This window comes from Thermoleptolyngbya sp. C42_A2020_037, from assembly GCF_015272455.1.
In the GTDB taxonomy this organism is placed as follows: domain Bacteria; phylum Cyanobacteriota; class Cyanobacteriia; order Elainellales; family Elainellaceae; genus Thermoleptolyngbya.
Map to the genome: position 1 here is coordinate 1 of NZ_JACYLP010000011.1, position 115,343 is coordinate 115,343.

At 56.5% G+C, this 115,343-nt stretch carries 93 protein-coding genes, 1 tRNA gene and 1 pseudogene (1 of these 95 running past the window's edge); 35 read left to right on the forward strand and 60 right to left on the reverse strand.

What is annotated here, in order from left to right; all coding sequences use genetic code 11:
• Positions 1-91: 91 nt before the first annotated feature.
• Positions 92-2,116 carry a CHASE2 domain-containing protein gene (locus tag IGS16_RS02675; RefSeq protein ID WP_297083126.1) on the reverse strand — a complete coding sequence of 675 codons (2,025 nt, stop codon included), beginning with the start codon at positions 2,114-2,116 and terminating at the stop codon, positions 92-94.
• 78 nt (positions 2,117-2,194) lie between these two features.
• Here IGS16_RS02675 and IGS16_RS02680 point away from each other — a divergent pair, with 78 nt between their 5' ends.
• Positions 2,195-2,860 (forward strand): HAD family hydrolase, encoded by a 666-nt coding sequence (locus tag IGS16_RS02680; protein WP_297083129.1) that lies wholly within the window; start codon positions 2,195-2,197, stop codon positions 2,858-2,860.
• On the opposite strand, the gene IGS16_RS02685 is transcribed toward IGS16_RS02680, so the two are convergent.
• The 9 genes from IGS16_RS02685 to IGS16_RS02725 all read right to left on the reverse strand — a co-directional run bounded on the left by IGS16_RS02685 (position 2,857) and on the right by IGS16_RS02725 (position 11,765).
• Positions 2,857-3,786 carry a FecR domain-containing protein gene (locus tag IGS16_RS02685; RefSeq protein ID WP_297083132.1) on the reverse strand — a complete coding sequence of 310 codons (930 nt, stop codon included), beginning with the start codon at positions 3,784-3,786 and terminating at the stop codon, positions 2,857-2,859. The two genes, IGS16_RS02680 and IGS16_RS02685, sit on opposite strands and share 4 nt — an antisense overlap.
• Positions 3,787-3,936: 150 nt before the next feature.
• The gene (locus IGS16_RS02690) at positions 3,937-5,469 is read right to left on the reverse strand and encodes a DUF6745 domain-containing protein (protein WP_297083134.1); all 1,533 of its coding nucleotides are present in this window, start codon (positions 5,467-5,469) and stop codon (positions 3,937-3,939) included.
• Positions 5,470-5,490: 21 nt separating this feature from the next.
• Positions 5,491-5,832, reverse strand: a complete 342-nt coding sequence (locus tag IGS16_RS02695; RefSeq protein WP_297083137.1) for a hypothetical protein — start codon at positions 5,830-5,832, stop codon at positions 5,491-5,493.
• A 111-nt stretch (positions 5,833-5,943) separates the two neighbouring features.
• Positions 5,944-6,663 (reverse strand): ribonuclease III, encoded by a 720-nt coding sequence (rnc, locus tag IGS16_RS02700; protein ID WP_297083139.1) that lies wholly within the window; start codon positions 6,661-6,663, stop codon positions 5,944-5,946.
• 52 nt (positions 6,664-6,715) lie between these two features.
• A complete protein-coding gene (locus IGS16_RS02705; RefSeq protein WP_297083141.1) occupies positions 6,716-7,363 on the reverse strand; it encodes a pentapeptide repeat-containing protein in 648 nt (215 codons plus the stop codon).
• Positions 7,364-7,524: 161 nt separating this feature from the next.
• Entirely contained in the window at positions 7,525-8,967 is a 1,443-nt protein-coding gene (locus IGS16_RS02710; RefSeq protein ID WP_297083142.1) for a DICT sensory domain-containing protein, read from the reverse strand.
• A 71-nt stretch (positions 8,968-9,038) separates the two neighbouring features.
• Positions 9,039-9,611: a gluconokinase, GntK/IdnK-type gene (locus IGS16_RS02715; protein ID WP_297083144.1), complete on the reverse strand. Its 573-nt coding sequence runs from the start codon at positions 9,609-9,611 to the stop codon at positions 9,039-9,041.
• Between the two features lie 230 nt (positions 9,612-9,841).
• A complete protein-coding gene (locus IGS16_RS02720; protein WP_297083146.1) occupies positions 9,842-11,263 on the reverse strand; it encodes a BCD family MFS transporter in 1,422 nt (473 codons plus the stop codon).
• Between the two features lie 34 nt (positions 11,264-11,297).
• Positions 11,298-11,765, reverse strand: coding sequence for an Lrp/AsnC family transcriptional regulator (locus tag IGS16_RS02725; protein WP_297083148.1), 468 nt, complete (start codon positions 11,763-11,765; stop codon positions 11,298-11,300).
• 149 nt (positions 11,766-11,914) lie between these two features.
• Between IGS16_RS02725 and IGS16_RS02730 the strand changes: the two genes are divergently transcribed.
• Positions 11,915-12,304 (forward strand): hypothetical protein, encoded by a 390-nt coding sequence (locus IGS16_RS02730; RefSeq protein WP_297083150.1) that lies wholly within the window; start codon positions 11,915-11,917, stop codon positions 12,302-12,304.
• Positions 12,305-12,323: 19 nt separating this feature from the next.
• On the opposite strand, the gene thiL is transcribed toward IGS16_RS02730, so the two are convergent.
• Positions 12,324-13,394 (reverse strand): thiamine-phosphate kinase, encoded by a 1,071-nt coding sequence (gene thiL / locus IGS16_RS02735; RefSeq protein ID WP_297083152.1) that lies wholly within the window; start codon positions 13,392-13,394, stop codon positions 12,324-12,326.
• A gap of 27 nt (positions 13,395-13,421) precedes the next feature.
• On the opposite strand from thiL, the gene obgE reads away from it, so the two are divergent.
• Entirely contained in the window at positions 13,422-14,432 is a 1,011-nt protein-coding gene (obgE, locus tag IGS16_RS02740; RefSeq protein ID WP_297083154.1) for a GTPase ObgE, read from the forward strand.
• Between the two features lie 20 nt (positions 14,433-14,452).
• Here obgE and IGS16_RS02745 read toward each other — a convergent pair whose 3' ends face one another.
• Positions 14,453-15,331, reverse strand: coding sequence for a class I SAM-dependent methyltransferase (locus IGS16_RS02745; protein ID WP_297083155.1), 879 nt, complete (start codon positions 15,329-15,331; stop codon positions 14,453-14,455).
• A gap of 241 nt (positions 15,332-15,572) precedes the next feature.
• Between IGS16_RS02745 and IGS16_RS02750 the strand changes: the two genes are divergently transcribed.
• From IGS16_RS02750 to IGS16_RS02765, 4 genes are all read left to right on the forward strand, one after another.
• Entirely contained in the window at positions 15,573-17,546 is a 1,974-nt protein-coding gene (locus IGS16_RS02750) for a helicase-associated domain-containing protein (protein ID WP_297083157.1), read from the forward strand.
• 55 nt (positions 17,547-17,601) lie between these two features.
• Positions 17,602-19,275, forward strand: coding sequence for a DNA repair helicase XPB (locus tag IGS16_RS02755; protein ID WP_297083159.1), 1,674 nt, complete (start codon positions 17,602-17,604; stop codon positions 19,273-19,275).
• A 200-nt stretch (positions 19,276-19,475) separates the two neighbouring features.
• Positions 19,476-20,780, forward strand: a complete 1,305-nt coding sequence (locus IGS16_RS02760) for an FAD-dependent hydroxylase (protein WP_367185716.1) — start codon at positions 19,476-19,478, stop codon at positions 20,778-20,780.
• A gap of 93 nt (positions 20,781-20,873) precedes the next feature.
• Positions 20,874-22,496, forward strand: a complete 1,623-nt coding sequence (locus IGS16_RS02765) for a sodium:proton antiporter (RefSeq protein WP_297083163.1) — start codon at positions 20,874-20,876, stop codon at positions 22,494-22,496.
• 183 nt (positions 22,497-22,679) lie between these two features.
• Here the strand turns inward: IGS16_RS02765 and IGS16_RS02770 are convergent, their stop codons facing one another.
• The gene (locus IGS16_RS02770; RefSeq protein ID WP_297083165.1) at positions 22,680-23,213 is read right to left on the reverse strand and encodes a GNAT family N-acetyltransferase; all 534 of its coding nucleotides are present in this window, start codon (positions 23,211-23,213) and stop codon (positions 22,680-22,682) included.
• 93 nt (positions 23,214-23,306) lie between these two features.
• The gene (gene xylB / locus IGS16_RS02775; RefSeq protein WP_297083167.1) at positions 23,307-24,809 is read right to left on the reverse strand and encodes a xylulokinase; all 1,503 of its coding nucleotides are present in this window, start codon (positions 24,807-24,809) and stop codon (positions 23,307-23,309) included.
• Positions 24,810-25,173: 364 nt separating this feature from the next.
• Between xylB and IGS16_RS02780 the strand changes: the two genes are divergently transcribed.
• Positions 25,174-25,971: a Tic22 family protein gene (locus tag IGS16_RS02780; RefSeq protein ID WP_297083169.1), complete on the forward strand. Its 798-nt coding sequence runs from the start codon at positions 25,174-25,176 to the stop codon at positions 25,969-25,971.
• Complete coding sequence (gene prmC, locus IGS16_RS02785) at positions 25,971-26,888, forward strand: peptide chain release factor N(5)-glutamine methyltransferase (RefSeq protein ID WP_297083170.1); 918 nt, start codon at positions 25,971-25,973, stop codon at positions 26,886-26,888. Before IGS16_RS02780 ends, prmC begins: the two co-directional genes overlap by 1 nt.
• 157 nt (positions 26,889-27,045) lie before the next feature.
• On the opposite strand, the gene IGS16_RS02790 is transcribed toward prmC, so the two are convergent.
• Positions 27,046-27,537, reverse strand: a complete 492-nt coding sequence (locus IGS16_RS02790) for a hypothetical protein (protein ID WP_068509913.1) — start codon at positions 27,535-27,537, stop codon at positions 27,046-27,048.
• A 180-nt stretch (positions 27,538-27,717) separates the two neighbouring features.
• On the opposite strand from IGS16_RS02790, the gene IGS16_RS02795 reads away from it, so the two are divergent.
• The 3 genes from IGS16_RS02795 to IGS16_RS02805 all read left to right on the forward strand — a co-directional run bounded on the left by IGS16_RS02795 (position 27,718) and on the right by IGS16_RS02805 (position 33,202).
• Entirely contained in the window at positions 27,718-28,338 is a 621-nt protein-coding gene (locus tag IGS16_RS02795) for an L-threonylcarbamoyladenylate synthase (protein WP_297083174.1), read from the forward strand.
• 49 nt (positions 28,339-28,387) lie between these two features.
• On the forward strand, positions 28,388-29,362 hold the full coding sequence (locus IGS16_RS02800; RefSeq protein WP_297083176.1) for a CHAD domain-containing protein: 975 nt from the start codon (positions 28,388-28,390) through the stop codon (positions 29,360-29,362).
• A 429-nt stretch (positions 29,363-29,791) separates the two neighbouring features.
• Positions 29,792-33,202: a phycobilisome rod-core linker polypeptide gene (locus IGS16_RS02805; RefSeq protein WP_297083178.1), complete on the forward strand. Its 3,411-nt coding sequence runs from the start codon at positions 29,792-29,794 to the stop codon at positions 33,200-33,202.
• A gap of 195 nt (positions 33,203-33,397) precedes the next feature.
• Here IGS16_RS02805 and IGS16_RS02810 read toward each other — a convergent pair whose 3' ends face one another.
• From IGS16_RS02810 to IGS16_RS02820, 3 genes are all read right to left on the reverse strand, one after another.
• A complete protein-coding gene (locus IGS16_RS02810; protein ID WP_297083180.1) occupies positions 33,398-33,814 on the reverse strand; it encodes a DUF1824 family protein in 417 nt (138 codons plus the stop codon).
• Positions 33,815-33,832: 18 nt separating this feature from the next.
• Positions 33,833-34,510 carry a hypothetical protein gene (locus IGS16_RS02815; RefSeq protein ID WP_297083182.1) on the reverse strand — a complete coding sequence of 226 codons (678 nt, stop codon included), beginning with the start codon at positions 34,508-34,510 and terminating at the stop codon, positions 33,833-33,835.
• 359 nt (positions 34,511-34,869) lie between these two features.
• A complete protein-coding gene (locus IGS16_RS02820; RefSeq protein ID WP_297083184.1) occupies positions 34,870-36,276 on the reverse strand; it encodes a 16S rRNA (cytosine(967)-C(5))-methyltransferase in 1,407 nt (468 codons plus the stop codon).
• Positions 36,277-36,363: 87 nt separating this feature from the next.
• Here IGS16_RS02820 and IGS16_RS02825 point away from each other — a divergent pair, with 87 nt between their 5' ends.
• Positions 36,364-38,022, forward strand: a complete 1,659-nt coding sequence (locus IGS16_RS02825; protein ID WP_297083186.1) for a hypothetical protein — start codon at positions 36,364-36,366, stop codon at positions 38,020-38,022.
• A gap of 44 nt (positions 38,023-38,066) precedes the next feature.
• On the opposite strand, the gene IGS16_RS02830 is transcribed toward IGS16_RS02825, so the two are convergent.
• The 4 genes from IGS16_RS02830 to IGS16_RS22265 form a co-directional block, all read right to left on the reverse strand.
• A complete protein-coding gene (locus IGS16_RS02830) occupies positions 38,067-38,759 on the reverse strand; it encodes a class I SAM-dependent methyltransferase (RefSeq protein ID WP_297083187.1) in 693 nt (230 codons plus the stop codon).
• 75 nt (positions 38,760-38,834) lie between these two features.
• The gene (locus tag IGS16_RS02835; protein ID WP_297083189.1) at positions 38,835-39,923 is read right to left on the reverse strand and encodes a glycosyltransferase family 2 protein; all 1,089 of its coding nucleotides are present in this window, start codon (positions 39,921-39,923) and stop codon (positions 38,835-38,837) included.
• A 97-nt stretch (positions 39,924-40,020) separates the two neighbouring features.
• On the reverse strand, positions 40,021-41,601 hold the full coding sequence (locus IGS16_RS02840) for a hypothetical protein (RefSeq protein ID WP_297083191.1): 1,581 nt from the start codon (positions 41,599-41,601) through the stop codon (positions 40,021-40,023).
• 258 nt (positions 41,602-41,859) lie between these two features.
• On the reverse strand, positions 41,860-42,051 hold the full coding sequence (locus IGS16_RS22265) for a hypothetical protein (RefSeq protein ID WP_068509894.1): 192 nt from the start codon (positions 42,049-42,051) through the stop codon (positions 41,860-41,862).
• 1,499 nt (positions 42,052-43,550) lie between these two features.
• Here IGS16_RS22265 and IGS16_RS02845 point away from each other — a divergent pair.
• Complete coding sequence (locus tag IGS16_RS02845; protein WP_297083193.1) at positions 43,551-44,723, forward strand: FAD-binding oxidoreductase; 1,173 nt, start codon at positions 43,551-43,553, stop codon at positions 44,721-44,723.
• Between the two features lie 492 nt (positions 44,724-45,215).
• Here the strand turns inward: IGS16_RS02845 and IGS16_RS02850 are convergent, their stop codons facing one another.
• The 6 genes from IGS16_RS02850 to IGS16_RS02875 all read right to left on the reverse strand — a co-directional run bounded on the left by IGS16_RS02850 (position 45,216) and on the right by IGS16_RS02875 (position 49,198).
• Positions 45,216-45,707, reverse strand: a complete 492-nt coding sequence (locus tag IGS16_RS02850) for an ureidoglycolate lyase (RefSeq protein ID WP_297083195.1) — start codon at positions 45,705-45,707, stop codon at positions 45,216-45,218.
• A gap of 23 nt (positions 45,708-45,730) precedes the next feature.
• Positions 45,731-46,723, reverse strand: coding sequence for an NAD(P)H-dependent glycerol-3-phosphate dehydrogenase (locus IGS16_RS02855; RefSeq protein WP_297083197.1), 993 nt, complete (start codon positions 46,721-46,723; stop codon positions 45,731-45,733).
• Entirely contained in the window at positions 46,720-46,926 is a 207-nt protein-coding gene (locus IGS16_RS02860) for a hypothetical protein (RefSeq protein ID WP_068509887.1), read from the reverse strand. Before IGS16_RS02860 ends, IGS16_RS02855 begins: the two co-directional genes overlap by 4 nt.
• A gap of 167 nt (positions 46,927-47,093) precedes the next feature.
• Positions 47,094-47,609, reverse strand: a complete 516-nt coding sequence (locus IGS16_RS02865; protein WP_068509885.1) for an NYN domain-containing protein — start codon at positions 47,607-47,609, stop codon at positions 47,094-47,096.
• A gap of 470 nt (positions 47,610-48,079) precedes the next feature.
• Positions 48,080-48,967 carry a sulfurtransferase gene (locus tag IGS16_RS02870; RefSeq protein WP_367185717.1) on the reverse strand — a complete coding sequence of 296 codons (888 nt, stop codon included), beginning with the start codon at positions 48,965-48,967 and terminating at the stop codon, positions 48,080-48,082.
• 66 nt (positions 48,968-49,033) lie between these two features.
• Positions 49,034-49,198, reverse strand: a complete 165-nt coding sequence (locus IGS16_RS02875; RefSeq protein ID WP_297083201.1) for a hypothetical protein — start codon at positions 49,196-49,198, stop codon at positions 49,034-49,036.
• A gap of 555 nt (positions 49,199-49,753) precedes the next feature.
• Here IGS16_RS02875 and IGS16_RS02880 point away from each other — a divergent pair.
• Complete coding sequence (locus IGS16_RS02880; RefSeq protein ID WP_297083203.1) at positions 49,754-50,731, forward strand: two-component system response regulator; 978 nt, start codon at positions 49,754-49,756, stop codon at positions 50,729-50,731.
• A gap of 263 nt (positions 50,732-50,994) precedes the next feature.
• Complete coding sequence (locus tag IGS16_RS02885) at positions 50,995-52,008, forward strand: lysylphosphatidylglycerol synthase transmembrane domain-containing protein (protein WP_297083205.1); 1,014 nt, start codon at positions 50,995-50,997, stop codon at positions 52,006-52,008.
• On the opposite strand, the gene IGS16_RS02890 is transcribed toward IGS16_RS02885, so the two are convergent.
• Together IGS16_RS02890 and IGS16_RS02895 are read right to left on the reverse strand one after the other, a co-directional pair.
• Positions 51,955-53,637: a glycosyltransferase family 39 protein gene (locus tag IGS16_RS02890; RefSeq protein ID WP_297083207.1), complete on the reverse strand. Its 1,683-nt coding sequence runs from the start codon at positions 53,635-53,637 to the stop codon at positions 51,955-51,957. The two genes, IGS16_RS02885 and IGS16_RS02890, sit on opposite strands and share 54 nt — an antisense overlap.
• A 52-nt stretch (positions 53,638-53,689) precedes the next feature.
• Positions 53,690-55,411 carry a DUF6798 domain-containing protein gene (locus IGS16_RS02895; protein WP_297083209.1) on the reverse strand — a complete coding sequence of 574 codons (1,722 nt, stop codon included), beginning with the start codon at positions 55,409-55,411 and terminating at the stop codon, positions 53,690-53,692.
• 132 nt (positions 55,412-55,543) lie between these two features.
• Here IGS16_RS02895 and IGS16_RS02900 point away from each other — a divergent pair, with 132 nt between their 5' ends.
• The 4 genes from IGS16_RS02900 to rpsU all read left to right on the forward strand — a co-directional run bounded on the left by IGS16_RS02900 (position 55,544) and on the right by rpsU (position 61,341).
• Positions 55,544-57,376, forward strand: coding sequence for a hypothetical protein (locus IGS16_RS02900; protein ID WP_297083211.1), 1,833 nt, complete (start codon positions 55,544-55,546; stop codon positions 57,374-57,376).
• A complete protein-coding gene (locus tag IGS16_RS02905; protein ID WP_297083213.1) occupies positions 57,373-59,067 on the forward strand; it encodes a hypothetical protein in 1,695 nt (564 codons plus the stop codon). Before IGS16_RS02900 ends, IGS16_RS02905 begins: the two co-directional genes overlap by 4 nt.
• A gap of 608 nt (positions 59,068-59,675) precedes the next feature.
• Complete coding sequence (locus tag IGS16_RS02910; protein ID WP_297083215.1) at positions 59,676-60,983, forward strand: hypothetical protein; 1,308 nt, start codon at positions 59,676-59,678, stop codon at positions 60,981-60,983.
• A gap of 178 nt (positions 60,984-61,161) precedes the next feature.
• Positions 61,162-61,341 (forward strand): 30S ribosomal protein S21, encoded by a 180-nt coding sequence (gene rpsU / locus IGS16_RS02915; RefSeq protein ID WP_058881784.1) that lies wholly within the window; start codon positions 61,162-61,164, stop codon positions 61,339-61,341.
• A 232-nt stretch (positions 61,342-61,573) separates the two neighbouring features.
• Here the strand turns inward: rpsU and IGS16_RS02920 are convergent, their stop codons facing one another.
• The 3 genes from IGS16_RS02920 to IGS16_RS02930 all read right to left on the reverse strand — a co-directional run bounded on the left by IGS16_RS02920 (position 61,574) and on the right by IGS16_RS02930 (position 63,156).
• Positions 61,574-61,915, reverse strand: a complete 342-nt coding sequence (locus IGS16_RS02920; protein WP_297083217.1) for a hypothetical protein — start codon at positions 61,913-61,915, stop codon at positions 61,574-61,576.
• A gap of 129 nt (positions 61,916-62,044) precedes the next feature.
• Positions 62,045-62,494 carry a hypothetical protein gene (locus IGS16_RS02925; RefSeq protein ID WP_297083219.1) on the reverse strand — a complete coding sequence of 150 codons (450 nt, stop codon included), beginning with the start codon at positions 62,492-62,494 and terminating at the stop codon, positions 62,045-62,047.
• Between the two features lie 5 nt (positions 62,495-62,499).
• Entirely contained in the window at positions 62,500-63,156 is a 657-nt protein-coding gene (locus IGS16_RS02930; protein WP_297083220.1) for a DUF948 domain-containing protein, read from the reverse strand.
• A 339-nt stretch (positions 63,157-63,495) separates the two neighbouring features.
• On the opposite strand from IGS16_RS02930, the gene IGS16_RS02935 reads away from it, so the two are divergent.
• On the forward strand, positions 63,496-65,190 hold the full coding sequence (locus tag IGS16_RS02935; RefSeq protein ID WP_297083222.1) for an NAD(P)H-quinone oxidoreductase subunit 4: 1,695 nt from the start codon (positions 63,496-63,498) through the stop codon (positions 65,188-65,190).
• A 197-nt stretch (positions 65,191-65,387) separates the two neighbouring features.
• Here IGS16_RS02935 and gndA read toward each other — a convergent pair whose 3' ends face one another.
• Positions 65,388-66,824, reverse strand: coding sequence for an NADP-dependent phosphogluconate dehydrogenase (gene gndA, locus IGS16_RS02940; protein WP_297083224.1), 1,437 nt, complete (start codon positions 66,822-66,824; stop codon positions 65,388-65,390).
• Between the two features lie 178 nt (positions 66,825-67,002).
• A complete protein-coding gene (locus tag IGS16_RS02945; protein ID WP_297083226.1) occupies positions 67,003-68,922 on the reverse strand; it encodes a CHASE4 domain-containing protein in 1,920 nt (639 codons plus the stop codon).
• 246 nt (positions 68,923-69,168) lie between these two features.
• Here IGS16_RS02945 and IGS16_RS02950 point away from each other — a divergent pair, with 246 nt between their 5' ends.
• Both IGS16_RS02950 and IGS16_RS02955 read left to right on the forward strand, forming a co-directional pair.
• Positions 69,169-69,483 (forward strand): DUF4090 family protein, encoded by a 315-nt coding sequence (locus IGS16_RS02950; protein WP_297083228.1) that lies wholly within the window; start codon positions 69,169-69,171, stop codon positions 69,481-69,483.
• 174 nt (positions 69,484-69,657) lie between these two features.
• Positions 69,658-69,975, forward strand: coding sequence for a TMEM14 family protein (locus IGS16_RS02955; protein WP_297083230.1), 318 nt, complete (start codon positions 69,658-69,660; stop codon positions 69,973-69,975).
• A 26-nt stretch (positions 69,976-70,001) separates the two neighbouring features.
• Here IGS16_RS02955 and IGS16_RS02960 read toward each other — a convergent pair whose 3' ends face one another.
• From IGS16_RS02960 to IGS16_RS02970, 3 genes are all read right to left on the reverse strand, one after another.
• The gene (locus IGS16_RS02960) at positions 70,002-70,373 is read right to left on the reverse strand and encodes a phage holin family protein (protein WP_297083232.1); all 372 of its coding nucleotides are present in this window, start codon (positions 70,371-70,373) and stop codon (positions 70,002-70,004) included.
• Positions 70,374-70,599: 226 nt separating this feature from the next.
• Complete coding sequence (locus IGS16_RS02965) at positions 70,600-71,130, reverse strand: hypothetical protein (RefSeq protein WP_297083234.1); 531 nt, start codon at positions 71,128-71,130, stop codon at positions 70,600-70,602.
• Positions 71,131-71,362: 232 nt separating this feature from the next.
• Positions 71,363-74,062 (reverse strand): C45 family autoproteolytic acyltransferase/hydolase, encoded by a 2,700-nt coding sequence (locus IGS16_RS02970; protein ID WP_297083236.1) that lies wholly within the window; start codon positions 74,060-74,062, stop codon positions 71,363-71,365.
• 520 nt (positions 74,063-74,582) lie between these two features.
• Here IGS16_RS02970 and IGS16_RS02975 point away from each other — a divergent pair.
• The gene (locus IGS16_RS02975; RefSeq protein ID WP_297083238.1) at positions 74,583-76,070 is read left to right on the forward strand and encodes a hypothetical protein; all 1,488 of its coding nucleotides are present in this window, start codon (positions 74,583-74,585) and stop codon (positions 76,068-76,070) included.
• A 162-nt stretch (positions 76,071-76,232) separates the two neighbouring features.
• On the opposite strand, the gene IGS16_RS02980 is transcribed toward IGS16_RS02975, so the two are convergent.
• Together IGS16_RS02980 and IGS16_RS02985 are read right to left on the reverse strand one after the other, a co-directional pair.
• Entirely contained in the window at positions 76,233-78,362 is a 2,130-nt protein-coding gene (locus tag IGS16_RS02980; protein WP_297083239.1) for a bluetail domain-containing putative surface protein, read from the reverse strand.
• Positions 78,363-78,643: 281 nt separating this feature from the next.
• Positions 78,644-80,722, reverse strand: coding sequence for a choice-of-anchor Q domain-containing protein (locus tag IGS16_RS02985; RefSeq protein WP_297083241.1), 2,079 nt, complete (start codon positions 80,720-80,722; stop codon positions 78,644-78,646).
• 1,194 nt (positions 80,723-81,916) lie between these two features.
• Here IGS16_RS02985 and IGS16_RS02990 point away from each other — a divergent pair.
• Complete coding sequence (locus tag IGS16_RS02990; RefSeq protein ID WP_068509842.1) at positions 81,917-82,126, forward strand: hypothetical protein; 210 nt, start codon at positions 81,917-81,919, stop codon at positions 82,124-82,126.
• Positions 82,127-82,169: 43 nt separating this feature from the next.
• On the opposite strand, the gene IGS16_RS02995 is transcribed toward IGS16_RS02990, so the two are convergent.
• On the reverse strand, positions 82,170-83,036 hold the full coding sequence (locus tag IGS16_RS02995; protein ID WP_297083244.1) for an RNA methyltransferase: 867 nt from the start codon (positions 83,034-83,036) through the stop codon (positions 82,170-82,172).
• 49 nt (positions 83,037-83,085) lie between these two features.
• A complete protein-coding gene (locus IGS16_RS03000; protein WP_297083246.1) occupies positions 83,086-84,132 on the reverse strand; it encodes a hemolysin family protein in 1,047 nt (348 codons plus the stop codon).
• Positions 84,133-84,588: 456 nt separating this feature from the next.
• Here IGS16_RS03000 and IGS16_RS03005 point away from each other — a divergent pair, with 456 nt between their 5' ends.
• The 3 genes from IGS16_RS03005 (at position 84,589) to IGS16_RS03015 (ending at position 88,858) form a co-directional block, all read left to right on the forward strand.
• Positions 84,589-85,575 carry a GntR family transcriptional regulator gene (locus tag IGS16_RS03005; RefSeq protein WP_297083248.1) on the forward strand — a complete coding sequence of 329 codons (987 nt, stop codon included), beginning with the start codon at positions 84,589-84,591 and terminating at the stop codon, positions 85,573-85,575.
• A 216-nt stretch (positions 85,576-85,791) separates the two neighbouring features.
• Positions 85,792-87,783, forward strand: coding sequence for a calcium-binding protein (locus IGS16_RS03010; RefSeq protein ID WP_297083250.1), 1,992 nt, complete (start codon positions 85,792-85,794; stop codon positions 87,781-87,783).
• A 313-nt stretch (positions 87,784-88,096) separates the two neighbouring features.
• Positions 88,097-88,858 (forward strand): class II aldolase/adducin family protein, encoded by a 762-nt coding sequence (locus tag IGS16_RS03015; protein ID WP_297083251.1) that lies wholly within the window; start codon positions 88,097-88,099, stop codon positions 88,856-88,858.
• A gap of 45 nt (positions 88,859-88,903) precedes the next feature.
• Here IGS16_RS03015 and IGS16_RS03020 read toward each other — a convergent pair whose 3' ends face one another.
• From IGS16_RS03020 to IGS16_RS22270, 3 genes and pseudogenes are all read right to left on the reverse strand, one after another.
• The gene (locus IGS16_RS03020; RefSeq protein WP_297083253.1) at positions 88,904-91,069 is read right to left on the reverse strand and encodes a glycosyltransferase; all 2,166 of its coding nucleotides are present in this window, start codon (positions 91,067-91,069) and stop codon (positions 88,904-88,906) included.
• A gap of 53 nt (positions 91,070-91,122) precedes the next feature.
• Positions 91,123-91,932 carry an HlyD family efflux transporter periplasmic adaptor subunit gene (locus IGS16_RS03025; protein WP_297083255.1) on the reverse strand — a complete coding sequence of 270 codons (810 nt, stop codon included), beginning with the start codon at positions 91,930-91,932 and terminating at the stop codon, positions 91,123-91,125.
• A gap of 1,105 nt (positions 91,933-93,037) precedes the next feature.
• Positions 93,038-93,136 (reverse strand): annotated as a pseudogene (locus IGS16_RS22270) (S8 family serine peptidase); the annotation flags it as partial.
• A gap of 616 nt (positions 93,137-93,752) precedes the next feature.
• Here IGS16_RS22270 and ileS point away from each other — a divergent pair.
• From ileS to infB, 4 genes are all read left to right on the forward strand, one after another.
• The gene (gene ileS / locus IGS16_RS03030; protein ID WP_297083322.1) at positions 93,753-96,590 is read left to right on the forward strand and encodes an isoleucine--tRNA ligase; all 2,838 of its coding nucleotides are present in this window, start codon (positions 93,753-93,755) and stop codon (positions 96,588-96,590) included.
• A 195-nt stretch (positions 96,591-96,785) separates the two neighbouring features.
• A tRNA-Met gene (locus tag IGS16_RS03035) sits at positions 96,786-96,858 on the forward strand.
• A 16-nt stretch (positions 96,859-96,874) separates the two neighbouring features.
• Positions 96,875-97,165 carry a YlxR family protein gene (locus tag IGS16_RS03040; protein WP_084783000.1) on the forward strand — a complete coding sequence of 97 codons (291 nt, stop codon included), beginning with the start codon at positions 96,875-96,877 and terminating at the stop codon, positions 97,163-97,165.
• A gap of 559 nt (positions 97,166-97,724) precedes the next feature.
• Positions 97,725-100,838 carry a translation initiation factor IF-2 gene (gene infB / locus IGS16_RS03045; RefSeq protein WP_297083257.1) on the forward strand — a complete coding sequence of 1,038 codons (3,114 nt, stop codon included), beginning with the start codon at positions 97,725-97,727 and terminating at the stop codon, positions 100,836-100,838.
• A gap of 124 nt (positions 100,839-100,962) precedes the next feature.
• Here infB and IGS16_RS03050 read toward each other — a convergent pair whose 3' ends face one another.
• Entirely contained in the window at positions 100,963-101,463 is a 501-nt protein-coding gene (locus tag IGS16_RS03050; RefSeq protein WP_297083259.1) for a GNAT family N-acetyltransferase, read from the reverse strand.
• Between the two features lie 75 nt (positions 101,464-101,538).
• A complete protein-coding gene (gene recN, locus IGS16_RS03055; protein ID WP_297083261.1) occupies positions 101,539-103,380 on the reverse strand; it encodes a DNA repair protein RecN in 1,842 nt (613 codons plus the stop codon).
• A 376-nt stretch (positions 103,381-103,756) separates the two neighbouring features.
• Between recN and IGS16_RS03060 the strand changes: the two genes are divergently transcribed.
• Positions 103,757-104,347, forward strand: coding sequence for a Uma2 family endonuclease (locus IGS16_RS03060; protein WP_297083263.1), 591 nt, complete (start codon positions 103,757-103,759; stop codon positions 104,345-104,347).
• A 5-nt stretch (positions 104,348-104,352) separates the two neighbouring features.
• On the opposite strand, the gene aroH is transcribed toward IGS16_RS03060, so the two are convergent.
• Positions 104,353-104,745: a chorismate mutase gene (gene aroH, locus IGS16_RS03065; protein WP_068510017.1), complete on the reverse strand. Its 393-nt coding sequence runs from the start codon at positions 104,743-104,745 to the stop codon at positions 104,353-104,355.
• A gap of 110 nt (positions 104,746-104,855) precedes the next feature.
• Positions 104,856-105,701, reverse strand: a complete 846-nt coding sequence (gene sppA / locus IGS16_RS03070; RefSeq protein WP_297083266.1) for a signal peptide peptidase SppA — start codon at positions 105,699-105,701, stop codon at positions 104,856-104,858.
• 173 nt (positions 105,702-105,874) lie between these two features.
• Between sppA and recR the strand changes: the two genes are divergently transcribed.
• On the forward strand, positions 105,875-106,471 hold the full coding sequence (gene recR, locus IGS16_RS03075) for a recombination mediator RecR (protein WP_297083323.1): 597 nt from the start codon (positions 105,875-105,877) through the stop codon (positions 106,469-106,471).
• Between the two features lie 52 nt (positions 106,472-106,523).
• On the opposite strand, the gene IGS16_RS03080 is transcribed toward recR, so the two are convergent.
• The 3 genes from IGS16_RS03080 to IGS16_RS03090 form a co-directional block, all read right to left on the reverse strand.
• Positions 106,524-106,931 (reverse strand): hypothetical protein, encoded by a 408-nt coding sequence (locus IGS16_RS03080; RefSeq protein WP_297083268.1) that lies wholly within the window; start codon positions 106,929-106,931, stop codon positions 106,524-106,526.
• 159 nt (positions 106,932-107,090) lie between these two features.
• Entirely contained in the window at positions 107,091-107,501 is a 411-nt protein-coding gene (locus IGS16_RS03085) for a hypothetical protein (RefSeq protein WP_297083270.1), read from the reverse strand.
• Positions 107,502-107,774: 273 nt separating this feature from the next.
• Complete coding sequence (locus IGS16_RS03090) at positions 107,775-108,950, reverse strand: M20 family metallopeptidase (RefSeq protein WP_297083271.1); 1,176 nt, start codon at positions 108,948-108,950, stop codon at positions 107,775-107,777.
• A gap of 178 nt (positions 108,951-109,128) precedes the next feature.
• Between IGS16_RS03090 and IGS16_RS03095 the strand changes: the two genes are divergently transcribed.
• A complete protein-coding gene (locus tag IGS16_RS03095; protein ID WP_297083273.1) occupies positions 109,129-109,974 on the forward strand; it encodes an SPFH domain-containing protein in 846 nt (281 codons plus the stop codon).
• A 91-nt stretch (positions 109,975-110,065) separates the two neighbouring features.
• Here the strand turns inward: IGS16_RS03095 and prfA are convergent, their stop codons facing one another.
• From prfA to rpsK, 8 genes are all read right to left on the reverse strand, one after another.
• The gene (gene prfA / locus IGS16_RS03100) at positions 110,066-111,157 is read right to left on the reverse strand and encodes a peptide chain release factor 1 (protein WP_297083275.1); all 1,092 of its coding nucleotides are present in this window, start codon (positions 111,155-111,157) and stop codon (positions 110,066-110,068) included.
• Between the two features lie 99 nt (positions 111,158-111,256).
• Complete coding sequence (gene rpmE / locus IGS16_RS03105) at positions 111,257-111,505, reverse strand: 50S ribosomal protein L31 (RefSeq protein WP_172358424.1); 249 nt, start codon at positions 111,503-111,505, stop codon at positions 111,257-111,259.
• A gap of 102 nt (positions 111,506-111,607) precedes the next feature.
• The gene (gene rpsI / locus IGS16_RS03110; protein ID WP_068510037.1) at positions 111,608-112,021 is read right to left on the reverse strand and encodes a 30S ribosomal protein S9; all 414 of its coding nucleotides are present in this window, start codon (positions 112,019-112,021) and stop codon (positions 111,608-111,610) included.
• A 2-nt stretch (positions 112,022-112,023) separates the two neighbouring features.
• Entirely contained in the window at positions 112,024-112,476 is a 453-nt protein-coding gene (gene rplM / locus IGS16_RS03115) for a 50S ribosomal protein L13 (protein WP_297080134.1), read from the reverse strand.
• Between the two features lie 102 nt (positions 112,477-112,578).
• Entirely contained in the window at positions 112,579-113,475 is an 897-nt protein-coding gene (gene truA / locus IGS16_RS03120; RefSeq protein ID WP_297083277.1) for a tRNA pseudouridine(38-40) synthase TruA, read from the reverse strand.
• An 18-nt stretch (positions 113,476-113,493) separates the two neighbouring features.
• Positions 113,494-113,844 carry a 50S ribosomal protein L17 gene (rplQ, locus tag IGS16_RS03125; protein ID WP_277772171.1) on the reverse strand — a complete coding sequence of 117 codons (351 nt, stop codon included), beginning with the start codon at positions 113,842-113,844 and terminating at the stop codon, positions 113,494-113,496.
• A 118-nt stretch (positions 113,845-113,962) separates the two neighbouring features.
• The gene (locus tag IGS16_RS03130; RefSeq protein WP_297083279.1) at positions 113,963-114,910 is read right to left on the reverse strand and encodes a DNA-directed RNA polymerase subunit alpha; all 948 of its coding nucleotides are present in this window, start codon (positions 114,908-114,910) and stop codon (positions 113,963-113,965) included.
• A gap of 234 nt (positions 114,911-115,144) precedes the next feature.
• On the reverse strand, positions 115,145-115,343 hold the 3' portion of the coding sequence (rpsK, locus tag IGS16_RS03135; RefSeq protein ID WP_068510048.1) for a 30S ribosomal protein S11. The gene runs 197 nt beyond the window's last position; 199 of the gene's 396 nt are visible here — the last part of the coding sequence; the start codon falls outside the window, past its right edge; the stop codon is at positions 115,145-115,147.

Here is a 115,343-nt window from a genome sequence, read left to right on the forward strand (position 1 = left end):
GTTCTTCGTTTTTCGTTCTTCGTTTTTCGTTCTTCGTTTTTCGTTCTTCGTTTTTTGGTTTCGTTCCATCATCTCATCATCCCTTCCCCCCCTAACTCCGCATCTCCTCGAATCCTTTGAACGCCCGCAGCCGTTCATGAACCGTGTGATACAGCGTTGGGTCGTCGCCCTTGAAGCCCACCAGACTGTAGAGCATCACCTTCTCGTCCTTGCGCCCTTTGAGTTCCTGTGCGCCAATGGGGACGACTTCCACTCGATCTTGCACCAGGGCGTAGAGCGAATCGGTGATCAGGATGTCAGTCCAAAAGTTGCGGGTGAGGGCTTCGACGCGGCTGGCAATGTTCACCGCATCGCCAATCAGGGCAAATTCGCGGCGGCGGATGGAGCCGATGTCTCCGGCGATCGCCTCACCAAAGTTAATCCCGATGCCGTTGAACAGGATCGGTTTTCCTGCCCGCTGCCACTCGGCTTGCAGAGCGGAGAGCGATCGCCGCATCGCCAGCGCCGCCCGAATCGCGTTCAGCGCATCGGTTTCTGCACCGTGGGAAATGGGCGAACCAAACTCCGCCATGATTGCGTCGCCGATGAACTTGTCAATCGTGCCGCCTGCTGCCAGGATTGCCTCCACCATTGCATTCAGGTATTCGTTAAGCTGCTCAAGCAGTGCTTCTGGCTCTAGCTCCAGCGAGAGCGTGGTGAAGCTGCGAATGTCGCAAAACATCACCGCCGCCTGCACCCGCCGCCCTTTCAGGAGGGATTGAAAATCGCTGGAATGGTGTGTCAAAATTTCCTGCACGATGGGCGCGGCGACGTAGCGCTCCAGGGTGGTTCGCAGGCGACGACGCTCAAGCTGGGTATGGATCGTGCCTGTGGTGAGGCAGGTGGCACCGCTGAGGAAGAGGCCCAGGCAGGGCACGGCTACGGGCCAAATCTGCTGACCTGCGGTGAAGCTGAGGTAGCCGATCGTGCCCCAGAGGGCGATCGCCCCCACTGCCAGACTCATTTGCATCACGGGCTGCCGAATCAGCGCCATGAGCGCCAGCCCGCCGCCCCCCACCAACGCCAGCACAAACCAACCCCGCCCCTGCGCCGTCGGCAAGGCGTTCTGGATCACGCGGTCTTGCATCAGCGTGGCGATCGCATTGGCGTGAATTTCCACCCCTGGCATCGTTTCCGAAAAGGGCGTGGGGATGAAATCGTTGCCGACATCGTTGGAGAGCGGCCCAATCAGCACGATTGCATCTCGAAACGTGCCCTGGCGCTGGTGAACAGCCCAGTTTGTGGGGTCGAGGACATGCCAGAAGGGAACCCGCCGAAACGTCGTGGGTGGGCCGTAGTAGAAAATGTCGCCCGTGGTCACTGCCGGAATTTCAAGCTGCGCTGCCCGCAGCGTCGCCACCGCGAAGGAATCCAGCCCCTCGCCCATGCCCTGGGGTTGCAGCACTTCGGCAATCAGATTGTCAGACAACTGGTACACTCGCTTGTCGGCATCGCGCAAAAAGTTAATCAGCCCAATTTGCGACATCGCCGCGCCAAAGTCGGGATTGGGCATGACGATCTGGCTCTGCTCGCCGCCGTCGGGCGTGCCAAACACCTCATAGTTTGCCGCCAGTACGGCTCTGCCCGGATGCCGCCGCAGCGCCGCCGCAAGCTGGCGATCATCCTCAACCCCATAGAGGCTGGGGTCGGTCAGCACCAGATCGACCGCCACCGCCCGCGCTCCATTGTCTAGCAGCCGATTGATGACCTGGGCGTAGGCTGCCCGCTGCCAGGGCCAAATTTCAATCGGAGCCAGTTCGGGATAGCGGTCGGGGTCTGCCTGCACGTCTGCTCCCCGCGCCAGCGATTCCTGGTCAATCGCCAAGATTACGATATTGGCGGGTGGCTCTACCTGGCCCCGCAGCCGAAAGAACAACACCTGCGCCTGTCGCTCCATCCACTGCACCGTGCCCAGGTCAATGCCCGTGGCGATCGCCCCCGTCATAGCCCACAGGCTGATTAGCCCGTACCCCAAAATCTGCCAGGGCGATCGCTCTAGGGGCGTTCGGTCTGCCGGAGTCGTTTCGGAACGCAACGCGGGCAAGGGGCGAACGCGGCGCAGTGGTTTGAAAAACATGGTGAATCACCCTTAACCGTAGAATGAGAGCGACCTTATGACGTGCGATCGCCATTTGCCAAACGAAGGACACCCAGCATGATCAAAGCCATCATTTTTGACCTGGATAACTGCCTCAGTGCGGCTGATGAACCCGGAACCGCACTCCTTGAGCCTGTATTTGACGCCATTCGGCAAGCCAATCGGGAAACCTTGCCCGACGACGTTCTGGAAGCCGCGTTGACCGACTGCTGGTATCATGCGCTCGACTTTGTGGCCAAGAAACACGGCTTCTCAGACGAGATGCTGGCGGCGGGGCAGGCCGTGATTTCGCAAACTCGCGTCAGTACGCCGATGCGGGGCTACGGCGATCTGCACGTCTTAGCAGAACTGCGGGGCGACCCGCTGCCGATGCTGTTTCTGGTAACGTCGGGCTTTCACCAGCTTCAGGACAGTAAGATTAAGGCGCTGAGCATGGAGCAGCCTTTCGAGCAGTGGTTTACCGGAATCTACGTCGATGCGGTTGATGACCCCAACCGCACTAGCAAGCAGGACATCTTTCAAGCCATCCTAAACGCCCATCAGTTCAGCCCTGCTGAGGCGCTGGTGGTAGGAGACAATCCCGACTCGGAACTGGCAGCGGGCGATTGCCTGGGCATCTCCACGGTGCAAATCCTTCGTCCCGGTGTAGCCCCCACCAATCTGGCTACCCATCACATCCATACCCTGCACGAACTCAAGGCACTCGTTTCAACCCAAACCTAGAAGAACGGTATCCGCACTCCTGGCACAGGCAGCCGCGGCACTCCCGGCAGCGACAGCCCCGGATAGATCCGCTGGAGCGTGCTTTGAATTGCAGCGTACCCCGGCAGCGATTGCAAATAGCCGTTGAACAGGCTGCCCGACAGAATGGCGTTAATTTCCTCCAGCGTGAGGTCTTCGACAGGGCCGAGCGGAGAGCCGCGCCGTGTGGCGACCTTTTGCCCTGCCGACAGCACGACCCTATTCTCTGGATCGGCTGACTCTATGGCCGGAGCGGGCGACGGACTGGGCGAGGGGCTGGGGCTGGGCCGGGTGGAAGGAATCCCAACGCCAGGAACGCGGGGAATCGAGAACTGCTTGGCTCGTAGACGAGGAGGCAATCGCCGTTCTATCCAAAGGCTGGGTTCAATAGCGCCAATGTCATTCTTCGTCACCACGACCTCACCTTCCAGCACCTTGATTTCTTCGCGCCCGTCGTCGTCTACCTCCAGAATGTAGGTCGTACCGCGCACCCCAGCCGTTACAGACGACGTGCAGCCGTTCACAGCGCCATTCACCAGCAGCACACCGCGCTGAAGCTGAGCGCATTGCCCGACCGTCAGCACCGAGTTACTCGACAACCGCGCCACGGCTCCCGTGTTGAAATTCACCTGGGCGCGGGCGCGACCTGTCCGCACCTGCTGCCCCCGGTTGGCCACATCGTTGACTCGCGCCTGCCGGTTTTGAATGAATACCTGATTGCCGTCTAGCACCTCTGTAATTGTGCCGCGCGTGACGCTGGTCTGTGCCTCCGACACCTGCGCCACTGCCCCCATCACCAACACCACCCAAAACCCAATTACCAATCCCGACACAAAGCGCTGCCGCAGTCCCAAAATTCGCCTCAAAGCTTGCCCTAGTAAACCGATCGACGATTTTCGATAAGGCATGATTGCACCTGCACATCTACAGAACTCCACTGAATCCATTCAGGCATTTGCGCGGAGATTCCGTGAAAAACTTCCGTGAAATTTGGGAGATGTTTCGGTAAAAATTTTGGATGTTTTTTACACCGCTGTAGCCATTTTGCGATCGGTGGCTCAGGTTTCAATGGCAAAGTCGGTTGGGTCGATATCCCAGTTGACCCAGCGGGCGGCTTCGCGGGCGGTTTGCAGGGTTGGCGGCACTCGAATGACATGAATCTGGCCGGTGCTGGGGCAGGTCATCTGGAGCAACAAAAATGGCTCTAGGTCTGGGTGGGTCGGGATGGCGCAAAGCACGTACTCGCGCCAGCGATCGACGCTGTTGGTCTGAAGGGTGCGGGCAATGCGCTCATAGCCAATGCCTCGAATCAAGATCTGGCGTAGGGTTGCGTTGGTTTCCCGGAGGAGCCAGCGGGGCTGCCAGTTGGCAATGGGGGTCTTTCCATAATTGGGCGGCAGGAAGACCCCGTGGTGTGCGTAGAGGCGGGCACCATCGGCAAAGGCGAGGGCAGGCTGTCCGTCTGCGTGGAAGCGTCCCTGGCGATCGCACTTGAGGCAGATGGGGCGATCGCCCACCCAGCAGGTTCGTCCCCCTGCGATGACATAGCCTGTGGATTCCATCAGTTGGCGCAGTGCCCTCCAGCGCACTGGGTCAGGCTGATAGCCCAGTTCCGCCTCGCAAAAATCCAGCATCGTGAAATAGGGAGCCAGCAGGCTAATTTCTAGAGAGAATCGTGCTAGCAACTGAGCGTTACGCCATGAGCCGCTGGATAGCACAAATTGCCATTGAGCCTCCGCCCACAGGCGTTGATCAGCTCGTCGAGCCTGCGCCTGCCAGTCCTCAAACTCACGACGATTCAAAAAGTCTCTGGCAAAGTGCGAGCTATAAAGTTCATCCTGGGGGCGATCGCTATTGATACAGACCTGCCAGACGGCTCGCAGCACCGACTCCGGAAGCTGCCAGTGGAGCCTCTGAAATTCCCACAGTATCCAGACTTGCCAGAAGTTAATTCCGTGCGGGGGCGATCGCCAGTCCGTGCCAACCCAATCCGCCACTTGCCGCCATTTGGGGTCGGCTTGTGCCCTGGGGCTGCGGAACCCCGACCGATGGACAGGGCGCTCGGTACATTTCAGAAAATGGCGATCGCAGACTGTGGTCACCAGAGCGCTCACAGACGAACACAAAACGCCCAACAAAAACATTGCGGCAATTCCAGCAGGCAGCGTTCCCCATAGGGTAATGCGGGTCAGCAGCCTGAGAGAATCATCCACCGCTTTTCCTTCAAGTTCAGACACCACAGCAGTCAGCAGACACCGGATAAACACCACCGCCCCGCCGCCCCAGATCGTGCTGACGACGATTGCCACCCCTATTGTTGATATCCACTCTTCCCAGTTAGAGCGCATTTTTTGCAATCGCTGGCCCAGCAGGCGATAGGTCAGCGCATCGGTCATTGCGCTGATCACCCCCGGACACACCACCACATTAGGGACTGGCTGCCCAAACGCCGCATAAAACTCCAGCACGCGCTCTGTCACCTGCTGGGCATCGACGGGTTGCGTTGTCTGGGCCAGGTCAATCCACGTTTGGCGGCAAGCTTGCAAGCGCGATCGCTGTTGAGGCGTAAGTGGAGCAAGCAGATTGGTCATACCTAAAGTGATTTCGCTCGGCTAATCTTCCACAGGGCGAAAAACAACCTGCGGCTGCTCGGTTCCCACATACTCGCGCTGAATGCGAACCTGCCAAATCCCCATTGGAACGTCAATCGGCTTGTGTTCTTCGTGAACCAATCGAGCAGATTCCGACCGGACGTAGAGATACAACGTGCTGTTGCGTTCGTATAGCTCGGCATCGCCGTCTGCAATCCGGTGTCGATGTCCAGTTACCTCTCCTTCTGCCAGCGTCAAATGGTTCAGTCTTTGCGCCCGGTCTAACGGGGCGGGTTGCCGCTGTGCCAAATTGCCGGACTCCACAGTGGTCAAAATCACATCACCTTGGCGAATCGGATTCATACGACTTCCTCCAAATCAAAATTCTCGAAACCTGCGGTGCAAGTTTCAAGTACCTATTGAGTGCAGGCGGAAGGGTTATGCCTCTGGCTGAATGCGATGGGTCTGATCCAGCTAAAGCGGAGGCTGTTGGCTTAGCTTCAGGTAGGCCTGTTGCGCCGCAGCCTGCTCCGCTGCTTTTTTGGACTGTCCCTTGCCAATTCCGACGCACTGATCCTGAATCCAGACTTCTGCGATAAAGCGTTCTGGATCGCCATAGTCTTGCCCTACTTCGGTCACGCGATATTCTGGCAGGGCGCGATAGCGACTTTGGGTGATTTCTTGCAGTGCGCCTTTGTGGTTTTGGCGGGTGGGGTCTTGGGCAATGTCAGCGGCGATCGCCCGAAAATGGCTATCTAGCCACGGGCGAATCAGGCTGAGATCCTGGGTGCTGAGGTAAAACGCCGCCACCATTGCCTCTAGCGCGTCTGCCAGACGGGTTTCTCTGCCCACCGGATTGGCATGGGCAGCGGCTCCCATCAATAGATAGCGCTCCAGGTTGTACTGATCAGCGATGGTGGCCAACGTGCGATCGCTCACCATGATGCCCCGAAACGCCGACAGTTCCCCCTCTGGCAATTTGGGATATAGCTCATACAGCAGTTCCGCCGCCGCCAGCTTCACCACCGCATCGCCCACAAACTCTAGGCGCTCATAGTTCTTGCTAGCCGAAGCCGTCGTATGGGTCAGCGCCTGATCCAGCAGCCCCAAGTTCACTGGAGCCATTGCAGACAGCCCCAGCTTTTGCAGCAACCCACGCAGCTTCGTTTCACGAGAAGGATGGACAACAGTCATTTGTTACTCTTCCTTCTTCGTTCTTCCTTCTTCGTTCTTCCTTCTTCCTTCTTCATTCTTCCTTCTTCGTCCCATCCAGCCTCGTCCCCCGCACACAGGCTCCCGACAAATTCGCCCCCTCCAGATTCGCGCCCTCTAGCTCGGCGCAGAGCAGGTTTGCGCCGACCGCGTTGGCTCCGGCCAGGTTCGCGTCTTGCAGGTCGGCAGATTCTAGGTTCGCCTCGGTGAGGACTGCACCTTGCAGGTTCGCCTGCCGCAAGTTGGCGTGTTGCAAATTGGCATTGCTGAGGTTTGCGCCGCGCAGATCGACCCCGCGCAGATCGACCCCGCTCAGGTTCACCCCCATCAGGTTTGCGCCGCTGAGGAATGCGCCCGTGAACACAGCGCGGGTGAGGTTTGCCTGCATCAGGTTTGCGCCGCGCAGGTTGCTGCCGCGCAGGTCAGCTTCGCTGAGGTTGGTCTGCATCAGGTTTGCGCCGAGAAAATTGGCCCGCAGGTCGGCGCGGCTGAGGTCGCAGCCCATCAGGTTTGCGCCATCGAGCCGCGCCCCGCTCAGCTTGGCGACGGTGAGGCTGGCTCCGGTCAGGTTAGCTCCAGCCAAATTCGCCCGCGACAGGTCTGCGCCTGCCAAGTCTTCGTCTTGCAGGTCGGCTCCTGCAAGCTGCTTTAGGGTTCCGGCGTGGATTTCTTTGATGTTCATGGGCGGTTCAGCGCGTTCAAACCGGGACGTTATGCAAAGGGGGACATGATGCAAACCGGGGCACTATGCAAATTGGACACTATGCAAATTGGACACTATGCAAATTGGACACTATGCAAATTGGGCACTATGAAAACCGGGATCCTGTGCAAACCAGGAGGTTAAGGCGCTTCGACAGGGCTGGCAGGCCGCGACAGCCCCAGCACATCCTCCTCCGAGTGGGAATCGAGCAGCCACAGTCCAGAGGCGATTTTGGGTAAGGTTGCAGGCAGGCTGAGTCCTTGCTGGATTCCGGCAATTAGCAGCGACAGCGTTTCCACCAGCTTGGGGTCCCATTGCTGGCCCTGTTCGGCTTTGCACTGGTCGAGGGCGGTGGTCAGGTTTTGCAGGGGGTCGGCGTTGGACTGGGCATTGAGCCGGGTGACGTGGGCTTGAAAGGCGATCGCCAGCCCCAGGATTCTCGACTCCAGGGGAATTTCGTCGCCGCGCAGCCCAGCCGGATAGCCCTGCCCGTCCCAGCGCTCGGTGTGGTGGGTAAGGATGGTGGCGATCGCCTTTAGACGGTTCATCCGCCGCAGCAATTGGGTTCCTGGAATCAGCGGACAGGACAGAGGCACCGTTGCGTCTTCGTCATAGCGGGACGACACGCCCGGACTCAGAACAGTGCTGCCCGAGTCGATCTGCGCGATGCGGTGCAGCAGGCTGGCCAACTGGAGCCGATGCAGTTGCCAAGCGGGAAGATCGAGCAAATTGCCCATTGCCTCGGTGAGCGTGGCCACTTCGGCGGCCGCCATCGGATTGCTGAGGTCAGTCAGGTCAATCAGTTGAGCAATTCGCAGGTAGGCTTGCAGTTCGTTGGAAATCAGGTTGTCGTTGACCGAAAAGCGATCGCGAAAGTCTGCCTGGAGGTCGTTGGCGTGGTGCGTTTGCAGATAGTCCACCACCCGCGTCACGATGTCGCCCAGATTATCTGCCGTGGGAGAGCCGCAGAGCGCGTCGGCTTGCTGCACCTGAGGGGCGATCGCGCTGAGTTGCTGGGTCAACTGCTGCTGAAGTTGGGGATTATAGCGGCCAAGGTGGGCGATCGCCAGTTCTGCCGTTTCTAGCACCAGCGACGGCTCAAAGGTCCAAAGCCCGTAGAATTTGCGCTCTAGGTCGTGGGTCGGCACGCCCGCTTTGAGATAGTCTGCTTCGGCAAGTTCCTGACACAGCACCATCGCTGTATAGTTTGGCGAAATGATAATCAAATGCCACTCCTGCGCCACCGGGTCGGCATCCTCCAGCCTCACCAGCGCCACGTTGTCTCGCCGGCTGGTGGGGTGTTCGGCAAAGCCCGCGTCGTCTGCCGCCAGGATGACGATCTGCGGAGACTTTTCGGCAATCTGCCCATAGCGGTCGGCTTCCTGCAAATACCACTTGCCCCGCTGAAACGCCGTAATCATCAGCGGCGAGTAGTCATGCTCCAAAATCGAGTCTTCTAGCGCGTGGCACAGGGCGACGAGCGTGTTTTTGTAATAAACCCCAAAGTTGAGCGGGCGCTTGCCCTGAGACTGGCTCCCTTGGTGAGCATCCCTCAACTGTTGCAAGATTGATCCGGTTAGCATCCTGGCGATTGGCAGTGGTGCAAGACTTCTTGCTTCGATTCTCGCAGACTTTTCCGGTTCATAGGAAATCTCTATGGGTCGCGTTTAGAACTCTCTGGGTGAAGGCGCTGCCACCAGGGGAGATTGAGAGCCGGAAACTGCTGGGTTGCCTGACGGAGCCAGTCTGCCACGATGGCATCGGGAGGCAAACTGCCGTCGATTCGGATGACGGCCTCTTCAGCGTCCACCGATTCAAAGGCGGCAAGCTGGCTTTTCAGCATTTCCAGCTTCATGTAGTGGTTCAGGCGATTGGATAGCCGCCGCTCTAGCTCCGCTGGGGGCACATCCAGCCAGACCAACTGCACCCCACCCGGCGCGGCGAGTTGGGTACGGTAGGCCCGCTTGAGGGCAGAGCAGGTAATTACGGTTTCGCGGCGGAGGGCGATCGCCCGCTGAATGTCGTCCTGCATATCCAGCAACCACTGGCGGCGATCGCCCTCGTCGAGCGGAATCTGGGCCTGCATTTTGGCGATATTGGCAGGAGAATGGCGGCGATCGCCCTCCAGAAAATCGCACTCTAGCCACTGCGCCAGCCGCCGCCCTACGACGGTCTTGCCGGAACCTGCTACACCCATAATGAGCCAAACAATTGGGGAGGGGGTCATAGGAAAAGGGAAATGGGGAGGGGGGATGGGGTGACAGGGGGGGAAGGGATGATGAGATGATGGAACGAAACCAAAAAACGAAAAACGAAAGACGAAAAACGAAAAACGGAACCTCTTCGTTCTTCGTTCTTCCCTCTTCGTTCTTCCCTCTTCGTTCTTCCCTCTTCGTTCTTCGTTCTTCCCTCTTCCCTCTTCCCTCACTCCCGCGCTCCAAACACACCATCCAAGCCCTAATCCAGCTCTTGCTGAAGCACAGCGGCGATCGCCTCTTTCGCTTTTAGCTGAAACTCTTGCACATTCACCCGATCCAGCAGGCGCACAGCAAACAGCATTCCCAAGATGGGCAGGGCAAACACAAAGCTGTAGGCCAGCACAGGCGACCCAAACAGCACCCGCCCTGCATCCAGCGCCGCACCGCCCAGCACCGCCGCCACTGCCCGCGACATGGCCTGCGCCAGCCCCCACGCGCCGACGAACGTACCCGCCGTTTCTGCCGCAGTTAAGTCCAGCATCAGGCTGATTGCGCCGTTGGTCGTCACGCCGGAGGCCAGTCCAAAAATCAGCATCGCCAGGTTTAGCATTTTAGGATTAGCTGAAAAGCCCGCCAGGATGATCAGCACAAAGCTGGCGGCGACAGCATAGCAGCCCAACTTGGCGGTGCGGTGTTTGCCAAGGCGCGGCACGATCAAGAAACCCGTCGTGGCAATGCCGATCAGCGTGCCCAGTCCCCAAAAGGCGTTGAGCCGCGTCGATTCGGCGATCGACATGCCAAACACCTCGCCGCCGTAGGGTTCCAGCACCGACTCTTGCAAAAACAGGCTAAGGGTCATCATCATCAAAAAGCTGAAGAATAGCCCCGTCTGGCGGCTGGCCGTCAGCACCTTGAGCGATCGCCCCAGGGTAATGCTGTCTTCCCGATCGGCAATCATCGAGCGCGATCGATAGCGCGAAAAGGTCTTTTCAACGCCCCAGGTGGCAATCAACGTCAGCCCAAACACGATCGCTGGGATGATTAGAAAAATCCGGTTGATGGAAGCTCGTACCAGTTCCAAGGGCGCGTCTGAGTCGATCTGGCGCAGCAGCCCGCTAGAGGCGATCGCCCCCACGATAATCCCTACCATCAGCATCGACCAGACAATGCCCACCAGCTTCGGGCGGTTGTCTTCATCCGACACATCCACCAACAGCGCCGTAAAGGGCGTAGAACTGGCGCTAATGGCCAGCCCATACAGCGCAAACACCAGCGCCAGCAGCGCAATCCACGCATAGGTCGCAAAGCCCCAGCCCGCCGCCTGGATGCTGTAGTTTAGCCACCACACTACTTGCACCGCCAAAAACGAAGCCGTTGTAAACAACCCCGCCCCCAGCCAGATATAGCCCGTGCGGTGGCTCTGGCCCAGCGGCTTGGAATCGGACAGTTGCCCAAACCACACCCGCGATGGCGCGACAAACTGGTTCATGGCGATGGTCGCCGCCACGATGGTTGCGGGCAAGGCCAGTTCTTTGATCATGACGCGGTTCAGCACGCCCAGCGTCAGCAGCGACATAATGCCTAAGCCCATCTGAAACAGACCCAGCCGAAACATGGTGGGTAGCCCCAGCTTGACCGTCGGTTGAGCCACTGCTGAGCTTATAAACTCTCCTTTAGCCATGAATGTGTCCTAGCAAGTTCATCAAGTAAAAGAGTCAGGGATGGCGGGGACTGTGATCGATGGTGCGGCGAGTGACGGGGGACGAGAGGACAATGAGCGTTGTCACCTGGCTATTGGTGAATCGGTCGATCAAGGACTCTAGATGAGCCACAGAGGCTACGGCGACCTTAGCAATATAATCGTCGCTGCCCGTGACGCGGTGGCACTCCAGCACTTCGGGCATGGCCTGGAGGCGATCGCTCAGGCGGGCAAACTCGCCCGGAAACGACTCGATTCGCATAAACGCGATGATGCTATAGCCCAGTTTAGACAAATCCAGTTCGACGCGATAGCCCGTAATGATGCCCAATTCTTCCATGCGGCGGATGCGATCGACGACTGCTGGAGCCGACAGCCCCACGCGCCGCCCCAGTTCGCTATAGGACAGTCGTGCGTCTTCCTGGAGCGATCGCAGCAGCGCCCAGCTTGTGTCATCCAGGAGCCTTTCTGTTTCTAAGCTCATAGGGCAAAAACTGCTTTGTTTTTAAATTTATTAAGCGGTTCCACCTTTGGTTCAGGCTGTGCATTCCCAAATCTACCTTCTATTCTAGATATAGAAGGTATTCCACGGATGGATATGCCTGATTTGAGTTCAGTTTGGAGGTTGAACTTATGAAATCGATCAATCTCTTCACGCCGATTGCTCATGGTTTTGAGGTTCTGTTCCGTGGGAAAACTCAGTCCGTGTCATCGCTACGCCCTATGCAGCCGTCCGATGACCTCGCTACTCAACTTACGTTGAGTCTGAAGCAGCTTGAACAGTTCAAAGCAGCCGCGACGACTCAGTTTACTCCCACGGCGGATTCCGCTCAGCGCCAGCGCAATGGATGGCAGGGATTTGTTCGTTGGTTGACCCAAGCGCCAGAACTGCGCGTCTGGCAGACCCGACATGCCAGCGGGCAGGTAGACTGGCACGCCTATGACCCAGAGCGCGATCGCCGCTTTTCAACCGATTCTGAAGACGAAATGCGGCGCTGGATCGAGGCCCGCTACGCAGGATAGAGAGCGCGGGGGCTAACCCCTAATCTCCAAAATGCTGAAACCCCCGATCGAGACTCAGCGTTTCATCGGGGGTTTCGCCCGTTTCGTCTCGCAAAATCACATCGCGGCCGGGAACAATGTCGCCGACGATGGCGGAACCCGGCAACTGAGCCTGGAGCGCCTGGGCGATCGCCCTTGGTAGGCACATCACCAGCTCAAAGTCTTCGCCGCCATACAGCGCCCAGGCGATCGCCTGCGGTTCCCCTACCCAGTCCAGTAGCCCAGCGGGCAGCGGAATCTGGCGACGATGCAAAACTGCTCCTACGCTGCTGGCCCGGCAGATTTGCAGCACCGCGTCGGCGAGTCCGTCGCTGCTGTCCATTGCGGTGAGCGGGGAAGGGGGGAGGTTAGATCGCTCTTTTCCGTGCGTCTCTCGTTTACCTACTTCCACACACGCCCATAACAGCGGAATCACATCCAGCCGGGGCAGAGGACGCTGATGGGCGCGGATCAGGGCAGCGCGATCGCCCTCGGTGAGGCCCTCGCTTTGCTCAGGATGGATCAACAACTTCAGCCCAGCGCGAGAGGCTCCGTGGGGGCCCGTGACCCAAATTACGTCGCCGGGTTGAGCCGTAGAGCGGCGCAGGACGCGGCTGGGGTCTACTTCACCAAAGGCGGCGATCGCCACGGTAAACACGGGCGATCGGCAGAGATCCCCACCCACAATCGGCGTGTTGAATCGGCTCAGGCAGTCGGTCATGCCCTGATAAAGCTGCTCGATCCAGTCCACAGGCAGATCACCGGGCAGCCCCAGCCCTACGGTAATGCCCAGCGGCGCAGCGCCCATCGCCGCCAGATCCGACAGGTTTGCCGCCACAGCCCGCCAGCCCGCATCCGCAGGCGACGTGGTGATTACCCCCGGCGCAGCCAGCCCAACGCTGAAGTGAACGCCATCCACCAGCAGATCTTCGGTGACGACGAGCGATCGCCCCGGCGAAACCGTCAGCAGGGCCGCATCGTCGCCAATCATCCCCGCCGGGCAAAAGGTCTGAATTCGGCTGAGCAGGCCCTGTTCGCCGAGGTGTTTGACTTGCAAGGATTCGGATACCATCAGAAAAGCGGATTGGCAAGAGTGGGAATGCAATTTATCGATCAGGCGGAAGTCGAAGTTGAGGCCGGCAAAGGCGGCGATGGGCTGGTGGCCTTTCACCGGGAGAAATACGTGCCTGCGGGCGGGCCGTCGGGCGGCAACGGCGGGCACGGCGGCTCAGTGATTTTGGAGGCAGCGACGGATTTGCAGACGCTGCTCGACTTTCGCTATGCCCGCAAGTTTAAGGCAGAAGACGGTCAGCGCGGCGGCCCGAAGAATATGACCGGGGCTTCGGGGAGCGATCGCCTGATTCGCGTCCCCTGCGGCACGATGGTTTACGATGCCGAAACCGGCGAACAACTGGGCGATTTGGTGCAGCCTGGTCAGCGGCTTGTCGTCGCCAAGGGTGGCAAGGGCGGGCTGGGCAACAAGCATTTTCTCAATAACTTTAATCGCGCCCCGGAAAAAGCCCTGCCTGGTCTTCCTGGCGAACACCGCATGATTCGCCTGGAGCTAAAGCTGCTGGCGGAGGTCGGCATTATTGGTCTGCCCAATGCGGGCAAGTCTACGCTGATTTCGGCGCTGTCGGCGGCGCGACCCAAAATTGCCGACTATCCCTTTACGACGCTGGTGCCCAACCTAGGGGTTGTCCGCAAGCCCACGGGCGACGGCACGGTGTTTGCCGACATTCCAGGGCTGATCGAGGGGGCACACCTGGGCACTGGCCTGGGGCACGACTTTTTGCGACACATCGAGCGGACGCGCGTGCTGCTGCACCTGATTGACGCGACGCAGGATGACCCGATCGCCGCCTACCAAGTGATTCAGGACGAACTGGAAGCCTACGGCCGCGGACTGCCCGATCGCCCTCAAATTTTGGCGCTGAACAAGGTGGATGCGCTGGGAGGTGAGCGGGAACGGGTGGGGGCGATCGCCAGTGAATTGCAACGCCTTAGCGGACTGCCCGTGTTCCAGATTTCTGCGGTGGCTCAAGTGGGTCTGGAGGCGCTGCTTCAGGAAGTCTGGCGCGTGCTAGATGGCGTAGAGGTAGAGGTCTGACCTGGCTCTCAGCCAACCCATCACGCCTTCTTCCGCACGGCGACTTGGTGGGACTGGTGCAATAGCTCAAGCTGGCTTTTGAAGGTGGCGAGAAAGGCATCGATTGCCTCTTTGGTGCCGTAGCCCTTTAGCCCAAAGTCGTAGTCGTCGAAGATGAGGATGCCGCCGGGTTTGAGAACGAGCCAGCTTAGCAGTCCGTCGGTCATCACGTCGGGCGCGTGGTGAGAGCCATCGACATAGATAAAGTCGAAAGAGTCCAGGGGGAGCGATCGCACGACATCCTTGGATACCCCGACTCGCTTGGTCACTTTTTCGGCAGCCCCAGTGCGGGCAATGTTCGCATCAAACCGGGCTTCGATGCCCTCGGTGTCGTGATCCAGCGACAGATTCTCGGAACTGCCCGCAAAGGTATCGACGCAGGTCAGCCGCGCCGTGGGATGGGTCAGCACATTTTCCAGGAGCCAGCAGGCCGATCGCCCCTCCCAACTGCCAATCTCCAGCGCATTTAGGTTTTCCCGCCCCGCCAATGCCTGAAGTTGTTCTTGCCAGAGCCAGACGTTGCGGCTAAACCAGTCCTGAGTAAACTCGTAGCCCTTGGCTTGAACGTCATCCTGGTATGCAATCCGCTGCAATTCGGCGCGGGCCGGGGCCAGGTCAGGGCAGAGTTCGAGCGCCTGCTGGAAGTAGCCAATGGCGCGATCGCGCTCCCCCATATTCAAGTACGACACGCCGATGTTGTAGAGCAGCCGCGCCTTCTGAAACGCGCCCAGGTCTGGCGCAGCGTCGAGCGCCTGCTGAAAATAGGACAGCGATTGGGCAAAGTCGCCCTGGCGATAGAGCGTGTTGCCTAGGTCTACGTAGGCTTTGATCAGGCGTTCGGTGGGGCTGAGTGGCTGCATAGTGAGCTAGAGCGTTGAATTGAGAGCGTCTTTAAGCGTCTTACTTTAAGCGTCCTACTTTAAGCATCTTAGTTTGAGCGTATAAGGTTGAGGTCGGCATGGCGCGTGAGGCTTTGTAACGGTTTTGTAATTTCGGCATCCGCAAAGCTCTTATTTTACTGGGAAGACTCCTTGCATTTCTCATCATTTCCTTTAGGATGCAGAGATTACCCCTGATTCTGACCTTTCGGCTGCGTGTCCTATGGCTTACTACAGTCAGCCCGACTCGATTCCCCGCCTGTCTGAAGCGCTAAACCATCTCACGGTCGATCAGCTCAAGAGCTTGGCAGGTTTAGTGTCGGAGGACAAGCCACCCCTTCGTAAAACAGAGCTGGTCAATTTCATTCTCCAAGGAATGGAGGGGGGCGCGCTGCGCCGACTCTGGGAGCGCTGTGATTTGCTGCAACGAGCGGCGATCGCCGAAGTGGTTCACGCAGAAGACGATCGGTTTAACAAAACCCGCTTTGCCTGCAAATACGGCAAGTCGCCCAAGTGGGGCACGGGTTCCACCTATTCCTATCACTTCAAGCCGTCGGTGCTGTCTCTGTTTTTCTACGCGGGGACAATGCCGAAGGATTTGAAGGCACGGCTCAAGGCCTTTGTGCCGCCGCCAGAGCCAACGCCCATCCCCTCCGTCGAGACTGTGGGAGACAGCCAGCCCGCCCAGCAGCGGCGCTACGAATCTGGACAACGGCAGCCCAAGATTCACACCCTCCATCTGCCGCAGAAGCTTCAAGATACCGAGCAGATCGCTCGTCGGGACTTGCAGGCGGTACTCAGGCTGGTAGATCTGGGCAAAGTGTCGGTGAGCGACAAGACGTTTTTCCCAACCACTGCAACCCTGAGTGCGATCGCCGAGGTGCTAGAAGCGGGCGATTACTATAGTGACTGGCCCGCCAAAGAATCACCGGGCGGCTGGCGCTATAGCTACGACATCGGCTTCATCAAGCCTTTTGCCTGGGTGATGCTGCTGCAAGCGGCCAAGTTTGTAGAACTCAATGGCAAGCGGCTCAGCCTGACCAAAACGGGGCAAAAGGCCCTCGGCGACCCACCCGAAAAAACCCTGCAAACCCTCTGGAAAGCCTGGTTAAAGAACACCCTGCTGGACGAGTTGCGCCGAGTCGAGAGCATCAAAGGGCAAACGGGCAAAGCCAAGCGCAGTCTGACCGCCGTTGCGGGCCGACGCAGCAAAATTGTCGAAGCCTTGAAAGATTGCCCGGTGGGGCGATGGGTGTCGCTTATGCACTTTTTGCGCTACATCATCGCGGCAGGCTATGAATTTGAGGTGAGCCGCAATCCAGAAAGCCTAACGCTAGAAGACCACGGCCCCATCTATTCCGCCAGTTTTGTGATTTTGGAAGCCCGCTATGTGGCGGCTTTCCTGTTTGAATATGCCGCAACGCTAGGACTAATCGATGTTGCTTACGTTCATCCCGATGATGCCCTGTTTCAGTGGTCTCTTGAGGGAGGGTTGCTCAATCTTGATAAAGTCGCTGAAAATACCGACGACGATGACGGGGAAACGGCGTTGTCCAAAGTCATTCAGATTTTAAGCAACGATAGTCCGTTTGAAGATTTCCACACTAGAAACTGTTTAAGCCGCTACGACGGACTGAGCTATTTTCGGCTGACCCCGTTGGGTGCTTATGTGTTGGGGCTGAGCGATCGCTACGTGCCCGCGGCTCTGCCGCAAAAACAAGTGCTGCGCGTGTTGCCCAATCGAGAAGTGGTGGCCCTGCAACCGCTCAGCCGGGCCGATCGCCTGATGCTGGACAGCCTGTTGCAGCCCGTGTCTGACTCGGTGTGGCAGTTGGAGCAGGCGAAACTGCTGGATGCGATCGCCCAGGGACGCACCGTTGAAGAACTGCAAGCGTTCCTCGAAGCCAATAGCGTGGAGGCGTTGCCCCAGACCGTGCTGCAATTTCTCAGCGATTTGCAAGGCCGCACCACCCGCTTGCAGCCCCTCAGCACTGCCCGCGTGATTCGCTGTGCCGATGCAGCCTTGGCCATGCAAATTGCCAATGATTCTCGCACCAAGGCTTACTGCTTTTTGGCAGACCAGCCCCAGGCGATCGCCGCTGGTCAGGCAACCTACCTGATCGTGCCGCTAGAATCTGAAACCAAATTCAACAACGCCCTCAAAAAGCTTGGCTACAGCCTCCCTGGACTGGGCTAATCCGCTGCCCGCATTCAAAATCTAAAATCCCCAAGCCAAAATCCAAAATCTTGCAATGGTCTACGTTGCCGACAACGCCCTCATTATTCAGAGCGATCGCTCGGTCTTGCTGGAGGTTCACTCGCCTAGGGCAGAGGCGGCGCGAGAGGCGATCGCCCCCTTTGCTGAACTGGTCAAAAGCCCGGAGCATATCCACACTTACCAGATTTCGCCCCTCAGCATTTGGAATGCGCGGGCAGCGGGAATGCACGTGGCAGACATGATCGCCGCCCTACGGGAACACGCCAAATATCCTATGCCCGATGCAGTGGCGCAGGAAATCGAAGCCTTAGGCAGCCGCTATGGGCTGACAGTGATCGAGCGGGAGGGCGATTGCCTGCTGCTGAAGATGGCAGACCAACCCCTGGCAGAACTGCTCAGCCGCAACGAGTCTGTGGCTAAGTTTCTGGGCGATCGCCGCTCGGCGCTGGTGTTTGAGGTGAACGCAGGCGATCGCGGCGTGTTGAAACAGGCCCTACTAGGGGCGGGCTATCCAGCGGAAGATTTGGCGGGCTATGTAGAAGGTGATGCGCTGTCTATTGAGCTGCGCTCGGTCAGCCAGTCTGGGCAGCCGTTTTCCCTGCGAGACTATCAAAAAGAGGCCGCCGAGGTGTTCTACCAGGCGGGCAGTGTGCGCGGTGGCAGTGGGGTCATTGTGCTGCCCTGCGGCGCGGGCAAGACGATGGTGGGCATGGCGGCGATCGCCGCTGTCCAGGAAAATACGCTAGTGCTGACTAGCAGCCTCACCTCGGTGCGCCAATGGCGGCGGGAATTGCTCGACAAAACCACGCTGCCTCCAGAGGCGATCGCCGAATACAGCGGCGAAACCAAGCAAACGGGCCCGATTACCTTGGCTACTTACCAGATCCTCAGCTACCACGACCATAAAACGGGCGACTTCCCCCATTTTCAACTGTTTAGCGCCCGCTCCTGGGGGCTGATCATCTACGACGAAGTGCATCTGCTGCCTGCGCCGATTTTTCGCATCACGGCCGAGCTACAGGCCCGCCGCCGCTTGGGGCTGACTGCGACGCTGATCCGTGAAGATGGCAAGGAGGGCGATGTGTTTGCGCTCATTGGGCCGAAGCGCTATGACGTGCCCTGGCGGGAACTGGAAGGACGGGGCTTCATCGCGGCGGCAGAATGTACCGAAATCCGCGTGCCCCAAGACTTAGACCGCCAGATGGAATACGCCCTGGCAGAAAAACGCCAACAGTTTCGCATCGCCGCCGAAAATCCGCGCAAGGCCGAGGTGGTGATGTCGCTGTTGCAGCAGCAAGCCGAACACCGGATTTTGATCATCGGCGAATATCTGGATCAGCTTAAGCACCTGGCAGAGCTAACGAATCTACCGATTGTGACCGGGAAAACCTCGCAGCGTGATCGCGACCAACTCTACGAACAGTTCCGCGCTGGCAAAGTTGCCGGGCTGATCTTGTCGCGGGTGGGCAACTTTGCGCTGGATCTGCCCGATGCGGACGTGCTGATCCAGGTGTCGGGCAAGTATGGTTCCCGCCAGGAAGAGGCACAGCGGCTAGGGCGAGTGCTGCGGCCCAAGGCAGACGGTCGCAGCGCCCAGTTCTTTACGCTCGTTTCGCTCCGCACCTGCGAAGAAGACTTTGCCCGCCATCGCCAGCTTTTTTTGGCAGAGCAGGGCTATAGCTATCACATTCAGGTGTTGGACTCGTAGCGGGGTGGAAGTTTGGTGAACGCTGGGTCTGCCCGCTGCGATTTCGGTTTGCTGGCTTGAAAGGAAGCGGGCGATCGCGTCACAATAGAATTAGTTAAATTACTTAACACTTTTAATTTCCCTTATTCATCTGCCTTTTGCGCTCCGACATGGTTTTAGATTCGCGTTCTTTGGTTGACCACGCTGGCTCGGTTTTAGAAATTTCGGGTCAGCAGAGCGTTTCCCAACACTCTCTAGTAGACAGTTTTACCCATCGGCTGGATTATGACGTGGCGATCGCCGGCGGGGGCATCGTCGGGCTAACCCTGGCCTGCGCGTTGAAACATTCCGGGCTGCGAGTGGCGGTGATCGAGGCGAAGCCCATCGAGGCGGGCTTTTCTTGGCGGCGGGCCTACGCGCTAACCCTGATGACCGGGCGCATTCTTGCGGGGCTGGGGCTGTGGGACAAAATCCTGCCGCAAATTACCACCTTTCGCCAGATCCGGCTGGCAGACGAAGACTCGCCCGCTGTGGTGACGCTCAAGCCCCAAGACCTCGGCACAGCAGAACTGGGCTATGTGGGCGAACATCACGTCTTGCTGCGATCGCTCTACGAAGCCCTGGACAACGCGCCCAACCTCACCTGGCACTGCCCCACAACGCTGGCGGCGGTGGACTATGAATCCGATCACGTCAATCTGCATCTGGAGCAGGAGGGCGAACGGCGGACATTCACCACGCAACTGCTGGTGGCGGCGGACGGAGCGCGATCGCCCCTGCGGGAATCGGCGGGCATCGGCACCCACGGCTGGCAATACTGGCAGTCCTGCGTGACGGCGGTAATTCGCCCCGAAAAAGACCACGGCAACATCGCCCGCGAACACTTCTGGACGAGCGGCCCCTTTGCCACGCTGCCGCTGCCCGACAACCGCTGCCAGATCGTGCTGACGGCTCCCCACGCCGAAGCCAGGGCGCTGCTGGAAACAGAAGAATCGGCATTTCTGGCAGAGCTAGAACGACGCTATAGCGGGCAGTTGGGGCGGCTGGAACTAGTGGGCGATCGCGCGTTGTTCCCGGTGCGGCTGATGCAGAGCGATCGCTACGTGCAGCCCCGGCTGGCGCTGGTGGGCGATGCAGCCCACTGCTGCCATCCCGTCGGCGGGCAAGGGCTAAACCTGGGCATTCGGGATGCAGCGGCGCTGGCGGAGGTGCTAACCCAGGCACACGCCACAGGCAAAGACTTGGGCACCTTGCCCGTGCTGAAGCGCTACGAGCGCTGGCGCAGGCTAGAGAACCTAACGATTCTGGGCTTTACCGACCTGCTCGATCGCACCTTTTCCAACCGCTGGCGGCTGCTGGTGATGGCGCGACGGCTGGCGCTGCGGCTGATGGGCGGGCTGCGGCCACTGCGGTTTCTGGCGCTGCGGCTGATGACGGGGCTAGGCGGGCGATCGCCCCAACTCGCCCAACAACCTGTAAAACCCCAATCAAAGCCAGAAAACGGATCGCAACTGCATAAGTCTTAAAAGCGTTAGTGAGTCCTGTAGTACCGGGCTTTCAGAGAAAAGACGCTACACTAAACCACACTTGTCGCATTTGTCGGTTCATGTGTTTGCGCTATGGAATCTCTGGTTGAACCCGTCTCGATTGAAGAAAACCTAAAGCAGTTTTTGCTGGTGATCTCAGCAGCGCTGATTATCGCCGTGCTGCCGCAGAGCATTCCCTGGATGCGGAAGCTGCCTTACACCGTGCTGCTGGTGATTGCGGGCATGGGGCTGGCGCTGCTGGATATTCATTTCTTCTCGCCCTCGCCAGAGCTAATTCTGTGGATCTTCCTGCCGCCGCTGCTGTTTGAGGCCGCCTGGAATATCCGCTGGGGCGAACTCCGCCGCAACCTGGTTCCCATCGCGCTCTATGCCACGCTGGGCGTAGTGGTGACGATCCTGGGCATTGCCTTTGCGCTGGCGCAGTGGGCCGATTTTCTCTGGCCAGTGGCGCTGCTGACGGGCGCGTGTCTATCGGCAACCGACCCGGTGGCGGTTAGCACGCTGCTGCGCGAACTGGGCGCACCCTCCCGGCTGAAGGTGCTGGTGGAAGGGGAAAGCATGTTTAACGACGGCACGGCCGTAGTCGCCTTTAGCCTGCTGCTGGGGCTGGCGACGGGCACTGAAACCTTCGATCTACAAAACCTGATTGTGGAATTTGCTTCCGTCGTGGGTATCGGTGTGGGCGTGGGGCTGCTGGTGGGCTTTGGCATTTCGCTAGTCACTAAACAATTCGACCTGCCCCTAGTGGAGCAGTCCTTGACGCTGGTGGGAGCCTATGCCGCCTATCTGATTGGCGAAAATCTGGGCGGATCGGGCGTGATCGGCACCGTCACCGTCGGGCTGATCATGGGGAATTTTGGGTCGCGGGTGGGCATGAACCCCCGCACGCGGGTCGTGGTTAGCGAGTTTTGGGAATTTATCGCCTTTTTCTTTAATTCAATTCTGTTTTTCCTGATTGGTGATCAATTGCTGATCGATTCAGTGTGGTCGGGCTTAACAGGCATTGCCGTGGCGATCGCCGCTGTTTTGGTGACTCGCGTCGTGGCGATCGCCCTGCTCACAGCCCTCAGCAACCGCATCACCACCGTCGATATCGGCTGGAACCTCCAGACCATGCTGTGCTGGAGTGGGCTGCGGGGCGGTGTGGCGCTGGCACTGGCCCTGAGCGTGCCCGAAACCGTACCCCAACGGGATGCCCTAATCGCGGTGGTGTTTGGCACAGTGTTTTTCACCATCCTGGTGCAGGGCATTACGGTCAAGCCGCTGTTGCAGGCGCTCGACCTGATCCAGGCAAACCCAATCCAGCAGCAGTATCTAGAACTCATCTCGCGGGAAACCGCGCTGCAAAAAGTGCTGGACTATATGCAGCAACCGGGTACTAGCGCAGGCATCGATCCAACAGCGTTCCGCGCAGAGCGGGCCACTATCGAGTCAGAGCTATTGAAATTACAGCAGCAGAGTCAGGCATTGTGCCAGCAAGATCCGTCCCTAGCAGAGTTGGGGGTCGAGACGCTGCGAAAGGAACTGCTGGCCGTAGAGTCCAACGCCTACTATGAGCTGGTGCAGCTAGGGCGGCTCAACCAGGAACCCCCGGCCCTACTGGAAGCAATCATCAATGCGGAGGAAAATCCCCACTCCCCAGCGCCAGTCGCTAAACCGGGAAACACTGCCGTTGCTGCCGCCAAAGAGAACTAACCTGAATGCTCAGACTTTGCTGAAGACCGACTAGAAAGACTGACGTTTCGGGCATGACGAACCTGATAGTGATTTTGGATTTTGGGTTTGCGATTTTGGATTGCCAGTCCCGCATCTGCGGGCTTCTCGTGATTTTATCCGTGGCCTACTGTGGAGCATTGACTCTGAGCAACTAACACTTGTTCAAGCCCAGGGCCCGGGCGGCTGCTCCGGTAGATCTTCGGAATGCACCTGCTGGTCATACAGCTTGAACCCGCGTGACTGGTAGTTTTTTAGCGCGTAGGGGCCATCCAGGCTGCATGTATGCACCCACACCCGTTTTGCCCCCATGTTCCACGCTTGCTGCGTGCCCACCGTCAGCAAGTGTCCGCCCAGCCCTTGCCCCATGAACTGCCCTAACAGCCCGAAGTAGGTAATTTCCACGTTCTCGTCGGGCTGCGCCTCCAGTTCTATATAGCCTGCTGGCGTACCCGACACATAGGCCACCCAGGTTTGCACCTGCGGGCGATCGAGATAGCGTAACCACTGCTCATAACTCCAGGACAACCGCTGGAGCCAGTACCAGTCGCCACCCACTGCTGTGTAGAGAAAGCGGCTAAACTCTGGCGACGGAACCTCGGCCTGCCTTACCACGAGATCGGCACGGCTGGATGTGGTGGGGCGCAACCACTCCGGGCTGAGCATTTCCAGATACCAGGTGGTGACGGGGGTGAGCATGGGAGAGGATTGGGTTGTGGATGGGCAGGGGGAAAAGTAAAGCGGGCAGAGCGTACGTCCCGAATCCCTGCCTTCTGTCCCCTGCCCCTTCTTTCAAAGCTGCGATCGCACTGCCGGATAAAGTTGAGCAAAGCGCTGATGGGCGGCTTCCAGGGCAGAGGGGAGGGAGTTGGGAACGGTAATCTGCGGGGAGGGGGCGATTTGCGTTGCGCTCCCGCCAAGAATTGCCTGCTTCTCAGTCCAGGTTTCCCCTACTGGTCTATCTTGCCCGATTCCCAGGCCCGCCAACAGAGCCGCTCCTCGGGCCGAAGCCGATCGGGTTTCGACGCTGCATAGCGGACGCTGAAGCACATCGGCCAAAAGCTGTCGCCACTGGGGATGCAGGCTGCCGCCGCCCGCCAGATACAGGGTATCGGGATTTGCCCCGGTTGCCTGGACTGCCGCAAAGCCCTGAGCAATGGCAAAGGCAACGCCCTCCAGCGCAGCACGGGCCAGGTGGGCGCGGGTGTGGTGCAGCCCCAGCCCAATCCAGGCGCCGGCAGGGGTGGGGTCGAGGTGGGGGGTGCGTTCTCCGGTGAGGTAGGGCAAGCACACCAGCCCGTCGCAGCCCGGTTCCACAGTAAACGCCTGGTCGTAGAGGTCGGTCCAGCTTAGGCCCAGCAGTTGCCGCACCCACTCTAGCGCCAGCCCCGCATTTTGCATGGCGGCGAGGGTATACCACTGATGCGGGAGGGCCGCGTGAAACAGGTGGGTGCAGCCCTGCGGGGCAAGGATGGGGCGATTCCCGCAGGGATCGCTTCGCGAATCGCGCAGGAGGGTGATTTGCGCCCCGGTGCCGAGGGTAAGCTGGCAGGCTCCAGCCGTGGTTAGTCCGCTCCCCAGCAGCGCGGCGGCCGTGTCGGCGGCTCCGGCCACTACGGGCAGATCGGCAGGCAACCCCAGATGCTCAGCGGCGCTGCGGGTCAGGGTTCCGGCGATCGCCCTCGAAGCCACAATTGGCGGCAGCCAGTCGGTTCGCAGGTGCAGTGCCTCCAGCAGGGCGATCGCCCAGGTTCCCGCTACCACATCCGCCATCAGGGTTCCCGAAGCGTCCGAGGGTTCCGTCGCCGCGCGTCCGGTCAGCCGCAGCCGCAGCCAGTCTTTGGGTTGCAGCGCCCAGCGGGCTCTGCGATACACCTCCGGTTCCCGCTGCCGCAGCCAGAGCAGGCTCGGCCCCGCCATGCCCACCGTCAGCGGGTTAGCCAGCGGCCGCAGCGCCTCAGCCCCCAGCGCTTGATAGAGTGCTAGCGCCTGGTGCGATCGCCCATCGGCCCAGAGAATTGCCGGCCGCAGTGGGTTTCCTACCTCATCACAGACCACCACGCCATGCATTTGCCCCGACAGCCCGATGGCCTTTACCTGCGCGGCATAGGACTGAACCGCCTTGCGAACGGCGATCGCCCCTGCGTTCCACCAGTTCTGCGGGTCGCTTTCGGCCCAGCCCGGATAGGGCGCATTGACCGGATACGGATGAGAGGCTTCAGCAATGACGGTTCCATCAGCGCTCATCAGCAGCGCTTTGAGGGAACTGGTGCCCAGGTCGATTCCAAGGAACATTGAGAAACGGAAAAAGGGAAGAGGGAAGAGGGAAAAGGGAACAAATAAACAAGAGTCTAGATAATCAGGAGATGCGAGGGTGAGTGACTGGCTTCAACTGTTTAACTCAGACTTTACCCCGCCAATCACTCTGCCTCTTAGAATAGACGTGCCTCTAGACGGCGGAACTTGCCTTTGGCACAAGCAGTCTGCTAACTCGACCCACTTGCCTGTAGAATGAATCCAACTTTCGGTGCTGGTGGTGCCAGGGAAAACATCTCCGACGAGCGGCGTGGCTGCAACCGTCTAAACTTTCCCCCGATGACCCAAACAAGCCCCAAATCAACATTCGTTTGGGCCTGTAATTAAGGAGTATTAAGTCGTTATGAGGTCACTATTTCAACGGAGTGCGGCGATCGCAGTAGCAGGCGGCATCGCGTTGACTGGTCTTTTGGCAGGTGGGCTGCGCGTCTTGGCGTTGACCACCGAGCAAGTCATGGAGCGTCTCCGCCCCATCCCTGTGTTTGCAGTTACCGATGCCGATGGCACCCCGCTCGTTGCGACGACCGGAGAAGGAGATAACGCCACCCCCGTCGCAGGGGTCTTCATCAGCCGTCAAGACGCGCAGCAGTTTGTCGAGGGGCTGAAATCTCGCAATCCCCAGCTTGGGAACTCGGTGCAAGTGACAACCGTTTCGCTGGCGGAAATTTTTGAACTGGCGGTGCGCCAGCAAAACGACGATGATGCCCTGCGGTTCTACTTTGTGCCCATGCGTCAGCAGGTCGAGTCGGCCCGCACGGTACTCCAGCAAAATCGGCAAAATCCTGAGAATTTCGAGGGTGTTCCGCTGTTTTTCCTAGAATCGACCCAGGAGGGCGGCGGCTATCTCACCATTCAGCAGGGGAACCAGCGGGTGATTCCGATTTTCTTTACGCAGCAAGACTTGCAGGCAATGGTGACCCGGATTACCCAACAAGAGCCGAGTCTGGCAGGTCGGACGCGGGTGCAAGTGACCAGTTTGGAAACGCTGATCCAGATTTTCCAAAGCAGCGATGATCCCGACTTGAATCAAGTGGTGCTGGTGCCACCTCGCGAGACGCTGGAGTACATTCGGACGTTGCAACCAAATGGCAGTGCAGCACCGGCCGGAGGCGGCCGCAATAGCGGCGGCAGAACCCGCTAGTGCCTGGGGTTGAAACGGTAGTTGAAACAGTGGCGGGCGATCGCCTCTGGCAGTGGCGGCAGGCTGCCTGTCAGTCGGCGATCGCCCAACAAGTCAATCCAGCGGAGGTTGATTGGCTGCTGCAACACGGGGCCGGCGTAGCGCCGCTGCTGCTGAAGCTGGGGCCGCCGTTTCCACCAGAAATTTCGCTCAGCCGTTCCCTGGCTGACCTGACCCGGCTTTGGCAGGCGCGGCTGCGCGACCGAGTGCCCGTGCAATATCTGGTCGGTCGAGTTCCCTGGCGAGAGTTTGACCTGGCCGTGTCGCCAGCGGTTCTGATTCCGCGTCCAGAGACAGAACTGTTGATTGACCTGGCAAAATCCGCAGCTTTGCACCATGGCTTGCCCCTGAATGAACCTCGCCACTGGGCTGATCTGGGCACGGGCAGCGGGGCGATCGCCCTTGGGCTGGCCTCGGTCTTTCCGCTAGCGACAATTCACGCGGTGGACAGGAGCGAACCCGCGCTGGCGATCGCCCGACAAAATGCCGATACTGCTGGAATGGGCGATCGCATCCAGTTTCACCAAGGCGACTGGTTCGAGCCGCTAGCCCCCCTTGCCGGACAGCTACAGGGCATCGTCTCAAACCCGCCCTACATTCCCACCAGTGATTTAACCCACCTAGACCCAGAGGTCGTTCGCCACGAACCCCACGCCGCCCTCGACGGCGGCCCCGACGGGCTAGACTGCATTCGCCATATTGTCCACACCGCCCCCCGCTACCTGAAACCAGGCGGACTATTGCTGTTGGAAATGATGGCCGGCCAGGCCCCAGCCGTCGCCCAACTCCTCAGCAAAACGGGACAATACGCCACGGTTCAGATTCATCCCGACCTGGCCGGAATCGAGCGATTTGCCGTCAGCGTGAGGAGGAGATAGGCAATAGGGATTTGAAGGAAGAACGAAATTGGAAGAACGAAGAACGAAAATGGAAAAGCGAAAACCTGCTCTTCCCTCTTTTCCGTCTTCGTTCTTCGTTCTTCGTTCTTCCCTCTTCCCTCTTCCCTCTTCGTTCTTCCCTCCTCCCTCTTCCTTCTCACTTCCCCCACAGCGTCGTGTCCATTCGCGCCTGCAACTCTTCAGGAAACTCGCCCGTATGCACCTGCTCCCGCAGCACTTCTGGATCGCCCCAGGACACCAGTTCCAAATACGTGCGGGCTGCGCCCAGCGGATTGCCGTCCAGGTCAAAGAGTTCCAGCCAGCCGTCATCGCCGTCGGTCGTCGTCACCACTGCGTAAACTGCGCCGTGGGGTGCGCCCTCCATTGGCATTTGAGAAACTGACACCGAACCCCAGTCGCGCTGCATCACGTTTTCATCATAGAAATCGTAGGCTGCCTGAACGGTGGCGGGCAGGGGGGGCGTGCCTGCGATGCCGATGCCGCCGATCGCATTCTGACGCAGCGGCATTTCTTCAGGGGTGTCTTCCCCGCTCTGATAGGCGGCGTATTTGGCTTGCCAAAAGGTCTTGAGCAGGCTGGCACACTGTTGCTGTACAGGTGTTGGCTCTGAAGCGGGCGGGTTGTCCATGTTGCACAATCAATTACGTTGGTGAAGGTATAAACAGCCAGGAATGATAATGCGGCAGCGGTAGAAAATTAGCAAAAAATTAGCGCAGAGAAGTTGCCTTAAACCCTTGTAATCCGTAGAATAGCGCGAGTTTGAGATAAGCTAAAGTCCTCTATTTTGGACTGTGAAGGGGTTCCTGCGATGCCGCAAGTGTCTCTGGCTGAATTGGTTGATATTGCTCGGCAAGGCGCTGGGCTGATTAGCTTCCCGACGGATACCGTGCCTGCGCTGGCAACGCGACCAGATGCAGCGGGGCTAATCTATGCCGCCAAGCAGCGAGACGAGCGCAAGCCGCTGATTTTGATGGGCGGCAGTGTGGAAGATCTGTGGGCGTTTGTTGCAGGCGACGAGGCGGCAAAGGCGCAGTGGCAGGCGGCGGCGGAGCGCTACTTTCCGGGAGCGGTGACGCTGGTGCTGCCTGCGAGCGATCGCCTCCCCCGCGCCATGAACCCAACTGATCCAACGACCATCGGCATTCGTGTACCCGACCATGCCCTGGCGCAACATCTGCTGGCACAGACAGGCCCCCTGGCCACCACCAGCGTTAACCGCTCCGGAGAACCCGCGTTACAAGATCTGGCAGGCATTAATACACAGTTTCCCGATGTCTATACGCTGACCGAAGCAGCACTAGACGAACTGGGGCGATCGCTCTCGGTGTCCACTACCTATGCGGGTTCTGGAACTCCCTCAACGGTGGTGAAATGGACGGACTCGGGCTGGCTCGTTTTGCGGCAGGGCCAGGTCATTTTCCAGCCATAGGCTGCCAGAGCCGTAAGTTAAGATAAGACTAAAAACTGGTAAATTTCCTATGAAAACCGAGCAGCGGAGCAAGGGCAAGCAACCCAAGCAAAGCAAGCAAATCAGGCAACCCAAGGAACAGCCAACGCCTCAACCCTTGACCCTGGGAGAGTATGCCCATCGCATCGTGGGGGAGCAGTATCGCCAGATGGTGAAGCACGAAAAGCACGTCCTGGCAGATACCGACCCAGAGCATCTCCACCAAATGCGCGTTCACAGCCGACGGCTCTATACGGCGCTGCAAGTGTTTGCAGCAGCCATTGTGCTGCCTAGAGCGGCCCATGCCAAGCGCGTGCGATCGCTCACCAAGTCCCTGGGCAAACTGCGCGACCTGGACGTGCAAATCGCCATGCTCCAGACAGACTATCATCCCCATCTGAGCCAGCCAGAGCAGGCGTACCTGGAAAGGGCGATCGCCGCACTCCAGCAAAAGCGCCGCAAAGCCCTTGCAGGCACCCGCGACATCCTCAGCCAGAGCCGCTATCAAGACCTGAAAACCGCCTACGAAACCTGGCTCAGCGCTCCCCAGTTCACGCCACTGGCTCAAATCCCCATTGTGACCGTTCTGCCCGACCTGCTCAGCCCGTTGCTATCGACCTCGCTGCTACACCCCGGCTGGCTCATTGCCACCGAAGCAGTGACCGAAGACACCGCCCCAACGCTGCACGACCTCCGCAAAGCCTGCAAGCACGTTCGTTACCAGGCAGAGTTTTTCGTCAGCTTCTATGGCGCTCAGTTCAAAGCCTGGATCGCCGGGCTAAAGTCGCTACAAGACAGCCTTGGCAGCTTGCAAGATATTCAGGTGCTGCTGGAGCTGCTATCCGACGTGCTGCCCAAAGGCACAGAGCTATTAGAACTACGGCAAATGGTGCAATCCAACCAGCAGCAAATTTTGGCGAACTGGAACCAAACGCGCCTCCAGCATCTCGACCCAGACTCGCGCTACCAGCTTTATGAAATGCTGCTCCAGCCAGTGTTGGAGTAATGCAGCATTGGCGCACTGAGATTGGCACGCCGAGAAATGACCGGAGGAGGAGTGAACCGGGTGAGAGGATCGCGCATCCCCTTATCCCCGCTCCACCCCGTCTCCCCGCCCTCTTTGTTTTGCAACAAAACTTATCACTTCTCTCAGCCTGATTCCATCCACAGAATCAGGTTTTTTGGGACACTCTAAAGAGAGTTCTCGACATGCTTTTTAACATTCCGCATGGCGGGGCCTAAACGTTCTAATCTAAAAATTAATCTGTAAGACCCCAGAACGCTTGTTTAGTATCGCTTGCGACAATTTCTCCTGTGCCCATCACAGTCTGTGCCCATCGGAGGGTGTCGTGGTTCAAGCCGTTCTGAATTTCGTACTGGGAACGTCTACTTCTCACCTGAGGCAGTTGTTTATTAAGGGAGCTTTTGAAATCCAATGAGTGTCACGGCAAGCGGTGGAAGCTCTGTTGCGCGTCCAAACCTTTATCAAACCCTACCCGTCTCAACCATTTCCCAGGCGGAGCAGCAAGACCGATTCCTGGGGCGAGGTGAACTCGCCGAACTAACCAGTTTCTTCTCTTCTGGACTCAAGCGATTGGCGATCGCCGACGCTATCACCAGAAGTTCCGAATTCATCGTCTCTCGCGCTGCCAATCGCATCTTTGTCGGCGGCTCCCCGATGGCGTTTCTCGAAAAGCCCCCCGAAGAAGCCCCCGTCATGATGACGATGGGCGGCGTTGCACTTGACACCGAAGAAGCCATGAAGCTAGGCACCGTGACCTACGTTTCTGGTAGTGGCGGTGGTTTGCTGGAAGGGCTGCGGAACCTCTTTGCCACCCCTAGTGCAGGGCCGATTCCGCCCGGATTTCGCCCCATCAACGTGGCCCGCTACGGCCCCGCCAACATGCAGAAGTCTCTGCGGGATCTGAGCTGGTTCCTGCGCTATGTCACCTATGCGATTGTCGCAGGCGACCCCAACATCATCTCGGTGAACGTGCGCGGACTGCGCGAAATCATCGAAAACGCCTGCTCCGGTGAAGCGACCATCGTGGCTCTGCAAGAAATGCGGGTCGGCGCACTGACGCTGTTCCGCGATGATGCTGATGCCGCGCTGATCGTCACGCAATACTTTGAAGTGCTGATCAACGAGTTCGTTGCGCCCAGCCCTTCTAACAAGCTGCGTCAGCGTCCTTCTGGCGACCAGCAAGGTCTGCAACTGCCCCAGATCTATTTCAACGCGGCAGAGCGTCGGCCCAAGTACGCTATGAAGCCGGGGCTATCGGCCAGCGAGAAAAACGACGTAGTAAAGGCTGCCTACCGCCAAGTGTTTGAGCGGGACATTACCCGCGCCTATTCCCTGGGCATTTCTGACCTGGAATCCAAGGTGAAAAACGGCGAAATCTCTATGAAGGAGTTTATCCGCCGCCTGGCCAAGTCACCGCTGTATCGCAAGAATTTCTACGAGCCGTATATCAACAGCCGCGCTCTAGAACTGGCGTTCCGCCACATCCTGGGACGTGGGCCCAGCTCTCGCGAAGAAGTGCAGAAGTATTTCAGCATCGTTTCTAAAGGTGGGCTGTCGGCGCTGGTGGATGCGCTGGTCGATTCGCAGGAATATTCTGACTACTTTGGCGAAGAGACGGTGCCCTATCTGCGTGGTTTGGGTCAGGAGGCGCAAGAGTGCCGAAACTGGGGTCCTCAGCAAGACCTGTTTAAGTACAGCGCCCCGTTCCGCAAGGTGCCGCACTTTATTACCACCTTCGCCAAGTACAACCAGCCGTTGCCGGATCAGCATGTGTATGGTTCTGGCAACGACCCGCTGGAAATTCAGTTTGGCGCGATCTTCCCGAAACAGACTCGCAACCCTAGCACTAGTCCTGCCCCCTTCGGCAAAGACACCCGCCGGATTCTGATCAATCGTGGCCCTGGCATCAACAACCAGTTGAGCAATCCGGGCGCACGCGGTGTCGCTCCGGGAACTCTCGGCCCCAAAGTATTCAAGCTAGATCAGCTCCCTAGCTACACGGGCACCTTCAGCAAGAAGGGCGGCGACACCAAGGGCATCAGCGTTAAGTATTCCGAAAGCTCTACGCAGGCCGTGATTCGCGCCATTTACCTGCAAGTGATTGGGCGCGATGTATACGAAGGACAGCGCCAGAAGGTTGCCGAAATCAAGCTGGAAAACGGCGAGATTACGGTGCGCGAGTTTGTGCGGATTTTGGCGAAGTCTGACCTGTTCCGCAGCCTCTACTGGACTCCGCTGTACGTCACAAAGGCGATCGAGTATATCCACCGCCGCCTATTGGGCCGCCCCACCTACGGACGCAAAGAGATCAACGCCTACTTTGACATTGCGGCAAAGAAGGGCTTCTATGCGGTAGTCGATGCCATGATCGACAGCCTGGAATACAGCGAGGCCTTCGGCGAAGACACAGTACCCTATGAGCGCTATCTGACACCCGCGGGCTTGTCGCTGCGAACCAACCGCGTCGGCAGCATTGTCGATAAGGGCTTGCTGAAGCCTTTGGCTGAAGAAACGCCGAGCTTTGTGAGCTTGGGCGCAGTGACGGAAGTTCGCACGGAGCCAGACATTCAGTTCCGCTCTAGCCAGGGCGTGTCGAAGAAGCGGGAACAGACGAAGGTCTTCAAGCTGACCTCGGCTGCCGACGTGGCGCAACTGAAGACGGTGATCGGTGCAGCCTATCGCCAGGTCTTTGAGCGGGATATCGCGCCTTACATTGTTCAGAACGAGTTCACCGCGCTGGAGAGCAAGCTGGGCAACGGCGAAATCAACCTGAAGGAGTTCATCGAAGGGCTGGGTACGTCGAGCCTTTACATCAAGGAGTTCTACACGCCCTATCCCAATACCAAAGTGATTGAGTTGGGTACGAAACACTTCCTGGGTCGTGCGCCGCTGGATCAGGCGGAGATTCGCAAGTATAACCAGATCCTGGCATCGCAAGGGCTGAAGGGCTTCATCAACGCGATGGTGAACAGCGCTGAATACGCGCAGGCCTTTGGCGAAGATACGGTGCCCTACAACCGCTTCCTGACGCTGCCCGCAGCCAACTTCCCCAACACGCAGCGCTTGTATAACACGCTCACCAAGCAGAATAAGACGCTGGTGGTGCCCAGCTTTGAGCCGGTGAAGTCGAAGATGGACCCGACTAAGCTGCCGCTGACTGGACTGGCGATCGCCAATCTATCTGCCCAAGCTCGTCAGCCCGACCCCACCAAGCCCAAGTTTGTGGAACTGGGTCGCTCCTTCCTGGCGGAAGGTCAGGGGCAATCCGTTGAGATTGGGGTGGGAACCTCTCGCCGCAAGCCTGCTCGGATCTTCCGCATGAACCCCAGCATGACGCGGGGCGAAACGGAACTGGTGATCGATGCCATCTACGTGCAGGTGATGGACGTGTTTAGCGGTCAGGTTCCGGCGGAGTTCCGCCGCAGCGACCTGGAAAGCAAGCTGCGGAATAGCGAGATCTCGGTGCGCGAGTTTGTGAAGACGCTAGCGGGTTCGGACATCTACCGCAAGCGGTTCTATACGCCTTATCCCAATACCAAGGTGATCGAGTTTCTGTTCCGCCATCTGCTGGGCCGCGCCCCGGCCACCCAGGCAGAGATCCGCGAATATAACAAGCTGCTGGCCGATCGTGGTCTAAAAGCAGCCGTAGACACGATGGTGGAAAGCGCAGAATACTCGCGCTACTTTGGCGAAGACGTAGTGCCTTACAAGCGCTTCCCCTCTTTGCCCGCAGGCAACTACCTGGGTAGCGTGACGGCAGATGCCGACCTGGTGAAGCAATCCTGGTCGAGCCTGTCGCCCTCGTATCTGACCGGGCAGTAGAACGTAAGAGGCCGGGGTAGTCCGTTGGGCTGCCCTAGCTGGATATCTTGCTCACGCCGACTGGTTAATTTAATTAGTTGAACGGAAAAGCCTCAGCACAATGCTGCGCTGAGGCTTTTTGTTTTTGAGATTGAGAGTCAGGCTAGGGGATCAGGGCATCTTCTGAACCCATCCAGCCTATAATCCCATAGGTTCCTAGTCCCAAAGATCTAAGGGCAGATGCCCATAGAGATCGTTGATGTCGTCAGGATCGGCAGACTGGCACGACACCAGCACGCCGCGATGTTCACCAGGGTAGGTGTCTGCGTAACAGAGGCTCGACTTGGGATTGAACTTGAGATAGACCGGGCCGTCCAGCGAAACCGCTGGCGGCTGGGGTGCATAGCCAAGGGCGATCGCATATTGTTCTAGAGCAGCCCAACCTTCTGCCTGAGAACTGGCGCAAACCCCCAGCATTTGGTAATCCGAGTGCTGTGCAACTAGCCTCAGCGCTTCACGAAGACTCGCTTTTTCTTCGGCGGATAGCGTGGGCGCAGCGGTCTGGCAGTCAAACTGCTTAAGCAGGCGATGGGCCTGGTCGCAGGTGAGGGCGATCGCTTTAGAATCCGTCATACTCTAGCCAATCCCTGACTATGCCTTAGAGGTTTCTGGTTCGGCAGCGGCCTCAGGCTCCGCAGTTTCTTCAGCCACAGGCACTTCTGCAACAGGTTCCAGCTCAGGTTCGGGTTCAGGCGTAGGTTCGGATTCCGGTTCAGGCGTAGGTGCTTCGGCAACAGGTTCCGGCTCAGATTCGGGTTCTGGTGCAGGCGCTTCAGCAGCGGGTTCAGGCTCAGCAACAGGTTCGGGTTCGGGTTCCGGCGCAGATTCGGGTTCGGGTGCAGGCGCTTCAGCAGTGGGTTCAGGCTCAGCAGCAGGTTCGGGTTCTGGCGCGGGTGCTTCAGCAGCGGGTTCAGGCTCAGCAGCGGATTCTGGTTCTGGCGCGGGTGCTTCAGCAGCGGGTTCAGGCTCAGCAGCGGATTCTGGTTCTGGCGCGGGTGCTTCAGCAGCGGGTTCAGGCTCAGCAGCGGATTCTGGTTCTGGTGCAGGCGCTTCAGCAGGTTCGGGTTCAGGCTCAGTAGCGGATTCTGGTTCTGGCGCAGGCGCTTCGGCAGGTTCGGGTTCTGGTGCGGGTGCTCCGACCACCTCTGCGACGACTTCTTCTGCGACCACTTCCTCTGTTGCTGCTTCTAGGGATGCGTCCTCGGCTGCGATTTCCTCTGGTGGCGGCTCTTCAACAGGTTTTTTCTGGGTTGGTTTGGGCCCACGCATTAGGGCAGGGCTAACCGACGGCGAAGGGCGATCGTCTCGATCACGCCCACCTTTGCCCTTGCGACGCTGGCGATCGCCCGACCGCGAATCCTCCGATCGTTCACGCGGCGACTCATCTCCGCCAGTGCGTTCACTTTTTTTAACTGGGCGCGGCTTGTTGCTCCCGGATGGAGTGCTAGAAGACGCCGTGTTAGAAGTGTTAGAAGTAGTCTCAGACGCTTCCTGGGTCTGACGCTCAGATTTCTTGATAGGACGTTCAACCATAACGCTCAGCTATACCCTGCCGCAACAATCATTCACTATTTGTTAATCGTAACAGCGCAGGTCAAACGCAACCGCGATTCATACCGAGATCGGCGTTATTTTGCGATATCACCCTGATCTGGATTGCAAGCAGGCAAGGTGCGGTCGATGGAAATCAGTCTTGCCATAAAAAAGCCATCCAGGTCATGCTGATGAGGCAAAATGCGAAGCCAGCCCTGCGGCTGTTGAAACTGGGCAGTCGGATGCTCCGGGGGCAGCGGATCGATTTTCCAATCAGGATGGGTCGCTAGAAAATGCTGCACAACGCGCTCGTTTTCGTCGGGATGCAGCGTGCAGGTGGCATAGACCAGCGTGCCACCGGGTTTGACCCAGGTGGCGACATGGCGCAGGAGTTCAGATTGCAACTGGGCAAGCTCCTGCACAGAGTCGGAGGTTTGTCGCCAGCGGGCATCGGCATGGCGGTGCAGCGTGCCCAAACCCGAACAGGGCGCATCTAGCAGCACCCGGTCTGCCTGGTTGGTGAACTGGGTGAGGGTGCGGCTGTCACCAGGACAGAGTTGGATGCTGGTGAGTTGCAGCCGCTGGGCATTTTGCAGCACTTTTTTGAGGCGGCTGGCACTGCGATCGCCCGCCCAAACCACGCCGCGATCGCCCATCAGTTCTGCCAGATGCGTCGTCTTGCCGCCCGGCGCAGCGCAGGCATCAATCACCGTTTCTCCAGGCTGTGGATCGAGCAACATCCCCACAAGCTGGGCGCTGGCATCCTGCACCGACCACCAGCCCTCTGCATAGCCCGGTAGCGCTGGAATAGCGCCCCGATGGTTTCGCAGCCGCAGCGCCTGAGGAAAGCCATGCAGCCGTTCTACCGCGATGCCGGCCGCCTGCATGGCCGTTTCCACCTGTTCCACGGAAGTCCGCAGCGGATTCACCCGCAGGTCAATCCTGGGCGGCTGATTAAACCAGTTGCAGAGTTGCTCAGCATCAGTTTCGCCAAATTGCGCGATCCACTGCTGCACAATCCAGTCGGGCATACTGTGTGCAGTGCCGATGCGCGAAACCGGGTCGGCTGGCAGGTTCAGCGGATCGCCCGTCTCGCGCTCTGCGGCTTGTCGAAGATACCCCCGCAGCAGCCCGTTCACGAAACCCGCCAGCCCTGCAAAGCCGTTGCCCTTGGCCAGGTCTACGGTTGTATCGACTGCCGCCGAGGGGGGAATGTGGCTGAGATAGCGCAGTTGATAGAGTCCCAGATGCAGGATGAGTCGCAGATTGGGCGGCTGCTGGTCGGCGGGTTTTGTGGCCAGTTGGCTAATCAGGGCATCGAGGGTGCGCCGTCGCCGCACACAACCGTAGACCAGTTCGGTGGCCAGACGGCGATCGCGCTCTGACAAATCGCCCTGGTGGAGCCGATTGTCCAGCACCACATCGGCAAATGCGCCCCGCTCTACGTCCCGCAACGCCTCCAGAGCAACCTGCCTCAAGTTTTGGCCCACATTTTGACTCATACTGACTACCGTAGCTAAACAGCGGATGCGAAAATCAGAGCCGCCCCCGTTTGGTTCTCAAAACCTGTTTCCTTAACACAACCCTCGATGCAGCGCTCGATAACAGGCTCAATCCGACGACCCACGCAACCTTTTTCACTTAGAACTCAGTGGCTCTGGGCGATCGCCCTCTGCACGCTGATTGCCCTCCTCTCTATGCTGAACTTTTCAGCATACTATTCGCCCCGCCTCAATTCGGATCAGGCCATTCATGTGCTAATGGCTTACGACTTGCAATTGCCAGAGGATTTCTACTTTTGGGGACAAGATCGTCTCGGCAGCCTGCTGCCAATCTTGGCTCACGGCCTGTTAAAACTCTTACCGATACGCCCGGTAGTAGCGCTGTCAATTGCTCAATATGCGATTCTGGCTGCTGGGTTTTGGATGCTTGCCCGGTTCTTCAAACAGCCGTTTATCAGCATAATTCTGGCACTAGTCTGGTTTTTACCACTCCGCTCCTTCATCGAATTGGTGCTGCCTGCCCATCCCTATGGACCTCAGTTCCTTATGGTTGGTGCTGCGCTGCTGCTGTGCCGCCGAGTACTTGCCAAGGCGAGACCCGGTCAACCGCTGAATCAGCCCTTGACCCTGGCGGCGATCGCCCTCTGCGCGTTTCTGGCGATTTGGATTTCCGACTTTTCAGCGCTGATCTTTTTTTGTCTGGCCGTCGTGCTGGTGCTGATCCGGCTGGGCGATCGCCCCACATCTGCTGACCAAACTGCCAGCCAAACTGCTAACCAAACCTTCTGGCAGCGTATTGGGCTATCCCGACTCGACCTGCTGGCATTAGGTCTGGCTTTGCTGGTCGGCATTGGCTTTGTCGCCTTTGCCAAGAGTCAGGCGATGCGCCGCAATGAGAACTATGGCACCCTGAGCAGCCCCGACCAGATCTGGGCCGCCGCAACGCACCTGGCGATCGCCGCCTGGGAAACGCTTACCTTTCAGCACGGGTTTCTGCTGGGGATTCATGCCGTTCTGGTGTTGGGCAGCGTGGCAACGATGGGGTACTTGTGGATAAAGGGGCGATCGCACGCCCTCCAACTCTCGCCCTGGTTCTACTATTTTCTCGGTACCGCAATTCTCAGCTTTGCCGCGCTCCTCTGCCTTGCCTGGGTCTACCACAACCGCGTCAGCCTGCGATATTTTGTCCCGATATACCTGCTGCTCTGGCTAGCGGCGCTCAGTTTTTTGCAGTCCCTCAGCGGCCGCTGGTTTCGCCGTCTGGGGCTGCTGCTGCTGGGCACAGCATTGGTGTCCAGTTTCACCCTGCCCAACGTGCTGTCTTTCCAGCGGCCACCGTCCACCATTGCCCGCCTCCAGCCGCTTCAGGCACTTGCGCCTGCCGCGTTTATTGCTCAACCCGGCGGGCCTTACCTGTTCTGCGCGGTTGATCCAGAAAACCTAGACTGCACCCCCGCCAGCGTGAACTGGACAGCGTCTTGCGATGAAAATCTCAAAAATTCTCAGGAGCGGTTGACCAAAATCTCGCGGCCCCGCTGCCCTCGCTGTACTCGGCGTGCCCTCGCGGCCCCGACGATTTACGCAGTCGAGGGAAAGTGGCTGGAGGCGGCGGGTTTTACAGACGATTCATTCCCTAAGGAAATGCAGCAGTTTGGACTGTGCTTGGTGAAAGTCGGCGAGCCGATTCAGGTCAGTCACTATCAAATGGCTCCCTATAAGCGCAAAGGGCCTGCTCCCTCTCCTTGAGAGTTGCCAGTGCGCGTGTGGTTTGTTGAGCAGGCTGAGCCAAATCAACGACGAACAGCAAACAGCGACAGATTCGACACCCAGCCCAGCAGCCGGGTCGGGCGATAGTAGAGCGTCAGGTCGGGCGGGAACAGTTGCTTAAACTCCGAGAGCGTCAGCAAGTTGAGGTTAGCCTCTTTTGCCCAAAAATCGTGTCCCAAAAGCCGCAAAATTTTCCGAAACCAGTGGGGCGGTAGCCAGTGAATCAGCGGCAAGATGGTGTGAAATTCCACTGGATACCAGCGGTTGGGCGTGGCGATATAGACCTGCTTTCCGACGCGGCAGAGCTCCTGGACAAAGGCCCGCTGCTGTGCCCGACTGCCGACGTGTTCAATGACGGCAAAGCTCACCACTAGGTCAAAGCTCTGATCGGCAAAGGGCAAATCTAGCGCGTTTGCCTGGACAAACGTTAGACCCGGAAACTCCTGTTCGAGGAAGGATGCATCCTCTAGCCCAACGGCGGTGATGCGGTCTGCATAGGGATAGGCCTTTTCAAAAAAGTTGCAGTCTTCGCGGCGATCGAGCGTTACGCCGACATCAAGGACTGTGGTGTCGGGGGTGGGCCGGGCCAGATCGAGGAGCGATCGCATCATTCGCTTGCGGGCATAGAGCGACAGCTTGCTCACCAGACCCAGCAGATTAGGCTGAACGTAGTCACTATTCCGATCTGGGACAGAAGCCCGGTTGAAGAAACTCATTCACCCCACCGGAATGATCCGGAGACTGGCTGTGAGACAGGTTTGAACACGGCTCGCGTCTGGGGCTTAGTCTAACTAGTCTGGCGGCTGTCGTCGGGAAGACGACCCCGCCCCAGCCACCTCGCGCACTCGGTAGATGGGACGACCCTGGGACTCATGATAGGTTCGCATCAGCAGCTCTGCTAGCAGCCCAAAGCAAAACAACTGCACCCCGGCCAGGAAGAGAACGACTGCGAGGATCAGCAGGGGGCGATCGCCAATGTCTTGCCCCCGCCCAAACTTGAGAAAGCCCAGATACAGTCCCACAAGCGTGCTGGTACTCATCAACACCAGCCCCCACAGCCCAAACACATGCATCGGGCGGGTCAGAAACTTTTTCATGAAGGCAATGGTGAACAGATCCATCACCACGCGAACCGTGCGCCCTAGACCGTACTTGCTCTTGCCAAACTGGCGGGCGTGGTGGCGCACGGGCACTTCGGTAATTCGCGCCCCTTCGATATAGGCGAGGGCAGGCAAAAAGCGGTGCAGTTCCCCATAGAGGTTCATATCTTCTACCACCTCAGCCCGATAGGCTTTGAGGGAACAGCCATAATCATGCAGCTTTACGCCCGTGACGGAGCCAATCAGCGCGTTGGCAATCTTGGACGGCAGCAGCCTCGTCAGCGCCGCATCTTGCCGATGTTTGCGCCATCCGCTCACTAGGTCATAGCCCTCATTGAGCTTGGCTACAAGCATGGGAATATCGGCTGGGTCGTTTTGCAGGTCACCATCCAGCGTTACGATCACCGCGCCCCGCGCATGGTTAAAGCCTGCGGCCATGGCGGCTGTCTGTCCATAATTTCGCCGCAGCAGCACGGCCCGCAAGTCGGTGCGCTGTTGCGCCAATTGCTTTAGCAGATCGGTAGAGCCGTCTTTGGAGCCGTCATCGACACAGACGATTTCATAATCCATGCCGCTGGCTCGGAGCGTGGAGGCGATCGCCTCTATCAGCCGGGGCAAGCTCTCTACCTCATTGTAAATCGGCACTACCACCGAAAGGGCTGGCGCAGGGGGGTGGCTCTCTGACCCATTCAGTTGCCCCTCAACCAGATGCCTATCCACCGGATGCTCATCGGCTGGATGCACCAATTTCGGATCTTGCGAAGAAAAATGAGTCGTCATACCACCTCGGGCATTCTGAAGGCAACCTGGCTACAAACCTAGACAAACAAGTCTGGACAAAAAGTCATAAAGTACGCTGTAGGGTACTCTGTGAAGATTATTCAACACGATGGTCATTTGGGAAAGATGGTGTGCCAGCGTTGCGGACACGCACCACCTTGCTCAGCAGGTCAAACCAAAAAGACGATCCCATCGAAATTGCAATGCCTGTAATCAGCCAGCCCAAAATCCGTTTTGGAATCGAGATCAACAGACTGGTATTGGGCGGAAACTGTTGCAGGCGGTTGCGCTTGCTCCAGCCGATGGGCAGAGGAATGTCGTCTAGCACCGTGTCTACGGCATCGCGAATATCTGCCAGTTCTTGCTGAAGGTTGGACGCTTCTGTGGCGGGTGCGATGGGCGTTGTATCGGGCGGCAATCCGCCAGGTTCTAGCGTGTCAAAACTGGACTCGCCAACATTGGGAGAATTTGGAATTGGCAACGGCTGTCCAGAGGTTGGGAAGGCTTCACGAAACCGGGTGGGCGCTTGGGGCGACTGGCTCAGAAGTTGGTTGGCGCTTTCGGACACCGCAGCCCGAATCGCCGAATCCCGCGACAGGCGATCGACCACAAGAAACGTGTCTGCATTGGTCGCCGCCGCCAGCAAAATGCCCAAAATAATCGCCACCCCTTTGGCATTGCGTTTGTAGACACCCGACGCTCGATCCATCGAACGGTTGAACCAGTTCTCTACTTCTTGCTCCAGTTTGCGTAGCCCGTCCTGAAGCCCGTCCGACCGCATTTGCGCCTGGTTTGCCAGGATGCTCAGGTTTTGTCTGAGATGGGGTGGAAGCTGACTCACGCGCGATCGCACCTGAATCACCGCATCCTCTAGCTCGGCGGGCAAATCGCCGCGATTGTTCAGGACCAGCGTCATCACCTCGCCAATGGTCGGCTCCAGCTTTTTCATTTGCACGGCCTGTTTCAGGTAGGGTAGCCGCCCCAGGATGATGTCCTGACAATGGTTGTTGTTTTTTAAGTACGCTTCGGTGCTGTCGATGAACAGGCGAATCTGCTCCGTAGCCAGATCCATGCTTCGAGACAGCGAAATCCGGTTGCTGCGAAAGTCGTCGCGAATGTTGCGGAGTCGCTGCCGCAGTCCTTCAAACTCCGCTTCTAGGAGTGAGTCGTCGCCGACGCTGTTGCGGAGCGATTTGAGGATGTCTTCCACTAGTGCCAGCTTTTCTTCTCCCAATCGGCGCATCGTGTAGTCGCTAATTTTTTGAGTCAGGCTTTCGACATCCAGCTGCTGGAGGAGCGCATCGGCGAAGGTTTTGGACGGAATGTAGGAGGGGCCGCTGAACTGGTTGCCAAACACATTGCGATCGCCCGTGACCCTACGATAGAGCGCCCCGATATTGCGAGACACCCGGCGAAATAAGCGGGGCAGGGTTCCTTTAGCTTCCTGGTTGAGCGATCGCATCAATGGGCTGCTATACAAGTTGTCAATAAAGGTTTGATAGGTGCTGACTTCTTCTGCATTACCTGTGAGCAAAATCTCGATGGACTTCTTGAGATGCTCGGCCCGCCATTGCAGCAACGTGCTGAGAAGTTCCTGAAGTTCTGAAGCCAGCAAGCTGAGGATAAGAAATAGAAAAATGACCCCAAGCGTAATATCAAAAATGATCGGCAGACTCATCGCGCAATCCCTCACCCTGCCCCAATGGGCGATCGCTCTAAATTAAAAACCAAGAGCCTATAAAAAAACATCAACCAAAAGCGGGCCCCCAAAACCGGAAGCCCGCCTATTAGTTTAATCGTAGTTTTTCGGCATGATACATCAAACTTGTCGCTGCCGCTGATGACGCAGACTGTGATGCAGCTCGTGACGCAGATTGCAAAGCTGAATTGCAAAGCCGAACTGCGACAAGCCCAACGTAAAGCAACACAAGTTGGGCTACACCGACTGAAGCACACGGTTGGTTCGCAGACTCAACGCCACAGGTGCAGCAAGCTGAACTTGCTGCCGCGCCTGAATCACATCTGCGAGGTTTGGCATTTCTTGCCAGCAGTGCGTACAAAACCAGTAGACACGATTGTGTCGCGCATGGCGCAACAAAGGCTCGGAGCAGCAAGGGCAAAGGTTCATGGCTTTATAAGGAGCGCTTAATTATGAAGTGAGGAATACAGACAACGAGGAATGCAGGATGCAGAAAACACAGATAAAGCAGGCACAAACGCAAACAATCAGAAAAACACCAGCCTAGACTTCAATTCCTCAACACCCGGCAAGATGCTCACGAACATCTCGCACAATAAACACACCTGGAAACACACCTGGATTTTTATTGAACTTAATTAAGGACTTAGTAAGGACTTAATTAAATTTAGCCAATGAGGATTCAGATCTGCCTGAAGAAGCTATCCGAGTAAGTTTCTTTGGCTCTCGCCGAGCATTACTTCAATCGGTTAGGTCGATAAAGAAATGCGTCTAATGCGTCCAATCTAATGCGTCCAATATGTGTCTAACAGCATGTTTCTAAAACCTTCTCTTTAAGTCTAGCGTTCAACAAAAATCCGAGAAGTTTCTAGAGGAACACAATCAAATTTTCAGAGTTCGTTCCTCAGGAAGATTCTAAAGAACGCGAATTACTGCCTTCTCTCGCCGAACCCCAAGCAGTCCGAGACTCACAAGCTTAGTCTTGCGTTCTTAATTTCGCAGTCTTGGTCAGAAAAATTTGACTTCCTAGACTTGAACTATTCCAGAATCAGACTATTTCCAATGAAGATGAAAACGGATAAGAAAGGACAAGGGATAGAAGTTTTTCAGAATGGCTCGACTTAGCTGGCCGATAGAAGGCTAGTTGATAGACGGCTGATTGACAGATAAAAAATACGGTTTGGTTCAATCGAGATCAATCTCACAATCAACCTAAGAATCAACCAAACAATCAACCAAACAATCAATCACGCAAGATAATGCTCAGTCTTGTCCTCCACTTATTATTGTTGAACATAATTAATGGACGGGCAAGACTTCTAAAGAAAATGTTACAAGCTTCGTTATGGGAGTTTACGCTTTGAACATCAATTGCTTTGCTTCTTGATTTGCTCCTGTCAAGGCAAGATTTAAATATTTTGTATAGAGTTTGGAGTGTCTGCTCTCTAGGCTGCGACTAAAATCTGGCATTTGTAAGTCATGTGCAAAAAATGGATTGCTCAGGCGATAAAATTTGTATCATTTAAGACGCAAAATTGGTATCGATTTGTACGAATTAATAGTCAGGTGACTTCCGCAATTTGTTAGAAATTGCATCCAGAATTTGCGGATGCCGATGCTGCTCTGGCCGCGTCCGCAGGATGGCGTAACGCTTTATTTCAGAAACGCTGTTTTTCCTGTCATATCCTGAGTGTTGTGCTAAGCGAAAATAATGATTGTGCTAGGCGAAAATGCAGAATTTTCGCAAAAGTAGAACGTATCCCTTTGAACCCATCGGGTTGCATCCTGATGTTGCGCGTCGAGTTTTGCCCGTTGAATTTTGCGTTTGGAGAAACTCGCGCTACTCTGAAAAGCCAGAATGTGGATTAAACGGACGCTACCAGGACTCTACAAAGATTAGAAAAGATTAGGACAGATCAGGACTGCACATGACAACGTATGACTGGATTGTGGTTGGGGGTGGGGTTGCCGGATCGGCACTGGCCTACGAGTTAGTCAAACTGGGGAGTTCTGTGCTGCTGCTAGAGCAGTTTGCTGCGCCCAAGAATGGAACACGCTATAGCTATGGTGGGATTGCCTACTGGTCAGGTAATACTCCCCTGACTCAGCAGCTTTGCCAGGAAGGAATTGAGATTCATCGCCAGTTGTCGGACGAGCTGGAGGGAGACACGCAGTTTCGTGAACTAGACCTGGTGCTGGTGATCGAGCCAGGGGAAGACGTAGGGGCGATCGCCCAGTCCTATCGCTCTTGCTGGATTCCGCCACAGCCCATCAGTGTAGAATTTGCCTGCGAACTGGAGCCACTGCTGAACCCGGCGGCGTTGGGTGGAGCGCTGCACACCACACATGGCCACGTCAGCCCTGAGGCAACCACCCAGGCGTATCAGCAGGCGTTTCAGCGGCTGGGCGGCGAGATGCGGCTGGCGCAGGTGACGGGTTTTGTGCGGGAGGGCGATCGCGTGACGGGCGTGACGACCCCAGAGGGAACGCTGAGCACGGCCGGAGTCATTGTCAGCGCAGGGGGATGGAGTCGCACCTTACTGCGCCAGGCAGGGCTATCGGCGCGGATCTACTTCTCTCAGGCAGAGCTAATTGAAACACCGCCGAATACGCCGACTCAGCCCCGCACGCTGATCATGCCTGCTGCGCTAAAACGCTTTGAGCAGGAGGCCGCGGCTGGCGCAGCAGATGCACGGTGGAATCAGCCCAATCAGGAAGTCGTGCCGCCCATTTTGGACGAAGGCGTGATTCAGTTCAAAGACGGGCGGATTCGGATTGGTCAGGTGACGCGCATGATCAGCAGCTTGGAGCCGGAGGTTGATGCGGCGGCCAGCGAGTCTGCGCTGCGCCAGTCCGTGGGGCGGTTCTTGCCCAGCCTTAAGGAGGTTCCGGGAACCTGGAGTCGCTGTCCTGTGGCGTTTAGTGGCGATCGCCTGCCGCTGGTGGGGCCGGTTCCCGGTGCGGAGGGGATGCATCTTTTCTCTGGGTTTAGCAATCCCTTTGCGATCATGCCGCCCCTGGCCCGCCGCTATGCCCGCCACCTGGTGGAACAGCCCGATCCGCTGCTGGAGGGTCTGAGTCCGGGGCGGTTTGGAACGTAGCGAAGGGTGCATCCCAGTTATGCAAATTCGCCCTCATCCCCCAACCCCTTCTCCCAAAACGGGAGAAGGGGAGCCGGATTGAAAGTCGTGTAGCACGACAGCTCCGGGTTGTACTGGCTCCGCACTCCCAAAACGGGAGAAGGGGAGCCGGATTGAAAGTCCCTCTCCCGCTCTGAGAGAGGAATTTAGGGTGAGGGTTCCAAACGTGGGATGCACCCGTTTGGAACGCCAGCAACGGAGCGCTAACAAACCACCAACAAAAAAGCCACCCTTGCGGCGTGGCTTTGAGGAGCATATTCAGGAGGTTATAGACTCACTGGCTAGGCGAGGAGCTTGGTTGTTAGCTAGTTGTCTATGCCCTTCAGTATGCGGGGTGCGACCCTTTTAGCCAGTGACACGGGCGAACCCGACTGGGTGATTGTGACAGGGCGATCGCGTGATTTGCGTCACCGTGAACCGCAAATCCAAAATCGCAAATCCAAAATCGAGAAATTAGCCCACCAGTTCAAACTGAATGCCGTGGCTCTGGCGAAAGTCGTGGGTCTGGTGGTCGATGAGGTTGGTATCGCTGAGTTCCAGGTTATAGAAATCCACCGTGTCCTGGTCGAAGTAGGGGCCCGCGTGCCAGGTGCCCAGGTTCAGCTTGATAAAGCAGGTGCCTGGAATGTGGAAGGCGGCGATCGCCTCCAGTTCCGGCTGATCCAATTCCGACGGCGGCGCAACTGCAATTAACCAATCCTTGCCCTCCAGCGACCCCAGACATTGGGTACACTGCCGATGGCGAGTGATGCGGGAAAACTGCCGCCCGCGCTGGTGCAGCCGCATGATGTAAAACCGAGGAATGCCCCGATCCAAACAAAGCTGAGCATCATCGGGGCAAAACCGCGCCCCATCAGGACTGGCAAAAATCACCTGCCCAAACGGCTGAAACGCCTCTGCCGAAATGGGCTGAACCACAAGCTGACGAACGACTGACGTTGGCATGGGTCACCCTCCCTGTCTTTGCACTAATCCTCCGACTTCAAATCTCGCTCCATGAGCGCTTCCACTGCCTGCTGCGGCGTGATTTGCTCATTTAACAGCAGATAGACCTGGTGGGCGATAGGCATGGGGATTTGCTCCCGCTGGGCCACGTCAAAGAGGACATTGGCCGTATTCACACCTTCGGCCGTGCCTTCTAGGTCTGCCAGCACCCGCGACAGAGAAAGCCCTTGGGCAAGCTGATAGCCGACCTGATAGTTGCGGCTGAGGGGACTATTGCAGGTGGCCAGCAGGTCGCCCAGTCCCGACAGACCAAAGAACGTATCGGTTTCGCCGCCCAGATAGGTGCCGACGCGGATGATTTCTGCCAGGGCGCGGGTAATCAGAGCAGATTTGGCATTGGTGCCCAGTTTCAGCCCGTCGCACACGCCCACGGCGATCGCAATCACGTTTTTTAGCGTGCCGCCCAGTTCAGTGCCCAGCGGATCGGTATTCGTATAGACCCGGAAGCGCTCGGAGGCAAACACCCGCTGCACAAACTGCGCCGCTGCCGCATCACTGCTAGACACCACCGTTGCCGCCGGGAGATCTTGCATGATTTCCTTGGCCAGGTTGGGGCCCGAGAGGACGGCGATCGCCTGCTGCGGCAGCGCATCCCGCCAGAGTTGGGTGGGCGTGCGCCCGGTTTCTGGATCAAGCCCTTTGGTGGCGCTGACTAGGATAGTCGCTGGGTCTATTCCGATTTGTCCCAAACGCGGTGCCAATTCCACCACGCCCTTAATCGACATCGCAGACACCAAAATTTCAGCCCCGATTAGGCTGTCTTCGATGGGCGCATGAAACCGCCGCGACCAGCGCCGCACCCGATGCCCATTACGCTCTGCCAGCGTGGCCAGAGTGCCGCCCCACGCTCCAGCCCCCAACACTGTCAGATTCACAATCGGTCGAAGGAGTACTGGCTTGGGCAGGCTTGCAGCAGACACGCTTTCCGCCGAAAAGTTCGCAGGCTGAGCCGTCATAGGAGCCGTCCGCCCAACCAAACCGTGCAGGAGAGAATCCGTTCCACCCAGCTGCTGTTTGCGAACGGTAGGGCTGAGAGATCGACGGGTGCAGGGATCATCTCGCCTCGCCAGTCGAGCAGTTGCACGATCAGCAGGTAGGCAATGCTCAGCAAAATGGCGATCGCCCCTGTAATCACCGCTACCACTTTAGATCGATCCATTGCGCCACGCCTCACACGCTATTGAAGAGGTTTGTTTAAGAGGTCTGTTCAAGAAGGCTGTTCAAAATCCCTGCCGGAGGGACTTGATCTGGGGGTTCTGTCAAGTCTGCGATCGCCCAGAACCCAGCACCAGAGAAAGCTTTACCTGGTGCAATGCTCCACTTTGTTCAGCCATCCACTTTTTCGATCTGGTCGCGGATATCGTTGAGGTCAATGTACTTATCCGTTACATTTCGCAGTTCGCGGGCAATCATGCCCTCAGTAGACACGACTGTAATATGGGTGCTTTTGGAGCGGAGCAGTTCAATCGCCCGCTCAAAGTCGCCATCGCCGCTAAAGAGGATCACCCGGTCATATTGATCGACCGTATTGAACATATCGATTACGATTTCCACATCTAGGTTTGCTTTCTGGGAATAGCGCCCGGAGTTGTCGTCGTAATACTCTTTCAGAATTTTAGTTCGCACGGTGTATCCCAGGCTAATCAGCGCATCTCGAAACCCGCGCTGATCCTGCGGATCTTTCAGCCCGGTGTACCAGAAAGCGTTGATTAACTCTACGTCGGGATCACTTGTGAAATAATCCAGGACTCGGCGCGGGTCGAAGAACCAGCCATTTTTTTGTTGAGCGTAGAACATATTGTTCCCATCAACAAAAATCGAAAGGCGGCTAACAGATGACATAGAAGTTAAAACCTAAAAATTAGGGAGCTTAGAGAATTGGAGTTTATGGCTTAACTTTGGTCAGGGGCCGAGCGAAGCAGGCACAATCTACTCCGGCGGAGATTCCTGAGCGGCATAAATAAAATTTAAAAACTTCTAGAAAGCTGGGGGCTGATAAATGCTCTCAGTATAGCAACTGCGCCCAGCGCCGCTGTTTTTCAACGTACAGGAATGCCCTAGGCCAAGTCAGCTTTGCGTCTGCTGCAAACCCCAGGAAAGCTTATCCCAGAGTCTTTTCGGTCATTTGGCGCAATCCGATAACTTCCCATCTTAGCCCCAAGATTCAGCCCTGAGACACAGGTGACACACCTCAGCCGATCTGGAAAGCACATGCTGAAGGAAGGCAATAGAGGGGGACTGAGGAGGGCGATCGCCCGCTCTCCCGCTTCTACCCCAGTGGCGTTCCTGATTCATCGACTAAAATTTATCGACTAAAATTCATCGACTAGATATGAACACCAGTCACTCCAGCTTCCAGCATAAAGCTTGCTCTGGTTGCCCCGCCCCGCCATCTCCAGCGACAGCAGGTTGACACAAGCCGTCACGCCAGAGCCGCAGTAGACAATAATCTCCTTGACCTCGTCAATCTCGTTGGTATCAGTATTGGTATCGGCATTGGTCTTGGTCTTGGATAAATTCTGCCAGCGCTGACGCTGCGCCTCAACGGAGAGTACCCTACCCCGATCGTCTGTCACGCCCTGCCAGGGATAGTTGACTGCGCCAGGGATATGCCCGGCAATCGGGTCGATGGGTTCGCGCTCTCCTCGATAGCGATCGCCCTCCCGCGAATCCACCAGCACCACGCCTGCTTGATCTTTGCGCTGTCTCACCGTTTCAATGTCTACCACCATCTCTGGGCGTAGCGCGGGCACAAACTGCCCTGCCTGCCGTGGAGGACTGGGCGCAGTCGCCGCTGTCACGGGATATCCCGCTGCCTGCCAGTGCGCGAAGCCGCCATCTAGCACCGCCACCCGATCATGCCCCAGATACCGCAGCAGCCACCAAAACCGAGACGCAAAGCCTAGCCGCGAGTCATCATAGGCAATCACCCAGGTTTCGCCGCGAGTAATGCCCGCTGCCGCCAGGGTTTGTGCCAGAGCGTCTGGGTGGGGCAGGGGATGGCGGCCGCCGTGGCGCTGCACGGGCCCCGACAGGTCAGCATTCAGGTCAAAATACACCGCACCCGGAATGTGGCTCTGATGATATTGCTGCCGCCCCAGGTCTGGCTCCATCAGCGAAAACCGACAGTCGGCGATCGCCACTCCCGGATCATCTAGATGAGCCAACAGCCAGTCTGCGGTCACGATAGCGGTAGGGATAGGAACGGGATCGGGGGAAATCTCGTGTGAAATATTTCGTGAAATCTCGTCAGTCATTCAAGTCATTCAAATGTATATTTTCTGTTTGAGGTAAATCTGGTTGGGCACACCCTGGGTGTGGGTATATTGGGCTATCGGCAGGGCATAGATAGAACGAAACGGGCATAGAGCACCGGCAACTGGGGCGATCGCCACCCAGAGATTCGCCGCAAATCCGTTACCTCTGGTCACCTCGACAGATACTTGGAAGAAATCTCTAAAATACAAGTGGTTAATCTCCCGCCCGTCTCTGGTCATGCTGGGGCATTAAAAACGCTTCCAGCCAAAAAAGCGAATTGAAGATTCATAGCTTAGATGTCATTCAAGACTGCGATACATTGATTTGCTATTCTTGCTGTTCTCGTCGCTTTCATTTGAGTTTTCAATCAGTTTTTTAATTAATTTTACAGAGAGGAGCCGCCCCTCGGCTGTTTCCTGGTGTTGCAGTATGAAGCTCGAAAACCCTTTAATCCTCTGATTTTCGGAAAATTCAGCGTTGCACAGACTACAATTCAGGCTCGGTCTAGCCCTCCGGTCTAGAACTATAAATTCTGTTACCTCCCTGGCAGTATTGTTAAGCCTTAAGTGCAGAAAATCTCCGTAAAAAACCTGATCTCTGGTGTTCAGTCATTCAACATACTGAAGTAATCATGAGCTATTCGAGCGTCTTGCCCAAGATCGACACATAGAAACTCTGCGCTCCAAAATCTTCTTAGCCCCTCCAGTGAGCGAAAGCGAGATCTTCCTGTGAACTACTCTGATTCTGAAAAGCCTAAAATTCTTGTCGTAGACGACCACCCGTCCAGCCGCATGACAGCGGTTGCGCTTTTATCAGTGGAAGGCTACGACGTGCTAGAGGCAGACAGCGGCGCTGCCGCGCTGAACTGTGTAGCGCAGGCCAATCCAGACCTGATTCTGCTAGATGTGATGATGCCAGGAATGGACGGCTACGAGGTTTGCCGCCAGCTCAAGCAGGATGAACACACCCGCCTGATTCCAGTTGTCTTTGTCACTGCGCTGAACGATCGCCGCGCCCGACTGCGAGGCATTGAGGCCGGCGGCGATGATTTTTTGTCGAAGCCGTTTGATCAGCTAGAACTCTCGGCCCGCGTGAATTCTTTGGTGCGCCAAAAGCGGCTGAACGAGGATCTGGATCATGCAGGGCAGGTGCTATTTTCGATCGCCCGCACGATTGAGAGTCGAGATCCCAATACGGGTGACCACTGCGAGCGGCTAGTGCAACTGGGCAAGGCGTTTGGCGAGTTTCTAGGCCTCTCGCGGACGGAAGTGCGCGACCTGATGTGGGGCGGATATCTGCACGACATTGGCAAGGTCGGGATTCCGGATGCAGTGCTGCTAAAGGTGGGTCAGCTTTCTCCCGAAGAATGGATTATCATGCGCCAGCATGTTCTGATTGGTGAGCGCATCTGCCAACCGCTACGAACCATGCAGGGAGTGGTCCCCATTATCCGCCATCATCATGAACGATGGGATGGGTCGGGATATCCAGATGGGCTGAAGGGCAATGAGATTCCCTACCTGGCTCAGATTTTCCAGCTAATCGATATCTACGACGCGCTGACTAGCGAGCGTCCCTATAAATCAGCCTTTTCACCCGAAGAGGCGCTGAAGATCATGATGGAAGAAACGGCCAAAGGGTGGCGCAATCCTGACCTGATGGACAAGTTTGCATCCTTTATTGGCGCAAGGGCGATCGCCGCTTAGCCCAGCAAGCTGCCTCAGATCTAGCAAGCTACCTCAACTAACGAGTTGTTCGCAAGGGCGATCGCCGCTTAGCCCAGCAAACCATAGGATTCTGACGGTTCCCCAGTCGTGGCGGTGCGTGTGCAAAATGCGCGTGCAAAACTTGATAACTGCTCATGTCATAATCAAGCGGGATCAAGCGGGCCTGAGCGCTGCGGTGTGACTGAACTTCGTCGCATCAGCGCTCAAGACGCTGCCGCTAGACAAGGCATGATAAGGCACGCATGAAAAGACTGGTTTCGATTCTCGTCAGCGGCGTGATTCTGCTGCTGATTTACTGGAAGATTGACTTTGCTGGGCTGATCCGCGTGTTTCGCGAGTGCGATCGCCCGTGGATGGTCATTAGCCTGGGCATGGTGATTCCGCTGACGATGCTGACGGCGGGACGACTGCAAATGCTGATGCCTGGGGTAGGGGCTAGGATACACGGGCTAAAGCCTGACTCGATCCCCGATCCCTGGGATTTGGAACCTGATCCCGCCCGCCTCAGCTTTTGGGAGGCAAACCAACTGATTCTGGCAGCGAGTTCGCTGAACATGGTGCTGCCGTCGAAGATGGGGGATATTGCCAAGGCCTATTTCATGCGCGATCGCGGGCATTTAACAGGGTCCCTGGCGCTGTCGCTGGTGGTGTTTGAGAAGGCCTGCGATATGCTGTCGCTGCTGCTGTGGTGCGTATTTGGGCTGCTGCTCTATCCCCAAAAGGACTGGCTGTTTTGGGTGATGACGGTGAGCGTGCTGAGTGGGCTGGTGCTGGGGCTGCTGCTGCTGGGCTGGCCGCGCTTTGCCCAGTTTTTCTTTCGACAGGCAGAGCGGATTGCGCCGAAAAAGATGGGTAAGAAGCTGGTGACGCTGAGCCATTCGTGGCAGGAGATGCACGATTATTTTTGGGGCGATCGCCCCCAGCTTGCAAAAATCTCGGCGATGTCAATTTTCATCTGGTTCTTGCACCTGCTGCAAATCTGGTTTTTCATTCTGGCGCTGAGGGCGTGGGTGCCGTTTGTCACGAACTTGGCGCTGTCGCCGCTGGCGATTTTGGCGGGGCTGCTGCCGCTGACGTTTGCGGGCGTGGGCACGCGGGATGCAGCGCTGATTTTGTTCTATGCGCCCTATTTCAACGCGGCAACGGCGGCGGCGCTGGGGGTGCTGTGTACATCGCGCTACTTCATTCCGGCGATCGCCGGCCTACCCTTCCTCGGACAATACCTCAGCGTTGCGCGGGAGATTCGCCGGGGCTGAAGCGGGCTTTTGCTGGAGGGTTTGTGCCTTGGCGGGTCGCTGAACGCGCCAGAGCCGATCGGCTTCGGCATCCGGAGCATGGGGATCGCGGTAGACCACCTTGAGGCGATAGCCCTGGCGTTCCAGAACAGTTCGCAATTTTTCGGAGGGATTGAGTAAAAAGACGGGTTTATAGCCCCGTGCCACCTGAAAGCGATCGCGATCGCCCACCAGTTGCAGCCGCACATGGGAATCGAGCCGACGGTTAAAGGCCAGGATGGCGCTGGGGTGGCGATCGGCAATGACCAGTGGCTTGGCTTCGCGGTTGATCATTTCCGCCACGGGCAGATAGTAGGCACTGCGGGAAACGCTTTTGTTCCACCACAGATCGGAGTTGGCGCTGTCGAGGTTGCTGCTGAGGGCGATCGCCACCATTGCACCCAGCACGCCACGCCAGAGCCAGGGTTGCCAGCGATTTGACGGCGCGAGTGCCCTGGTCAAGAGATACACCAGCGCCAGTTGCAGCCCAACGTAAGACGGAATCAGATAGCGAATGCGAATCGTGCGTCCGCCGCCCAGCAGCACATCCGGCAGGGCCAATCCCAAAAAGGGAACCGCCACCAATAGCAGCACCAGCAGCCAGCAGCGCGGCACCGTCTGGCGACACAGCACTACCAGCGCCCATACTACTAGCAGCACCAGCAGTAGGTTTGCAGCAGCTAGGTCAATGCCGACCAAGGAGCGGCTGAGGCCCAAAAACCAGCGGTTAATCAAATGGTCGAGGGACGTAACTTCCTTAAGAGAAGCCGTTGTGACGCGAATGCGGTCGGCTCGCACCACCAGCAGCACTATCCACGGCGATAGCGACAGCAGCGCCCCACCTGCCGATAGCGCATAGGCACGAGCAGTGTCCGTCAGCCGCCGCTTTTGCAGAATTTGCTCAACGCCAAGGATGTAGAGCGCATGGGCGATCGCCACCAGAGCAAACAAAAGCTGTGTATACAACCCCAGCGCCACGCTCAGCCCATAAATCGACCAGCTTTGCCAGCTTCGCACCCGCATCGCCCGCAGCAGCGCCGCACTCGACAGTACAATGCACAGCGTCCACAGGCTATAGGGCCGCGCCTCCTGAGCGTACAAAATATGCAGCGGTGTGATGGCAAATAGCCCCAAGCTAACCCACGCAGCCACCCGCGACTGAAACAACTCCAGCGCCAGCCAGAACACACACGGAAACGCCAGCACGCCAAACACCGCCGACAATCCCCGCACCGCCCCCGACCCGCTGCCAAACCACTCCATCCAGCCGCGCACGCCCAAAAAGTACAGCGGCGTGTGTTCTGCATTGCCCATCAGCGCCGCCAGCGTATGCCCCCAGCCGTTTTCTGGCTCCAGGCTTTGATAGCGCATCACCGTTTCGGGCGAAATTACTGCACCCGTAAACTGCTCCTCCACAAACTCCACTTTGGTATGCCCCGAAGACCGCAGCGAGGTCAGCGCTTCGTCTGTCCAGTACACCTTCTGGCTAAGGTTGACGAAGCGGAAGAAAACGCCCGCGACGAGTAGCACAATGACGGCATAGCGGAGCCAGGTCGAAACCTTTGGGGACAGGAGTTGACCGACAGAACCTGGTGTTTCGGTAGTGTGCATAGAGACCTGATGGAGTGGCGATCAGCAGACGATCCTACGGCAGCAGCGGAACCTAATTGCCTGGCTGGGCAACCGGGTTGGGCGCTGCGTAGAGCGTGTAGTCTTCGTTTTGGTACAGGATAGGGAGGTAAAGTTTAGGTGACCCTTTGGAGAGAAAATAGGCGGCGCTGTAGGTCTGCATGAGGGCGATCGCCTGCTCGGTGGTCAGGTTGCGATAGCCTTGCGTCATCCGTCGCTGAATGTCCAGACTGTTGTTGCGATCGCGCTGAATCCCCACCCACGGATCGACACTGCCGCTCAAGCGAGTTAGACGATCAATCCATTCGGGAATCCCGACTGAAGCGGGCGGCACGAGCTTAAATTTAGCAATCGTTGCCCGCTCTGCCAGCCAGTGAAAGTTGTCCAACTCCACAGGCGGTGTCACGAAGATGGCATCGCGGGGCGTGTTTTGCTGAATCCATTCACACAATTCCTTGCCGTCCCGGTCGATGCGCTGGGCACGGCTAGGGAAGTCTTGCAGGGCGATCGCCTGCTGCACAAACACAACAGACTGTGCTGCACAGACTGCCGCCACAATCCACAAACTCACGCGCCGCAGTCGTTTCGCTGCTTGCCCGGTTGAACCGCTGAGCGATCGCCTGCCCATCGCCTGCTCCAGCGCACAGCACCCCAGCAGGCAGGCATTCAGCGGCAGCATAATGTCGCCAAAGCGAAATGGGTAGTATTGCAAAAATTCGCCTTCGGTGTCGAAGGGCGCGGCCAGCAGTCCAGCCGCAAAGGGAATCAGGCTGCACAGCAGAAACGCAGTCAGGCCCATCCGCGCCCGGTGATGGGGGGTGTGCAACTGTCGCCGCTGCTGGGCGATGCGGTGCAGCAAAATGGCGCTGCCGAGGGCGATCGCCAACAGCGTTACTGGCTTCAGCCACCAGCCCCCGTCCCACGACAGCGGGTTCAGGTGATGCGGCGTGCGGATAAAAACGTAGACAAAGGATTCCGAAAAGCGGCCCTCCGGCGTTTGCATGGTCAACTGTTGCAACACCGGGCGAATCGAAAACACTGCGCCCACCGCATACAGCGCCAGCATTTTGAGGACATTGCCCAGATTGCGGAGCAGGTCACGCCGCCACAACACTAGCCAGGCGATCGCCGCCAGGAAGGCCCATCCGCCCACCAGCGTATGAAACGAAGTCGCCACGCCCAGCAGCAGCCCCGCCAGCACAATGCGCCCCGCCAGCAGCAGCCCAAGGGCAAACAAAATGCAGGTGTAGGCTGGAATTTTCGGCTCGATGCCGCCAAATAGCCACTCGCGAGAAACCGTGCCCTGCGCCCCCGATGCGCCGCTCAGGCCGGTGTTGACGTAGAGGAACAGAATCATCGACAACAGCAGCAGCGGCAGGCTCAGCCCAATGCGACGGCTGAGGAAGACCAGCCCCGCCGACAGACCCGTATAGCCCAACAGTCTGCCAATGATCGAGGTGGGCAGGAACCCCCACGCATCCGCCATGCGTCCAAAGATCGCAATAAACGGAACGCGATAGCCAGGGGGCTGATTCAGATACCAGTCCTGGGGAAGCCAGTTTGGATTGACTTGCTGGCGGGCAAAGGGGAGGATGTTTGTTTCATTCACCTGGCCCATGTTGCCAACCAAGAGACACCGCAGGCTGACTAGGCCCACTAGCAGCAGCACAGGCAGCCAAAGCGGTGCGACTGCTGCGAGGGTGGCTCGAATCTGCTTCCCAAACTCTCTTTGAAAATCCTTGCCGAGGGTACTCATGGCTACCGTCAAAACCTAAGGTACTATTACACTACTCTGGGTCGCGTCCGCAAAGTTTTGTAACCTTGCTCTGCCATGTCACCTTCCCGTCCCCGGTTTTACCCACCTGCTCTAACGACGGCAATTGATAAAATGCCGCGATTCGCGAAGCAATCCCTGCGGGAACCGCACGTTTGGTTTTGGCTGGGGCTGAGCCTGCTGGTGTCGCTGCTCTACTACCTACCGGCACTATTTCAGGCGTTTGGCAATGCCTATGTGGTGCAGGACGATGCGCGGCAGCACGTTACCTGGATGCTGCGCTTTGTCGATCCGGATCTGTTCCCCAACGATATTCACGCCGACTATTTTCAGGCGGTTGCGCCCAAGGGTTACACCACGCTCTACTGGGTCTTTGCTCAGCTAGGCGTGGACTCGCTGCTGCTGCACAAGCTGCTGCCGCCCGTGCTGGCGTTGGCGACGACGGCGCTGTGTTTCATCACCGTGCTGGAAATTTTGCCCATGCCCTTTGCCGGGTTCCTATCGGCGCTGCTGCTCAACCAGGGCTTTTGGATGCGGGATGATATTGTGTCGGCGACTCCTGTCGCCTTCGTCTACCCGTTTTTCTTTGCGTTTCTCTATTTCTTATTGCGGCAAAAATTGCTGCCCCTGCTGGGAATCATTGCGCTACAGGGATTGTTTTACCCACAGGTCTTGTTTGTCTATTGCGGCATTTTGCTGGTGCGGCTGCTGCGGTTTGACGGCTGGCGACCGGGGCTGACCTATGATCGTCAGCACTATCGCAGGGCGATCGCCGGACTGATCGTTGCCTTCTTTGTCCTATTGCCCTACGTGCTGAGAAACCACGGCTTTGGCCCAACCGTTTCCGCCGCCGAGTCGCTGCAAATGCCCACCTTCTGGGAGCCGAACTGGTCAGAGTTTTACATTTCCGACCAGATTGAGTACTACGTCCGCTACTGGCTCTGCGGCAAGCGGGCGGGAATGCTCCCTGGCGACTGGTGTTCGGTCGATTATGGCCCGCTGAACTGGCTCTATCCCGACAACGGCGACCCCACCCAGCCGCCCATTCATCTTAGCCGGGTGCGGTTTGGGCTACCACAGGTGATTTTTGCGGTGCTGCTGCCCCTGCTGCTGCGGCTGCCCCGACGGTTTCCGCTGGCCCGTCGGGTAAATGGCAATGCCCATGTGTTTGGACAGGCGATCGCCGCTTCAGTGGCGCTCTACGTCCTGGCCTACCTGGTTCGCTTCAAGCTGCACCTGCCCAATCGGTATACCGAGCATACCTTTCGCGTGGTGGCGATTCTGGCGGCGGGAATTGGGCTGGCGCTGATTTTCGACGCACTGCTGCGGTGGATGCAATCGGCGCGGGTGCGGCTGGCTCCGCTGGGGTTGGCGAGCCTGCTGACGGTGCTGCTGCTGGGCTATCCGCTGTTTTTGCGAATTAACGAAAATGCTTACCCCATCACGGATTACGTGATCGGCACGGCGCAACCGGAACTGTACGAGTTTTTGGCGGCGCAGCCCAAGGACATCCGCATCGCCTCCATTGCGCCAGAGATGAACAATTTGCCCAGCTTCACGCGGCGATCGCTCGTCGTGGGCGGCAAGGGCTACGCCATTCCCTATCACCTGGGCTATTACAACGAAGTCGTGGGGCGATCGCTCGATTTGATCCAGGCGCAATACACCCCCAGCCTGGACACACTCAAGCAGTTCATTCAGCAGCAGCAGGTCGATTTCTGGCTACTCCAGCGCAATGCCTTTCGTCCGGGCTATTTCCGGCTGAATCCATCGCTGGTGGAATACGCCGACCGCATTGGCGATCTACCCACCCAGATTGAGAACGGCGCGGTTCCGGCGCTCTCGCGGATTCCTCGGCGCTGCATTGGATACGAAGACTCAACCTATCGCGTGATCGACACCAACTGTGTGCTAGCACTGAACCGCCTGCGGAGGAACCCGGTGTGACGCACCTGCCCAATGCTCACCCGCTTCTGGCAAACACGCGCCGCAGTCGATGGTTCTGGCTAGGGGCAAGCTTGCTGGTGGCGATCGCCTACAGCAGCCTGGTGCTGCAACGGGCCTTTCGCGCCGAATACGTGGTGCAGGACGACGCACGGCAGCATTTGTTCTGGATGCAGCGTTTTTTTGACCCAGAGTTATTTGCCAATGACCTGATTGCCGACTATTTTCAGTCCGTTGCGCCCTGGGGGTTCACCACTTTCTATCGGCTATTTGCCGCACTGGGCATGGACCCGCTGCTGCTCAGCAAGCTGCTGCCGCCCGTACTGGCGCTGGCAGCAACGGGCTTTGGCTTTGGCGTGGCGATGCAGTTTCTCCCGGTGCCCATCGGCGGCTTCTTTGTAGCAATACTGCTGAACCTGGTGTTTTGGTCCCACGATGACCTGGCTTCGGCCACGCCCCGCGCCTTTATGATCCCGCTGTTCCTGGCGTTTCTGTACACGCTGCTGCGGCGACACTGGGGCTGCTGGCTGGCGATCGCCCTCATGGGTCTGTTCTACCCGCAATACGCACTGGTGTGCGGCGGCGTGCTGGCGTTCTCACTGGTGCAGTGGCAAAAGGGACGGCTAGGGCTGACCCACCACCGCGCCGATTGGGTGTTTTTGGGCATCGGACTGGGGATTGCAGTGTCGGTGCTGCTGCCCTACCTGTTGGCAGACAACCCCTATGGCCCGGCACTGACGGCGGCCGATGTGCTGGACGACCCAGAGTTTTTGGGCGACGGGCGCGGCCGCTTCTTTCTAGATGATGTCACGATGTTCTGGCTATCGGGACACCGCAGCGGTCTGTTTCCCACCTTCAAGCCACCGCTGATGGGGCTGGGCGTGTTTTTGCCGCTGCTGCTGTGGAAGCTGCCCACGCCACTGGTGCGCCAGGTGAAGCATCTGGGGCTGCTGCTGCGGATTGTAGCGGCGGCGCTAGTGCTGTTTTTTGCCGCCCACGCGCTGCTGTTTCGGCTGCATTTGCCCAGTCGCTATACGGGCTACACGCTGCGGTTTGTGCTGTGCTTTGCGGCGGCGATCGCCCTGACGCTGTTACTGGATACAGGGCTACGCTGGCTGCCTAGGGCGCAAGTCCGGTGGCTGCCTGCGATGGTTTTGCTGGGAGGAATCGGGGCGATCGCCGCCAGCGTTTGGTTCTATCCGCGCTACATCACGCCATTCCCCGCCGACGAGTTTCGAGTAGGGCAGGCACCAGCAGTGTACGAGTTCTTCGCCCAACAGCCGAAAGACATCGTAATTGCGTCGCTAGAAGACGAGGCCGACTTCATTCCTGTTTTTTCCGGTCGCTCGATTTTGTTCGGGCGAGAATACGCCATTCCTTACCACAAAGCCTACGGACAACAAATGCGCCAGCGGGCCACCGACCTGATTCGCGCCCAATACACCCGCGATCCGGCGCTGCTGCGAGCCACGATCGACCGATACAGCATCGACTTCTGGCTAATCTCCCGCACCACGTTTCGTCCCGGCACGCTGCAAGCGCTCAAGTTTCGCCAATACCCAGAAGCACTAGCCGAAGCCCAGACCAACTTGCAAACCGCAAAACCTATTCTTGCAAGACGCGCCAACCGCTGTCAGGTCTTACAGGCTGAGGCGTGGACGGTGCTGGATGCTGTTTGTCTGCGCGGCAGATAGGCCCATCAGGATGAGGAACAATGGATGCCTGAGTGGAATCTACTCGGCTAAAGCATTCGCCCCCTCTATACAGAACTTGCCAATTTGGGTTACAGTTCAACTTGAAAACTTGATGAAAGATTTAAAAAATACAGATTATTACGGAATTCCGCTCTAAAACTTGACACACAGGCATTGGCTAGAAAACTCAGTATTTAGTGGCGCATATTTTTGCATAACTCCCCTTAAAAGCACAGATATATAGAGATGTGGAGTTCATCGACAACCGTCAGGACTCTAGCGGCAAAAGTTCATCAAAGCTTTAAGCTTGGCGTGACTTCAGTCACACCGAAGACCTAGAAGCCTCTGATAGCATTTAATGCAATCGGGTAAATACATGCAGAGTTTATGCAAAGGTTCACGTGAGGTATTGACATAAGGATTGCCTGGGGGTCACACCGCTCTTGACGTGTTTCTTTGCACAGTTCTCAATTTGCACTTCGGATTCATCTTTGAGGTCTGGCTGTGGTATCGCTGCTTGGGCTTTGGGGTTTATCTACGGTCACAGTTTGCTTCAGCGGTTTCAGAGGCTGAGTTTGAGGGTGGGTTTGACAAGGGAGCATTAGGTTGTGGTAACCACGCAAGTTGATCACTATTATCGGCAAATTAGTCTGGAAGAGCAGACGATCTACGACCACCTACTGCACTGGATTGAGCATGAAACGCCAGAGCAGATGGTCGATCGCTTTCATGCGCTGTTTATTGATGGCTCTCGCTATAGTGATCCCGATATCGTGGCGGCGCTTGATAAGGTCACAGCCTCTCGCCTTGCGTCCGAAGAATTTCGCTATGTCTTAAACCGCTGTTGCCACATCTTGATTAACCGCTGGCAGGCGCGATCGCAGTCTCAGTTGGCCATCCCCAAGCTGATTGAACTATTTGAAAACAACGCTGCCCAAGCCCAGAACCAGATCAGCATTCATCGGTCGCGATCGCTCCGTCGTCTGCGGGAACTGACTCGCCAATTCACCGAAACTGAGCAATATCTGACGCTGCGCCGCTTGGCTCAAGTTTTGAGCGAGGCAGCCGAGGCACATCACGGTAGCGGGCAGCGTCCGCTGGGCACTCTAATTCCGCGCTATCCCTACCTCTACGAGCATTGCCTGATTAGCGAAGACTGCACCCGCGAGCAGCAGAATACGGTGCGTCAGGTTCGGGCTGAGCGGCAGCACAAGTTTGAGGTTGACCTGTCGCAGTATCTGACCTACCAGGTGCGCCAGGGTCGGGCGACTGAAGGTGCTGTTGCGGGGGCGATCGCCACGCCTTCGACTCCTCGACTGATTCACCCAGTCTCTAATCCCACCCTCTTAGAAGATCACGATTTGAATCGCGTGGTGCGCCACTATACTGGCAAGATTGAGGGTAGCCGCAGCTATAAAGATCTGGCTCAAAATTTTCTGGCCCAGACCAACTACACGCACTGCTTCGCCGATTTTAAGAACGATCTGTACGAATACATCACGTCATCCGTCGATCCGGAGTATGGGCGCAGACAGTTCAACAATCAGCTCTATGGTTATCTACAGGACATCATGCCTGATAGTGACGACCAGCGACTCAATGACTTTTTGCTCGTCCGCACCTGTAGCCATCTGCTGAACTTCTTGGTCGTGGATAACGCCCAGCATCCTAGACACTTTGTGTTTGTGGATTTGCTGACAAATCTTGGCCCGATGCTGACAACGGGGCTATTGCTTAAGATTGTGCTGCTGTGCCGCAAGGTCAAGCCTGCGCTAGAGCGGCGCTTCTCAATTTTGTTCAGCCATTACGAATCCTGTTCTCGTGATGCGGTGAGCTGGCTAATTGAAGCGCTAGAGAACTTAAACGTAGCGCTCAGCGTTAATTTCGGCTCTGTCGATTTGTCCTTCTTGACCTAGTTTCTTGACCTCAAGCTACAACTTTGCTTGGGTTTCCGGCTTTGTTCAGTTCTCCATCAGCGCCTTCCTGTCTTGACCTTTCAAACTGCGCGGTAAGGGTAGCACAGGATGGATAAAACGCGGTATTCTTAGAAAAGTGACTAAACCATTTTCTGCAATCAGTTAAGGAGTGTTTTGCATGACCCAGGTGGTCTTAGGAGAAAACGAAGGGATTGAGTCGGCACTGCGACGGTTCAAGCGTCAGGTTTCCAAGGCGGGGATCTTGGCCGATGTGAAGAGCCACCGTCACTTCGAAACTCCTCTAGAAAAGCGCAAGCGCAAGGCGATTATGGCTCGCCGGAAGCGTCGTTTCCGCTAGGTTTGAGCATTGGCTTCGAGCTTAGGTTAAGCCTTGATACGTCTTTGCAGCATAGGTTTAAGGCTAAGGCTTGGTTGGATAATTCATGTGTACGTGTGATGTCCGCATGAGGAATAAGTTTTAGGCAGTGATTTAAGCAGTGGGGTGAGAAAGCCAGTTTTCTTGCCCTACTGCTATTTTTTCGCTGAGTTAGCGATGGCTGAACCTCGATTGGTTCCGAAAGACAGGAGTGCTAAAACCGAACGCGCTCCTCAGTAAAGAGCTTGAAACCAGCGGCGATCGCCCCAAAAGACACCACAAAATGCCATAGGCTGGTCGGCAACAAGTATGCACCCCCGCTGAAAAAGACCAGCAAAATGCCCACGGCCAGCAGACCCCAGCCTAAACTCCCAGTTTGCCGAGGAAAGAAAATCAGCGACGCTAGACCACCCATTAGGCAAAGCAGCGAACCCGTGGCTGGGAGATTGCGCCAATAAAAGGCCAGGCTAGTTGCAAAAAACACGTTCTTGCCCAAGAAGTAGATTCCGCCTACTAAAAGTGCCAGCCCAATCAGCTTTACGATTAATCTGTCCATTTTCTGCCTGTCTGCCTCAGCGACTTGATATAGAGAGAAACAAATGCAAACCGCAGAAATCCGGATAGCTGCCAGGCAGAAGGGTTTGCTTTATACATAACCCTGAGTCCTCAGCCTGGTTGCTCTGGCCTACTCCAACGTAACTGTGAACCGGACACCAGAAAGATTGCGAATCTCCTGCTGTTGGGCATAGTCGTGGATCAGTTGGCGAAATGCAGCGATATAGGAAAAGGCAGCGATCAGTTGGGGCCAGCTAGGGTTTTTAGGAAAATGAATGCCCAACTTTTTGGCCGCGCTGCGACAGCCGTTGTAAGAACCGTAGCGTTGCAGCAGTTCTGCCTGAGTGAGCTGGGTCGGCACGGCCGCAGGCAAAGCGGGCGCTGGAGTCGTAGGGGCGATTCGCGAAGCGATCCCTGCGGGAATCGCCCGTTCTGGCTTGGGCAAATCAGCAGTGGCGATCGCCTCCAGTTCATCCACCGCAATCTGCGCCACAGAGTAAATCGCGGCGGCGTTGCGGAGTTCGGCCTGCTGGTTTTCCTTAAGCTGATTCAGCAGTTGGTTGATGCGCTTCTTGCCCATGAGAGTTATCGATCAAGGAGCGATTTCTGTACTGAAGCCGTATCGCTATATTTCTGTGGATTCTCCCGCCGATCCTCCGCCTCCTCCTCTGGCGTTAGCTTTCGCTCCGTAGAAGGCAGCGCAGGCTGCGGCGGCGTGGGTTCAATGCCCTGCTCCTCACGCCACCAGTTCACAATACTGCGAACCGCGGTTAAAAAGTTCAAAAACCGCTGCGGCAGCGTCAAAAAGCTCCACTGCATCCGATCTGCCGTTTCTACATCCGCCACTGCATCGAAGGCCGATGACAGCGTTTCCAGGCGACTGCCCATCGCCATCAGTTCTTGCTCCATTCCTTGCAGCAACTCCTGGCTCGAAGCGGCAAGCTGCTGTTTTTCCTGCGCCAGCTTCTGGATAGACACTTGCAGTTTGGCAACATCTGCCCTGAGTTGCAGCGACGTTTGCTTATGCTCCTCGTTGCGGCGAAGCAGTTGCCCCCGGCTGCGGTTAGTAAAAACCAGGCACTCTCGCATTTCTAGGTAGGTGCGCTCTAGCTCCGCCCGCTGAAGTTGGGAAACGTCTCTGGGGAAATCGGTCGCCGGGCGAAAGCGGTCGGGCGTGCGGCTGGCGGCCCGCTCAGACGAAATTTGGGACGAAACTTGGTTAGAAGAGTCAGAAGAAGCCATAGTTCAGAGGTTCACCATCTGTCCTGATCTTGGTTCAGAATGCCCAAAAAAGGGGGCAACCGCACTGGCTTTACATAAAAGCTTCATGAAATAGGCTCTCTCTGCCTGAATTTCATCCTATTTGGGGCATTTGAAGACAATAGGGGAATGTTGGGAAGAGGAATGATTTGAGAGAGAAATTCCCCAGCTCTGACAAAAACCCAGAGTTCTCTCTAAGGTTGACCCAAAATCTAATACCGATTCGCCTTGAAAAAATTGGTGTGTGCAAGCCGAAAAGTTTAGTAAAATAACTTTACAAGACCAATAGGTATTTATTCTCATTACATTCGCTTCATCGCCATGACCGACTTTCCCTGGTTAACCTCCATCGTTCTGCTGCCCCTAGCGGCTGCGCTCCTGATTCCCCTGCTGCCGGACAAAGACGGCAGAATTGTCCGTTGGTATGCCCTCGCTGTGGGGTTGGCGGACTTTGTGCTGATGTGTTTCGCCTTCTGGACTCACTATGACCCCACTGTCGCAGACTTTCAGATGGTGGAAACCTTCGGCTGGATGTCGCAGATTGGGCTAAGCTGGACGGTTTCGGTGGATGGCTTGTCGGTGCCGCTGGTGCTGCTGGCTGGCTTTGTGACCACGCTGTCGATGTTTGCCGCTTGGGGCGTAGATCGACGGCCCCGCCTGTTCTACGCGCTGATGCTGGTGCTATACGCGGCGCAGGTGGGCGTGTTTGTTGCTCAGGATCTCCTGCTGTTTTTCATCATGTGGGAGGTGGAGCTAATTCCCGTATACCTGCTGGTGTGCATCTGGGGTGGGCAAAACCGTCGCTACGCGGCGATGAAGTTTCTAATGTACACGGCGATCGCCTCTATCTTCATTCTAGTTGCCGGTCTGGCAATGGCTTTCTCCGGCGACACCACTACGTTTGACATTGCCGCCCTCCGCCTCAAGGACTTCTCCCTGCCAATGGAACTCTTGCTCTACGCAGGGCTGCTGATCTCCTTCGGCGTTAAGCTGGCGGTCTTCCCGATGCACACTTGGCTCCCCGATGCTCACGGTGAAGCTTCCTCCCCAGTGTCGATGATTCTGGCAGGCGTGCTGCTGAAAATGGGTGGCTATGGGCTAATTCGCCTGAATATGGAGCTTCTGCCCAACGCCCATGTCTATTTCGCCCCAGTTCTAGCGATTCTCGGCGCAGTCAACATCGTCTACGGTGCGCTGAATTCCTTCGGGCAGACGAACATGAAACGTCGCCTCGCCTACTCCTCCATTTCCCACATGGGCTTTGTACTGCTAGGCATCGCGTCCTTCACCGATATCGGCGTAAGCGGCGCAATGCTGCAAATGATTTCCCACGGGCTGATTGCTTCGATGCTGTTCTTCCTAGCTGGCGTAACCTACGACCGCACCCACACCATGATGATGGACAAGATGGGCGGCATCGGCCAGGTGATGCCTCGCGTGTTTGCCCTATTCACGGCTGGCGCAATGGCCTCGCTGGCGCTGCCCGGAATGAGCGGATTTGCTGGAGAAATCGCTGTGTTCATGGGCATGACGACGAGCGATGTCTACGGTTCTACCTTCCGCACGGTAACGGTGTTTCTCTCCGCAGTTGGCCTAATCCTTACGCCAATCTATTTGCTGTCAATGCTGCGTCAGGTCTTCTTCGGCACGAGCGCTGAGCTAATGTGCGACGTAATTCCGTCCTGTGACCTGGGCGATTTTGAACTGAAGCGTCAGGGCAATGAGGAAGCTGCCTGCTTTGGCACCAACTGCGTCCTGCCAGCAGATGCGAAATTTGAGGATGCCAAGCCGCGAGAATTGTTTATCGCCGTTTGCTTCTTGGCGCTGATTGTGGCGATCGGGCTATATCCCAAGCCTGCCATGCAGATGTATGATGCCAAGACTGTCGCTGTGAATGCTCAAATGCAAATATCTTATCAGCAATTCGCGCTCACGCATTCCTCAACCTATGCGGGCGGATTGCTCAATGGAGTCGTTTCCAGCGCCAAAGCACCGGTTCTGGGTGTAGTGGAATAATAGCTGGATGGCTGGGTGGCAGAGGGCAGGAATGAGGGACGAAAGTTAGCCTGGTCAAAACTTTCAGGGTTTCTAGTAATCCTAACTGCCACGCATGTCTGAATTACTGTGCCACAAATCTCAAAATTTTTAGAACTAAGAAACCGTCGCCTGGCAACCCAAGCGGCGGTTTCTTGCAGGAAAAGCGCTTCTAACCCTTAGCTGACGCTAGCCAGCGCGGGCGCTTCGGGGGCCCATTCGGTGTGGAACGTGCCTGCTTTGTCGATGCGCTGGTAGGTGTGCGCTCCAAAGTAGTCTCGCTGAGCCTGGGTGAGGTTTTGCGGCAGGGTGGCGCGGCGGTAGCTGTCGAAATAGTCCAACGAGGCGCTGAAGGCGGGCACCGGAATGCCAACCTTAGCAGCGGTCATAATAACTTCACGCCAGGCCGCCTGACGATCCAGAATGGTCTGCTTGAACTCTGGAGCCAACAGCAGGTTAGGGAGAGCAGGGTTCTCGTCGTAGGCTTTTTTGATTTTGTTCAAGAAGCCTGCACGGATGATACAGCCACCCTTCCAGATGCGGGCCATTTCGCCCAGGTTAAGGTTGTAGTTAAACTCTTGCGAAGCTTTGGCGAGTAGCGCCATGCCCTGGGCGTAGGAGCAAATCTTGGAACAGTAGAGCGCATCCCGCACCATGTTGGTAAAGACTTGCTGATCACCTTCGTAGAGTCCGCTGGGACCCGTCAGTTCTTTTGATGCAGCAACCCGCTCTTCTTTGATGGAAGAGATGATTCGGGCATTCACCGCGGCGATGATGGTGGGAATGCTGACCCCCAGTTCTAGGGCACTCATTACCGTCCAGCGACCCGTACCCTTTTGTCCGGCAGCGTCGAGGATGAAATCGACCAAATGCTTGCCCGTATCGGGGTCGATCTTCTGAAAGATGTCGGCAGTAATTTCGATCAAGAACGAGTTGAGTTCGTCGGTGGTGTTCCACTCGGCAAAGGCAGCGTGGAGTTGCTCGTTGGTCAAGCCGCCTGCATTTTTCAGCAGGTCGTAGGCTTCGGCAATGAGCTGCATATCGCCATATTCAATGCCGTTGTGAACCATCTTGACGTAGTGCCCAGAGCCACCGGGGCCAATGTATGTGACGCAGGGGCCGTCGTCTACTTGGGCAGCGATTTTGGTAACGATGGGTTCGATTTCGCGATAGGCAGCCTCGGTGCCACCGGGCATCAGGCTCGGCCCGTTGAGCGCGCCTTCTTCGCCGCCGCTCACGCCCATGCCGATAAAGCGCAATCCGGTGGATTCCAAATCCTTGACGCGACGCTCGGTGTCTTCGTAGAGGGAGTTGCCGCCGTCGATGATCATGTCGCCGGGTTCAAGCAGGGGCTTGAGTTGTTCGATCACGGCATCCACCGGGCTGCCGGCTTTGACCATAATCAGGATTTTGCGAGGGCGCTCCAGAGATTGCACAAACTCAGGCAGGGTGTAGGAGGCGACGAAGTTTTTCCCTGCGGCCCGCGTTCTCATAAATTCTTCTGTAACCGAACCTGTGCGGTTGTAAACCGCCATTGAATAGCCGTTGCGCTCGATGTTGAGTGCGAGGTTTTCGCCCATCACGGCCAAACCAATGAGACCAAAACTCTGTGCCATAGATTCTGCCTACTTGCTTACTGCTGGACAACGCCGAACCAAATTCCAAAGCGCTTCACAGAGGACGGATGCAGGCAAAGCCTACACGACCCCAAGGCTTTAATAGATTTTTGGGACTGTCTGCTCTTTATCAGAGTAGACAAGTTTTTCAGAAAGGGCAGTTCATCAAAGATTTTCTTTATGCCTTAAACCGTTTGGTTGTCTGGGATACAGGAATTTGAATGATGAATTCAGTGTGGTGTCCTGGGGCAGAATTGCAGCGGAGGATACCGTGGTGGGTTTCGACGATGATCTGGTAGCACATGGTGAGTCCGAGGCCCGTGCCCTGGCCGACGGGCTTGGTGGTGAAGAAGGGATCGAACAGGCGGGATTGGAGATCTTCGGGGATTGGGGGGCCGTTGTTGGCGATGCGGATTTGGATCTGTCCATCAGTGCTTCCCTCCTGAACCGCTTTGCCTCCTTTGCCCTCCCCGTTCTCCAGATATCGAGTCTGAATATGGATTAGGGGAGGGGAGGAAGCTGCCAAAAATCCACTGGGAATGTGAGGAGTCTGAAGGGCATCGATGGCATTGTTGAGGATGTTCAGAACCACCTGGTTGATTTGGCTGGGATAGCACTCTACAGGAGGCAGATCGCCGTAGTTGGTCGTGACTTGAATGACAGAGCCACGGGCAGAAGTCTGGAACCGATGCTGCAAGATCAGCAGCGTGCTATCGATGCCGTGGTGAATTTCGACTCGCTTCAGTCCTGCTTCGTCCATGTGGGAAAAGGTGCGGAGCGAGAGGACGATGGTGCGGATGCGCTCGGCTCCGACCTGCATGGAGTTGAGCAGTTTAGGCAGATCGGCAGTGATGAATGGCAAGTCTAGGCTGGCTTGCGCCTCCTGGACAGGTTGGGGAAGGTGGGGAATATGCTGCTGATAGAGGGCGATCAGGTCGAGCAGGGCATAGGCATATTGGCGGGCGTGGGTGATGTTGCCATAGATAAAGCCGATGGGGTTGTTGATTTCGTGGGCGATGCCTGCGACGAGTTGCCCCAAGCTGGACATTTTTTCACTGTGGAGCAGTTGGGACTGGGTTTTGCGAAGTTCCTGGAGGGTGAGTTCAAGTTCTTCAGCTTTTTCGCGGTAGCGCAGTTCCGACTGACGCAGGGTGGCTTCTTGCTGGAGGGCTTGCTGGATGCGATCGCGCTCTCGTAGGTATCGGAGCGATCGCTCTAGCAGCCGCCAGATAATTAGCCCCGACACGGCCCCTGCGCCCATCAGCGACAAACCCAAGTAGCGCAGACCCAGCAACATCTGCTGATAGACAGGGCGGGGCGCGTCGATCCGCAGCAGCATGACCGGACGGTGGTGCAAGTCATAGATGAGGCGGTAAGCGGCGATCGCCTGAGTTGTAAGCGGGATGATTACCTGCGGTTGCCCTGTCTTTAGCTGAGCCAAGGCTTGCTGATGGTTCGCAGAGGGTAGGGCTGTGAGTGGATGCAACGATAGCGACAGTTGAGTCGATTCGGCTAGCTTGGCAAGCTTGTCGGCATCCAGCGTTTGTCCAAAAATGAAGCTGCCGACAACGGGGCCGCTACCGTTGCTTCTTAGGATAGGACGGCTGACAAGCAGCGTTAGCCGTCCAGAAATGAGCACTACGCCCTGAGGATTTGACGGCTCTTGTCCCACCTGGAGTAGTTTGGGCAGCGCAATCAGCGCATCCTGAAAGACCTCGTCGGCGGGGCTGTTGATTTGTCCATTGGAATAGTCGTAGGCAGCGCTATAGAGCAGGGTTTGGGAGTCGCGGGCGATCGCCATCCAGTCTGCCTGGGTCGCTGTGAAGGTGACCTCACCAATCGAATTGCTGGTATAGTCTGGCTTTTGACCCTGGGCATAGGCGTAGGTATCGTCCCAGGTTGCGTAGTCTGTTGCGGCATTGCCCAGGATGTTGAGCTGATTTTGAAGCGCTTGCTCAACCTGATCCAAGTTTCTTGTGAGGGTCAGCCTTTCGACCTGACGGGCGCTGTTGAGCAAAATCGTCGATGAGCCGACAAACAGTAGGGTGGTTATTCCTCCGAGAGTCAGAAATATGCTAACTGGAAGCGGAACTCGCATGAATAAAGTGCGGCTTGAGAAACGGCGGAGCAAGATTTCTAAACACTCTGGGAAACTGAATTAAGAAGACTCGAACTCACGGCAGGACAAAGCTAGAGGCTGGAACACAGCACTGCCCAAGGTGTTGCCGTCGTTCCTTAAGTTCTTTAAGCTCAGAGTGCCCAGCCGGTCAAGAGTGGGCGACATCGGTTGATAAAATGCTCGCAGATAACTAAAACTACACCCTTTTCTATGGCTAGCCCGGAAATGTCTAATTCAGAAACACCGACAGAGATGCCTACTAATGCTAGTGCGGGGGCTGACGCGGTGGACGAGGCGATCGCCCGTGGCATTGATTTTGACGGGTCGCCCATTCCCCAAGCCAAACTAGACCTCTACAGTCGGGTGATGGCGCTGGAGGCGGGGCGGCAGCGCAGCGGCGTAAGCAATACTATGCGATCGCGCATTGTCCGCATCGGCGCGAAGCACATTCCTCAAGAAGAGCTAAATCAGATGCTGATTGCGGCCGACTTTGCCCCGCTCAAGGATAAGGAAATTGCCTTCTTCTACGGCGGCAAATAGGCGGCAATCGTAGTGGTAAATCGTAATAAACAAGCGTTACAGAGCGCAGGGATTTGTCACCAAACGCTGTAATACTGTTAGACAGGCAGTAAGCAGTTGGAGATCGAGCTGGGGAGCGTGCGATCGCCAGTTGCTTATTGCTCGCCAGAGTTTTTTAGACATGAATTTTTCCCAATGGTGCTTACTCCCAGCGCAATTGCGGCGATCGCCTATGGCTTACTGTCGCTGGTTGGCGGCATCCTTGGCTATCGACAGGCAGGCAGCCAGGCCTCGCTTCTCTCCGGTGGCATCAGTGGTGTGCTGCTCCTTTTGTCAGGAATCTTGCAGGCGGCGGGCATACCCTGGGCGCGGGGTTTGGCCGCGCTGATCACTGGGGCACTGGTGGTCGTTTTTATTATGCGCTGGATTAAAACCCGAAAGCCAATGCCAGCCCTGCTGATGATCGTGGCAGGACTGGCATCGCTGTTTGTGATGGGTTTTATCGCGTCTTGAAACGGTCTGGAACCGAACAATTCAGCCTACACCGTACCCGCAGGCAGCAGGCCTGTTGCCGCCAGGATAGAGTTCAAAATCGAGCTAACGATGGCCAGGGCGATCGCCCCCAGAATGGCGCTACCGATGCCCCAGCGCAGTCGGAAGCCCTGAGTCAGCAGGGCCGCCAGACCAAACACAATCACCGAACCCAGCAGCGGCACAATGCCCAGGGTAAACAGCCAAGACGCAGTGCGAATAAACTGCGGAAAGGCGTACCAAATGCCATTCAGCAAACCAATAATGGCACCCGCAAACAGGGCTGCACCGGGATTGTCGATGTCAATTCCTAGGGGCAGTTTAGAAATAATCAGCAGGCTAATTGCCAGCACCAAAATCGAAATTAAAAGTCCAATCATAGTCACTCCTCCAAAGTTAACTACTTAAAAATCAATCAGAGAGATCAAACAACAGGTTAGGACGATTCATGCAATCAACGTTAAAACGATCTCGCCCGGTTAAAAGGAGCAGTCTTTCTATTCTTAAGTCCCTAAAGCACTGCGAAAGGAGCCGTTTTCTCAGTTGAAACCGTCAGACCTTTGCACTGATGATTAGCACCAAAACTGATGGTAAACCAAGCCTAAACTAGGGTGTCAAGGCATCTTCGAGCTTGCGGAGAACCGAGGCTTCGGCTTCGCTAATCTTCTCGCCGCCAATCCCCAAAAAACCGCCTTCTTTCACAGCTTCGGCAACCTTCTTGGCGATCGCCAATAGCCAGCTTTTATACTCATTGGCCTGCACCCCCGTTACCTTTGCCGCCAGCACCGACTTGACTTTATCAAAGTGGGCGATCGCCGCATTTCGACCATCAGATGCGTTTTTCAAATCACGAATATAGCGGAGAATTTGAAACTCCTTCTTCAGCAGTAGCGAATCAGCCGGAGTGCCGTCGGCCAGATCCAATTCGTTGAGTGCTGAGACCACTGAATTGACCAGCCCATCGGGCGGCAGATCCTGACGCTGTTGCTCAGCAGCGAGAGTCTGAACACCCGCCTGCACTTCTTTCATAAAAGAGACGGGATCGGTCTTGTCGGCCAGCGTCAGCGCAATAATTGCCTGCATAGGCGCTTGCGTTAAAACAGCCCACTCCTCTTCTGAGAAATATTGTTGCACCATAGTTGTTTCCTCAAACGTTTCCTCTAGCTGCGCTCCAGAAAACAGCTTTGTAAAACAACCCGTTTTCTGAGAACCAATCCAACCACGCCGGAAAGAGCTTTCAAAAAATCTCAGTAATTTCCGTATGCATTACAGCAGGATACTGGAAAACCTCGCTTTTTGTGTAGGTTTCCTGCGTACATTCGCGGTTGCAATTTTTTAGGCAGCGCAAAGCCGCTGGCAAGGCTCCCATCTACGGGATGCTCGGTGCGTTGCAGCCTGCCGCGTCGGGAAATCCCAGCAGTTGCCCAACGGCAAAACAGCGAAACGGATTTTGGGGCACTGGCGGGTCACCCGCCGCGATCCACACCTTGAGCCGCATGGGGTCGAAGATGGCCTGTCGCAATGCGCCGTTGCCGCCGGGACTGGCATCATCGTCAAACAGGTCGAAGGGGCTGACTTCCATCGTGTCGGGATGAGTGCGATCGCGCAAAATTTCTGCTACCACCGTCGGGTCGATTTCGCCGTAGCGAGAGCTGATGCCATCTGGCTCCAAAAGCTGTCCCAGCCGCCTAAAACGACGATCACTAGAGAGATCGATTGGCAAAGGCTGCCGCTCAAACATTTCCGGCAGGACAAAATGATTGGTTGCGTAAAGCACGCCATTGTCCTGGAGGGGGCGCACGCCCAGATGCCGCCCTGTAAACTCAAACACGCCCGCCTCTCGCGACTTGCCGTCGGTAATCATGATGATGTTGCCCCGCACACGAGGCTGGGTTTCCATAAGGCTGTGGGCTTCGGCAAAGCTAGTGGCCGTTTTCAAGATTTGCCCCATGATTTGCACATTGCTGCGCCCTTCCCGCGACAGTTCAGTAATATCCGCCGCGTGGGCCGTATCCAGCCCCAGCGAAATGCCTGCTACATTCACCCCAGAGTTGGGCCAGATCACGCCGGGATAGGTAACAAACACATGGGGCAGTCCCTCAAGAGGCTGTCGGATAAATAGGATGGGATTGTAGACAACGTAATCGACGGGTTTCTTATCGTTGTCAACGCTGCTGCCGTGATAGAGGTAGCCGTCTTTTGTGGCGGCGTTGGTTGCCACAAATTGGTTACAGCCTTCCCAAAACAGTTCTCGCGGCAGCGTGTAGCCGAGAATTTCTTGAAACACATCGGCATAGGACATCATCATGCAAACGTCCGTATCCATGCCGATATCGCTGGCCGCATCGGCCATGCCCCGACATTCTTCCAGTAGTTCTGGAAAGGCTCGGTTTTTGGCCAGTCGCCCTAGTCCCAGACCTACACCGGCCAGCCGAGCAATCCGCAGCGGCCGCTCCCCAATGCTGGCGATTTCGTCGTGGAGTAGGGTGCCGTGCTGATAGCCCATGTCGTAGGGAGTTCCTGCCAGCCAGACGATTTTGATTAAGCCGCGCTCTTCCCGGTGGGCGGGGACGGGCTGCCAGTTGGCGGGCAAGAATTCGGCGACTTTTTCGGGGGCGATCGCCACTTCAGGAACAAGCTGGGCTGAGGCGAGCGTATTGCAATCGCAGATGGTTTCGGCGGCGGAGGCTTGCAGATTCAGCAACCAGGACTCGAAGGCGATCGCCCCGTTGGCCGTCGAAGGAGCACGATTGACCAGTTGCCCCAGACGAATCAACCGCGACCCGTTCAGCACAATTTGCGAGGTCGGATAGCGCTGCAATAGTTCCAGCAGGGTGAACTGCCCGTCGCCTGCTGCAGACAGCACCAGCGTAGACCGCAGCGCCTGGATATTTGCGCGATTGGAGGGAGTTTGAAGCACCTCGCCAATCTTAAACAGCGCGTATTCCCCCAGCAGGGAATTCAGGTCTTCATCTAAGTTAATCGCGTCGGCTTTAATGGAGTCGTTCAAAGCCTCCTGAAACTGATCAGGCGCAATTTTGGCAACCCGCAGCATCGATCGCCAGCCCGGAGAAAGATAGCCCGTTTCGGCAAAGGTAGTCAGTTCGCCAATGCTGATAGAAGGGCGCAGCGGGCCCAGGGCAATCACCAGTCGTCGATTGGCAAAGTCTGGTAGCGGGGGCACAGCCTGGGCGCTGGCGGCCTGTTTTGGGCTGGCACTGATGTCGGAAAAAATGTCTGTGTTTGCAATCAGGCTGGTCTTTGTGCTGGTAATTGCCCCAGAGAGGGCAGCCGTTTGGGAAGACGGCTCAATGGGGGGCGAATGCGGGGCGGGGGCGATCGCCGCAGCCGTTTCGATCCAGCCAGCCGCAGCCGTTTGAGCCTGCTCACCGGGCTGGACATTGAGACGAGTAGCTTCAAGCGTTGCCGTGCAATCACACACCAATTCTGGCAGCAGCGTTTGCACCGTCCGCAGCACAGGCAGCAGCCGATTCACCACCAGTTCTACATCCGTATAGGCTTGTTCCAGTCGTCCCACTTCCAGCCGCACGGTGGGTTGGGGATACTGTTGCAGCAGTTCCAGCACAGAAAACGTGCCGTCATCTCGGAGGGCACGACGAAAGGCCGTTTCCACATCGCCAAGCCGTTCACTGCCGAGGGGATCGCCCACGGTTTTGTTGACCTGGAGAAAGATAAATTGGCGCTCCGGCAATGCATCCAGATTGGGAAGGGCGATCGCCTGCGTGAGCCAGCGGTGCATCGCTTCCGGTTCGATCTCTGCGGCAGTCAAAAATGCCTGGGTGGGTTCTGAGAGGGTTTTCTGCGCGGCAAAGGTTGCCAGTTCGCCATAGGGAACCGAGAGCCGCTGATCCCGAAACTGGAGAATTACCGTTTGGGCAGCGCTGACGCGATGAATCATCAGCAGGTTGAGCAACAGGCTCAGCAGCAGCCCCACGCCCAGCCCGATGCCCAGCCTTAGAGAAGAACGTTGAAACCCTCGTCGCGATAGCAAGAATTGGGCGATCGCCCCTTCTCTCACCCCTCGAAAACCACGAAAGTTATACCCCATAAGTATCTCAATCTCTCAATCGACTCAATTAAGAATTCAAATGCAGACCTTTGAACTTGAAATTTGCGACCTGGGTCAGTCGATTTTGGCTCTCAATTCTTAAACCAAATTCCTAAACGTAATCCTCAAAAGGGTCTATCTCCATGCGAGCATCGCCCTTGAGAATTGCTCGTCAAAACATCCGTAGTGTAAGTGAAATTGTCAGTAAAGTATCGAGCACATCTGGCGAAGATATGTATCACCTTGTAAAATTCTGCGAAAAAGCGATGCTTGAAAGCAGCAGCCCAAAAAGAGGCGCAAGTTGGCTGACCTCCGGCTATTTCTACTGACCTCCGGCTATTTCTATCGCAAGGCTGAGCCATTCTTTGCAATACTTCCTGACTTCAGGTGTATTTCTTTCACAATTCATGGTGTGGTTTATTGCCATTAGTAGATTCCCGCTGGTTTACCTGCCAATGCGCCTTTGAGTCGTGCGGCGATCGCATCCAGTGTTGAGGAAAGTCTTTTGAGGAGTGAGTATATGCAACCCGATCTGCAATCTACCCGTCGATGGCAGCGCCTATTGCTGTCGTGCAGTGTGCTAGTGTCTACGGTCATTGTGGGTGGACAGGCGGCCGTCGCCGCAGCCGCGATCGCCGTAGAACCGACCACTACAGAGTCAGTTGCCGCAGAATCGATCAGTAAATCTGGCATTCGGGCGATCGCTGCTGAGTCAGCCGCCCCGGTTGATAGCATGACTCCCGCACTTTCAACTACTCCTGATCGCTCGCTGGATGCCGAAAATCTGCCTGGCGAATGGCTGGAATCCGTCGAAGTTGGGACTGAAACGACTGTTTCTCCTGCACCCGCAAGCGGAGTTACTCCAGAAGAAGGACTTGTTGCCGAACCGATTACCGAATTCACTACTGCACCTGTCACTCCCCTAGTCGAGAGCGCCGAAGTCGAGTCTGCTGAAATCGAAGCTGCCGAAATTGAGGTTCCGACGGGCACTGCCGCAGATCTGGAACCGATGCCCACCAATCGGGCGATCGCCAATACCGATGTAGAGCTTGATCCAGACCTATCCGATCCCGGCTTCTCAGTTCCCGCCCCCATCGAAATTGCTCAAACGGGCCCCCGCGAAGTCCGCTATGTCTTCAGCTACATCGGTGTAGGGGTCAACCTGGGCATTGCGGGCGATGCCGCCATCGGCGACACCAGCTTTGCCGTCCTCAGCAAAATTGCCCTCAATCCCTACCTCTCCCTGCGTCCTAGCCTGCTGATCGAAGACGATGTGAGCGTTCTCGTTCCTGTTACCTACGACTTTGGCATTGCCGGGCCAGGCGCGGGCATTGCGCCCTTTGCGGGTCTTGGCCTCACGTTTTCCACAGGCGATGACAACAACGTGGACTTCCTGCTAACGGGCGGGCTAGATTTTCCGATCAATAGTTCGCTGGTGGCGACGGCATCCGCCAACCTTGCACCCTTCGGCGATGAAGTAGACTTTGGTATCCTGCTGGGCCTGGGCTACACCTTTAGCGCTCGTCGGGCTGTGGTGCGTCGTCCCACGATCGCCGATGTGCAAGATGCGGTCGGCGGCACGGCTGATGCGCTTGGCCGCAGATCCCGCGTCAACCCCAGCTTCATTGGCGCTGGGGCAAACCTGGGCATCGGCGGCGACTCTGCGCTGGGCAACACCAGCTTCGCCATCCTGAGCAAGTTTGCCCTGGGCCGCACGCTGTCGATTCGTCCAGGGCTGCTAATTGAAGACGACGTAGAAGTGTTGCTGCCTGTTACCTTTGACCTAGAACCCATTCGGACGGGATACGCAACGCTGGCTCCCTACGTTGGGGCAGGGCTTGCCTTCTCCTTTGGCGACGACAGCGAGGTAGACCTGCTGGTGACGGGCGGTTTCGATATCCCCCTCACGTCTTCTCTGGCGCTGACGACGGGCATCAACGTTGGGCTGTTTGACAGCTTCGACGTGGGCGCAACGCTGGGACTGGTCTACACATTCTCGCCTTACTAAACCTTCTGGCCTTACTTCAGAAGCGCTGTCATTAAACGTCTGGCAATCTGGCAATATCGAAGTTTGCCCAACAAAACGCTGCGCGAGGAGGTGCCATCGCGCAGCGTTTTAGTGTCGTTTAATGTCGTTTTAGTAACGTCCTCACGATGACTCAAGCCGGGATCAGGCAAAGTAGGTGGCAACAGGCAGTGCGCCCAGGGTGGCGTGGCCCTCTGCGAGGGTTGCGGTCGTGAGGTTAACTACGAGGTCATCCTTGGCGCTGAAGCTGGCGGTGCCGTTGTTGGCGGCCAGGTATAACTCCCGCTTCCACCGAAACATCACCGCTTCGTTTGCCCTGAGCGCCTGACGGCCGCCTCGCTGCTGATTTTTGTCGGCGTAGGCCAGCTTGACGGCATCTTCCAGGGTTTTCGCTTTGAGGCTGCCTGCGTTGAACAGCGCTTTGGGACGGTTCAGCGTGGTCAGGCTGTTGTCAAAGTCGAACACGAGGCGATCGCCCTCCAGCACATTGAAATCCAGAATGCGATCGGGCGCAGTGATTCTCGATTGCTTGAACGCCTTGCCCTGCCGCCCCGCGCTATAGACAAACCAATCGGCTCCTGTGCCGCCGACCAGCGTATCGCCGCCCGTTCTGCCCAGCAGGATGTCGCTGCCGCCTTCGCCCCGCAGAACGTCTGTCCCCGCAGTGCCCAGCAGGATGTCATTTGCCGCCGTGCCCGTGATTTCAGTAGGCGGATCGAGCGGCGTGCCTGTTGCGCCAAACTCCACTGCGCCAATGTCGATTTTGCTGTCGCGGGTGCGGCCTAGCTTGTCTGTCGTGGGTGCGCCGGAGCTAACGCCTGCATTAATCGCAGCGCTGCCTTCCAGAAGCGGATGAAACAGCAGAAAACCTTCACTCATCTGCTGCAAGCCGCCCAGCTTGGGGTCGGCAATGCGAATGCCAGAAAACACCAGATTGCTGCTGTTTGCACCGCCCGCAAAGGTGGAAAATTGCAGGTTGCCGCCGCCGTTGGAAAACGTGCCGCTGCTCTGCTGCTGGATATTCCAGGTGTTGCCGCCGTTGGCTGCGGTGTTGTTAAAAAAGACGGTGTTTTTCAGCGTGGCGGTGTTGCCGCCTGCCACCGAAACGCCGCCACCGACCCAGCCTGCGGTATTGAGGGCGATCGTGGTATTGACAATCGTGGCGTTGTTGTAGAGCGCCATGCCGCCGCCCACATTGCTCGAGCCGCGCCCAGTGACCGAGTTTCCAGAAAAGGTGCTGTTGGTAATCGTGGCAGGAGCCTTCATCGTCCAGATGCCGCCGCCCTGACCTGTGGCGCTGTTGCCGACAAACGCCGTGTTGCTGATCGTCAAGCCCCGGTTTAGATCGTTGCTCATGACCACGATCGCCCCGCCGTTGCCCCCGTTGCCCTGGGGCAGTGCCGTCACCGCGTTGTCTTTGAACAGGCTGCCCGTAATGGTGACGCTATCTTGCTTGCCCGTGTAGAGGTAGGCTGCACCGCCTTCGCCCTTGCCTTTGTTGCCCTCAAACACGCTGTTGACAATGCGGATAAAGCCGGACGCTTCGCTGGTGGAACTAGCGCGGTCGGTGTAGATCGCCCCACCAAAGCCCCGCAAAAACGGGTTGGGCTTGCCTGTGTCGTAAAAAGCAGCCGTGGTGCTGTTGTTGAGGAACTTGGAATTTTCGATGGTGAGCTTGCCGTTGAGACTGTTGATCGCGCCACCGTTGATGCCCTGGTTGTTGACAAACTCGCTGTTTTTCACCGTCAGCGGGCCAGGCCCCCAAAAGGCGATCGCCCCTGCCCCCCGTTCGTCATTGCCCGCCGTTGCCTTGTTGCCCGTGAACTTGCTGCCCGTCACCGTCAGCGACCCTTCAAAGGCGCTGAACACTGCGCCGCCGCCCTTGTTGGCGACGTTGTTGGTAAAGACGACGTTTTCCAGCATCAGCCGGCCCTGGTGTTCCGTGGCGATCGCCCCGCCGCGCTCGGTGGTGAAGCCATTGGTCAGCGTCAGATTTTTCACCGACAAACTGGTGGGCTGCACCGAGGTCGATTGCAGGTTAAAAATGCGTGACTTGTTGTTGCCGCTAATTTTTAGCCCCGGCGCAGTGCTGCCGTCGATGGTTAGATTTTTGCCTGCGGGAATATTGATCTGGCCGCTGGTGAGGGTAATAGTTTGCCCGGCCAGGCTGCTGGCAAAGCGAATCGTGCTGCCGCTGGTGGCTTGGGCGATCGCCGCCCGCAATGATCCAGCACCGCTGTCGGCGGTCGTCGTCACCGTAATGATCGTGGACATGAGTGTTCCCTATCTGATGGTTAGCTGTAGGAAATGCAGGAGAAATGCACAGAAAATGCACAAGAAATGCACAGGAAATAAAGCGACTATCAACACGTCAGAAATCAAGACACAGAACGTGTGATTAAACGCTTGCTGGAGAGACTAGTAGATGCACACGGAACAAAAGCAACCGAGTCGAGGAAACACAAAACCGAACGAAGTCGCATGACCCTGATCGACTTTCCGGGAACGCCAAAATTCCTTCAGGAAACATTCCAACAGGTTCATGATTTTTTCACCTAAGTGAAAACGGTTTGTACGGGCAGCACGCCCGCCCGCTGCTGGCGCGGCGACAGCGCAATTCCCGTCACGTCAATCACGCCATCCTGGGCCGCACCAAAGCCAGCGCCCTCTACGTTGATCGAGAGCAGCGTGCGGCTGCCCCAGGAAAACAGCACCGCTTCACCAATCGCTAGGGCTTGCTTGCCTGCCTGCTGCTGGTTTTTGTCGGCGTAGGCAGCGGCGATCGCCCCCCTCAGCGTGCTGCCCTGCACGGTTCCGGCATGGAACAGGTTCTTGGGCAACACCGATTCGCCGTTGACTTCGATCAGGAGGCGATCGCCCTCAGCAAGGTTGAAATCCGTAATCCGATCCAGGCTCGATAGCCGCGAGTGAGCCAGAGCCGATTTCAGCGTTGCGCCAACATAGACAAACGTATCCGCCCCCGCGCCGCCCGTCAGCGTGTCGCTGCCTGCCCCGCCCCACAGCAGATCGTTGCCCCCATTGCCCAACAGCGTGTCGCTCCCCATGCTGCCGACCAGCCAATCATCCCCAGCGCTGCCTTCCCACCGCAGCCCCCGACCAAACTCGACCGCACCGACATCAGGCTGGGCATCCCGGCTCAGCCCCCGCTGGTCTGTCCGAGGTGCGCCTGCGCCCGTTCCTGTGTTGATGGCGGGGCTGCCGGCTAGCAGCGCGTGGGTCTGCCCCAATCCGCCGTTTGCCTGGAGGGGACCGAGCTTGGGGTCGATGATGCGAGAGTTGCCCACAACACGCGGATCGTCTTTACTTTGCAGCCCTGGAAATTCGATATTGCCGCCGCCGTCAATGAGCGGTCTGCGGGTTTGAACGCGAGTCTTCCAGGGATTGCTGGCAGTATTGAACGCAACGATGGAGTTTTTGAGCGTAATGGACTGGTCGCCCATCCAAAACGCGCCACCCTGGAATCCGGCGTGATTGTAGGCAACGGTGACATGGGTCAGCGTTGTGGCAGACGTGGTGCGGTTGCCGAAGGTGATTGCGCCGCCCAGCCCGCCACCGTTGCCATCGTCGGCCCGGTTGCCCGAAAAAGTGGTGTTCACGATGGTCGTCGGCGACGACTCGCCGATCCACAGTCCGCCACCCTGCCCCTGAGCCGTGTTGTTGGCTAGCGTGCTGTTTCGCAGGGTCAGTTCGGCGTTGCCGTGGCGCAGCCCGCCGCCCAGCGCCTCGCCATCAGCACCGGGAATCACGGTATTACCGACGATCGCGCAGTTTTCAATCAGCACCTTATCGGGCGGGTAGGCAAAGAGAAACAGTCCGCCGCCTTGGGCCGCACCGCGATTGTTTTCAAAGCGGCTGTTGCGGAGCGTGATTTGGCCGCCAATGGGGCCATAGCTGCTGTTGGGGCCCGATGCATTGGCCCCGTCAGTATAGATTGCGCCGCCGTAGCCACTCACACCCCGTTGAGACGCGCCTGGCGTGGAATCATTGCCACGAAAGATTGAGTTTTCAACCGTTAGCTCACCCAGCAGGCTATTGATTGCGCCGCCGTTGATGCCGCGATTGCGGAGGAATCGACTATTGCGGACGATCAGCACGCCCCCGCTCTTGGTGCCAATCGCCCCCCCGCCTCGTTCATTTTGGGCGAGCGTGCCGTCATTGGCGATGAACGTGCTGCCCTCTACGAGCGTCCGCCCGCGAAATCCGGTGTAGATTGCCCCACCAAACCCGGCCGCGTTTTCCTGGAAACGGCACCGGATCACCGTTAGCTCGCTACTGTTTCCGGTCAAGATTGCGCCGCCGCCGCCCGACTGTTCGGTGTTGCCCGTGGCCCGCCCGTGTCTTAGGGTCAGCTCCCGCAGGGTCACTTTGGCGTTGTCCCCAACCTGCAAGATACGGCTGCTGCGGTTGCCGCTGAGGGTGATGCCAGGGGCGGCCGAGCCGTCTATCGTAATTGAGCGGTTGAGGGTGAGTTGGCCGCTGGTCAGGGTGATGGTCTTTCCCTGGAGGCTGGCGGCAAAGCGGATGGTGGCTCCGTTGGTGGCCTGGGCGATCGCCGCCCGCAAAGATCCCGCGCCGCTGTCAGCGGTCGTTGTCACCGTGATGATTGTAGACATGAATGTTTCCTTTCTGATGGTTAGCTGGAAAGGGTGCAACCAGAGGTTGACACGCTAGAAATCATCCTGAGGAATGTCAAAGCAAAGGCTCAGCAGATAAATTCATGAATATGTGTGGAAACCAATCAGCCAGGACAGGAGACGCAAAAGAGAGAGGATGATGCAGGCTTTGATTCACTCTGTCAGAACATCCATGCTCATCCAGAAGGCAGGCAAGAAGACGGTCAATTTGCCTGTCCATCGTTTTCCTTGATGAAGGAAGATTCTGTATTAATGTTGAACTTTTTGTCGCTGACACAGGAACGAATCAATCATCACTTTTGCAAACAAAAATGCAGCGTTCATTATTCCAGATTCGGTTATTTCATTTCAGGAAATTAAATTGCACCAAATCGGTCTTTAGAACGTGACTGGGTTCATTGGGTAGACGCAAAGCGCAGGATTTTGTTCACGATAAAACGAAATGGCGATCGCCCTGCTCAACTCAATCTCAACTCAATAAAGATCCTGCAAAAATGGCCGTGAAAATACTGAGACAGGAATTCTGGATGATGCCCCAGACGCAGAGTAATGATTCAAGAACTCACGATTAAACGGGAATTCTTGACTGCTCGAAATATGGAATGGGATACGAACTTCGTCTTGTTTTACGATGCAAGAAGCATTCAAGAAACGAATCAAAAAGCACCCAAAAGTCTGGACTAGGGGATAAGGAATAAGGAAGGCGAGTAGACCGCGTAAATTAACACCCCAAGCAATCACTAAGAAACGCAGTCTAGAGTGGACGGTAGAGAAGTCCAGTGAGCGATCTTTCAGAAACCCTGATTAAAAGAATGGATGGAAAATCCTAACAGAGAAAATGGCTAATGAACATGACCAGATCTGCTAGAACGAGGCACCCGATCTGATTCCACGCTTTCATTAATAGCCCACACCATGCCTAAAACATTCCGTGAAACCGCTGAAAATGTTTATTTTTCAGCATTGTTAATTGCCACCTGCATTTCTGCGACAACTGTTGTCAGCCACTTCGTCAATTATTCCGGATATGGCACACACCGCAGCACATCTTTACGCTAGAGCGGCTACCGATAGGCAGCAACCTCCAAAGTTAACGTTTTCTATCGACCTGAGTAAATTAGGCCCGTCGCGCTGAAAGGTAAGTTATTCCCCTTTGCATGAGGAGCCGTTTCTATGTCTGCGTCTGCTGAATCATCTGGGTTGAAAGTTTGTCCTGCCTGCGGGGTCAAGATTGCCCCCGGCGGCATCACGGGCGATCGCGTCCTGTTTTCTGCCGGCCCACCGGGCACTCGCGCCACCCTGTGGACTCGCGTCTGTCAGTATGCCAAGCGCCCTGGCTGCATCAACAAGGATCAGGGTCAGAGCAGCGGGGGGACGGGGTGACAGGGGTTGGAATCGTAGAACCCGTTTCTCTGACTCCCTAACTTTATTCCCTGACTTCACCGCTCCCCTGCCCAATCGCCCACTTCATCTGGCTTAGCACGCCCCGCAGCATCGCCACCTCTGGCTCTGAAAGCTGGGCCCGCAGAAACAGGCGGCGAAATTTTTCCATGCGACTGGCGGCGGTGTGCGGGTAGAGGTAGCCAATGTCGAGCAGCAATGCTTCGAGCTGGTTGAAGTAGGCTTCCAGGGTGTCAAGGGAGGCAGTCGGCGCAGTTGCAGAGTGGGGGTTGCTCTCGCCTGCTGCGACTTTGTGGATTGCTGGATTGATTGCTTTATCAATTCCTTTGTCGATTCCGTCGCCACCTCCTGCCTGCGGGCTGCGGACTGCGGACTGGCGACCTATGGACAGTTCGTAGCAGCAGACGGCGACGGCCTGGGCCAGGTTCATAGAGGCATAGGCTTCGCTGGTGGGAATTTGCACGAAGCGCTGGGCCAGGTTGAGTTCGGCGTTGGTGAGGCCAGAGTCTTCGCGGCCGAAGATGAGGGCGGCGGTGGGCAGCGTGCCGTCAGAGAGGGGCGATCGCAGCCAGGGCAGGCAGTCTTGGGGGGATTCCAGGCGAATCGGCAGCGTGGTGCGATCGCGCCCGGTCGTGGCAACCGCTCGCTGGCAGCCCGTCAGCGCTTCCGATAGCGTTGCGACCGGGTGGGCAGCTTCCAGCAGGTCGGCCGCGTGGACGGCCAGCAGCCGCGCTTCGGCGCTGAGTGGGTCGCACTGGGGGTTGACCAACACCAACTGCCGCAGCCCAAAGTTTTTCATGACGCGGGCGATCGCCCCTACATTCAGCGGCCCAGCAGGTTCCACCAGCACAATGCGAATCTGCTCCAGCCCAGGGTTCACGATCTTTTCCACGGCAACAGTAGTCGGCTCATTAATAATTGGCTCATTAATAACCGGCTCATTAATCTAGCAGGCTGGGATTTTCATTCAAAATGCGGGCGCGGCGGCGACGGGCCACATCTTGCATGTCGATGATGTAATCGGTTTCATCCACGATTTCGCCCGTAATCACTTCCAGCACATCTTCCAGCGTAATCACGCCCGCCACACCCCCATATTCATCGACCACCACGGCCAAGTGTTCACGGCTAGTTTGAAATGACCGCAGCAGGCGATCGGCCCGCAGGCTCGTGGGCACAAACCAGGCTTTGCGAACAAAGGAGGAAATAGGGCGATCGCCCTGTCCCTCAATCAGCGCCGTCAGCAGTTCATGCCGCAGCGCAATCCCCAGCACCTCGTCAATCGTCTCCCCGATCACCAGTAGACGGTTGTGCTGCGAGTCAATAATATCGGGCTTACAGGCTTCGAGCGTCTGCTCTCCTTCTAGATACGTAATCGCCACGCGGGGGGTCATCAGCTTGCCTGCTGTGGCATCGTTGAGCGCAAACACGCGGCGAATCATCTCGGCTTCGTCGTCTTCGATCACGCCTTCGTCGCGGCCAATGGTGGTCAAAAGCTGAATTTCCGCTTCATTGGTCGTGGGACGATGGTTGCCACTGACAAACGGAGCTGTCACTTGTTCCAACAGCACCACCACGGGCGTAAACACGCGCGTCAGCCAGGTGAGCGGAATGGCTACTAATAGGGAAATGCTCTCGGCATTGCGTTCGCCAATAGTTTTTGGCAAGATTTCCCCAAAAATAATGATCAGAAACGTTAAAACGCCAGAAAAAATGCCAATCATTGCGCTGTTCAGCACAGACGCAGCCAGTGAGCCGATGACGATGCTCCCCAGAATGTTGAACAGGTTGTTGAAAATCACCAGCGTGGCGATCGGCCGATTCATCTTCTCTCGAATCGCCAGCAGCGCCTTAGCAGAAGCCCGGTTAGAAGACTGCGCCAGTTGTCGCACTTTAAGAATCGGCATCGACAGCAGGGCTGCCTCGGTGCAAGAGCAAAGCGCAGAACCACAAATGACAAACAGCGTGACAGTCAGCAGCGGCAACATGGCAAGAAGATTAACCGGGGTTGAAGGTGCCCAGGCTTGCGACCTAGCCTAGCGCATTCCCTCCATTGTCTTAGATGAATGGAGTCCTTCCACATGCCGCAAGCCGGAGATGCGCGTCTGCAAGGGCTATAGGGCGCGTTTCTTGGGATGGCTTCTCACAGCGGCTTGCTCAAAAAATATTTGGCAAAAGGTTCAAACTTTCTCAGGCTGTGTATTCTGGAAACTGTCACATTCAGCGTGTAGACACTTTTCGTAGTGTGGATCAGACAGGTCTTAATAGCATTTTCAGCAGGGGTGACCCTGAAACGACTTCCTGAGCCTGTTTTCTCGGTCTGTTTTTTCAGCCTGTTTTCTCAGCCTGCCTTGCTAAAGTTCTGAGCGTGTTCAAGTTCACGGCTTGGCGGCGATCGCCCCTGCCTCTGTCTCAAGCTTCTCAATACTCCCCTGGAGATGGTTATGGTCGAGTTTCATATCCAGCCCGACGGCGAAATCCCCGCCTCTACCCAGCTTTACAACCAGATCCGCTTTGCGATCGCCTCCCGCCAGTTTCCCCCCGGACAGCGGCTCCCCAGCACCCGCGCTCTGGCCATGCAAACCGGGCTACACCGCAACACCATCAGCAAGGTCTACCGGATGCTGGAGGACGACGGCATTGTAGATGCCAAGGCGGGTGCGGGCATCTTTGTCAAATCTCAAGGCGACGAAGGCCACACCAAAGGCAACCAATCGCCCGTGCTGGCCAAACATCCCCAGGCCTACAAGCTGGTGCAAAAAAGCCTAGACGACCTGCTAAACCAGGGCTGTTCCCTCAGTCAGGCACGGGAGCTATTTTTGGCAGAAATCGACTGGCGGCTGCGGTGCAGTGCGCGGGTGCTGGTCACGGCTCCGGGCTACGACATCGGCGCGGGGGAACTGATGGTGCGCGAGCTTCAGCAGGCGTTGCAAATTCCCGTCCAGCTGGTGCCGATGGAGGAGTTGGCAAGTGTGCTGGATCAGGCGCGGGGCGGCACAGTGGTCACCAGTCGCTATTTCATTGGCGAAGCAGAGGCGATCGCCTCTCCCAAATCTGTCCGCGTCATCCCCGTCGATATCTACGACTATGGCAAAGAGCTGAAGCTGATGAAGGGGCTGCCCAAAGACACCTGCATCGGCTTTGTCAGCCTCAGTTCCGGCATTTTGCGGGCAGCCGAAGTCATCATTCACAGCTTGCGGGGTGAGGAACTGCTAATCATGACCGCCAAAGCAGACGATGCCTACAAGCTGGGCGCAATGGTTCGCAGCGCCCAAGTCATCATCTGCGACCAGGCCAGCCTGCCCAGCGTCAAAGCCGCCATCCAGCTTTCCCGCGACCACATCATTCGCCCACCCAAGATCGAATGCTGTGAGAACTACATCGGTGAAAAATCCATCAGCTTGCTCAAGCGAGAACTAGGGCTGGAATAGCTCGAACACCTTGCCTCTCAATACTTAATCTGAATCACTCATCCCTCGTTTCACTCAAGCGAGGGATTTCTTTTTGTAAAAATTCGCACAACCTGCGTAATTCCCCGCACCCACTCCGATAACTCCTCAGAGGTTAAACAGGGGGCTTCACCCCACAGCCAAACCTCCCATACCAAAGACGCTCGGATATTGCGTCCTCAAAAGGAGAATTTCACTATGGCCACTATCATTGGCTCTCAATTCAATGACAACGACACCGTCAACGGGATTCCTCTAATTTTCAGACGGCGTTTAGTCGGCACCTTACTTAACGATTCCATCTTTGGATTAGCAGGCAACGATATCCTAGAAGGTCTTGCAGGCAACGATCTCCTCGACGGCGGCACAGGCAGCGACACCATGCGCGGCGGTGTTGGAAATGATACCTACATCGTCGATTCACCCGGCGACGTTGTGATTGAACTGGCCGGACAAGGCATTGATGAAGTCCGCTCCTCGATTAGCTACACCCTCCCCCTAAACGTCGAAAACCTGACGCTGCTGGGCACTGCTAACATCAACGGCACAGGCAACGCCCTGAACAACGTCATCAACGGCAACAGCGGCAACAACTTCCTGTTTGGCCTAGCAGGCAACGACACACTCAACGGCGGCGATGGGAATGACTACCTCGATGGCGGCACAGGGAATGACACGATGAATGGTGGTTTTGGAGATGACACCTACATCGTAGACTCGGCAGGCGACGTGGCGGGTGAAGTGGCGGGCGGTATCGACCTAGTGATTGCCTCCGTCAGCCATACGCTCTCCCTCAACCTGGAAAACCTAAACCTGAGTGGTGTTGCCAATATCAACGGCACAGGCAACGCCAAAGATAACGTCATCAACGGCAACGCAGGAAACAACTTCCTGTTTGGTCTGGCAGGCAACGACACCATCAACGGCGGCGCTGGCAACGACTATCTCGATGGCGGCGCGGGCATCGACACCCTGCGCGGCGGTGCTGGTAACGACACCTACATCGTCGATTCTGCCTCGGATGTGGTGGTTGAACTCGCCGGACAGGGCATTGATGAAGTTCGCGCTTCCGTCAGCCATACCCTATCTGCCAACGTCGAGAACCTGACGCTGCTGGGCACTGCCAACATCAACGGCACAGGCAACACGCTGAATAACATCATCAACGGCAATGCAGGAAACAACTTCCTGTTTGGTCTGGCGGGCAACGACACTATCAACGGCGGCGCAGGCAACGACTATCTCGATGGTGGCGTGGGCATCGACACCATGAACGGCGGTACTGGTAACGACACCTACATTGTCGATTCTGCCTCGGATGTGGTGGTTGAACTGGTCGGACAAGGGATTGATGAAGTCCGCTCCTTCGTCAGCCATACCCTCTCTGCCAACGTCGAGAACCTGACGCTGCTGGGCACCACCAACATCAACGGCACAGGCAATGATTTGAACAACGTGATCAACGGCAACGCAGGCAACAACTTCCTGTTTGGTCTGGCGGGCAACGACACCCTCAACGGTGGGGATGGTAACGACTTCCTGAGTGGTGGTCTGGGGAATGACACTATGAACGGCGGCTTTGGCGACGACACCTATATCGTGGACTCAGCAGGTGACGTAGCGGCTGAGGTGGCAGGCGGCATCGACCTGGTGATTGCCTCCGTTAGCCACACGCTCTCTGCCAACCTTGAGAACCTGAACCTGAGTGGTGCTGCCAACATCAATGGCACAGGCAATTTCCGAGACAACGTGATCAACGGCAACAGCGGTAACAACGTGCTGAGCGGTCTGGGCGGCAACGATACCCTGGTAGGCGGATCTGGGTCGGATACGCTGCTGGGCGGCGACGGCAACGACCGGCTGCGCGGCGGCACGACGGCTAACAATGCGGGTGAACGGGATATCATGACCGGTGGCGTGGGGGCAGACACGTTTGAACTGGGCAATAGCGCGGGTTCCTATTACCTGAACACGGTGGGCAACTCCTACGCCAGCATCACCGACTTCAGCGCCTTCCAGTTGGACAAGTTCCAGGTCAAGGGTGCCCTGAGCCAGTATCGACTGGACAAGACCCGCAGCCTGGAAGGAGGGGCGGCTCTAGACACGCTGGTTTATCGCGGCAACGATCTGATTGCGGTAGTACGCGATACGACCAATGTGCTGCTAGGACGCGATTTCGTGGTGGTGTGAGTGTTTGATGTAACGACCTAAGCTGCGATGGCGGGGGGCACAGCAGTTTAGGCAGTTTAGGCAATAGAACACAGTAGCGAGCTTGTGGTTAGGGAGAACCGTGCCACAGGCTCGTTTTATTCATTGTGACGACCGCTTGTGATGACCGCTAGTGATGACCGCTATAGCTTTTACAGCAGCTATTTACAGCGTTTTACAGCGTGGTTTTAGGCGTGGTTTTAGGTGTTTCCCAAGCCCAATTGATAGCAAAGGGTCACGTATCCTGACCTTTAGGCATACTGGGAAGGGAAATTCTGAATTCAAATGCCTGACCATGATCCAACCCAACCTGCCCCAGCCGCCTATATTCGAGCGCGTTGAGGACGAACGCCTACACCGCAAGCAGCGCCTTGCTGCCGCCTTTCGCCTGTTTGCCCGCTACGGCTTTGATGAGGGCGTGGCAGGACATATTACCGCCCGCGATCCGGAGCATCTCGATCACTTTTGGGTCAATCCGTTTGGGATGTATTTCGGACACATTCGCGTGTCGGATCTGCTGCTGGTGAACCACAAGGGCGAGGTGGTGCAGGGAAGCCGCCCTGTCAATGCTGCGGCCTTTGCGATTCATTCGCAGATTCATCAGGCGCGTCCTGATGTGGTGGCGGCTGCCCATGCCCATTCGCTCTATGGCAAGGCCTGGGCCTCTCTCGGCCGCCTGCTCGACCCGCTGACGCAGGATGCCTGCTCGTTTTATGACGACCATGCCCTATTTGACGACTATACGGGCGTGGTGCTGAACTTATCAGAAGGGCAGCGGATTGGGCGCGTGTTGGGCGATCGCAAAGCGGTGATTCTCCGCAACCACGGCCTGCTGACCGTTGGGCACTCGGTCGATGAGGCGGCCTGGTGGTTCATCACGATGGATCGCACCTGTCAGGCGCAACTGATGGCCGAAGCCGTCGGCAAACCCATCGCCATTCCCCACGAAGTCGCTAGCCTCACCTACAGCCAAGTCGGAACCCATTTTATGGGCTGGTTTTGTTTTCAGTCGCTCTACGACAAAATTGTGCGGGAAGAGCCAGATTTGCTGGAGTAGCTAGGAGATGAACATAAAATTGGCGGCGACAAATTGGCGGTGACTCTAGCGATTGGGCGGCACAGCTTGCAAGAAGACGGAATAATGAGGTGTTTGAGGAGCCTCTATGGCTACGTATTCGATTTTGACCTGACGGCTCAACTCCTGGGCGATCGCCGTTTGAATACTCTGCTCAAAGCGGAGATGGTGTAGCCTGATATTTTCTGCTTGGTACAGTGATATGCCGCGAATAGAGGAATTGGACGAATTGGGCTGGGATTGCTGACGCAGCGTTAGCCTCGACAGTTCGACCGAGCGTAGCATTCCGAAATGAGCGCGATCGCCCTCCATATTCACCCCATGCTCTTCGTCTGGCAGGGGTGGACGAAGCTGAATCAGCGCCATACCAGGTTTGGGCGGCAGGTGCGCCAGCAGGATGGTGCGGTCGATGCCAGCGCCTCGGAGGATAGTCTGGCTGCGGCTAATTTCTATAGGCTGCCATAAATCCAGTTCTCCCGGCGGCAAAACGACGCGGACATAGCCCTCTACCGGCAGCTTTTGGATTAGGCGCATCAGCGCAGCCGCGTCGTCTGCACCATCGTTCGGAACGACTCCGTGGGCGATCGCCTCCACAACCATGACTGGCTCTGGAACCCCCGTTAACTGTCGCTGCCAGAGGGATTGCACCATGTCATTCCAGGGATGGATATCGCCTGTCAATGCGTAAAGCACCACAACCAAGCTGGTGATTCCAGCCAGGTAGAGAAAGCGAGCCGTTCCCAGTTTCACGATCCGCACTATCCCCTTCCCCTCCGCCGAAATCTGCTGATTTCCCCGATTACTCCAGCGCTGCTGAGCCAGATTCGTCTGTGTCCAAATTTTTACCAGGCAAGCCGACCATTGGGAGATGAGCAGCAGAGGCAAATGCAGCAGCTTGAGATGAGATGCTCGCTGCCTGAAATGGATAAAGTAAAGCATCAGCACGAGCGGGCGAGTCAGCAGGAGCCAACTGAGAATCATCGCCGCTGCCAGCCAGCGCCCTTGGCTCATGCAGAGGAGCAAAAAAGCAGGGGTCAGCAGCGGTGTCCAAATGCTGATCTTTTGGTCAATTAGCACAAACCAGACAAACCAGCTTGTTTTTTGTGGCCCAAGGGCGATCGCCCGTCCACTGTTGCGGAGCATATTGCCATACCAGCGCCGCATGTTCTGATAAGCCCGCTGCCAGAGTGAGCCAGAGATAGTTTCAATAGAGTAAACAATGACATCAGGAACGTACAGCATATCGTAGCGATGCTTGAGCAGCCAGTACCAAGTGCTTTTGTCATCCCCAGAGAGAAACTTAAACTTGCCCCACAGCCAGTCCTCTAGCGTGTCGTTTTCCAGTTGGTGAATGAAGCCAAGATGAAAGGCAGCAGCAGACTGAAACAGAGAAAATCGCCCAGTGAGACAGGTCACCTTGTGGCTCGGCGCAACCGCACACATATGATGATGGCGCTGCGCCATCCGTAGATGGAACCATTCGGAAAACCAGAAAGAACCATGTACATCTGGCAGCTCATCTGTTGTCAAGGCTCCTAGCTTGGGATAGAGCCGAAAAAAGGGCAGACAGCGGGTCAACGTACCGGGCGTTAGCTCTGAATCGCCATCCATCAGCGCCACAATGGTGTCGGGCGGCAGGTCTAGCTGAGCCAATACGCGCAATCCATCGGCCATCGCCTTTCGTTTGCCTTCGCCCGTTTGCACCAGTTGAATCAGGTGAATATGCTGCAATCCTGGATCGACTGTTTCTAAAACCGCACGAATTTCCTGGTTTTCTGCTTCGCTGCTACTGGTGATGAGGAGGGTCACAGGCTGGGCAAGTGTTTGCGCTTCCTGGGCGATCGCCCGAAACACACGCTCACTAATCCAACCCTTCTCTTGATAGGTCGGCACTAGAAAACACATTGGCGGCAGTTGCTCAATCGGGATAGCATTGGCCCTGCGTCGCATACGCGGAAACAGAACATGCTCATAAAAGCGCGATCGCAACGTTTGCAAAATAAACCAAGACCAGCGCCAAATCCCAATTGTCCCCAGCACAAAAATCTCTGAGACTTGGGCCAGGTTTATGTGCTCGGCTCGCCCCCAGAGCAAACTCCAGCCAGCAGCAACACTTAAACCTATCAAAAGGGCCAGATGAAGCCAGGGGTAAATGGTTCCAGGATGGCGACGCGCATTCGCAAGGGCAATCATAGGTCTTAACTGAAGAAACCAACGACGGAAGCCAGGGAAGCGTAGCGTTAGGACTAGCGCTGCTTGCGAAAACTGAGGCGTATGGTCTGCCCCACCCCACAAAACTGCTCAGGGTTATCATGTTGCGGCGGTGGCGGAATGCGAACCTCAATCCGCTGAACTGCTTGCCCCGTCAGCACGGGCGGAATGACAGGGGCGATCGCCCTCACTTGGGAGTCCTCCATTATGCTGGCTAATTGCGCCGGGTTGAGCGGCTGCACCAGCTCGATCTGCCCTTGAATGGGTTTCGTGCTGCCCGCCAAGTGAACTAACACGGGTTCCTGCACATTGATACTGGCGGCATCCACCGCACTTACCACCACCTCAACCCAAAGGCTTTGACAATCCAGCAGGCTAAACACCGACTGCCCGCGATTCACCTGCTCCCCCCGCTCTCGATAGATGCGGTAGACCACACCCGAAAACGGGGCGCTGATGGGTACCTCCCGTAGCACCTCACGAGTTCCTCGGGTCTGCTGCCGCTGTTGTTTCAGGGTGGAAAGCTGAGTTTCTAGCGTACTCACTACAGCCGCCTGAGCCTGAATCGATTGCGAGAGACGAGTTCGTTGATCCAGCAGGTTGACCGTTGGTGTCTGCTGAGTCACGCCTCGGGCCGCTGCCCGAAAACTAGCTTGGGCAGCATCCAGTGCAGCGCGGGCTTGGCGAACTTCAGCAGCCGTCGAAGCAGCCGTCAGCCTAGACTGATCGACCAACTGCTGAGCCACCACGCCCTGCTCTGCCAATCTTTGGTATCGACTGACTTCGACCTGAGCAGCGTTGGCTCTGGCGATCGCTGCATCAACTGCTGCTTGCCGCTCCGCCACAAGCTTAGATTGCAGGGTTAAATCGACTGATTGAACAGCAGCGCTTTGGACTTCTAGCTGCCGAAGCTGTTGTTGTAGAAAGCCCAAAGATTGCCTCGCTGAGGCTAATTTTGACAGTGTGTTAGTAATTTCTGTTTCGATTTGCAAAAGAGCCTGAAGATCTTCTTGCTCTTCTTTCAATGTGTTTTGAACAGTGGCAAGAATCTGTTCTTGCTTTACCGGAACACCAGGGCCTGCATAAACACTGGCGAGGCTGCCGTCAGCCGGGGCTTGTATAGCAATACGCCGACCATTTAGCACGCCATGTTCTACCACAAGATGCTGCCAGCGATATAGAAAAGAATTTGCGCCAAGTGCGATCGCTCCTCCTCCAATTACAACAAAAAACATGCCCGTCCCTAATCGCTTTAGCCTCTTCCAACCCTGCTTTTGAGATTGCGAAAAATTTTGCAAATCCTGGACTGAGTTCGTATCAGAAATCGATCCTGACGGTTCCAAATCCATAGGCTTTACCATATGTGCTGGACGGCTATAAGATTCAATTCAAGACTCAAATCTCAAATTTGAGATGTATCGCCATTAAGAGTGAGCTTTCAAAGTGGTCAACTGGCGAAGCAAGCAACCTTGAAACTCTATGGCAGCCGAATAACCGCTAGCACGAAATAGGCTCAATTAAGCACAAAGAAGTCTTCCGAACCAAGTCCGACCCAAATTCAATCAAGACTTTGATTTAGGCTTTTAAGATTTGATAATCCTCACAATTTCTCGACCTTTGCATACTTCCAGGAACGCTGAATCTGTCGAAGCTTGTTCTATGCCGCCAAGAAGCGCTTGAGTACTCCCTTCTCCATTTTGAAGATTAATAAAATATGTCAGGAATGTCGGCGATCGCCCCAAGACTCTACAAACCATTTACCAAATTCGAGTCTTGCCTCAAATCTAAGTGAAATTTTGTACAAACGTCCTGATGTCAAGGGATTGCAAATGAAGCAATAGATATAACAAATTCGCTGCGCCTAGGCTAAATTACACTCGATTGAGCGCCTGCTGATGCCAGATGACATCAATGCCTTCTGCATCAGCCGTTGCTACCAGAATTGCTGCCAACTGCTGCCGGAGTCAGGCTGGGATTAGCGCTTGGCATCAGCGCGACGACACCTGTTACGTAGGGAGCCGCTATCGACGTGCCCGACTTACAGCCATAATTCGTCCGCCAACTCATCGGTAAAGCGACCGCCCCACAGCGGATTTCGCCAATCTTGCGGGCTGAGGCGACCCCGCATTATGTTCCCGCATTGTGTTACTGGGCTTTGGGGGCTGTGCAGGGGACTGATATCAGTTGCGATCGCCTTAACAGACCCAAGTCGGGACTAAATAATCCCAGAACCGATCTCGCCAGATTTGACGACACCCGATGCCAATCGGAACTGAATCCGACGATGCTAGGACAACTTGAGACAAGGGCGATCGCCCTGAAGCGACCCCCGAAGAAAATGCTGTTCCCCTGGCAAAATTAGCCCCTAACGGGTGCTATCCCAGCAGCGAAGAGTTTGGGAAGAGGTTGTCCATAGGGGCGATCGCAGATGCAGACCTGAAAGATATGCCTTGTAAGATAGCCCAATCCTGTGGAATTTACTGAGAGGCGCTCGATCACCCGTTACCCAACCGGGGGAGATTTACAAAAATGCCCCCCAGTTGCTCAACCCTGGTTGATAATAGTTTCGATAAACCACAGTTCTTTTCACCCTGCAACCGCCGTGACAGCGACAGAACCTGGAAGCTACAAAGATACGGTCAGCCTGCCCAAAACCCAATTCGACATGCGGGCCAACGCCACCAAGCGTGAGCCAGAAATTCAAAAATTTTGGGCTGACAACCGAATTTACGAAAAGCTGTCGCAATCCAACCCCGGCGAACCCTTTGTGCTGCACGATGGCCCACCCTACGCCAACGGAGCGCTGCATATCGGGCACGCCATGAACAAGATTTTGAAAGACACGATTAACAAGTTCCAACTCCTGAACGGGCGAAAGGTGCGCTACGTCCCTGGCTGGGACTGTCACGGGCTGCCCATTGAGGTAAAAGTCCTGCAAGCGATGCAACCCGAAGAGCGGCGCAATTTGACCCCGATTGAACTGCGTCGCCGCGCCAAAGCCTGGGCCCTCGAACAGCAGCAGCAGCAGTGCGCCAGCTTCATGCGCTACGGCGTGTGGGGCGACTGGGAGCGTCCCTACCTAACCCTCACCCCCGACTACGAAGCCGCGCAGATCGGCGTGTTTGGGCAGATGGTGCTAAAAGGTTATATCTATCGCGGCTTCAAGCCTGTCCACTGGAGTCCCAGTTCCCGCACTGCGCTGGCCGAAGCCGAGTTGGAATATCCCGAAGGTCACGTTTCCCGCAGCATCTACGCCGCCTTTCCGGTGATCAGCTTGGGCGATGGGGCAACGGCACTGCAACCTTATTTGGGCGACCTGGGTGTTGCGGTGTGGACGACCACGCCCTGGACAATTCCTGCAAACCTGGCAGTAGCCGTTAACCCGGAACTAACCTACGTCATCGTCAAAGATGAGGGCGGCAAGCTCAAGGATGAACTGGGAACCCCCTTTGCACACCTCATCGTGGCCAAGGATCTGGTGGAGCGACTGACGCAAGTGCTAGACACGCCGCTGAGCGTGCAGGCAGAAATTTCGGGCAAGGCGCTGGAGTTTTCCACCTATCGCCATCCGCTGTTTGATCGGGAGAGTCCGATTGTCATCGGTGGCGATTACGTCACCACGGAATCTGGCACGGGGCTGGTGCATACGGCTCCGGGGCATGGTCAGGATGACTTTATTGTGGGGCAGCGCTACGGACTGCCTGTGCTGTCGCCTGTAGACGATGAGGGCAACTTTACGTCGGAGGCGGGACCCTTTGCCGGACTGAACGTGCTGGGCGATGCCAATGCCGCCGTGATCAAGGCGCTGCGAGAGGCTGGGGCCCTGCTGAAGGAAGAGGATTACGGACATCGCTATCCCTACGATTGGCGCACCAAGAAGCCGACGATCTTCCGGGCGACGGAGCAGTGGTTTGCATCGGTCGAGGGCTTCCGCGAAGAGGCGCTGCGGGCTATCAAAGAAGTGGAGTGGATTCCCGCGCAGGGCGAAAACCGGATTACGGCGATGGTGGGCGATCGCTCGGACTGGTGTATCTCGCGCCAGCGCAGTTGGGGCGTGCCAATCCCCGTTTTCTATGACGAGGAAACCAACGAGCCGCTGCTGAATGCCGACACCATCAGCCATGTGCAGAAAATCTTTGCTGAACGCGGTTCCGATGCCTGGTGGGAGATGTCGGTCGAGGAGTTGCTGCCGGAACCCTACCGTAGCAATGGGCGCAGCTACCGCAAGGGCTTCGACACAATGGACGTATGGTTCGACTCTGGATCTTCCTGGGCAGCCGTCGCCCAGCAGCGCGAGGGTTTGCACTATCCCGTAGAAATGTACCTGGAAGGCTCAGACCAGCACCGGGGCTGGTTTCAGTCGAGTCTGCTGACTAGCGTGGCTGTAAATGGTCATGCGCCCTATAAGACTGTGCTAACCCACGGCTTTGCGCTAGACGAGCAGGGCCGCAAGATGAGCAAGTCTCTGGGCAATGTGGTCGATCCGGCCATCGTCATTGAAGGCGGCAAAAACCAGAAGGAGGAGCCAGCCTATGGCGCGGATGTGCTGCGGCTGTGGGTATCGTCGGTGGACTATACCTCGGATGTGCCGCTGGGCAAAAACATCCTGAAGCAGATGGCAGACGTGTATCGCAAGATCCGCAACACCGCCCGCTTCCTGTTGGGCAACCTGCATGACTTTGACCCAGCGACTCATGCCGTGGCCTATGACGAGCTTCCCGAACTCGACCGCTATATGCTGCACCGAATGACGGAAGTGTTTGCCGACATCACGGATGCCTTCAAGACCTACGAGTTTTTCCGCTTTTTCCAGACGGTGCAGAACTTCTGCGTGGTGGACTTGTCGAATTTTTACCTCGATATTGCCAAGGATCGGCTCTACATCAGTGCTGCCGATGCGCCCCGCCGCCGCAGTTGCCAGACCGTGCTGGCCGTGGCAATCGAAAATCTGGCGCGGGCGATCGCCCCTGTCCTGTCTCACCTGGCAGAAGACATCTGGCAATTTCTGCCTTACCAAACCCCCTACCTGTCCGTCTTTGAGTCTGGCTGGGTAAAGCTGGAAGCATCTTGGGAAAATCCCAAACTGGCAGCGAAGTGGGAAAAATTGCGCGATTTGAGAACCGAAGTCAACAAGGTGCTGGAGCAAGCGAGAAACGACAAAGCAATCGGCTCGTCGCTTGAGGCTAAGGTGCTGCTTTATGTGGCCGATGCCGACTTTCGACAGCAGCTTGAGGCACTCAACCCCGCCAGCAGCCTCGGCGGCAACGGCGTAGACGAGTTGCGCTATCTTTTCCTGGCATCTCAGGTCGAGTTGCTCGACACTCCTGGCATTTTGGCAGACCTGAAATACAGCGCGGAAGCAGGTGGATTGAGCATTGGTGTAGTCGATGCCGAAGGCAAAAAGTGCGATCGCTGCTGGAATTATTCCACCCACGTTGGCGAGTCTGCTGAGCATCCGCTGCTCTGCGAACGCTGCATTCCCGCCCTAGAGGAAGAGTTTTAGGCGGCGCAGGACGGGCGATCGCCCCAGTTTCGCTGTGGGTTCCGAGCAAATTGCAGAAATTTTCCAGCGGGCGATCGCCCTAATCTGTCAGTCGGGTATGCTATCTTAATGAAGGCTAAAATTTAGGACAACTTGGGTTAAGCAAGACTAAACCTTTAGTCTGAATTTCCAGAGGTGTTCAGTTGCAGCCTTGCTGGCTCAGTAGCTCAGTGGTTAGAGCAGGGGACTCATAAGCCCAAGGTCGCAGGTTCAAATCCCGCCTGAGCCATTTTCTGAAAACGGTCATGCCACCGCCCAACTATCGTCGCTGTCTCAGTTGCCGAAGACTTGCACCCAAGACAGAGTTCTGGCGAATCGTGCGGGTATATCCGTCTCAGACGATACAATTAGATTGTGGGATGGGTCGATCGGCTTACCTGTGCCCGACTGCTAGCTGCTTGCAGGCAGCCCAAAGGAAAGATAGGCTAGGGAGGTCATTAAAAGTGTCTGTACCTGAAGCCGTTTATCAAACGCTGCGGCAGCGTCTTGCTGTAGACTCCACTCAGAAGCCAGACTCGCTGGGGCAAGCCCGGTGATTGTCCTAGGAACTTTCTGAGAGTTGTTACTCTAGGGAAGGGGGTCTGTCGCAATCTCAGTGTCAGACACTGAAGTCAGACACTGAAGTTAGATATGGGCCCGTTAGCAGCCACAGAGATTCAATGACCGATACGGAGACACTTACCACTGATCAAATCGGCTGGATGCCAGACTTTAGGTGCCAGACTCTACGTTGTGTTGACTTTAAGGGAGAACGAGCCTTCAACCACTAAGCATTTTGGGCAGCCTCGGCCAGATAAGGGCGTGCCTTCAACCCAGGAGAGCTTTGTTTTAGTTTTGTGTTCTGCTCTAGTTCGGGGTTTTCTTGCAGATGCGGCAAGAGACATTTGTAGAACCTCAACCTGATGGGCAGTGAATTCTCGAAGCCTTAGCGCTAGAACAAGGACTGGAAACAAAAGTCAACGCAGCAAGCCTGAAGCTGTTTTTGTCTGGGCTTTAACTGTCGAGCATTGTAAACGTCGTCTTGTCACGTCGTCTCGTTAGGAAAGCGAAGCAACATTATGTGAAAATCTCAGTTGGCTAAGAAGGGGAGAGTGGATGAACGGTAAGGTGAGAATTTACGAGTTGTCAAAGGAATTGAATCTGGATAATAGAGAGATTTTGGACGTTTGCGAACAATTGAATATTCCGGTCAAGAGCCACAGCAGCACTATTTCCGAAGCTGAGGCAGCCCGTATCCGCTCAGCGGCCGAGCGGCTTGCCCACAGCCCTTCTGCATCCCATACCCCTCCTGTTCACCGGCCTACCTCAACGCCTTCTTCTATGCCTCAACGAAAACAGAGCGCCGTGCAGCCGCCTGTTAAAAAGCAACAAATTCTTGAAGTCCGTCGCCATCGCCCTGCGGTAGAGCCACCTAAGCGGCCAGAAGTTCAGCCTGCTCCGACCCCGCAGCCCGCCTCATCTGCGCCGGTGCGTCCGGATCGTCCAGCAGCAGAGCCTGCTGAGGCAAGGACAGTTGAGCCTCGGCCGATTGCCACTCCTCCTGCTGTTCAAAAGCCTGCGATTCCCGTTTCGGAAGCACCCAAAGCACCCAAATCGGAAGCACCCAAAGAAGTAGAGTCTCCTCCAGTTGAAGCGCCCCAGCCGCCTCCTGTGCGCCCTGAAGTGGCTGAGTCTGCACCATTGCCCGAAGAGCAGCCCTCTTTGATGGGGCCGCCTTCTAAGCCTGTGCGGACAGAGTCTGTGAGTTCCGTGAGCCGCCCAGTTCTGAAGAAGGCGAGCGATCGCAGTGATCAGGTGGTAATGCGAGTGGGAGGCGATGACCAAGGGCTTCGGCGATCGCCCACCGCCGCTCGTCCAGAGTCCCGCTCTGGGGAAGCCAGTGAGTCCGCCCCCCGCCGCATTGGTATTACAGAAACTTCTGAACCGCCTGTACTGCGCGCCAAGCCAGTGCTGGAGCTACGTCGCAAGCCCGTTCGTCCGACGGCTCCGGGTGCATCCGAAGAGTCTGGCGCAGCCGATACCCGCAGCGCAGGCGGTATGCCTATCTTGGCAGAGCCGCCCACGCTCAAGCCCAAGCCCACGCCACCGACTAAGGTGGCAAAGCGCGGCAAGGATTGGGAGGAGGAAGACGAGGAAAATCCCAACAAGGTGGCTAAGGCCGGTGTGAAGTCCAAGCGGCGATCGCCCAATGTGTTGGACGACGACGAAGACATCGATCTGGATGAAGTGCTGGATGGAGCCGACGGAGATGATTCGGCCCCGACTGCCCTCAGCATCTCGCTGATGCGCCCGCCCAAGCCCAAGAGCCAAAAAGCTCCAGCAAAGCCCGTAGCGGTGGCTGCACCGACGCAGCGGCGGCGCGGGGGTTCTAGCAACGAGCGCTTTAATCGGCGCGATCGCCGTGAACAGCAAGAAACTCGCCAACGCCCCGAAATCATTACCCTCACGGGCAGCCTGACGGTGGCAGAACTCGCTGATATGCTGGTTGTTCCCGAAACCGAAGTCATCCGCGCCCTGTTTATGAAGGGCATCATGACCACAGTGAACCAGGTTCTCGACATCCCCACCGCGACGATGGTGGCGGAAGAGATGGGCATTTTGGTGGATACCGAAGCGCCCGAAGCAGAGGCGAAGAAAGTCACAGAAATGCTTGATGCAGGAGATTTAGAAAATCTCCAGCGCCGTCCGCCCGTGGTAACCATCATGGGCCACGTAGATCACGGCAAAACCACTCTGCTCGACTCAATCCGCAAGACCAAGGTGGCTCAGGGCGAGGCAGGGGGCATCACGCAGCATATCGGCGCGTATCACGTTGATGTGGAGCATAACGGCGAGACGCAGCAGGTCGTGTTCCTGGATACGCCGGGTCACGAAGCCTTTACCGCTATGCGGGCGCGGGGTGCGCGGGTCACGGATATCGCGATTCTGGTGGTGGCGGCAGACGACGGGGTGCGTCCCCAAACCATCGAGGCGATTAGCCACGCCAAGGCGGCTGAAGTTCCCATCGTGGTCGCCATTAATAAGATAGACAAGGAAGAAGCCCAGCCCGATCGCGTGAAGCAAGAGCTAACTGAATATGGGCTGGTGGCTGAAGAGTGGGGCGGCGACACCATTATGGTGCCCGTTAGCGCTCTGACGGGAGAGAACCTGGACACCCTGCTGGAAATGATCCTGTTGGTGTCTGAGGTGGAAGACCTCTACGCCAACCCCGATCGCCCTGCCAAGGGTACAGTAATCGAGGCGCATTTGGACAAGGCGAAAGGCCCAGTGGCGACGCTGCTCATTCAGAACGGTACGCTGCGTGTTGGCGATATCCTGGTGGCTGGCTCGGTCTTTGGCAAAGTCCGCGCAATGGTGGACGATCGTGGCAAGCGGGTCGAGGAGGGCAAGCCGTCCTTTGCCGTTGAGGTGCTGGGTTTGAGCGACGTGCCTGCTGCGGGCGATGAGTTCGACGTGTATTTGGATGAAAAAGAAGCACGGGCGATCGCCAGCAACCGCACTGATCAGCAGCGTCTCTCTCGCTTGCAGCAGGCCATGTCGTCTCGTCGCGTCAGCCTGAATACGATTTCCAGCCAGGCCCAAGAGGGCGACCTGAAAGAGCTGAACCTGATCCTGAAGGCAGACGTGCAGGGTTCGGTCGAAGCTATTCTGGCAGCGCTGCAACAGCTTCCCCAAAAAGAAGTGCAGGTGCGGGTGCTGTTGGCGGCTCCGGGCGAGATCACTGAAACCGACGTAGACCTGGCAGCCGCCAGCAGCGCCGTAATCATCGGGTTCAACACAACCTTTGCTAGTGGGGCACGTCAGGCCGCCGACCAAGCTGACGTAGACGTGCGCGACTATACGGTCATCTACAGCCTGCTGGACGATATCCAGGGTGCAATGGAGGGTCTGCTGGAACCCGAACTGGTGGAGGAACCACTGGGTCAGGTGGAGGTTCGCGCTGTATTTACAGTGGGCAAGGGAGCCGTTGCAGGCTGCTATGTCAAGGAAGGCAAGGTCGTCCGCAACAGCAAGCTGCGGGTGCGTCGTGGCGGTGAAGTGATCTTTGAGGGCAACCTCGACTCACTGAAGCGGATGAAGGAAGACGCAAAAGAAGTCAGCGCAGGCTATGAATGCGGCATTGGCGTAGATAACTTCAAAGATTGGCAGGAAGGTGACATCATCGAGGTCTACCGCCTAATCACCAAGCGTCGGACACTCTCTGCGTAGCCAGCCTACCTGTAGCCGACCTCTACAGCCACAGGCTTCAAGCACTTGTGGCCTCCATTTTGATCCCCCAAAGCCTACTTAATGAACCTGGAAGGCTCTATCACTGGGTTCTGTGCCTGGGTTATTAAAGAGGCTTGGGGGATCTGATTTCAACGTCGTTGAGTTGATATGGTTGTTCTACGACTTTCTTCATAAATCTGCCTTCATCAGGCTCTATTTTCCAATCCTTCCATCCTAGATGGCGATAAAACCCAACTGCACGAGTGCTTTCGTCCGGGTCCGTTGTCAACCATATCTCCTTCCACCCCTCAGAAAATAGCCATTCCTCAACCAAACTGAGGAGCCGTTTGCCAATTCCTTTTCCCTCAAATTCTTTGAGGACAGCAATTACCCACATTTCTCCCTTGCTTTTGTTACCCATTGCAAATCCGATAATGCGGGAATCAATTTCACAGAGCCAGCCTCGATGGGAATTTTTCAACAGATCCCGCACTGACTCATGAGTGATTCCCAACTGTGTTAATTCTTCGCATCCTCGATCGTTGTGCCAAGTCGCTATCCGCACATCGAAAATAGCCTGGATGTCTTCTGGAAGGATTTCTCGAAAGAGAATAGAGCTGCTCATAGCAGTTTTACATTGATTTCTACTGAATAGTCTTGAAGGCGGCGCGTAGCTAAAGATTCCGTTTCTTGCTAGCCCTTAACTCCGATTTCGCCTGGGCTTGGCTACAGTTTTAGTTCCAGAATCTTGCTGGCGGGATACGGCCTGAGTCAGCAGCGAATCGGCAAAGGCGATCGCCTCTTCATTCCCACCCACAAGCTGAGCCAGCTCATGGCGGCGCTGATCATTGCTCAGTTGGGATACGCGCACCACCGTCCGCACGTCTTCAGATCCCTCCGCCAAATCCGTATCTACTCGCTCAGGATCTACTGGCTCAGGGGTCGCTTTGGCCTTCTTGCGGCCATTTTTGCTGGCGGATTCTGCGGCTGGGTCAATCACCTGCTTATCGACCCGAAAGTGGGTATGGGCCATGGCGGCAACGAGCGGCTGGTGCGTCACGCAAAGCACCTGATGACGGCTGCCAAGCTGGTGTAGCTTATCGGCGATCGCCTGGGCCACGCGCCCCGACACCCCCACGTCAATTTCGTCAAAGACCATCGTGCCAATCGGATCGACCTGCGAAAAGCACACCTTCAGCGCTAGCAAAAAGCGGCTCATTTCCCCACCAGAGGCGATCGCCGTCAGCGGTTGCAGCGGTTCGCCAGGGTTGGGGCTAAACAGAAACGTGATGCGATCGCCCCCGGCCGCTGTTGGATTCACCGGCGTAATCTCCACCTGAAACTGCACCTTTTCCATTGCCAGCGGCTTCAGTTCCTCAATTATTCGAGCTTCCAGCGTATGGGCGGCGGCGCGACGCAGTTCCGTAAGCTGGGCACAGGCAGCGGCGAGTTCTTGCTGGCGCTGGGCATACTGGGCTTCCAGCGCTTCTAGCGATTGTCCGCCATCGCTGAGCGCGTCCACATCTGCCTGCACCCGCTGCGCGTAGGCGATCGCCTCGCCGAGGGTCGGGCCATACTTCTTGCAAATCTGCTTAAGCTGGATAATTCGCTGCTCGACCGCTTCCAGGCGCTCCGGGTCAGTTTCTAGTCCCTCACCGTAGGTGTTGATCTGCCGACCCGCCTCCTGTATCCGCGCCAGCGCTTCTGACACCATGTCCAACACTGGCTCCAGATCTCGGTCATAGCGCACCATATCCGTCAACCAATTCTCCGCTTTGCCCAACAGATCTGCCGCTGCATTCCCACCCGTGTCGTTCTGGTAGAGCGCCTGATACACCTGATAGCTCTGTTGCTGTAGCTCCACCGTATGGCTGAGGCGCTGGCGCTCCTGCTCCAACTGCTCCAACTCTTGCGGATCGCTGAGATTTGCCGCCGCCAGTTCCTTTGCCTGATATTCAAACAAATCAAGCTGCTGCTGGCGCTGCTGCTCCATCTGACGGCGTTTTTCCAGCGCTTGTGCCGCCTGCTGAAAGGCGGCATAGGCGGCTGCGACGACTTCTCGCTGCTGCATCAGGGCAGCGCCGCCAAAGCTATCGAGCCAATCGCGCTGGAGGCTGGGCTGCCCCAGTTGCACGGTTTGCCCCTGGGCGGTAATTTCCACGAGGCGATCGCGCAGGTCTTCCATCTGCTGCTTGTTCACCACCACCCCATTTACCCGCGAACGGCTGCGGACGCTGCCCTGCCCCAGCGTCATCTCGCGGCTACACACTAGCGTTTCATCCTCTAGCGGCTCAAGATCCTGCGCCGCCAGCCAGTCTTGCAGCACAGGCTCCATCGCAAAGGTCGCCTCGATTCGCGCCGAATCCGCCCCCGTTCGCACCGCCCGCCCCGATACCTTGCCGCCCAGTGCCGCATCCAGCGCGTCGAGAATAATCGATTTACCCGCGCCCGTTTCCCCCGTCAGCACGTTCAAGCCCTCGCCAAACCGAATCTCTAGGCGATCGACCAGGGCAAAGTTCTCAATGTTGAGAGAAATTAACATAGGAGGGGCAAAGAGAACACCTAGATCAACATATGGAGATCAAAATACGGATCACTCTAATGGCTCAACTATCAGGGGCTAGAATCTTAGAGTAGAACATTTGAATTACTACTCGGCCACACATTTCAGTGTATAGCAGGCAAATGGCGCATCAAGATCTTTGGGACATCTTCGAGCCTGTAAATAGTCTCAAAAAATAAATAGTCTCAAAAAATAGTCTCAAAATTTCATATCTCAAAGTCTCAAGGTCTCAAAATTTCATGTCTCAAGGTCTCAAAATTTTCTAGCGTTCAGCCCTGAACTCTACTCCTTGACCTCCAAGTCCTGTCATAGAGCCTATTCTAGAGTTAACGCCAGCGCAAGGAGCCACCGTCCAATGACCCACTTCACCATTGATCTGAGTGCCATTACTGTGCTGACTGACGCTCAGTTTGATGCGCTCTGTGCCAACAATCCCGACATCAAGTTTGAGCGCACCCCCAACGGAGAACTCGTCATTATGGCTCCCACCGGCGGAGAAACTGGAAAAGATAATGCAAAATTGACTGCTCGCTTCGTTATCTGGAATGAAAATACAGATCTAGGCGTTGTGTTCGACTCGTTTACCTGTTTTCGGTTGCCGGGTGGGGGCGATCGCTCTCCTGATGTAGCCTGGGTTGAAAAGGCTCGCTGGGAAGCCCTGTCAGCCGATCTCCGTCGCAAGTTTCCGCCCATCTGCCCCGACTTTGTGCTGGAACTCCTCTCCCCCAGCGACAATCCCCAAACCATTCGCGCCAAGATGCAGGAATACCTTTCCTGTGGCGCAAAGCTCGGCTGGATGCTGAATCCAGAGGAACAGCAAGCCGAAATTTATCGACCCGACCAGCCCGTAGAAGTGCTAGACGCGCCCACTAGCCTGTCCGGTGAACCCGTCCTGCCAGGGCTGGTTTTGCAATTGGGCTGGCTGTGGAAAGGCGCGGTGAAGTAATGCCCCTACTGGAGCGTCATCGGCGCATACTGCCAATCCGGACGCAATTCTGCCGCATCCCGCAGGTAGGCATGGCGGACGCGCACCTCGGCGGGTAGGTTGATTTGTAGCAGCAGGCGGATGCAGCGCGGTAGGCTGCCTTTCACTGCCATTTGCTGTAGATCTAGCAGCGGCACATCGTTCCAGCCAGGACGCTGGCGGGCAATTTTGGCCGGAAACACGGCATCCAGGTCTGGCGTGACGGAAAAAATTAGATTAACGATTTCGTCCGGGTCGAGGACTCCGGGGTTGAGCCGTTCCAATTCTTCTAATAGCTCGATGACCGCTTCGGCGATCGCCCCTTCCGTATTCTCTGCAACCGTCGTTGCGCCCCGAATTGCCCGAACTCGCCAACCCACAGATTTGTCCTCCCGTTTTGAGTATTTGGGGAATGGAGCGTAGAAGGATTGGGATTTGGAGAAGGGTTACTGCTCCGCCATGCCATCACTTCGTGACTCCATCACCCCGCCTATGGCCGATACATCCACAGCGGCACGCCGCTCGTCGCCAGTTCAAATTCAATCCAGTCTGTAGCCGAAGATAGCCTGTGGGTAAGCAAACTGCCAAGGCGATCGCCCTGCATTTCACTCCCCGTTCGCAATCGGCGGAGCAAGCTCTTTTTCTCCTCGATGTTGAATGTGCGAGTCTTTTCTGGATCGAGTCCAGCTAGTTCGCAGGCCCAGCGACGGGCATCTTCCTCTGTCCCCAGGCGATCGACAATCCCCAGTTCCAACGCTTGTTGCCCAGTGAAAATCCGTCCATCGGCAAACCCCCGGACGGTTTCAACCGCCAGATTCCTGGCTTCAGCCACCGTTTGCACAAACTGGCCATAGCTCGTGTCAATCAGCTCTTGCAGAATATGTTGCTCTGGTTCCGTCAGTTCTCGATCAAAGGCCAGAATGTCTTTATACGGGCCAGATTTAATCACTTTGAAGGATACGCCAATTCGCTCCAGCAGGCGTTCCAGATTATTGCCCCGCAGGATGACACCGATACTGCCTGTCACGGTGCCTGGGTTTGCCACAATGTGCGGTGCGCCCATGCCGATATAGACACCGCCAGAGGCTGAGATATTGCCAAAGCTGGCGACGATTTTGATTTTTTCAGCCAGTCGCTTGAGCGCTTGATAGATTTCCTGCGAATCACCCACCGTTCCACCAGGGCTGTCGATCCGCAGCAGCAGTGCGGGAAATTTGCGCTCTTCGACTTGCTTGAGGGCTTCCAGGACGCGCTTGCGAGTGTCGCTGGCGATCGCCCCTGCAACCTCAATCCGGGCAATTTGCTTGCGAAACGACGGCTTAAAGAGCCTCACCATAGGTTTTCTAACTAACAAAAATTACGCTCAATTCTACGATTCTAAAGCGGAATTGCAGGGGCCCTCAAATTCGCAATCAGGATGCCCCCCTGAGAAGCCCTAATCCTGCAACCATCCTCTATGATCAGAAAATCTATGTGCCCCTTTTGCGCCTCACGTCTTCTGGAGGAACCCTGGTCTACACTCGTCCCCTTGCCCGCCTGATTGAACAGTTGCAACGGCTTCCTGGCGTTGGGCCCAAATCGGCTCAGCGGCTAGCGCTGCACATTCTTAAGCGGCCAGAAGAAGAAGTAAAAGCCTTAGCCCAGGCGTTGCTAGAGGCAAAACAGCAGGTCGGACTGTGCTCCGTCTGTTTTCATCTGTCGGCCGAACCCATCTGCGACATTTGCAAAAATCCCAGCCGCGACCCACAACTCATCTGCGTAGTAGCCGATGCTCGCGATGTCATCGCCCTGGAAAAAACTCGCGAATACAAGGGCAAATATCACGTTTTGGGCGGCTTGATTTCTCCGATGGAGGGCATCGGCCCCGACCACCTCCATATTTCGCCCCTGGTTAAGCGCGTAGCCCAGCAGGGCGTTGAGGAAGTGATCATGGCCATCAGCCCCAGTGTAGAAGGCGACACCACCACACTTTATGTTGGGCAACTGCTAAAGCCGTTTACCAAAGTCACTCGCATTGCCTTTGGACTACCAATGGGCGGCGATTTGGAATATGCCGACGAGGTGACGCTGGCGCGGGCGCTAGAGGGCAGGCGAGAGCTAGAGTAGCGAGAGTAAAAGTAAAGTAAAAGTAATTAGCGTGGATGCCAGCGTTTACGGTTTAGGCCTTATCCCCGCCTTTCCAGACCGACTCAAAATCGGGGCACTGCTCCCCTTCCCAGCCAAACGGGTGCATTCCGCAGACCAGCATCGTGCCGCCGTAGACCTGTCCGTGGTAGTTGCGGCAGCCGACACAGGCGGGGTGGCGATTGAGAATGGGGTCAACCGTCTGGTTAAAGGGCTGCACGGTTTCCTGGATGGTGCTTTCTACGCCCGTCACCGCATTGATAAATGGAGCAAGCCATTCCTCCATCTGGCGATCAATCTGATCGAGATCAGGGGCGATCGCCTCATTCAGCCGCTCTGCCACCTCGTCCGACCATTCAAAAATCGCATCCACCGTTTCATTCACGTCACGGTTAATGTCTTCCAGAAACTGTTCTACTTGTTGGGCGATCGTCTCAAACATAGGGTTCAGGGATTAGGACTCAAGTTTCAAAGGTCGGGGTCGAGCGGCAGCACCAAGAGCAAAGGTTGGGATCAATACGGAACCTGGAATCAGCGCGATCGCAGCCCTGCCAAGCAGATACCCCGCCGCTCTTTCTCCCCAATTCCGAATCCCCAGTCCTTAATTCCGTTTCAGCCGTCTTAGCTCCTCTTGCAGTTTGGCGACTTGCTGACGCAGATCCTCCGCCGTTGACTGGCTGGACGACTGGCCCGATGTTGCAGAGCTTTCAGCGGCCGGCCGGCTAGCAGATTGAGTTGGCTCTTCCTCATCCGTCAGAATTTCGATGCGGCGAGGCTCTGCGGGTTTTTCGGGTTCACCCTCGACGGGCTGCTGGGCACGGTTCATCATCTCTTCCACCATGCGGCGGGCTTCTTCGGCGCTAATTTCGCCACGAGCGACCATTTCATCCGCCAGCTTTTGCGCCTGCACCCGCAAATCTGCCAGAGTGCTGCCCGCTTTTTCGCCCGCGTAAGAGGCTAACCCGACACCCAGATAAAATGCCTTTTGAACCAGATCTCCAAAGCCTGCCATAGCGATGTGGCTCCTCTGCCAAGCGTCTAGATATTGCGTTAGAAGTTAACCTGGCAAACGCCCAGAACTACACGAAATAGCGCACGAAATAGCGCTGAAAGCTTGCAGCCATCTGGCGTTTTTCCAGTGGTCAATACTATTCAGCATAGCGGTTTAGCGAGGTGGTTAACCGGGTGGGATCTCCAGACACCCAAGTACGGAAATTTGTGACGGAAATTTGGGGTGGAATGTCCCAGCAATCCTGCTCTACTCCTCCACAGCCCAGCCCTCCGGTTATTGCTGCCAATACTTATACGCCGCGTAGGCCATCGTCACTACGCCGGTGACGATGGCCGTTTCGTCTACATGAAATTGAGGATGGTGAAGGGGATAGTTGGGCTTGTCGGCAAAGGCAACACCCAGACGGAACATCGTGCCAGGAGCATGTTGCAAGTATAACGAGAAGTCTTCTGCGCCGAGGGAGGGTTCTAAAAGAATCTGGACGCGATCGCCCCCCCAAGCTTCCGATGCCGCCGATTCCATAATCTGCGTCAACGCTGGGTCATTTTGTACCGAAGGCACGCCCCGGCGATAGTTCATCGTGTACTTTGCCCCATAGCTCTGGCAGACATTCGCCACGATTTGCTCAATCCAGGCAGGCAGAGTGGCGCTGGTTTCAGGATGGAGCGATCGCACCGTACCCAGCATCCGCACCTGATCCGCAATCACATTCGGTGCCCGCCCGCCCTGGATTTGCCCAATTGTTAGCACCACTGGACGTAGCGGGTTTTGCGTCCTACTAATCGCCTGTTGCAGCGTCGTCACCACCTGCGATGCAATCCAGATCGCGTCGATCGCCTCATGCGGCCGCGCCCCATGCCCCGACTCCCCCATAATCACCAGTTCCAGATCATCCGCCGCCGCCGTCAGCGCCCCATAGCGAATCCCCACCGATCCCCCTGGAATCGTCGGAAACGTGTGAACCCCAAAAATAGCCGTCACGCCCTCCATCACCCCATCGCGAATCATCCAGCCTGCGCCCTGCGCCGTCTCCTCCGCAGGCTGAAACAAAAACCGAGTCGTGCCCGGAAACTGAATCCCCAACTGCGCCAGCACCATCGCCGTCCCCAGTCCCACAGTGGTATGCACATCATGACCGCAGGCGTGCATAATTCCCGGCTGCCGCGAAGCAAATTCCAGTCCCGTGCGCTCCTGAATCGGCAGCGCATCCATATCCGTGCGAATTGCCAGCATTCGGGAGTCTCTATCCGTGCCGCGCAGTTCTGCTACCACGCCGGTCTTGCCCACTAGTTCCTGCACATGCAATCCACAAGACGACACCACACCTGATACATAGGCGGCTGTCTGGTATTCCTGTCCGCTCAGTTCAGGATGGCTGTGCAGATGGCGGCGAATTTCAACCAGTCGAGGGGCAAGGCTCGCGGCAAGATCTTTAATTTGGCTCAGCATGGAGACAGACAAGGGTAGAGGTTAACCTCATAATAAAGAGTTGTTAAGAAAAGGTTCTACTAGCTGACTCCATCACCTCATCACCCTATCACGGTTCATCCGTACCAAATCTCGCCACAAAGGATACATTAGAGGAACAGTCTCTTCTCTCTGACGCTGCTTTGGAGAATCGCACCCTATGGAGTCCATCGTTGCTGCCCTTGCTCTCCTCATTGTGGGTTACACTGTCGGCTCCGTCAGAATCATCAATCAGGGCACCGAGGCGCTAGTAGAGCGCTTGGGGAAGTTTCACCGCAAGCTCGGGCCGGGGCTAAATTTTGTGGTGCCGTTTCTCGACACAATTGTTTTAGAAGAATCAACCCGCGAGCGCGTGCTAGATATCGAAAAGCAAAAAGCCATTACTGGCGACAACGTATCAGCGGACGTAGACGCAGTGGTCTACTGGCGAATTTTGCAGCTAGAGCGCACATTCTATGCCGTGGAAAATATTGAGGAAGCGCTGGAGAGCTTAGTGACGACGACGCTCCGTTCCGAAATTGGGCGGATGAGTCTGGCTCAGACCTTTTCCTCTAGAAACGAAATCAACCAGGCCTTGCTGCACCAACTCGACGAAGCAACCGGAACCTGGGGCGTGAAGGTGACGCGAGTGGAGGTGCAGAGCATTGAGCCTGCCCCAGATGTGCTGCGAGCAATGGAGCTAGAACGCGCTGCTGAAAGTAAAAAGAAGGCAGCCATTTCTGAAGCGCAGGGCAAAAAGCAGGCGGCAATTGAAGAAGCCGAGGGTGCGGTGCAGTCGATGAAAATGATTGCGGATGCGCTAAAGTCTCAGCCCAATAGTCGGGAGATCATGAAATATTTGGTCGCGCAACGGTATGTCGATGCCAGCTATCGACTCGGCGATAGCCCAAACTCCAAAATTGTGTTCATGGACCCGAAGGCGCTGACCGAAGCCCTGAGCGAGCTAATCGATCCAAATGCACCACCACCCAGTCAGCATCCACTAAACCCACCCAGAGAGGGATAAATTACTCTTGACTCTCGCATCCCGAAAAGACCAGCCGGGAGTTGAGGCACTAGGGTTTATCGAGCTTTGACGCGCCTCAGTCAGGCTTGCATCAAGAAGCCGCAGCCAGTTCCTCTAGTCGCTCTTGCTGGTCTTTGGAAATGCAGGACTGAATCAATTCTTCCAAATCACCTTCAAGGACGGCGTTTAGACTGAAGTTTTGGTTCAGGCGATGGTCGGTGACACGATTGTCCTTGTAGTTGTAAGTCCGAATTTTTTCTGAGCGTTCGCCCGTGCCAACCTGAGACCGGCGCATTGAGGTGACGGCTTCTTGCTGTTCTCGCAGCTTAATTTCGTAGAGCTTGGCTCGCAAGATTTGCATGGCGCGTTCGCGGTTTTGAAGCTGCGATCGCTCTTCAGTGCAAAACACACGAATACCTGTCGGTTTGTGGATCAGGTCAACGGCGGTTTCCACCTTGTTCACGTTTTGTCCGCCCGCGCCGCCCGATCGCGCTGTTTTTAGCTCAATGTCCTTTGGGTCGATTTCCACTTCCACATCATCGACTTCCGGCATGATAGCAACCGTCGCCGTCGAGGTGTGAACCCGCCCGCCTGCTTCCGTCACGGGGACTCGCTGCACTCGATGAACGCCAGCCTCAAACTTAAGCTTGCTGTAGACCTGGTCGCCCTGAATTTCCAAAATGGCTTCTTTGAAGCCGCCCATATCCGCCAGCGACTCACTGACCATTTTGACCCGCCAGTTTTGGCTTTCGGCGTATCGGGAATACATCCGCAGCAGATCCCCAGCCCAGATGCTCGCCTCGTCGCCACCTGCACCCGCCCGGATCTCTAGCATGATGTTCTTGTCATCGTTGGGATCTCGCGGCAGCAGCAGCACCTTCAGCCGATTTTCCAGGTGCGCGATTTTTTCTTCTAGCTCGTCCACTTCCAAAGCCGCCATTTCCCGCAGTTCTGCGTCGCCGCCTGCGTCTTTCAAAATCTGACGCGCCCCTTCTAGGTCACTTTGGGCTTTTTTCCATGCGTCAAAGGTCGTCACCGTTTCTTCTAGCGACGACCGAGTTTTAGCAAGCTTCTGGAACTCCGTGGGATCGGTTGCAATGTCGGGATCAGCCAACCGCCGCGTCAGTTCGTGAAAGGTTTGCTCTACGGAATTAAGTTTGTCGAGAAGATAGGCTTCTGCCATAACGTTGGGAGTGAGGAAGAACGATAGGTGAGGCGAAGGGTTCGCCACCCGTGAGGGTCAAAATTCAGAAAATGAAGGCGATCGCCAGTTTTCCTATCGCTACTTCTTCTTATCCGCTGCTGCACCGTCGCCCGTGCGCGAGTCGGTCATCCCATACTTCCGCAAGAAGCGCTCCACGCGACCCTCAGTGTCGATAATCTTCTGAGTGCCCGTATAGAAGGGATGGTTGCCAGACCACACATCGACGTGCAGTTCGGGCTTGGTGGAACCAACGGTCGTGACCAGTTCACCGTTGCAGTAAACCTTGGCTTCGGGATACCAAGTGGGATGGATGTCAGGCTTTGGCATAACAGTCTCAAGTCTGTTGCTTTTCAAGGGTTGTCAAGGAATGTCAAACGGTCAATGCAGGCAATCGGGCAAGGTGCAGCCTACGTCGCCCCTACAGCCAGTCTAGCGCTTCGAGTATTGGGGAGCCTTGCGGGCCTTGTGCAGACCGTATTTCTTCCGCTCTTTAGCACGGGGATCGCGGGTCAAATAGCCTTCAATTTTCAGCGGCTTGCGGTTCTCAGGGTCTAGCTCGCAGAGCGCCCGCGCTACACCCAGGCGGATTGAGTCTGCCTGGCCGGTCAGTCCACCACCCGTTGCATTCACCAACACGTCGTATTCATTTTCCAGTCCCAGGGTTTCCAGCGGCGCTTTGGCGATCGCCAGATAGGAGGGGTTGAACTGGAGATATTCTTCACCAGGGCGGCCATTCACGATCAGCTTGCCCGTACCAGGCACTAGGCGAACACGGGCGATCGCCGACTTGCGACGACCCGTCCCCCAATACACAACGCGACCAGATTTCTCAGTAGCTTGCATTCTTATTTTTCTCCAGGAATCGTTTTAATCGTCAACACTTCGGGCTGTTGAGCCGCATGGGGATGGGTCGGGCCCGCGTAGACCTTGAGCTTGGTAAACAACTGGCGACCCAGGGAGTTCTTGGGCAGCATCCCCTTCACGGCTTGTTCTACAATCCGTTCCGGCAGGCGAGACTGGAGCTTGGTAAAGTTCTCCACCTTCATGCCGCCGGGCCGCCCAGAATGACGACGGTAGAGCTTTTGAGTGCGCTTTTTGCCCGTCACGTCTACTTTCTCAGCATTCACGATGATGACGAAATCACCCGTGTCCAGATGCGGCGTAAAGGTCGGCTTGTTTTTGCCGCGCAGCACATTGGCAACTTCGCTAGCCAGTCGTCCGAGACGCTGATCAGTTGCATCGACGACATACCACTTGCGCTCAATTTCAGTTGTGGGAGGGAGATAGGTCTTGTTCATAATGTTCTATCGGGTTCCAGGAGAGTCAAAGGTTTGAGGAAAAGGCTCACAAGAGGCTTAGACAGAGGCTTAGACATCAGAGGGGAGGAACTTGACTGAGAACTAGCCAGAAGAGGCAACGGCGATCGCTGGTTCAGTCAGCGGCAAGAGGAACTGGGGCTGCGTGTCATACCAGAGGCTCGGCTCAAAGGGCGAATCAGGATAGCCCACGCGCAGCAAGCAGAGTCCCTGCGGTGGCGCGGCATACTTTACCTGATCCCGGCGCTGCTCTTGCCAGAGGCGGGTAAACTCGGTGGGCGATCGCTCTCCCCGTCCCACGTCAACCAGCATTCCCACCAGCAGGCGCACCATGCCGTAGAGGAACCCGCTCGCCTGAATCTCTAGCTGCACGAACGGCCCGCGTCGGACGCACTCTACCGCCTGCACATCGACCCAGGAATGGGCCCGCTTCGAGCCAGCCCGATGAAATGCTGCCAGGTGTTGCCGCCCCAACAATGGGGTCAGCGCTGCCTGCATGGCTTCAACATCCAGCGGCGCATGATAATAGTGCCAGCTAAAGGGGCGGACGAACAGATTAGGGCAGGCATCGGTGTAGAGCGTATAGCGATAGCGTCGCCAAATCGCTGAAAACCGAGCGTGCCAGGAGCGATCTACCGGGGCCGATGCCCGAATTAGCACGTCTTCTGGCAGACGGCTATTGAGAATATCGCGCCACCGATAGGGCGGGATCAGGGTCGCCGCATCAAAATGAGCCACCTGAGCGGCTGCATGAACGCCAGAATCGGTTCGCCCTGCGCCGTGCAGCGTCACAGAATGCCCCAGCACAGTAGCGATCGCCCGCTCAATTTCTTCTTGGACGGTGCGATGCTGCGCCTGCCGCTGCCAGCCATGAAACTGAGTGCCCAGGTATTGAATGACCAGAGCAACCCGTTGTGAGTCTACCGAGCAGTTTTCCCCTGAACTAGCAGCCTCCTTTAGCGTTGGCAGCGCGATTGCCATAGCCAGATGCCTACATCCTCAGGTCAGTTCGATAATCGCCATTTCAGCGTTATCGCCCCGGCGGCTTACGGTTCGCTGAATGCGAGTGTAGCCTCCATTGCGATCGCCATAGCGCTCCTTCGCACCCTCAAACAGGGCGTGAACAAGCTGCTTGTCATAAAGGTAGCCTAGAGCCTCACGTCGAGCAGCCAGAGAGCCGTCCTTTGCAAGCGTAATCATTCGCTCTGCTTCGGAACGGACTGCCTTGGCCCGTACCTTGGTCGTTGTGATGCGACCGTGACGAATGAGTTCGGTGGTCAGCGCTCTGAGGAGAGCGCGCCGCTGATCTGCGGGCTTACCCAGTTGTGGAACACGACGACGGTGACGCATATCACTTAGAAATTAAACTAAACAGCAAAACGAAAGCAGCACGGTAAAGTCCCTACCCAAAGTCCTTACCCCCTTGCCCAGCCCTAATACGGCACAGCAAGCCAGAAACCCAACAACCTTAACCAGTCTTGGCAGGCTTTTCATGGGGCAGGGTAATCCCCATGCGAGTTTGAAGCGCCTCAATCACCTCTTCGGCAGACTTCGCACCAAAGTTTTTGATTTCTAACAAATCTTCTTGGGAGTACTCCAATAAATCCGCCACCGTATTGATCTGGGCCCGTTTCAGACAGTTGTAGGCGCGAACCGAAAGATTCAGCTCCTCAATCAAGATCTGGTTGTGGGGATCTTCATCATCCGAGAAGATGGGCCCAATGTCATCAATCGTGATGTCTTTCAGCGGGGTAAACAGATCCACCAGAATACCAGCAGCCTGACTCAGAGCATCCTGAGGAGTGATGCTACCATTCGTCCACACTTCCATGATTAGGCGATCTTTTTCTAGAGATCCGCCAACCCGTGCATCCTCAACGGTGTAGTTCACCTTACGCACAGGCATGAAAATTGAGTCGATTTGCAAATAATCAACCGCCGAAGAGTCATCCCGGCTCCGATCAATGGCTCGATAACCGATGCCCTTTTCGATCTTGAACTCCATCTCCAGCACAGAACCTGCGGAAACCGTCGCGATGTGCTGAGTTTCATCCACCACTTCAACCTCAGATGGAAGATCAAAGTATGCAGATGTCACCTCTAGCGGCCCTTCAACGCGAAGCCGCCCAATCTGGGGCTGAGAAGAGTAACTCTTCAGCACGACTTCCTTCATGTTCAGCAGGATGTCGAGGGCATCCTCTTTCACACCTGGAACGGTCATAAACTCATGCGTCACCCCTGCAATGCGGACTGCCGTAACCGCAGCCCCCTCTAGGTTTGACAGCAGCACGCGTCGGAGTGCATTTCCGACCGTCGTACCCTGACCCCGCTCCAAAGGCTCAAGAACAAACTTGCTGTATAGACTCTGGTTTTTCCCTGTTTCGGACTCTATGCACTCAACCTTGAAATGTGCCATAGACCAACCTCTCTTCTCCTTAGCCACAGAAGGCAGGCAACCTTCTTATGTTTTCAATGTTCTCGTCTGCCAGCGCTCTATCCCCTTGCTCTGGAGAAACAAAACCTAACTGGTCAGCCTAGCAAAGACATCAACCGTCGAAACAAAAACCAGCGCTTTATCCTTCAACTGAATCCGCTCGACTCCCTGCTTGCTGAGCTTCCGGCAGTCCTTGCTCCAACAAAGCAGGAAAGACTAGACTCGCCGCCGCTTGGGAGGGCGACAGCCGTTGTGTGGGATAGGCGTTACGTCGCGGATTAGTGTAATTTCTAGTCCAGCGCCCTGGAGCGCCCGAATGGCAGTCTCCCGTCCTGACCCAGGGCCGCTGACCATCACCTCAATCTGACGCATTCCCTGATCCATGGCACGACGAGCCGCATTTTCAGCAGCAGTC

Excerpts from the sequence above, each read along its gene's own strand:
- IGS16_RS02675 (WP_297083126.1), bottom strand. The coding sequence starts at position 2,116 with ATGTTTTTCAAACCACTGCGCCGCGTTCGCCCCTTGCCCGCGTTGCGT.
- IGS16_RS02680 (WP_297083129.1), top strand. The coding sequence starts at position 2,195 with ATGATCAAAGCCATCATTTTTGACCTGGATAACTGCCTCAGTGCGGCT.
- IGS16_RS02685 (WP_297083132.1), bottom strand. The coding sequence starts at position 3,786 with ATGCCTTATCGAAAATCGTCGATCGGTTTACTAGGGCAAGCTTTGAGG.
- IGS16_RS02690 (WP_297083134.1), bottom strand. The coding sequence starts at position 5,469 with ATGACCAATCTGCTTGCTCCACTTACGCCTCAACAGCGATCGCGCTTG.
- IGS16_RS02695 (WP_297083137.1), bottom strand. The coding sequence starts at position 5,832 with ATGAATCCGATTCGCCAAGGTGATGTGATTTTGACCACTGTGGAGTCC.
- rnc (WP_297083139.1), bottom strand. The coding sequence starts at position 6,663 with ATGACTGTTGTCCATCCTTCTCGTGAAACGAAGCTGCGTGGGTTGCTG.
- IGS16_RS02705 (WP_297083141.1), bottom strand. The coding sequence starts at position 7,363 with ATGAACATCAAAGAAATCCACGCCGGAACCCTAAAGCAGCTTGCAGGA.
- IGS16_RS02710 (WP_297083142.1), bottom strand. The coding sequence starts at position 8,967 with ATGCTAACCGGATCAATCTTGCAACAGTTGAGGGATGCTCACCAAGGG.
- IGS16_RS02715 (WP_297083144.1), bottom strand. The coding sequence starts at position 9,611 with ATGACCCCCTCCCCAATTGTTTGGCTCATTATGGGTGTAGCAGGTTCC.
- IGS16_RS02720 (WP_297083146.1), bottom strand. The coding sequence starts at position 11,263 with ATGGCTAAAGGAGAGTTTATAAGCTCAGCAGTGGCTCAACCGACGGTC.
- IGS16_RS02725 (WP_297083148.1), bottom strand. The coding sequence starts at position 11,765 with ATGAGCTTAGAAACAGAAAGGCTCCTGGATGACACAAGCTGGGCGCTG.
- IGS16_RS02730 (WP_297083150.1), top strand. The coding sequence starts at position 11,915 with ATGAAATCGATCAATCTCTTCACGCCGATTGCTCATGGTTTTGAGGTT.
- thiL (WP_297083152.1), bottom strand. The coding sequence starts at position 13,394 with ATGGTATCCGAATCCTTGCAAGTCAAACACCTCGGCGAACAGGGCCTG.
- obgE (WP_297083154.1), top strand. The coding sequence starts at position 13,422 with ATGCAATTTATCGATCAGGCGGAAGTCGAAGTTGAGGCCGGCAAAGGC.
- IGS16_RS02745 (WP_297083155.1), bottom strand. The coding sequence starts at position 15,331 with ATGCAGCCACTCAGCCCCACCGAACGCCTGATCAAAGCCTACGTAGAC.
- IGS16_RS02750 (WP_297083157.1), top strand. The coding sequence starts at position 15,573 with ATGGCTTACTACAGTCAGCCCGACTCGATTCCCCGCCTGTCTGAAGCG.
- IGS16_RS02755 (WP_297083159.1), top strand. The coding sequence starts at position 17,602 with ATGGTCTACGTTGCCGACAACGCCCTCATTATTCAGAGCGATCGCTCG.
- IGS16_RS02765 (WP_297083163.1), top strand. The coding sequence starts at position 20,874 with ATGGAATCTCTGGTTGAACCCGTCTCGATTGAAGAAAACCTAAAGCAG.
- IGS16_RS02770 (WP_297083165.1), bottom strand. The coding sequence starts at position 23,213 with ATGCTCACCCCCGTCACCACCTGGTATCTGGAAATGCTCAGCCCGGAG.
- xylB (WP_297083167.1), bottom strand. The coding sequence starts at position 24,809 with ATGTTCCTTGGAATCGACCTGGGCACCAGTTCCCTCAAAGCGCTGCTG.
- IGS16_RS02780 (WP_297083169.1), top strand. The coding sequence starts at position 25,174 with ATGAGGTCACTATTTCAACGGAGTGCGGCGATCGCAGTAGCAGGCGGC.
- IGS16_RS02790 (WP_068509913.1), bottom strand. The coding sequence starts at position 27,537 with ATGGACAACCCGCCCGCTTCAGAGCCAACACCTGTACAGCAACAGTGT.
- IGS16_RS02795 (WP_297083174.1), top strand. The coding sequence starts at position 27,718 with ATGCCGCAAGTGTCTCTGGCTGAATTGGTTGATATTGCTCGGCAAGGC.
- IGS16_RS02800 (WP_297083176.1), top strand. The coding sequence starts at position 28,388 with ATGAAAACCGAGCAGCGGAGCAAGGGCAAGCAACCCAAGCAAAGCAAG.
- IGS16_RS02805 (WP_297083178.1), top strand. The coding sequence starts at position 29,792 with ATGAGTGTCACGGCAAGCGGTGGAAGCTCTGTTGCGCGTCCAAACCTT.
- IGS16_RS02810 (WP_297083180.1), bottom strand. The coding sequence starts at position 33,814 with ATGACGGATTCTAAAGCGATCGCCCTCACCTGCGACCAGGCCCATCGC.
- IGS16_RS02815 (WP_297083182.1), bottom strand. The coding sequence starts at position 34,510 with ATGCGTGGGCCCAAACCAACCCAGAAAAAACCTGTTGAAGAGCCGCCA.
- IGS16_RS02820 (WP_297083184.1), bottom strand. The coding sequence starts at position 36,276 with ATGAGTCAAAATGTGGGCCAAAACTTGAGGCAGGTTGCTCTGGAGGCG.
- IGS16_RS02825 (WP_297083186.1), top strand. The coding sequence starts at position 36,364 with ATGCAGCGCTCGATAACAGGCTCAATCCGACGACCCACGCAACCTTTT.
- IGS16_RS02830 (WP_297083187.1), bottom strand. The coding sequence starts at position 38,759 with ATGAGTTTCTTCAACCGGGCTTCTGTCCCAGATCGGAATAGTGACTAC.
- IGS16_RS02835 (WP_297083189.1), bottom strand. The coding sequence starts at position 39,923 with ATGACGACTCATTTTTCTTCGCAAGATCCGAAATTGGTGCATCCAGCC.
- IGS16_RS02840 (WP_297083191.1), bottom strand. The coding sequence starts at position 41,601 with ATGAGTCTGCCGATCATTTTTGATATTACGCTTGGGGTCATTTTTCTA.
- IGS16_RS22265 (WP_068509894.1), bottom strand. The coding sequence starts at position 42,051 with ATGAACCTTTGCCCTTGCTGCTCCGAGCCTTTGTTGCGCCATGCGCGA.
- IGS16_RS02845 (WP_297083193.1), top strand. The coding sequence starts at position 43,551 with ATGACAACGTATGACTGGATTGTGGTTGGGGGTGGGGTTGCCGGATCG.
- IGS16_RS02850 (WP_297083195.1), bottom strand. The coding sequence starts at position 45,707 with ATGCCAACGTCAGTCGTTCGTCAGCTTGTGGTTCAGCCCATTTCGGCA.
- IGS16_RS02855 (WP_297083197.1), bottom strand. The coding sequence starts at position 46,723 with ATGACGGCTCAGCCTGCGAACTTTTCGGCGGAAAGCGTGTCTGCTGCA.
- IGS16_RS02860 (WP_068509887.1), bottom strand. The coding sequence starts at position 46,926 with ATGGATCGATCTAAAGTGGTAGCGGTGATTACAGGGGCGATCGCCATT.
- IGS16_RS02865 (WP_068509885.1), bottom strand. The coding sequence starts at position 47,609 with ATGTCATCTGTTAGCCGCCTTTCGATTTTTGTTGATGGGAACAATATG.
- IGS16_RS02885 (WP_297083205.1), top strand. The coding sequence starts at position 50,995 with ATGAAAAGACTGGTTTCGATTCTCGTCAGCGGCGTGATTCTGCTGCTG.
- IGS16_RS02890 (WP_297083207.1), bottom strand. The coding sequence starts at position 53,637 with ATGCACACTACCGAAACACCAGGTTCTGTCGGTCAACTCCTGTCCCCA.
- IGS16_RS02895 (WP_297083209.1), bottom strand. The coding sequence starts at position 55,411 with ATGAGTACCCTCGGCAAGGATTTTCAAAGAGAGTTTGGGAAGCAGATT.
- IGS16_RS02900 (WP_297083211.1), top strand. The coding sequence starts at position 55,544 with ATGCCGCGATTCGCGAAGCAATCCCTGCGGGAACCGCACGTTTGGTTT.
- rpsU (WP_058881784.1), top strand. The coding sequence starts at position 61,162 with ATGACCCAGGTGGTCTTAGGAGAAAACGAAGGGATTGAGTCGGCACTG.
- IGS16_RS02920 (WP_297083217.1), bottom strand. The coding sequence starts at position 61,915 with ATGGACAGATTAATCGTAAAGCTGATTGGGCTGGCACTTTTAGTAGGC.
- IGS16_RS02925 (WP_297083219.1), bottom strand. The coding sequence starts at position 62,494 with ATGGGCAAGAAGCGCATCAACCAACTGCTGAATCAGCTTAAGGAAAAC.
- IGS16_RS02930 (WP_297083220.1), bottom strand. The coding sequence starts at position 63,156 with ATGGCTTCTTCTGACTCTTCTAACCAAGTTTCGTCCCAAATTTCGTCT.
- IGS16_RS02935 (WP_297083222.1), top strand. The coding sequence starts at position 63,496 with ATGACCGACTTTCCCTGGTTAACCTCCATCGTTCTGCTGCCCCTAGCG.
- gndA (WP_297083224.1), bottom strand. The coding sequence starts at position 66,824 with ATGGCACAGAGTTTTGGTCTCATTGGTTTGGCCGTGATGGGCGAAAAC.
- IGS16_RS02945 (WP_297083226.1), bottom strand. The coding sequence starts at position 68,922 with ATGCGAGTTCCGCTTCCAGTTAGCATATTTCTGACTCTCGGAGGAATA.
- IGS16_RS02950 (WP_297083228.1), top strand. The coding sequence starts at position 69,169 with ATGTCTAATTCAGAAACACCGACAGAGATGCCTACTAATGCTAGTGCG.
- IGS16_RS02955 (WP_297083230.1), top strand. The coding sequence starts at position 69,658 with ATGGTGCTTACTCCCAGCGCAATTGCGGCGATCGCCTATGGCTTACTG.
- IGS16_RS02960 (WP_297083232.1), bottom strand. The coding sequence starts at position 70,373 with ATGATTGGACTTTTAATTTCGATTTTGGTGCTGGCAATTAGCCTGCTG.
- IGS16_RS02965 (WP_297083234.1), bottom strand. The coding sequence starts at position 71,130 with ATGGTGCAACAATATTTCTCAGAAGAGGAGTGGGCTGTTTTAACGCAA.
- IGS16_RS02970 (WP_297083236.1), bottom strand. The coding sequence starts at position 74,062 with ATGGGGTATAACTTTCGTGGTTTTCGAGGGGTGAGAGAAGGGGCGATC.
- IGS16_RS02975 (WP_297083238.1), top strand. The coding sequence starts at position 74,583 with ATGCAACCCGATCTGCAATCTACCCGTCGATGGCAGCGCCTATTGCTG.
- IGS16_RS02980 (WP_297083239.1), bottom strand. The coding sequence starts at position 78,362 with ATGTCCACGATCATTACGGTGACGACGACCGCCGACAGCGGTGCTGGA.
- IGS16_RS02985 (WP_297083241.1), bottom strand. The coding sequence starts at position 80,722 with ATGTCTACAATCATCACGGTGACAACGACCGCTGACAGCGGCGCGGGA.
- IGS16_RS02990 (WP_068509842.1), top strand. The coding sequence starts at position 81,917 with ATGTCTGCGTCTGCTGAATCATCTGGGTTGAAAGTTTGTCCTGCCTGC.
- IGS16_RS03000 (WP_297083246.1), bottom strand. The coding sequence starts at position 84,132 with ATGTTGCCGCTGCTGACTGTCACGCTGTTTGTCATTTGTGGTTCTGCG.
- IGS16_RS03005 (WP_297083248.1), top strand. The coding sequence starts at position 84,589 with ATGGTCGAGTTTCATATCCAGCCCGACGGCGAAATCCCCGCCTCTACC.
- IGS16_RS03010 (WP_297083250.1), top strand. The coding sequence starts at position 85,792 with ATGGCCACTATCATTGGCTCTCAATTCAATGACAACGACACCGTCAAC.
- IGS16_RS03015 (WP_297083251.1), top strand. The coding sequence starts at position 88,097 with ATGATCCAACCCAACCTGCCCCAGCCGCCTATATTCGAGCGCGTTGAG.
- IGS16_RS03020 (WP_297083253.1), bottom strand. The coding sequence starts at position 91,069 with ATGATTGCCCTTGCGAATGCGCGTCGCCATCCTGGAACCATTTACCCC.
- ileS (WP_297083322.1), top strand. The coding sequence starts at position 93,753 with ATGCGGGCCAACGCCACCAAGCGTGAGCCAGAAATTCAAAAATTTTGG.
- IGS16_RS03040 (WP_084783000.1), top strand. The coding sequence starts at position 96,875 with ATGCCACCGCCCAACTATCGTCGCTGTCTCAGTTGCCGAAGACTTGCA.
- infB (WP_297083257.1), top strand. The coding sequence starts at position 97,725 with ATGAACGGTAAGGTGAGAATTTACGAGTTGTCAAAGGAATTGAATCTG.
- IGS16_RS03050 (WP_297083259.1), bottom strand. The coding sequence starts at position 101,463 with ATGAGCAGCTCTATTCTCTTTCGAGAAATCCTTCCAGAAGACATCCAG.
- recN (WP_297083261.1), bottom strand. The coding sequence starts at position 103,380 with ATGTTAATTTCTCTCAACATTGAGAACTTTGCCCTGGTCGATCGCCTA.
- IGS16_RS03060 (WP_297083263.1), top strand. The coding sequence starts at position 103,757 with ATGACCCACTTCACCATTGATCTGAGTGCCATTACTGTGCTGACTGAC.
- sppA (WP_297083266.1), bottom strand. The coding sequence starts at position 105,701 with ATGGTGAGGCTCTTTAAGCCGTCGTTTCGCAAGCAAATTGCCCGGATT.
- IGS16_RS03080 (WP_297083268.1), bottom strand. The coding sequence starts at position 106,931 with ATGTTTGAGACGATCGCCCAACAAGTAGAACAGTTTCTGGAAGACATT.
- IGS16_RS03085 (WP_297083270.1), bottom strand. The coding sequence starts at position 107,501 with ATGGCAGGCTTTGGAGATCTGGTTCAAAAGGCATTTTATCTGGGTGTC.
- IGS16_RS03090 (WP_297083271.1), bottom strand. The coding sequence starts at position 108,950 with ATGCTGAGCCAAATTAAAGATCTTGCCGCGAGCCTTGCCCCTCGACTG.
- IGS16_RS03095 (WP_297083273.1), top strand. The coding sequence starts at position 109,129 with ATGGAGTCCATCGTTGCTGCCCTTGCTCTCCTCATTGTGGGTTACACT.
- prfA (WP_297083275.1), bottom strand. The coding sequence starts at position 111,157 with ATGGCAGAAGCCTATCTTCTCGACAAACTTAATTCCGTAGAGCAAACC.
- rpmE (WP_172358424.1), bottom strand. The coding sequence starts at position 111,505 with ATGCCAAAGCCTGACATCCATCCCACTTGGTATCCCGAAGCCAAGGTT.
- rpsI (WP_068510037.1), bottom strand. The coding sequence starts at position 112,021 with ATGCAAGCTACTGAGAAATCTGGTCGCGTTGTGTATTGGGGGACGGGT.
- rplM (WP_297080134.1), bottom strand. The coding sequence starts at position 112,476 with ATGAACAAGACCTATCTCCCTCCCACAACTGAAATTGAGCGCAAGTGG.
- truA (WP_297083277.1), bottom strand. The coding sequence starts at position 113,475 with ATGGCAATCGCGCTGCCAACGCTAAAGGAGGCTGCTAGTTCAGGGGAA.
- rplQ (WP_277772171.1), bottom strand. The coding sequence starts at position 113,844 with ATGCGTCACCGTCGTCGTGTTCCACAACTGGGTAAGCCCGCAGATCAG.
- IGS16_RS03130 (WP_297083279.1), bottom strand. The coding sequence starts at position 114,910 with ATGGCACATTTCAAGGTTGAGTGCATAGAGTCCGAAACAGGGAAAAAC.